96 protein-coding genes, 1 tRNA gene and 1 pseudogene (2 of these 98 running past the window's edge) are annotated in these 115,343 nt (G+C 59.0%); 64 read left to right on the top strand and 34 right to left on the bottom strand.

Translation table 11 applies throughout. The annotated features are described in order from the left end of the window. From AB4Z35_RS01505 to AB4Z35_RS01495, 3 genes are all read right to left on the bottom strand, one after another. A protein-coding gene (locus AB4Z35_RS01505) for a hypothetical protein (protein WP_442095774.1) crosses the window boundary here: on the bottom strand, window positions 1-768 show its 5' portion. Its footprint begins 255 nt before the window's first position; 768 of the gene's 1,023 nt are visible here — the first part of the coding sequence; it begins with the start codon at window positions 766-768; its stop codon lies beyond the left edge, outside the window. A 2-nt stretch (window positions 769-770) separates the two neighbouring features. After that, window positions 771-2,384: an AAA family ATPase gene (locus tag AB4Z35_RS01500; RefSeq protein ID WP_442095773.1), complete on the bottom strand. Its 1,614-nt coding sequence runs from the start codon at window positions 2,382-2,384 to the stop codon at window positions 771-773. A gap of 363 nt (window positions 2,385-2,747) precedes the next feature. Beyond that, window positions 2,748-3,077: a hypothetical protein gene (locus AB4Z35_RS01495; RefSeq protein ID WP_442095772.1), complete on the bottom strand. Its 330-nt coding sequence runs from the start codon at window positions 3,075-3,077 to the stop codon at window positions 2,748-2,750. A 1,427-nt stretch (window positions 3,078-4,504) separates the two neighbouring features. Between AB4Z35_RS01495 and AB4Z35_RS01490 the strand changes: the two genes are divergently transcribed. Beyond that, on the top strand, window positions 4,505-6,424 hold the full coding sequence (locus AB4Z35_RS01490; RefSeq protein ID WP_442095771.1) for an ATP-dependent nuclease: 1,920 nt from the start codon (window positions 4,505-4,507) through the stop codon (window positions 6,422-6,424). After that, the gene (locus tag AB4Z35_RS01485; protein WP_442095770.1) at window positions 6,421-8,334 is read left to right on the top strand and encodes a UvrD-helicase domain-containing protein; all 1,914 of its coding nucleotides are present in this window, start codon (window positions 6,421-6,423) and stop codon (window positions 8,332-8,334) included. Before AB4Z35_RS01490 ends, AB4Z35_RS01485 begins: the two co-directional genes overlap by 4 nt. A gap of 69 nt (window positions 8,335-8,403) precedes the next feature. On the opposite strand, the gene AB4Z35_RS01480 is transcribed toward AB4Z35_RS01485, so the two are convergent. Next, complete coding sequence (locus AB4Z35_RS01480; RefSeq protein ID WP_442095769.1) at window positions 8,404-8,697, bottom strand: hypothetical protein; 294 nt, start codon at window positions 8,695-8,697, stop codon at window positions 8,404-8,406. Between the two features lie 223 nt (window positions 8,698-8,920). Between AB4Z35_RS01480 and AB4Z35_RS01475 the strand changes: the two genes are divergently transcribed. From AB4Z35_RS01475 to AB4Z35_RS01465, 3 genes are all read left to right on the top strand, one after another. Next, window positions 8,921-9,043 (top strand): hypothetical protein, encoded by a 123-nt coding sequence (locus AB4Z35_RS01475; RefSeq protein ID WP_442095768.1) that lies wholly within the window; start codon window positions 8,921-8,923, stop codon window positions 9,041-9,043. After that, window positions 9,040-9,882, top strand: a complete 843-nt coding sequence (locus AB4Z35_RS01470; protein WP_442095767.1) for a MarR family transcriptional regulator — start codon at window positions 9,040-9,042, stop codon at window positions 9,880-9,882. The genes AB4Z35_RS01475 and AB4Z35_RS01470 overlap by 4 nt, the downstream gene beginning before the upstream one ends. Before the next feature lie 95 nt (window positions 9,883-9,977). Next, entirely contained in the window at window positions 9,978-10,994 is a 1,017-nt protein-coding gene (locus AB4Z35_RS01465; protein ID WP_442095766.1) for a hypothetical protein, read from the top strand. Between the two features lie 189 nt (window positions 10,995-11,183). Here AB4Z35_RS01465 and AB4Z35_RS01460 read toward each other — a convergent pair whose 3' ends face one another. Further along, window positions 11,184-11,513 (bottom strand): hypothetical protein, encoded by a 330-nt coding sequence (locus AB4Z35_RS01460; protein WP_442095765.1) that lies wholly within the window; start codon window positions 11,511-11,513, stop codon window positions 11,184-11,186. Between the two features lie 158 nt (window positions 11,514-11,671). Continuing rightward, window positions 11,672-11,756 (bottom strand) — tRNA-Leu (locus tag AB4Z35_RS01455). A 107-nt stretch (window positions 11,757-11,863) separates the two neighbouring features. Here AB4Z35_RS01455 and queA point away from each other — a divergent pair. The 6 genes from queA to AB4Z35_RS01425 all read left to right on the top strand — a co-directional run bounded on the left by queA (window position 11,864) and on the right by AB4Z35_RS01425 (window position 17,952). Then, window positions 11,864-12,913: a tRNA preQ1(34) S-adenosylmethionine ribosyltransferase-isomerase QueA gene (queA, locus tag AB4Z35_RS01450; RefSeq protein WP_007982725.1), complete on the top strand. Its 1,050-nt coding sequence runs from the start codon at window positions 11,864-11,866 to the stop codon at window positions 12,911-12,913. A 14-nt stretch (window positions 12,914-12,927) separates the two neighbouring features. Beyond that, window positions 12,928-14,043: a tRNA guanosine(34) transglycosylase Tgt gene (gene tgt / locus AB4Z35_RS01445; RefSeq protein ID WP_162130405.1), complete on the top strand. Its 1,116-nt coding sequence runs from the start codon at window positions 12,928-12,930 to the stop codon at window positions 14,041-14,043. Window positions 14,044-14,086: 43 nt separating this feature from the next. After that, on the top strand, window positions 14,087-14,422 hold the full coding sequence (gene yajC / locus AB4Z35_RS01440; protein ID WP_007982729.1) for a preprotein translocase subunit YajC: 336 nt from the start codon (window positions 14,087-14,089) through the stop codon (window positions 14,420-14,422). Between the two features lie 64 nt (window positions 14,423-14,486). Then, window positions 14,487-16,355 carry a protein translocase subunit SecD gene (gene secD, locus AB4Z35_RS01435; protein WP_442095764.1) on the top strand — a complete coding sequence of 623 codons (1,869 nt, stop codon included), beginning with the start codon at window positions 14,487-14,489 and terminating at the stop codon, window positions 16,353-16,355. Window positions 16,356-16,364: 9 nt separating this feature from the next. Further along, window positions 16,365-17,279, top strand: a complete 915-nt coding sequence (gene secF, locus AB4Z35_RS01430) for a protein translocase subunit SecF (RefSeq protein WP_108228048.1) — start codon at window positions 16,365-16,367, stop codon at window positions 17,277-17,279. A gap of 121 nt (window positions 17,280-17,400) precedes the next feature. After that, a complete protein-coding gene (locus tag AB4Z35_RS01425) occupies window positions 17,401-17,952 on the top strand; it encodes a glycine zipper 2TM domain-containing protein (protein WP_116260464.1) in 552 nt (183 codons plus the stop codon). Window positions 17,953-18,204: 252 nt separating this feature from the next. Here the strand turns inward: AB4Z35_RS01425 and suhB are convergent, their stop codons facing one another. After that, on the bottom strand, window positions 18,205-19,023 hold the full coding sequence (gene suhB, locus AB4Z35_RS01420; protein WP_007982736.1) for a type III secretion system regulator SuhB: 819 nt from the start codon (window positions 19,021-19,023) through the stop codon (window positions 18,205-18,207). Between the two features lie 146 nt (window positions 19,024-19,169). Between suhB and trmJ the strand changes: the two genes are divergently transcribed. From trmJ to AB4Z35_RS01315, 21 genes are all read left to right on the top strand, one after another. Beyond that, a complete protein-coding gene (gene trmJ, locus AB4Z35_RS01415) occupies window positions 19,170-19,940 on the top strand; it encodes a tRNA (cytosine(32)/uridine(32)-2'-O)-methyltransferase TrmJ (protein WP_007998678.1) in 771 nt (256 codons plus the stop codon). Between the two features lie 2 nt (window positions 19,941-19,942). Further along, on the top strand, window positions 19,943-20,719 hold the full coding sequence (gene cysE / locus AB4Z35_RS01410) for a serine O-acetyltransferase (protein WP_007998676.1): 777 nt from the start codon (window positions 19,943-19,945) through the stop codon (window positions 20,717-20,719). Between the two features lie 254 nt (window positions 20,720-20,973). Then, complete coding sequence (gene iscR / locus AB4Z35_RS01405) at window positions 20,974-21,465, top strand: Fe-S cluster assembly transcriptional regulator IscR (RefSeq protein WP_007982741.1); 492 nt, start codon at window positions 20,974-20,976, stop codon at window positions 21,463-21,465. A 50-nt stretch (window positions 21,466-21,515) separates the two neighbouring features. Beyond that, complete coding sequence (locus tag AB4Z35_RS01400) at window positions 21,516-22,730, top strand: IscS subfamily cysteine desulfurase (RefSeq protein WP_442095763.1); 1,215 nt, start codon at window positions 21,516-21,518, stop codon at window positions 22,728-22,730. 101 nt (window positions 22,731-22,831) lie between these two features. Beyond that, window positions 22,832-23,218 (top strand): Fe-S cluster assembly scaffold IscU, encoded by a 387-nt coding sequence (iscU, locus tag AB4Z35_RS01395; protein WP_007982746.1) that lies wholly within the window; start codon window positions 22,832-22,834, stop codon window positions 23,216-23,218. A gap of 34 nt (window positions 23,219-23,252) precedes the next feature. After that, on the top strand, window positions 23,253-23,576 hold the full coding sequence (gene iscA, locus AB4Z35_RS01390; RefSeq protein ID WP_003227904.1) for an iron-sulfur cluster assembly protein IscA: 324 nt from the start codon (window positions 23,253-23,255) through the stop codon (window positions 23,574-23,576). Between the two features lie 8 nt (window positions 23,577-23,584). After that, a complete protein-coding gene (gene hscB, locus AB4Z35_RS01385; protein ID WP_007982749.1) occupies window positions 23,585-24,106 on the top strand; it encodes a co-chaperone HscB in 522 nt (173 codons plus the stop codon). 51 nt (window positions 24,107-24,157) lie between these two features. Continuing rightward, window positions 24,158-26,020, top strand: a complete 1,863-nt coding sequence (gene hscA, locus AB4Z35_RS01380) for a Fe-S protein assembly chaperone HscA (RefSeq protein ID WP_108228045.1) — start codon at window positions 24,158-24,160, stop codon at window positions 26,018-26,020. A gap of 2 nt (window positions 26,021-26,022) precedes the next feature. Then, window positions 26,023-26,364 carry an ISC system 2Fe-2S type ferredoxin gene (gene fdx, locus AB4Z35_RS01375; RefSeq protein WP_007982752.1) on the top strand — a complete coding sequence of 114 codons (342 nt, stop codon included), beginning with the start codon at window positions 26,023-26,025 and terminating at the stop codon, window positions 26,362-26,364. A gap of 14 nt (window positions 26,365-26,378) precedes the next feature. Then, complete coding sequence (gene iscX / locus AB4Z35_RS01370; protein WP_007982753.1) at window positions 26,379-26,579, top strand: Fe-S cluster assembly protein IscX; 201 nt, start codon at window positions 26,379-26,381, stop codon at window positions 26,577-26,579. Between the two features lie 88 nt (window positions 26,580-26,667). Further along, the gene (gene ndk, locus AB4Z35_RS01365; RefSeq protein ID WP_007903599.1) at window positions 26,668-27,093 is read left to right on the top strand and encodes a nucleoside-diphosphate kinase; all 426 of its coding nucleotides are present in this window, start codon (window positions 26,668-26,670) and stop codon (window positions 27,091-27,093) included. A 28-nt stretch (window positions 27,094-27,121) separates the two neighbouring features. Beyond that, window positions 27,122-28,264, top strand: a complete 1,143-nt coding sequence (gene rlmN, locus AB4Z35_RS01360) for a 23S rRNA (adenine(2503)-C(2))-methyltransferase RlmN (protein WP_442095762.1) — start codon at window positions 27,122-27,124, stop codon at window positions 28,262-28,264. A gap of 16 nt (window positions 28,265-28,280) precedes the next feature. Then, window positions 28,281-29,039 (top strand): type IV pilus biogenesis/stability protein PilW, encoded by a 759-nt coding sequence (gene pilW / locus AB4Z35_RS01355; protein WP_007998667.1) that lies wholly within the window; start codon window positions 28,281-28,283, stop codon window positions 29,037-29,039. Next, window positions 29,039-30,064, top strand: coding sequence for a RodZ domain-containing protein (locus AB4Z35_RS01350; protein WP_442095761.1), 1,026 nt, complete (start codon window positions 29,039-29,041; stop codon window positions 30,062-30,064). Before pilW ends, AB4Z35_RS01350 begins: the two co-directional genes overlap by 1 nt. Before the next feature lie 3 nt (window positions 30,065-30,067). Further along, window positions 30,068-31,177 carry a flavodoxin-dependent (E)-4-hydroxy-3-methylbut-2-enyl-diphosphate synthase gene (ispG, locus tag AB4Z35_RS01345; RefSeq protein WP_003185136.1) on the top strand — a complete coding sequence of 370 codons (1,110 nt, stop codon included), beginning with the start codon at window positions 30,068-30,070 and terminating at the stop codon, window positions 31,175-31,177. Between the two features lie 38 nt (window positions 31,178-31,215). After that, window positions 31,216-32,505: a histidine--tRNA ligase gene (gene hisS, locus AB4Z35_RS01340; RefSeq protein ID WP_007982764.1), complete on the top strand. Its 1,290-nt coding sequence runs from the start codon at window positions 31,216-31,218 to the stop codon at window positions 32,503-32,505. A gap of 41 nt (window positions 32,506-32,546) precedes the next feature. Further along, a complete protein-coding gene (locus AB4Z35_RS01335) occupies window positions 32,547-33,188 on the top strand; it encodes a tetratricopeptide repeat protein (RefSeq protein WP_442095760.1) in 642 nt (213 codons plus the stop codon). Beyond that, window positions 33,181-34,332 (top strand): outer membrane protein assembly factor BamB, encoded by a 1,152-nt coding sequence (bamB, locus tag AB4Z35_RS01330; protein ID WP_033052048.1) that lies wholly within the window; start codon window positions 33,181-33,183, stop codon window positions 34,330-34,332. Before AB4Z35_RS01335 ends, bamB begins: the two co-directional genes overlap by 8 nt. Before the next feature lie 218 nt (window positions 34,333-34,550). Beyond that, window positions 34,551-36,020, top strand: a complete 1,470-nt coding sequence (gene der, locus AB4Z35_RS01325; protein WP_057716294.1) for a ribosome biogenesis GTPase Der — start codon at window positions 34,551-34,553, stop codon at window positions 36,018-36,020. A gap of 122 nt (window positions 36,021-36,142) precedes the next feature. Further along, complete coding sequence (locus tag AB4Z35_RS01320) at window positions 36,143-37,291, top strand: pyridoxal phosphate-dependent aminotransferase (protein WP_442095759.1); 1,149 nt, start codon at window positions 36,143-36,145, stop codon at window positions 37,289-37,291. Continuing rightward, window positions 37,279-38,070 carry an amidohydrolase gene (locus tag AB4Z35_RS01315; RefSeq protein WP_442095758.1) on the top strand — a complete coding sequence of 264 codons (792 nt, stop codon included), beginning with the start codon at window positions 37,279-37,281 and terminating at the stop codon, window positions 38,068-38,070. Before AB4Z35_RS01320 ends, AB4Z35_RS01315 begins: the two co-directional genes overlap by 13 nt. Before the next feature lie 185 nt (window positions 38,071-38,255). On the opposite strand, the gene leuA is transcribed toward AB4Z35_RS01315, so the two are convergent. The 3 genes from leuA to xseA all read right to left on the bottom strand — a co-directional run bounded on the left by leuA (window position 38,256) and on the right by xseA (window position 42,592). Continuing rightward, window positions 38,256-39,935, bottom strand: a complete 1,680-nt coding sequence (leuA, locus tag AB4Z35_RS01310; protein WP_007994867.1) for a 2-isopropylmalate synthase — start codon at window positions 39,933-39,935, stop codon at window positions 38,256-38,258. Window positions 39,936-40,387: 452 nt separating this feature from the next. Continuing rightward, window positions 40,388-41,209 carry a peptidoglycan DD-metalloendopeptidase family protein gene (locus tag AB4Z35_RS01305; RefSeq protein ID WP_442095757.1) on the bottom strand — a complete coding sequence of 274 codons (822 nt, stop codon included), beginning with the start codon at window positions 41,207-41,209 and terminating at the stop codon, window positions 40,388-40,390. A gap of 3 nt (window positions 41,210-41,212) precedes the next feature. Continuing rightward, window positions 41,213-42,592 carry an exodeoxyribonuclease VII large subunit gene (xseA, locus tag AB4Z35_RS01300; protein ID WP_033052047.1) on the bottom strand — a complete coding sequence of 460 codons (1,380 nt, stop codon included), beginning with the start codon at window positions 42,590-42,592 and terminating at the stop codon, window positions 41,213-41,215. Window positions 42,593-42,792: 200 nt separating this feature from the next. On the opposite strand from xseA, the gene AB4Z35_RS01295 reads away from it, so the two are divergent. Further along, entirely contained in the window at window positions 42,793-43,560 is a 768-nt protein-coding gene (locus AB4Z35_RS01295) for a sulfite exporter TauE/SafE family protein (protein ID WP_442095756.1), read from the top strand. 138 nt (window positions 43,561-43,698) lie between these two features. Here the strand turns inward: AB4Z35_RS01295 and AB4Z35_RS01290 are convergent, their stop codons facing one another. Genes AB4Z35_RS01290 through AB4Z35_RS01280 form a run of 3 tightly spaced genes read right to left on the bottom strand, consistent with a single transcriptional unit; the run spans window position 43,699 to window position 46,094 of the window. Continuing rightward, window positions 43,699-44,106, bottom strand: coding sequence for a DNA polymerase III subunit chi (locus AB4Z35_RS01290; protein ID WP_442095755.1), 408 nt, complete (start codon window positions 44,104-44,106; stop codon window positions 43,699-43,701). Between the two features lie 8 nt (window positions 44,107-44,114). Next, window positions 44,115-44,543: a DNA polymerase III subunit chi gene (locus AB4Z35_RS01285; protein WP_116260479.1), complete on the bottom strand. Its 429-nt coding sequence runs from the start codon at window positions 44,541-44,543 to the stop codon at window positions 44,115-44,117. A 60-nt stretch (window positions 44,544-44,603) separates the two neighbouring features. Continuing rightward, window positions 44,604-46,094, bottom strand: coding sequence for a leucyl aminopeptidase (locus AB4Z35_RS01280; protein ID WP_442095907.1), 1,491 nt, complete (start codon window positions 46,092-46,094; stop codon window positions 44,604-44,606). Between the two features lie 434 nt (window positions 46,095-46,528). On the opposite strand from AB4Z35_RS01280, the gene lptF reads away from it, so the two are divergent. The 8 genes from lptF (at window position 46,529) to pdxJ (ending at window position 54,965) form a co-directional block, all read left to right on the top strand. Further along, window positions 46,529-47,647 carry an LPS export ABC transporter permease LptF gene (gene lptF, locus AB4Z35_RS01275; protein WP_442095754.1) on the top strand — a complete coding sequence of 373 codons (1,119 nt, stop codon included), beginning with the start codon at window positions 46,529-46,531 and terminating at the stop codon, window positions 47,645-47,647. After that, window positions 47,640-48,701 carry an LPS export ABC transporter permease LptG gene (gene lptG / locus AB4Z35_RS01270; RefSeq protein WP_442095753.1) on the top strand — a complete coding sequence of 354 codons (1,062 nt, stop codon included), beginning with the start codon at window positions 47,640-47,642 and terminating at the stop codon, window positions 48,699-48,701. The genes lptF and lptG overlap by 8 nt, the downstream gene beginning before the upstream one ends. A gap of 171 nt (window positions 48,702-48,872) precedes the next feature. Continuing rightward, window positions 48,873-50,672: a translation elongation factor 4 gene (lepA, locus tag AB4Z35_RS01265; protein ID WP_108228031.1), complete on the top strand. Its 1,800-nt coding sequence runs from the start codon at window positions 48,873-48,875 to the stop codon at window positions 50,670-50,672. Window positions 50,673-50,677: 5 nt separating this feature from the next. After that, a complete protein-coding gene (lepB, locus tag AB4Z35_RS01260; protein ID WP_007994848.1) occupies window positions 50,678-51,532 on the top strand; it encodes a signal peptidase I in 855 nt (284 codons plus the stop codon). A gap of 186 nt (window positions 51,533-51,718) precedes the next feature. Continuing rightward, window positions 51,719-52,408, top strand: coding sequence for a ribonuclease III (gene rnc / locus AB4Z35_RS01255; RefSeq protein ID WP_007973960.1), 690 nt, complete (start codon window positions 51,719-51,721; stop codon window positions 52,406-52,408). After that, a complete protein-coding gene (gene era, locus AB4Z35_RS01250) occupies window positions 52,401-53,303 on the top strand; it encodes a GTPase Era (RefSeq protein ID WP_007994846.1) in 903 nt (300 codons plus the stop codon). Before rnc ends, era begins: the two co-directional genes overlap by 8 nt. Before the next feature lie 174 nt (window positions 53,304-53,477). Continuing rightward, window positions 53,478-54,167 (top strand): DNA repair protein RecO, encoded by a 690-nt coding sequence (recO, locus tag AB4Z35_RS01245; protein WP_442095752.1) that lies wholly within the window; start codon window positions 53,478-53,480, stop codon window positions 54,165-54,167. 51 nt (window positions 54,168-54,218) lie between these two features. Continuing rightward, window positions 54,219-54,965: a pyridoxine 5'-phosphate synthase gene (gene pdxJ / locus AB4Z35_RS01240; protein WP_008053219.1), complete on the top strand. Its 747-nt coding sequence runs from the start codon at window positions 54,219-54,221 to the stop codon at window positions 54,963-54,965. A gap of 124 nt (window positions 54,966-55,089) precedes the next feature. On the opposite strand, the gene mltF is transcribed toward pdxJ, so the two are convergent. Then, the gene (gene mltF / locus AB4Z35_RS01235) at window positions 55,090-56,550 is read right to left on the bottom strand and encodes a membrane-bound lytic murein transglycosylase MltF (RefSeq protein ID WP_442095751.1); all 1,461 of its coding nucleotides are present in this window, start codon (window positions 56,548-56,550) and stop codon (window positions 55,090-55,092) included. 285 nt (window positions 56,551-56,835) lie between these two features. Between mltF and purL the strand changes: the two genes are divergently transcribed. Both purL and cutA read left to right on the top strand, forming a co-directional pair. Next, window positions 56,836-60,732 carry a phosphoribosylformylglycinamidine synthase gene (gene purL / locus AB4Z35_RS01230; protein ID WP_442095750.1) on the top strand — a complete coding sequence of 1,299 codons (3,897 nt, stop codon included), beginning with the start codon at window positions 56,836-56,838 and terminating at the stop codon, window positions 60,730-60,732. A 5-nt stretch (window positions 60,733-60,737) separates the two neighbouring features. Continuing rightward, a complete protein-coding gene (gene cutA, locus AB4Z35_RS01225; protein WP_442095906.1) occupies window positions 60,738-61,049 on the top strand; it encodes a divalent cation tolerance protein CutA in 312 nt (103 codons plus the stop codon). A 184-nt stretch (window positions 61,050-61,233) separates the two neighbouring features. Here the strand turns inward: cutA and nagE are convergent, their stop codons facing one another. From nagE to AB4Z35_RS01190, 7 genes are all read right to left on the bottom strand, one after another. After that, window positions 61,234-62,949 (bottom strand): N-acetylglucosamine-specific PTS transporter subunit IIBC, encoded by a 1,716-nt coding sequence (gene nagE, locus AB4Z35_RS01220; RefSeq protein ID WP_442095749.1) that lies wholly within the window; start codon window positions 62,947-62,949, stop codon window positions 61,234-61,236. A 29-nt stretch (window positions 62,950-62,978) separates the two neighbouring features. After that, a complete protein-coding gene (ptsP, locus tag AB4Z35_RS01215) occupies window positions 62,979-65,495 on the bottom strand; it encodes a phosphoenolpyruvate--protein phosphotransferase (protein WP_442095748.1) in 2,517 nt (838 codons plus the stop codon). 172 nt (window positions 65,496-65,667) lie between these two features. Then, window positions 65,668-66,690 carry an SIS domain-containing protein gene (locus AB4Z35_RS01210; RefSeq protein ID WP_442095747.1) on the bottom strand — a complete coding sequence of 341 codons (1,023 nt, stop codon included), beginning with the start codon at window positions 66,688-66,690 and terminating at the stop codon, window positions 65,668-65,670. Beyond that, window positions 66,671-67,777 carry an N-acetylglucosamine-6-phosphate deacetylase gene (gene nagA / locus AB4Z35_RS01205; protein ID WP_442095746.1) on the bottom strand — a complete coding sequence of 369 codons (1,107 nt, stop codon included), beginning with the start codon at window positions 67,775-67,777 and terminating at the stop codon, window positions 66,671-66,673. Before nagA ends, AB4Z35_RS01210 begins: the two co-directional genes overlap by 20 nt. 38 nt (window positions 67,778-67,815) lie before the next feature. Beyond that, on the bottom strand, window positions 67,816-68,547 hold the full coding sequence (locus AB4Z35_RS01200; RefSeq protein ID WP_442095745.1) for a GntR family transcriptional regulator: 732 nt from the start codon (window positions 68,545-68,547) through the stop codon (window positions 67,816-67,818). A gap of 473 nt (window positions 68,548-69,020) precedes the next feature. Further along, window positions 69,021-69,524 carry a L,D-transpeptidase family protein gene (locus tag AB4Z35_RS01195; protein WP_007993281.1) on the bottom strand — a complete coding sequence of 168 codons (504 nt, stop codon included), beginning with the start codon at window positions 69,522-69,524 and terminating at the stop codon, window positions 69,021-69,023. 121 nt (window positions 69,525-69,645) lie between these two features. Then, a complete protein-coding gene (locus AB4Z35_RS01190) occupies window positions 69,646-70,197 on the bottom strand; it encodes an NUDIX hydrolase (protein ID WP_442095744.1) in 552 nt (183 codons plus the stop codon). 147 nt (window positions 70,198-70,344) lie between these two features. Here AB4Z35_RS01190 and AB4Z35_RS01185 point away from each other — a divergent pair, with 147 nt between their 5' ends. The 9 genes and pseudogenes from AB4Z35_RS01185 (at window position 70,345) to tadA (ending at window position 79,268) form a co-directional block, all read left to right on the top strand. Next, window positions 70,345-70,944 (top strand): CoA pyrophosphatase, encoded by a 600-nt coding sequence (locus AB4Z35_RS01185; protein ID WP_442095743.1) that lies wholly within the window; start codon window positions 70,345-70,347, stop codon window positions 70,942-70,944. Window positions 70,945-70,997: 53 nt separating this feature from the next. Continuing rightward, window positions 70,998-71,522 carry a gamma carbonic anhydrase family protein gene (locus AB4Z35_RS01180; RefSeq protein WP_442095742.1) on the top strand — a complete coding sequence of 175 codons (525 nt, stop codon included), beginning with the start codon at window positions 70,998-71,000 and terminating at the stop codon, window positions 71,520-71,522. Then, entirely contained in the window at window positions 71,519-71,734 is a 216-nt protein-coding gene (locus tag AB4Z35_RS01175) for a DUF1289 domain-containing protein (RefSeq protein ID WP_116260495.1), read from the top strand. Before AB4Z35_RS01180 ends, AB4Z35_RS01175 begins: the two co-directional genes overlap by 4 nt. Window positions 71,735-72,029: 295 nt before the next feature. Then, window positions 72,030-73,115, top strand: a pseudogene (gene purT / locus AB4Z35_RS01170) (formate-dependent phosphoribosylglycinamide formyltransferase); the annotation flags it as partial. Window positions 73,116-73,261: 146 nt separating this feature from the next. Beyond that, on the top strand, window positions 73,262-73,810 hold the full coding sequence (locus tag AB4Z35_RS01165; RefSeq protein WP_442095741.1) for a sugar ABC transporter ATPase: 549 nt from the start codon (window positions 73,262-73,264) through the stop codon (window positions 73,808-73,810). 237 nt (window positions 73,811-74,047) lie between these two features. Beyond that, window positions 74,048-75,517 (top strand): IMP dehydrogenase, encoded by a 1,470-nt coding sequence (guaB, locus tag AB4Z35_RS01160; RefSeq protein ID WP_007982835.1) that lies wholly within the window; start codon window positions 74,048-74,050, stop codon window positions 75,515-75,517. A 99-nt stretch (window positions 75,518-75,616) separates the two neighbouring features. After that, window positions 75,617-77,194, top strand: a complete 1,578-nt coding sequence (guaA, locus tag AB4Z35_RS01155; RefSeq protein ID WP_310057023.1) for a glutamine-hydrolyzing GMP synthase — start codon at window positions 75,617-75,619, stop codon at window positions 77,192-77,194. A gap of 200 nt (window positions 77,195-77,394) precedes the next feature. Then, complete coding sequence (locus tag AB4Z35_RS01150) at window positions 77,395-78,771, top strand: multicopper oxidase family protein (protein ID WP_442095740.1); 1,377 nt, start codon at window positions 77,395-77,397, stop codon at window positions 78,769-78,771. Then, entirely contained in the window at window positions 78,771-79,268 is a 498-nt protein-coding gene (gene tadA, locus AB4Z35_RS01145) for a tRNA adenosine(34) deaminase TadA (protein ID WP_442095739.1), read from the top strand. Before AB4Z35_RS01150 ends, tadA begins: the two co-directional genes overlap by 1 nt. 119 nt (window positions 79,269-79,387) lie before the next feature. Here tadA and cmoB read toward each other — a convergent pair whose 3' ends face one another. The 7 genes from cmoB to AB4Z35_RS01110 all read right to left on the bottom strand — a co-directional run bounded on the left by cmoB (window position 79,388) and on the right by AB4Z35_RS01110 (window position 89,261). Beyond that, window positions 79,388-80,344: a tRNA 5-methoxyuridine(34)/uridine 5-oxyacetic acid(34) synthase CmoB gene (cmoB, locus tag AB4Z35_RS01140; RefSeq protein ID WP_442095738.1), complete on the bottom strand. Its 957-nt coding sequence runs from the start codon at window positions 80,342-80,344 to the stop codon at window positions 79,388-79,390. After that, window positions 80,341-81,120: a carboxy-S-adenosyl-L-methionine synthase CmoA gene (cmoA, locus tag AB4Z35_RS01135; protein WP_442095737.1), complete on the bottom strand. Its 780-nt coding sequence runs from the start codon at window positions 81,118-81,120 to the stop codon at window positions 80,341-80,343. Before cmoA ends, cmoB begins: the two co-directional genes overlap by 4 nt. Window positions 81,121-81,301: 181 nt before the next feature. After that, window positions 81,302-81,943, bottom strand: coding sequence for a lysoplasmalogenase (locus tag AB4Z35_RS01130; protein ID WP_442095736.1), 642 nt, complete (start codon window positions 81,941-81,943; stop codon window positions 81,302-81,304). A 2-nt stretch (window positions 81,944-81,945) separates the two neighbouring features. Continuing rightward, window positions 81,946-82,338, bottom strand: a complete 393-nt coding sequence (locus AB4Z35_RS01125; RefSeq protein WP_442095735.1) for a protease inhibitor I42 family protein — start codon at window positions 82,336-82,338, stop codon at window positions 81,946-81,948. 217 nt (window positions 82,339-82,555) lie between these two features. Beyond that, entirely contained in the window at window positions 82,556-84,973 is a 2,418-nt protein-coding gene (gene lon / locus AB4Z35_RS01120; protein WP_442095734.1) for an endopeptidase La, read from the bottom strand. Window positions 84,974-85,275: 302 nt separating this feature from the next. Then, window positions 85,276-87,687: a glucose/quinate/shikimate family membrane-bound PQQ-dependent dehydrogenase gene (locus AB4Z35_RS01115; protein ID WP_442095733.1), complete on the bottom strand. Its 2,412-nt coding sequence runs from the start codon at window positions 87,685-87,687 to the stop codon at window positions 85,276-85,278. 191 nt (window positions 87,688-87,878) lie between these two features. Then, window positions 87,879-89,261 carry a carbohydrate porin gene (locus AB4Z35_RS01110; RefSeq protein WP_442095732.1) on the bottom strand — a complete coding sequence of 461 codons (1,383 nt, stop codon included), beginning with the start codon at window positions 89,259-89,261 and terminating at the stop codon, window positions 87,879-87,881. Window positions 89,262-89,533: 272 nt separating this feature from the next. Between AB4Z35_RS01110 and AB4Z35_RS01105 the strand changes: the two genes are divergently transcribed. Both AB4Z35_RS01105 and AB4Z35_RS01100 read left to right on the top strand, forming a co-directional pair. After that, window positions 89,534-89,764 (top strand): VF530 family DNA-binding protein, encoded by a 231-nt coding sequence (locus tag AB4Z35_RS01105; RefSeq protein ID WP_007985772.1) that lies wholly within the window; start codon window positions 89,534-89,536, stop codon window positions 89,762-89,764. A 2-nt stretch (window positions 89,765-89,766) separates the two neighbouring features. After that, window positions 89,767-90,429: a Pr6Pr family membrane protein gene (locus AB4Z35_RS01100; protein WP_442095731.1), complete on the top strand. Its 663-nt coding sequence runs from the start codon at window positions 89,767-89,769 to the stop codon at window positions 90,427-90,429. Window positions 90,430-90,657: 228 nt separating this feature from the next. Here the strand turns inward: AB4Z35_RS01100 and AB4Z35_RS01095 are convergent, their stop codons facing one another. Both AB4Z35_RS01095 and AB4Z35_RS01090 read right to left on the bottom strand, forming a co-directional pair. Then, window positions 90,658-91,443, bottom strand: coding sequence for a siderophore-interacting protein (locus AB4Z35_RS01095; protein WP_442095730.1), 786 nt, complete (start codon window positions 91,441-91,443; stop codon window positions 90,658-90,660). Further along, window positions 91,440-92,006, bottom strand: coding sequence for a PadR family transcriptional regulator (locus AB4Z35_RS01090; protein WP_116260511.1), 567 nt, complete (start codon window positions 92,004-92,006; stop codon window positions 91,440-91,442). Before AB4Z35_RS01090 ends, AB4Z35_RS01095 begins: the two co-directional genes overlap by 4 nt. Before the next feature lie 513 nt (window positions 92,007-92,519). On the opposite strand from AB4Z35_RS01090, the gene AB4Z35_RS01085 reads away from it, so the two are divergent. The 6 genes from AB4Z35_RS01085 (at window position 92,520) to AB4Z35_RS01060 (ending at window position 99,526) form a co-directional block, all read left to right on the top strand. Further along, window positions 92,520-93,011: a CS1 type fimbrial major subunit gene (locus AB4Z35_RS01085; RefSeq protein WP_008000195.1), complete on the top strand. Its 492-nt coding sequence runs from the start codon at window positions 92,520-92,522 to the stop codon at window positions 93,009-93,011. A gap of 104 nt (window positions 93,012-93,115) precedes the next feature. Then, the gene (locus AB4Z35_RS01080) at window positions 93,116-95,623 is read left to right on the top strand and encodes a CS1-pili formation C-terminal domain-containing protein (RefSeq protein ID WP_442095729.1); all 2,508 of its coding nucleotides are present in this window, start codon (window positions 93,116-93,118) and stop codon (window positions 95,621-95,623) included. A 29-nt stretch (window positions 95,624-95,652) separates the two neighbouring features. Beyond that, window positions 95,653-96,918 (top strand): hypothetical protein, encoded by a 1,266-nt coding sequence (locus AB4Z35_RS01075; RefSeq protein WP_442095905.1) that lies wholly within the window; start codon window positions 95,653-95,655, stop codon window positions 96,916-96,918. Between the two features lie 58 nt (window positions 96,919-96,976). After that, window positions 96,977-97,723, top strand: coding sequence for a molecular chaperone (locus AB4Z35_RS01070; RefSeq protein ID WP_442095728.1), 747 nt, complete (start codon window positions 96,977-96,979; stop codon window positions 97,721-97,723). 16 nt (window positions 97,724-97,739) lie between these two features. Continuing rightward, window positions 97,740-98,234 (top strand): CS1 type fimbrial major subunit, encoded by a 495-nt coding sequence (locus AB4Z35_RS01065; RefSeq protein ID WP_442095727.1) that lies wholly within the window; start codon window positions 97,740-97,742, stop codon window positions 98,232-98,234. A gap of 38 nt (window positions 98,235-98,272) precedes the next feature. Next, window positions 98,273-99,526, top strand: coding sequence for a hypothetical protein (locus tag AB4Z35_RS01060; RefSeq protein WP_442095726.1), 1,254 nt, complete (start codon window positions 98,273-98,275; stop codon window positions 99,524-99,526). Between the two features lie 50 nt (window positions 99,527-99,576). Here the strand turns inward: AB4Z35_RS01060 and AB4Z35_RS01055 are convergent, their stop codons facing one another. Together AB4Z35_RS01055 and AB4Z35_RS01050 are read right to left on the bottom strand one after the other, a co-directional pair. Next, a complete protein-coding gene (locus tag AB4Z35_RS01055) occupies window positions 99,577-104,250 on the bottom strand; it encodes an NEL-type E3 ubiquitin ligase domain-containing protein (protein ID WP_442095725.1) in 4,674 nt (1,557 codons plus the stop codon). A 156-nt stretch (window positions 104,251-104,406) separates the two neighbouring features. Further along, window positions 104,407-107,520 (bottom strand): transglycosylase domain-containing protein, encoded by a 3,114-nt coding sequence (locus AB4Z35_RS01050; protein WP_442095724.1) that lies wholly within the window; start codon window positions 107,518-107,520, stop codon window positions 104,407-104,409. Between the two features lie 538 nt (window positions 107,521-108,058). Between AB4Z35_RS01050 and AB4Z35_RS01045 the strand changes: the two genes are divergently transcribed. Continuing rightward, window positions 108,059-109,480: an amino acid permease gene (locus AB4Z35_RS01045; protein ID WP_442095723.1), complete on the top strand. Its 1,422-nt coding sequence runs from the start codon at window positions 108,059-108,061 to the stop codon at window positions 109,478-109,480. 240 nt (window positions 109,481-109,720) lie between these two features. Here the strand turns inward: AB4Z35_RS01045 and AB4Z35_RS01040 are convergent, their stop codons facing one another. Continuing rightward, window positions 109,721-110,866 carry an OpgC family protein gene (locus AB4Z35_RS01040; RefSeq protein ID WP_442095722.1) on the bottom strand — a complete coding sequence of 382 codons (1,146 nt, stop codon included), beginning with the start codon at window positions 110,864-110,866 and terminating at the stop codon, window positions 109,721-109,723. 245 nt (window positions 110,867-111,111) lie between these two features. Between AB4Z35_RS01040 and AB4Z35_RS01035 the strand changes: the two genes are divergently transcribed. The 3 genes from AB4Z35_RS01035 to AB4Z35_RS01025 are packed head-to-tail and all read left to right on the top strand — an operon-like array spanning window position 111,112 to window position 113,998. Next, window positions 111,112-111,486, top strand: a complete 375-nt coding sequence (locus tag AB4Z35_RS01035) for a GtrA family protein (protein ID WP_442095721.1) — start codon at window positions 111,112-111,114, stop codon at window positions 111,484-111,486. Beyond that, window positions 111,483-112,448 (top strand): glycosyltransferase family 2 protein, encoded by a 966-nt coding sequence (locus AB4Z35_RS01030; protein ID WP_442095720.1) that lies wholly within the window; start codon window positions 111,483-111,485, stop codon window positions 112,446-112,448. The genes AB4Z35_RS01035 and AB4Z35_RS01030 overlap by 4 nt, the downstream gene beginning before the upstream one ends. Then, window positions 112,445-113,998, top strand: a complete 1,554-nt coding sequence (locus AB4Z35_RS01025; RefSeq protein ID WP_442095719.1) for a glycosyltransferase family 39 protein — start codon at window positions 112,445-112,447, stop codon at window positions 113,996-113,998. The genes AB4Z35_RS01030 and AB4Z35_RS01025 overlap by 4 nt, the downstream gene beginning before the upstream one ends. 33 nt (window positions 113,999-114,031) lie before the next feature. Here the strand turns inward: AB4Z35_RS01025 and AB4Z35_RS01020 are convergent, their stop codons facing one another. Then, a protein-coding gene (locus AB4Z35_RS01020) for an FMN-binding glutamate synthase family protein (protein WP_442095718.1) crosses the window boundary here: on the bottom strand, window positions 114,032-115,343 show its 3' portion. Its footprint extends 308 nt past the window's final position; the window shows 1,312 of its 1,620 coding nt (coding positions 309-1,620); its start codon lies off the right edge, out of view — the gene reads right to left on this strand; it ends in the stop codon at window positions 114,032-114,034.

The raw sequence follows: 115,343 nt of genomic DNA, 5'->3' as shown, positions 1-115,343 counted from the left end.
TAAACCGTTTTTATGATCAGGGTATTTTCTAAATTTGTAATATTTTGGATTGCTAAATATTAGGCTTGACTTGCAATTAGTGCTTGCAATTTCCCTGACTAAATCTATAGGGAGTATGTTTTCTATTTCATGGCAGTCAAGCATTTCAAAATATTGTCGTTCTGAATAGCCCTGCTTTACTTTACTAAATTTTTTAGCGGTACTGCCCAAGGGTGCTTTTGGGTGGTCCTTATCACTGTCAATAATGCAAGCTACAAACCTAACTTGTTCATCGCTGTAACGTTTGAAGGTTTTGTAAGTGGTGTCCCCTCCTCCAGATGTGATCTCTAGCTTTATATCGCAGTTGCCTATTTTCTCTTTGAAAAGATAAGATTTTGCACCATGAACAAATATTTTGGCGTCATCGTCATTTTCGGTAAGTAATATTGGTTTTTGAAGTACTTCGCTATCGCGAAAGTGTCCGAAGCCCAGTACCCATGCTCCGTCATAAAAGCTAAATTTAAATTGATCTGAGAAGTCAAAAACAATTTTCAACTTGAATTTTGTTGCCAGCTCACGAGTTTCTAATACTTGGCTGGATAGTTCGGTTAAAACCTTTTTTGAATAAAAGCCAAACTGATCGCATTTCAGGAGTGAGCTAATAGTTTCGTGAGGCATCCATAGCAGATGTTTTCCTTCGCCGTGTGATCTTAATATATTTTCAATGGCAATTATTTTTTCTGATGTTTTAGTGGTGAGGTCTGGAGTTTCTTTGATTAATAGGATCATAGTTATGCCGACAGAAAACCAATAGGCCAGTTTACGAGGTAGCCTTCGTTGTCGAATCCGGATAGTGATGTTTCAGTATCACCATCATCCATTTTTTCAAATAAAGTTATATTTACTTGGTCTTCAGTTAGTTCGTGTTCTCTGATGCTTTGGCCTAGCGCGTCTATCAGGTGTTTGCTGTGCGTTTCAATTATGAATATAAAGTCTTTTTTGTTTGCTAGAGTCGCTACTTTAGCGATTGCGCTTCCAAATTTGTATTGGAGGGCTGGGTGTAGGTGTAGCTCCGGCTGTTCGAGTATTATTGTTCGCGGCCATTTTTTTCTTTTTGTTAGCTTTGCTCTTATTGTAGATGCTGCGGCGTGTACAGTTTCTAACCAAATTGAAACTATGACTGGAAGTATTTGTGAGTAACCAAAACCCATATCGCTTATGTTGTGAAATTCTCTATCGGCTTCTTCCTTTATAAGTAGTTCATAGTGAAGGCCTTCGCTCAGAAGTTTGAGTTCAAAGCCAAAATTTTCTTTAATCCAAATGCTCAAGCTTTCTTTTTCTACAGGCTTTAATGAATTGATAACCATAGGTAGATTTCCACCAGTATGGTCAATTTCATCTATTTCTAGATCTTGGTAACGATAAAATCTTTCCCCTGCTGCCCGTAGTGGACCTGAGTATCGAACCCCTTCAAAAAACTCTTTGAATAATGAATCTACTGCAGACCAAAGTTTGCTTGTGTTTCTAATCGCCAGATAGAAAAAAACTGATCTGAGGATTTCATTGGTATGCGTTTCTAGCTTTTTTATAAAGTACTTGTCGTCTGAGAATAATATTCTCAGATTCTCAAGTAGGGTGTCTCCGTGGCTTAGAGGTAGCTTTTTAAGCTTGTCTTTGATGTTTTCGATTTTTTTTGAGGCGTGATGGTGTTTTTTAACATACTCTGCAAGCATGTTAAAGCTTTCATGTTTTAGTAGGTCTATATATATGAACCGCTTTTCTTGGTTTACAGTTAATGCTCTGATGCCCATTGCCTTTAATGGGATCAGAGATCCTGACTCGGTAACTCGCTTTAAAGGAAGTCGTTCGATTTTTTTTGTGTGAGTGCAATATGCCTCGAATTCGATAACTCGGTTTTGAATCCATCCGATTTTCAGCTCTACTCCTAAAATGGAAATGCTGAATGAACTCGATAGGTTGTCTCTTTCTTTTTGAAGGCCCAAGCTGGCGTCTATTGGAAACCTCAAAGTTGGCTTTACAGTGGGTTGAGAAGGGCTTGACTGAATTTCACCAAAGTCATTGAAGTATTCTACTTCGAAATCCCAGGTTTCTACATTGTCGTCAATTAGATTTAATTTTATGTCAAAATCGAAAAAAATACTGTTGCCATCTGAGTTTAAAGCGGTGCTAAAGTCTCCGAAGTCGACAAATTTACCAAACCAAAGAATTGGGCTTCGAGTGGCTGCCTCAATTGACTGGCGTAATAACGGAAAAGTTCTTAAAAAAGTACTTTTACCGCAGCTATTTTTTCCTATCAATATATTTATTTTTTTTAGAGGTATTATATTTTTATCTGCCCCAAAGCTTCTCAAATGACGAAGCCCAAGCCCCTTAATGTCAATCATGATATCTCCTTATTCTCCCTTAGCTATGAGGCGGATAAAGTGCTGACCCACCAGTGCTCTCTCGTACATTTCACGAAATTTCTAATGCTACTGTTTTGCCACTATTGTGTCCAACGCTTGTATGGACAGTGCCTACAAAATCCGAGGTTTTCTCGTTCTGGGGGGGCTCTTTTTAATCAAGGGCTGGAGTATGGGGGGCGATTTATTTGCAGGTGACGTCGCAGGGAGGGGATAGCTACGTTGGATACTTGAAAAAAACAACCTTCCTCAGGGGAAAGGGGCAAATTTATTATTGGATAAAATGTGGCGACAGCATCGGTCCGGTTATTGGACGTTCCCGCTTTTTTAAGTCGCTGTTCTAATTCATTGAATGTCTTGCAAGTACCTTTTCAGCGCGATAAGCGGCGCATCAAGCCGCTCCATCATCTGAATCCCGGCAAATTCCCCCGCCAACCTCCCCAACTCCCGCCCCAACGGCTTATCCACACCCCCAATGGCCTCCAACGCCAACCCCACACACTCATCCACCTTCACCCGAATCCCCTCAACATCCCCCCGCCGCACCAACAACTCAAACACATCCCGCGGGTAATCCCCCATAACCAGATCATCCCGCAAAATCGGGCTCTGACCTTCCGTCTCATAAGCCAGCTTGAGGGAGAAGAGGGCGACGGTTTCCAGGTGCAATTCCATGGGGGGAATCCTTGTGAAATGTTCCGTCGGCGCACGACGGAGAAGGCCGGACAAGGTCAAAAACGATCGCAGCCTTCGGCAGCTGCTACAGAGAGCGGCGGGGTGGATCACTTTTTGATGGGCGAAAAAAAAAAGGCCTTGCTAAGCAAGACCTTTCTTAATTTTGGTGCCCGAGGGAAACTGGAGTCTTCCATATAATCCGTGGCTTGTAGCCGGATTAGATAGTTAGGGATACACGCGGGAATACAGCTTGCTTGGGCCTATGATCGCACAATCGTAGATCGAGTCATAAACGTCCATTAGGCCGCCCCCCCGCCTATCCAAAAATTTAGCTGGTGTGGCATGGGTTGCAGCAATAGTAGCAACCATTGATCTGCGCACTGGGCCATGTTGCTCGAGCCGCGGAGACTGCACCCGTGCAGGTGAGATGATTTCCGAGTGATACCTGATTCTCTAGCAGCGGCATGAACCTACAGCCAGATGTAGTGTTATGCACCTCGTAGTCGCCGTTGGCTTGTACGTTCTGGTTTACGATAAATGATTGCATTAGCTAGTCCTCGCTTCCGTGTGTCGGATCGGTAGTGACTCAATATTTCAGCAGTGTCCATGGTGCTGGTTAAAAGCGTGCTAACCAGCAGGAATGAAGGTTAGTTGGAGGATGGCAGAAAGCAATCAGTCGCCAGAACGAAGCCGGGGACCCTGGGACTATCTGAAGGACACGGGGTCGGAAACCCGCGGGATCTTGTTCGCGGGAGTCGGCCCAGCTTACTGAAATTTCAACCTTGAAATTGAAAGGGTCTTGTACAAAGAAGGCCATCGTTACCGCGTTGGTAACGGTGGACTGGGATTACCCATTTGATAGGGCAGATGCACAGGTGAACCTCAGTTCTCCCGATTCACTAAGCTGGGAATTCCGCTAACAAGATCCTGCAGGTTTCCGTCCCCGTGTGATCAGAGACTTTACAGAGCGCCCGTGGGACGGATTCTGTTTCGCCGTAGGTTTGGACATCTACGGGGAGCTGGGGACCGCGCCTGCTTCAACAGCCTGTTATGGGTGTTACGCAAGTTACAATTTCAATCATGTTGCTGATATGAAAGGATTTATTTCTAGTGGCGCGAACTTTTCTGATGTCCCCTAGAGGGTGTTACTAGGTCGAATGGTGTTACATCGCATCGAAGAGAAATGGGCCGGTCCTGCGAAGTCGCATAGCCTTACTTATTGTCTCTATTGCCTACGCAGTGCTAGATTCAGAGGCTATTATCAGCTAAGCGTTGCATTCATCAACATATTTTTGCCAATCACAGTTATCAATAAATTGTGAGCGATGCAGGTTGACTAAGTGCCGCGGTAGGCTCTTGATTACACGGCTGAGTAGGCCAGCTCCGTCGACAAAAATAGTTCGTTATAGATAAACAGGGAGTAAGGAATGCACCTTAAACGGATTCGCTCTGCCAATTTCCGTGCTTTTGGAGCTGATGATCATCAACTCGACTGGGAGCTCAATCCTGGGCTTAACATTTTAGTGGGTGAAAATGACTCAGGGAAAACCTCGGTAGTGGATGCTATCCGCTATGTTCTTTGGACAACTAGCTATGAATTCATTCGCTTTTTCGAGACTGATTTCCATATTAGCGGAAGTGACAGGGCGCAAAGCTTATTTATTGAAGCCACTTTGACGGGACTGAATGCTGAGCAGGAAGCTGCGGTGCTCGAATGGCTTACTCGCGAGAAGGATGGAACCTACAGTCTTATCATTCATGCGCAAGCTAGATGGAGTCCGCCCCAGGACAACAAGCGTGGCCGAGTTGAGGCAATCACCCGTTCCGGAAGAAATGGTGTGGGGCCGGAGATAGGGACTGTGGTCCGAGAGCTTATACGCGCAACCTATCTTCGTCCGCTTCGAGATGCAGAAGCAGAGCTTCGTCCAGGACGGCAATCCCGTCTATCGCAGATTTTAGCTGCGCACCAGAGCATTAAAGGCCAAGAGGAAAATGACTTTGATGTCGGAGATCCCACTGAAGTCCCGGAAAAACTGGTTGGTCTAATGGCCTTCACCCAACACCACATGGGGAAGCATAAAGTCATCAGTGAAGTTCAGAACGATATCAACGAAAACTATTTGAACAAGTTCGCCTTTGCCGGAGACGAGTTGTCATCTCGTATTCAGATTACCTCCGAGTTGGCACTACAGCCTATCTTGGAGCGATTTGAACTCGGCCTCCTGCCATCATCCGGCATCCATCCGGATGAGCGCTGTGTACGAGGTCTCGGCTATAACAACGCGTTGTTCATGGCCACGGAACTTGTGCTTTTACGCGATGGCGATGAGCTTGCGCTTCTTTTGATTGAGGAACCTGAGGCCCACCTTCACCCACAGCTTCAAGAGCGTGTGCAGAATCTTCTTGAAGTTACCTCTCAGAACCCCGCAGAAGGTAAACGCGCTGTACAGGTCGTTATGACGACTCATAGTCCATCGCTGGCTGCAGGTGCTGACATTGCTAGTATGACGTTGGTGCATAAAGCAAAGCTGTTTAACTTAGCGCATGGCAAGACCAAGCTGAACAAAACTGATTATGACTTTCTGCACCGGTTTATTGATGCTACGAAATCGAATCTGTTCTTCGCTCGCGGTGTAGTAATTGTAGAGGGGCCTGCGGAAGCCCTTTTGTTGCCTGCATTAGCCGAAGCCTGCGGCTGCTCATTTAATGAGTACGGAATTTCTTGTGTGAACGTGGGCAGCGTTGGCCTATATCACTACGCACGAATTCTTCAACCTGCTGATGGTTCAGCGCTCCCGATACCGGTCGTGTGCATCACCGATAGAGACGTTGTTCCCAACGAAGCAGACTACATTGATCCACCCAAAAATGGCCGTAAACGTTTCGAGTCCGACTACAACGCAGCTGAGCTGTCTGCCCTGGTGCAAACGAAGGTAGACAGAGCGCAGGGCGGTAGCACCATAGTTTGCGTCTCTGACCGTTGGACCCTGGAGTTTGATCTGGCCCTCTATGGTTGTGCCGAGTTGATGTTTACAGCCATACATTTGGCCAAAAAGGCTGACTCGCGCAAAGAGCGCCTTACTCAGGAAGACGAGGTCAAAACAACTGCAGAGGCCAAGGAGCTTTGGGGGAAACTAACAGCTGATGGTCACCCTCCCGTAAAACTTGCCTCTATCATCTACCAGCCGCTCGTGGAGAAGGATGCGTCCAAAGCAGTGACAGCCCAATACGCTGCACACTTGATTTCAAGCGGCACTTTCGGTCGAGGGAAAGACCTGCTCATACAGCTACCACCTTATCTACAGCGAGCTTTTGCTCACCTCACCGGAATCAAGGTGGAAGCATGAGTATTCCGGTAATTACGGAACAGGATTTGGACGAGCTTACCGCGCTCTACCCAGATCTAAACTTCAGGGATGTTGAACGCAGAGCAGTACTCCTTGAAAGCCAATCTAGAGATATCAACGCAGCCCCGGGAAGTGGAAAAACGACCCTGCTCGCTACGAAACTCATGCTTTTGGGGCGAAAGTGGAATGACGAACGAAGAGGTATCTGCGTCCTGAGCCACACGAATGTGGCACGTGAGGAAATTCAACGCCGTCTCGGCGCTAGCGCAGAAGGTAGCCGATTGCTTGCCCATCCCCATTTTATTGGCACTATCCATGGCTTAGTGAACCATTTTCTGGCCGTACCTTATTTACGGAGCAATGGTCTCGAAGTCGATGTAATCGACAATGAGGTATTCAGTCAGCGAGCTCTTGCCAAGGCTAAAAGTAACTGGAGCCTGCGAACCTGGATGGAGCAAAACGTTGGTGTGCAGCCGATGGTAGAGGGGTTGATTTTCAAGGGGCCAAAGCTTGAGTTGGCAAGCGAAGGCGGGAGGCTACCTAGCGAAAAAGCCAAGACGTTTCCGATTCTCCATAACCTCAAAAGAGAGCTGGCTAAAAGCGGTGTTTTTCGATACGCCGACATGTTTGCCTTTGCCGAGCAGCACCTTGAAGCTTCTCCGCAGCTTAAAAAGCTGATGTCTCGACGATTTCCGTTGGTCTTTATCGACGAGATGCAGGATACATCCTGGGAGCAAGAGCGTTTGCTCCAGCTGATTTTTGACGACACGGTAATTATTCAGCGCCTCGGTGATATCAATCAGCGGATTCTTGTAAGCGAAGACGGCGCCAAAAACCTCTCGTTCCCTAAAGTAGGTGCGTTGCCGATCAGTACCAGTAAGCGATTTGGCCCCACAATCGCCCAAGTCGTGGCGAGCGCTCAATTGTCCGGGGTTGCAGTTGCGGGGACAGGGCTAGACGCATATGCCCCGATGCTATTGATCTACCCGACAGAAAAAGTCGACAAGGTTATTTCCGCGTTTGGCGTCGAAGTCCTCAAACGCTTCGACGATGTCAGCATCCAGGCCGGTCCAGTGAAGGCGCTGTGTGCACGAAAGCAAGGTGATGCCCAGAAAGCAGTTGCTGGTAGAACCCTTCTGGACTACTGGCCTGCGCTCGCCCAATCACGCGCACCTGGAATACAACTGGGCCGTTTCTGGTCTCTGGTCACAGGGGCTGGCTCCCAGGATAGAGAAACATCTCTTATGGGGCGTGCCGACGAGATCCGTCGAGCACTTCTTTTAGTTCTGCGTGAGGCAAAGTCAGAGGCCGTGGCCAACGTGAAGGGTGGTCATCAACTATTGCGAAGATTAAGTGAAGCGGGAATCGATGTGGGTAGAGTGCGAAGGCTGATGCGTGACTTGGCGATGGATACCCTTTCAGTGACTACTGAAGAAGGTAAGAAGGGGCTGCCATCGATAATTTTCTGGGTGGTCCAGCCAGTGCTCCCCGCAGAAATGACAGAGCACGATTTCAACGCGTTGGAGATCTTCCATTTGCCTGAGGCCCCTGATATGGCAGTACTGAAGGCAAATGAGTGCACCGTCGAACACGAGGGGCGAAATCTATGCGTGCAGATCGGCTCCGTGGCCTCGATGAAGGGTGAAACCCATCTAGCGACTCTCGTACTTGAATCCTTAGGCCATCCAAGTAGACGATTCGATGTTCAGGAAGCGTTACCTGTGACCGGCGGACTGAAAGAGCGCGACAAGAAGATTTCGGATGGACTCCTATCCCAATTCAGAAATCTGTATGTAGGGCTCTCACGTCCTACAAGCTTTCTCTGTTTGGCAATCAACGCTGAGCGAATCTCCGAAGAATGCAAATCAGCTCTCATCAACCGTGGCTGGGTGATCAGCACTGTGGAGTGAATGGTTATGGAGTGAAAGTGGGCTTGGCTCCAGTCCCGCTTTCAACCTTAAGGGATGAGGCCGGAGAGTTTAGAACGGTATGTCTGAGTCATCGTCGCTGTCCTCATTAGCTTCCTGTGGTGGTTGTTTCATCTTGACCATGAACTCTGTGGAACCCAACTCTTGCAGCAGTGCTGCAGCACGATTCAGACTTTTGAACAGCCTTGGGTGGTTGCGTTGAGCTTGAAGTGTGTAGGGATCGCGCGATCCTGGAGTAGAGATCTGGAGATGAAATCCATCATCCGTTTCGACTAAGCAAACGATTCGGCCCTCCGTGGCTAGGAGGTTCGGCAGGTGTTTTTTTTCAATCGGCATCAATATCATGCTTTTAATTCCAAATTGATAATGTTGCAATCAAAATAGCAAATTCGATGTCGAAATTCAATTTTCGATTATTTTTGAAGCTCTCCTAGCGTTAACTAATGAGTTTTGAGCCTTAGCCAGTAAAATAGGGCCTTCAGAGGGTTTTTTGAAGACGCCTATATCTATATACATGCACTAACTGTTCCTTAGAGTTCAGACTGGTTTCTAAGGAGGCGCATTCGCCATGAACATCATCGTCACCCTCATCGAAAAAGCTCTCGATTCTGACCCTCTCAATCTGGCGCTCTGCACCGTACTGGTACTGAGCTTTGTTCTGCTGGCTGCAATCATGAGGTCCCCCAAATGACGCAGGCCAAACAAGTGCCGCTGTGGGCGAAGCTGCCAATTGAGTGGATCCAGGCGGATGAGTTGCGGAAGTTCAAGTCAACGACTGTTAAGCAGCAGGCAGTAGAGGAGGGCCCGCTGCGGCGGGCCCGCCGAAGGCTTGAGGTGCCTGACCGTGCTGAGCGGAACCGCAGCATTGCTGCACTCAAGTTATACATAGCGATCTGCATCCGGACTGACTTCCACACTGGTCAAGCAAAGACATCCTATGACGAGCTGATAACGCTCACTGGAATGTCTCGCCCAGTAATTGCACGGACTCTGAAACAGCTTGAGGAGCTAGGGCGTATCACTAGAACTGAGCAGAGTCTCCGTTCCGGGACACTTATCTATGTCTGCGGCTGGCTTGAGGACAGATTCTCGGGACAGCTGCCAAAGCGTTGGCTTTATGATGGGAACCAAGGGCGCTCGCTGTTGAAGCTTCGTGAGTTTAAATTCGACTGGGCTTCGTTCTATGCGTTGATGGTGTATCTAACGATTCTTGCTTTCCGGGACAAACATCGTTTCGGCTTAACGATCATCACCTACGATCGAATCAACCAATCTACTAATATTGGCCGACACAGAGTCGCCGATGCGATAACGATGTTGTATCAGATGGAATTGATTTCGTTCCGGCCTGGTTCATTCGACGACAATGATCATGCTCGAATCAATCGCTATCTTGTCCGCGGATTAAATATTCCATGGACCGCCCTGAATCAGGCTTATCCTGACTATAAGGTGAGTAAGAAGAAGTCCTCTTCCAAGCCATCTAAGACGGAGCTGGCGGTCACGAAAGCATTTATGCAGAAATCGTAGTAGACACGAGAGAGGAATAGCCTTGTCTAATCGTTGGAAAGTCGTGGTCGGCTATGTCAGATTGCATCGATAAAACGAATGGGGGGTTAATGGTTATGAGTTTTTTAGGTGAGTATCTTGATGCTAGCAAGCGTCAGAGTTCAAGGGGACGATGCCTTCATTTTGATTCAGGTGAACGTTGTAAAGAGATTATATCTGCGCATTCGATTCAGAAAATGGGACAGCTACAACACATTGCTGAAGACAATCATGTATATCGAATGAATGCAGATATCTCCACTCTGCGTAAGACGCACGGTAAGCCGCTGCCCAAACGCGTTGGTATTGGAAAAGCCTCAACTTTCCCAGGCTTTTGCAAGCCACATGATAATGCTGTGTTTGAGCCTATCGATAATTTTCCTTTATTTCCTAGTCTGGAGCAAATAGCCCTTTATTCTTTTCGATGCCTTTGTCGTGAATACTTTGTAAAAGAAAATATGGTTCAAGTGCTCAAGAGTTCGTTGGACTCGAAAAACCTTCATCGAAATGATCACGAATTTCTGAATGAAACATTGCGTGGGGCTAGCTTGGGGTTGGAAGGGTTAAAACATCATAAGTGCTATTATGATAATGCTCTGCGTGCTCACCTTTATGAAGAGTTTGAACACGTCTGCTTTAAATCTACTTCGCGTTGTTCACTGCAGCTGTCTGGGCTCTTATATCCAGACTTCGACTTTTTGGGACGGCAAATCCAAGATATTAGTGACTGGTCTACACCTCCAGGATTGATTACTTTTTTTACAGCTCCAACGAATGCCGGTTGGGCATTCGTGTTCGCTTGGCACACCTCAAGTGGTTATTTTTGCAGGCATTTCATTCAGTCGCTTGCGCAACGCATATCACAAGGAGCCAGCCCAGAGGATCTTATCCTGCGGTTTGTTTTTTCATGCTGTGAGAATCATGCTATTCGAATTTCTTGGTGGGATGGGCTTTCGGAACAAAGCAAACAAGAAATTCTTGATAAAGTTTGCCTAATGATCGATCCAGATGTGCCTATACCCTCTGACTATCTAGTCAGTGGCTGCGAGGGTTTAGCTGATTGGACATTTGATGAAGTGCTTGCGGGTTATTAGGTTTTATGCTGATTAAAGTTGGAGTGTGCGCTATATACGGGTTTTTATGTTGGCGTTCGGAAAAGGGAAAAGGCAGGGAAAGGGGTGGAAAAGGGGACAGATTTATTATGGGATTTATTATTTGGGTAAGGTGCCCCTGGCGTCGTCCCACTATCAGGTGCACCAGCTTTCTTGGCCGCACACCTTCATTCATTGAATGTCTTTCAGATAATCCTTGAGCGCGATGAGCGGTGCATCAAGCTGCTCCAACGTCTGAATTCCGGAAAATTCACCCACCAACCTCCCCAACTCCCGCCCCAACGGCTTATCCACACCCCCAACCGCCTCCAACGCCAACCCCACACACTCACCCACCTTCACCTGAATCCCCTCAACATCCCCCCGCCGCACCAGCAACTCAAACACATCCCGCTGGTAATCACCCATCACCAAATCATCCCGCAAAATCGGGCTCTGCCCTTCCGTCTCATAAGCCAGTTTGAGGGAGAAGAGGGCGACGGTTTCCAGGTGTAATTCCATGGGGGGAATCCTTGTGAAATGTTCCGGCGGTGCGGGTGGTGTGGAAGGGCAGGGGCAAAAGCATCGCCAGCAGGCTGGCTCCCACAAGGTGGTGGGGTGTCAGGTGCTTTTCTGCGGACGAAAAAAAAGGCCTTGCTAAGCAAGACCTTTCTTAATTTTGGTGCCCCGAGGGAGACTCGAACTCCCACTCCTTTCGAAAACGGATTTTGAATCCGCCGCGTCTACCAATTCCGCCATCAGGGCTCAATGGCGGCGAAGTATAGAGATGAGATAACCGCTGGTCAATCAGGTACATGGAGAATTTTTGATAATTCCGCTAGACTTCCCGGCCCTGCTAGACGAACCCCATCATGCGCGTTGCTGACTTTACTTTCGAGCTCCCCGATTCGCTGATCGCCCGCCATCCTTTGGCCGAGCGTCGCAATAGTCGCCTGTTGACCCTGGATGGGGTCAGCGGCGCCCTGGCACACCGTCAATTCACTGATTTGCTGGAGCATTTGCGCCCCGGCGATTTGATGGTGTTCAACAATACCCGGGTGATTCCGGCGCGGCTGTTTGGCCAGAAGGCTTCCGGCGGCAAGCTGGAAATCCTGGTGGAGCGGGTGCTCGACAGTCATCGCGTGCTGGCCCATGTGCGCTCCAGCAAGTCGCCGAAGCCTGGGTCGAAGATCCTGATCGACGGCGGTGGCGAGGCCGAGATGCTGGCGCGGCACGATGCGTTGTTCGAGCTGGGGTTTGCCGAGGAGGTGTTGCCGCTGCTCGACCGTGTCGGGCATATGCCGTTGCCTCCTTATATAGACCGCCCGGATGAAGGCGCGGACCGCGAGCGTTACCAGACCGTCTACGCCGAGCGTTTGGGCGCGGTGGCGGCGCCGACGGCGGGGCTGCATTTCGATCAGGTGCTGATGGAGGCGATTGCCGCCAAGGGCGTCGAGACGGCGTTCGTGACCTTGCACGTTGGCGCGGGTACTTTCCAGCCGGTGCGGGTCGAGAAGATCGAAGACCACCACATGCACAGCGAATGGCTGGAAGTCGGCCAGGACGTGGTCGATGCCGTTGCCGCCTGCCGCGCGCGCGGTGGTCGTGTGGTGGCGGTGGGGACCACCAGCGTGCGCTCGCTGGAAAGTGCTGCGCGCGATGGTGTGCTCAAGCCGTTCAGCGGCGACACCGACATTTTCATCTACCCGGGCCGGCCGTTTCATGTGGTCGATGCCCTGGTCACCAACTTCCATTTGCCCGAATCCACGCTGTTGATGCTGGTTTCGGCGTTTGCCGGTTATCCGGAAACCATGGCTGCCTACAAAGCCGCGGTCGACAACGGTTACCGCTTTTTCAGCTACGGTGATGCGATGTTCATCACCCGTAATCCCGCTCCAAGCGGCCCAGAGGAAACAGTATGAGTCGCACCTGTCGTATGTCTTTCGAGCTGCTGGCCACTGATGGCAAGGCTCGTCGCGGTCGTTTGACCTTCCCGCGCGGTACCGTCGAGACCCCGGCCTTCATGCCGGTGGGTACCTACGGCACGGTCAAGGGCATGCTGCCACGGGATATCGAGGCGACTGGCGCTGAAATCATTCTGGGCAACACCTTCCACCTGTGGCTGCGCCCGGGCACGGAAGTGATCAAGAAGCACGGCGACCTGCACGATTTCATGCAGTGGAAAGGCCCGATTCTGACTGACTCCGGCGGTTTCCAGGTGTTCAGCCTGGGCGCCATGCGCAAGATCAAGGAGGAGGGCGTGACCTTCGCCTCCCCGGTCGACGGCGCCAAGGTGTTCATGGGCCCGGAAGAGTCGATGCAGGTCCAGCGTGACCTGGGCTCCGACATCGTGATGATTTTCGACGAATGCACGCCGTACCCGGCCGACGAAGACGTCGCCCGCGTATCAATGGAACTGTCCCTGCGTTGGGCCCAGCGCTCGAAAAACGCTCACGGCGACAACACGGCGGCGCTGTTCGGTATCGTTCAGGGCGGCATGCACCAGGACCTGCGCATGCGCTCCCTGGAAGGCCTCGACAAGATCGGCTTCGACGGCCTGGCCATCGGCGGTCTGTCGGTGGGCGAGCCCAAGCATGAAATGATCAAGGTACTGGATTATCTGCCGGGCCAGATGCCGGCTGACAAACCTCGTTACCTTATGGGCGTTGGCAAACCGGAAGACTTGGTTGAGGGTGTGCGCCGCGGTGTGGACATGTTCGATTGCGTGATGCCAACCCGTAATGCCCGCAACGGGCATCTGTTCATTGATACCGGTGTGCTGAAGATCCGTAACGCGTTCCATCGCCATGATGATTCGCCGCTCGATCCGACCTGCGATTGCTATACCTGCCAGAACTTCTCCCGCGCTTATCTGCATCACCTGGACAAGTGCGGCGAAATGCTGGGAAGCATGCTCAATACCATCCATAACTTGCGCCATTATCAAGTGCTTATGGCTGGTTTGCGCGAGGCTATTCAACAGGGTACATTGGCCGCCTTTGTCGATGCCTTCTACGCCAAACGCGGGTTACCTGTTCCGCCTTTGGACTGAGTTTTCTGACCCCAAGATTCAACATTTGCAACTGGAGTGCTAAATGAGCTTTTTTATCTCTAATGCCATGGCTGACGCCGCTGCACCTGCTGCCGGCCCAATGGGTGGCGGTTTTGAGTGGATTTTCCTGGTCGGCTTCCTGGTCATCTTCTACCTGATGATCTGGCGTCCACAGGCCAAGCGCGCCAAAGAGCAGAAAAACCTGCTGAGCAGCCTGCAAAAGGGCGACGAAGTTGTGACCACCGGCGGCATCGCCGGCAAGATCACTAAAGTGGCCGACGATTTCGTCGTTCTGGAAGTTTCCGACACCGTCGAAATGAAATTCCAGAAAGGCGCCATTGCCGCCACGCTGCCAAAAGGCACGCTCAAAGCGATCTAAGTTTCAACTTCATATTCAATCGACGGGGCGCGCAAGGCGCCCCGCGTCATAAACGGGCGGCGTGATGCTGAACAAATATCCTCTGTGGAAATACATTCTGATCCTGGCGGTGCTGGCGGTCGGTCTGATTTATTCCGCTCCCAATCTTTATCCTGATGACCCGGCCATTCAGGTCAGCGGTGCAAGCACTGCGCTGCAGGTCAATCAGGCTGATCTGGATCGTGTGAGCGCTGCGCTCAAGGAATCCGGGATCAACGTCAAGGCAGCTACCCTGTCTGCCAGCGGCAAGGGCGGGCTGATTCGCCTGACCAAGGCTGAAGACCAGCTGCCGGCCAAGGATGTTGTACGCAAGGCGTTGGGTGATGACTACGTCGTTGCATTGAACCTGGCACAAACCACCCCGCAATGGCTGCGCAACCTCGCTGCGCACCCGATGAAGCTGGGTCTGGACTTGTCCGGTGGTGTGCACTTCCTGCTGGAAGTGGACATGGACAAAGCCCTCGATGCACGCCTGAAAGTCTACGAAGGCGATGTAAAGAGCCTGCTGCGTAAAGAAAAGCTGCGCTATCGCAGCCTGCCGCAACTCAATGGTGCCATCCAGCTGGGCTTCGCTGATGAAGACAGTCGTGAACAGGCCCGTTCGATCATCCGCAAGAACTTCAACGATTTCGACATTGTTCCGGCCGACCTCAATGGTCAACCGGTGCTGCGTCTGGCGATGACCCCGGCCAAGCTGGCGGAAATCCGTGAATACTCCATCAAGCAGAACTTGACCACGGTACGTAACCGCGTCAACGAGCTGGGTGTTGCCGAACCGATTGTCCAGCGTCAGGGCGCCAACCGCATCGTGGTTGAGCTGCCGGGCGTGCAGGACACCGCCGAAGCCAAGCGTATCCTCGGCAAGACGGCCAACCTCGAGTTCCGTCTGGCCGCTGAGCCGGGTGCTTCGAAAGCCACTTCCGAATCCTTTGAGTTCCGTGAGGGCAAGCGTCCTCCTGCGCTGATCGAGCGTGGCCTGATCATCACCGGTGACCAGGTGACTGACGCCAAGGCTGGCTTCGGCGAGCACGGCACGCCGGAAGTGAACATCCGTCTGGACGGTCACGGCGGCGAGCTGATGAGCCGTGCGACCCGTTCGAACGTTGGTCGCAGCATGGCGGTGATCTTCATCGAGCAGCGTCCGGTGACCACTTACACCAAGCAAGTGGTTAACGGCGTCGAGAAAGACGTAGCGGTTCAGTCGTTCAAAGAAGAGAAGAAAATCATCAGCCTGGCGACCATCCAGTCGCCGCTGGGTGCTCAGTTCCGTATCACCGGCCTGAACGGCCAGGGCGAGTCGTCCGAGCTGGCGCTGCTGCTGCGTGCCGGTGGTCTGGCTGCACCGATGTACTTCGCTGAAGAACGCACCATTGGTCCTAGCCTGGGTGCGGACAACATCACTAAAGGTATTGATGCATCGCTGTGGGGCATGCTGTTCGTCTCGCTGTTCATCATGGCCATCTACCGCTTCTTCGGCCTCATCGCCACCGTCGCCCTGGCGGTGAACATGGTGATGCTGCTGGCCCTGATGTCGCTGCTGGGTGCAACGCTGACCCTGCCGGGTATCGCCGGTATCGTGTTGACCATGGGTATGGCGGTCGACGCCAACGTGCTGATCTTCTCGCGGATTCGTGAAGAGATCGCCGCCGGCATGACCGTGCAGCGCGCAATCAACGAAGGCTTCGGCCGGGCATTCACCGCGATTCTCGACGCCAACCTGACCACCTTGCTGGTCGGCGGCATCCTCTTTGCCATGGGCACCGGCCCGGTCAAGGGCTTCGCAGTGACCATGTCCCTCGGGATCTTTACCTCGATGTTCACGGCCATCATGGTGACCCGCGCGATGGTCAACCTGATCTTCGGCGGTCGTGACTTCAAGAAGTTGTGGATTTAAGGGGCTGCCATGTTACGTACAATCAACTTCATGGGCGTTCGCAACTTTGCGTTCGGCGTCACATTGTTCCTTACTGCGCTGGCAATGTTCAGCGTCTTCCACAAGGGCATGAACTGGGGCCTGGACTTCACCGGCGGTACGCTCATCGAGCTGACCTACGAGCGTCCGGCCGATGTCACCAAGGTGCGTGAGCAGCTGGTGACCGCGGGTTATCACGAAGCTATCGTGCAGAACTTCGGTGCAACTACCGACCTGCTGGTGCGTATGCCTGGCGAAGATCCGCAACTGGGTCACCAGGTAGCCGAAGCCTTGCAGAAGGTGGGCGGCGAGAACCCGGCGACGGTCAAGCGTGTCGAGTTCGTCGGCCCGCAGGTGGGTGAAGAACTGCGCGACCAGGGCGGCCTCGGCATGCTGATGGCGCTGGGCGGCATTCTGATCTACCTGGCTTTCCGCTTTCAGTGGAAGTTTGCGGTCGGTGCGATCGTGTCCTTGATCCACGACGTGATCGTGACCATCGGTATCCTGTCGTTCTTCCAGATCACCTTCGACCTGACGGTGCTGGCGGCGGTACTGGCGATCATTGGTTACTCGCTCAACGACACCATCGTGGTATTCGACCGGGTTCGTGAGAACTTCCGCGTGCTGCGCAAGGCCAGCCTGATCGAGAACATCAACATCTCGACCACGCAAACCCTGCTGCGGACCATGGCGACTTCGATCTCCACCTTGCTGGCGATCGCGGCCCTGCTGTTCTTCGGCGGCGACAACCTGTTCGGCTTCTCCATCGCCCTGTTCATCGGTGTTCTGGCGGGTACTTACTCGTCGATCTACATCGCTAACGTGGTGCTGATCTGGCTGAACCTGAGCACGGAAGACCTGATTCCTCCTGCCACTACCGAGAAGGAAGTCGACGACCGTCCTTGAAGGAAATTCCCTGGGGTGGTGTAGTCCAAAAAAGGCGCGAGTTGAACTCGCGCCTTTTTTTGTGCTCCAAGGCTGGGAGAAGCGCGGACATGTTCCGCATGTGATGGTCCAGGAGGTTCATGTGAACAAGTCGATGCTGGTTGGTGCGGTACTGGGTGCTGTCGGTGTGACTGCCGGGGGTGCTGTGGCCACCTACAGCCTGGTTAAAAAAAGCGGCCCTGAGTTTGCTCAGGTTTTAGCCGTTGAGCCGGTCAAGACACAAATCAAGACTCCACGTGAAGTATGCAAGGATGTAACGGTCACCCGGCAGGCGCCGGTGAAAGATCAACATCAGATCGCCGGTACGGTGGTCGGTGCGTTGGCAGGTGGATTGCTGGGTAACCAGATCGGTGGCGGCACCGGTAAGAAGATCGCCACGGTCGCGGGTGCTGTCGGTGGTGGTTATGCCGGCAACAAGGTGCAGGAAGGCATGCAAGAGCGTGATACCTACACCACGACCCAGACCCGCTGTAACACTGTTAACGACATCAGTGACAAGGTTGTAGGTTACGACGTGCGTTATTCGCTGGACGGCAAGGAAGGCAAGGTGCGCATGGATCGTGATCCAGGCAATCAGATTCCTGTGGATAAAGAAGGCAAGTTGATCTTGTCGGAGAATCAGGCGGCTCAGTGATCTGCTGACGCTGGATAAAAAAGAAGCACCCTGCGGGGTGCTTTTTTTGTGCCCGCAATTTCTGCATCACCACCAATCCCCCTGTGGGAGCGGGCTTGCTCGCGAAGGCGGTGTATCAGTCACTATTAATGTTGGCTGACACGCCGCCTTCGCGAGCAAGCCCGCTCCCACATTGGTGCTGTGGTGTTATTGGGGCTGGGTTCCAGGCATAAAAAAAGCACCCCGCAGGGTGCTTTCTCTGTCGCTGGAAGCTTAGCGCTTCAGCGAGGCCGGCAGGTGCGGCTGGATGGCCGTCAGGACTGCCTTGAAGCATTTGGTGTTGCCGGCAACGACGTGGCCTTTTTCAAGGAAGTCGTGACCGCCGGTGAAGTCGCTCACCAAGCCGCCGGCTTCCTGGATCAGCAGGGCGCCCGCAGCCATGTCCCACTCGGACAGGCCCGACTCCCAGAAGGCGTCGAAACGGCCGGCGGCCACGTAGGCCAGGTCCAGGCTTGCCGAACCTGCACGGCGGATGCCGGCGGTCTGGCCAACCAGGGCGCGGAACATGCCCAGGTAGTTGTCGAGGTTGTCCATCTGGTCGTCACGGAACGGGAAGCCGGTACCCAGCAGGGCGCCGTCCAGGCTGGTACGGCCGCTGACGCGCAGGCGACGACCGTTCAGTTGAGCGCCGCGACCACGGCTGGCGGTGAATTCTTCCTGGCGAACCGGGTCCAGAACAACGGCGTGTTCCAGGCGGCCACGGTATTTGCAGGCGATGCTGACAGCGAAGTGAGGAATGCCGCGCAGGAAGTTGGTGGTGCCGTCCAGCGGATCGATGATCCACAGGTACTCTTCGCCTTCGATGCCGGTGCCGGCGTGCATGCCGGTCTCTTCACCCATGATCGAGTGATTCGGGTAGGCCTTGCGCAGGGCGTCGATGATTTTCTGTTCGGCGGCGCGATCCACCTCGGATACGTAATCCTTGGCGTCTTTTTCGTCGACCTTGATGGTATCCAGGCGCTCGATGGAGCGGAAGATCAATTCACTGGCGCTGCGGGCGGCGCGCAGCGCGATATTCAGCATGGGCTGCATGGATGTGTCACCTAAGGTTGTTAAAGAAAGCCGGGCATTCTATCAGAAAGTTTCTACAGGAGAAGGACGACGTTCGCTTTCATAGCTTAACGGTAGGTGTAGCTGTAAGATTCTGCTCCCGATTATTGTGTTCGAGAGCGCCTCCCTTGCTGCAAAACATTCGTGTCGTCCTGGTCAATACCAGCCATCCGGGCAATATCGGCGGGGCTGCGCGTGCCATGAAGAACATGGGGCTGTCGCGGCTGGTGCTGGTCGAGCCTCGTCTGTTCCCGCATCACGAGGCCGATGCCCGTGCCTCCGGTGCCGGGGACATCCTTGAAAACGCGCAAGTCGTCGCCACCTTGGAAGATGCCTTGGTCGGTTGCAACCTGGTGCTCGGCACCAGCGCCCGCGACCGGCGCATTCCCTGGCCGCTGCTCGATCCCCGCGAATGCGGCGCGAAAGTGGTCGAGGAAGCGGGGCAGGGTGCGGAAATCGCCCTGGTGTTCGGTCGTGAAGATTCCGGCCTGACCAACGAAGAGCTGCAGCGATGTCATTACCACGTGCACATCCCATCGGACCCTGAGTTCAGCTCGCTGAACCTTGGGGCGGCGGTGCAGGTGTTGGGTTATGAAGTGCGCATGTCCTGGCTGGCGGCCCAAGGTCAGCCGAGCAAGGTCGAGAAGGAAGAAGTGGCTTCGGTCAAAAGCGCTGAGCTGGCGACCATGGATGAACTGGAGCGATTCTATGAGCACCTGGAGCAGACCCTGGTGGCCATCGAATTCCTCGATCCGGAAAAGCCACGGCACTTGATGGCGCGCCTGCGCCGCTTGTACGGACGCAGCTCGGTCAGCCGGGCGGAAATGAATATTTTGCGTGGCATCCTCACGGAAACCCAGAAAGCGGCCCGTGGTGAGCTTCTAAATCGGAAGGATTAATGATGTTCGAGCGTTTGCGTGAAGATATCCAGAGCGTATTCCACCGAGACCCGGCGGCGCGTAACGCTTTTGAAGTCCTGACTTGCTACCCGGGCATGCACGCCATCTGGATTCACCGTTTGTCGGCGATGCTATGGCGCGCGGACCTGAAATGGCTGGCGCGGCTGGTGTCGAACTTCGGCCGCTGGTTGACCGGGATCGAGATTCATCCGGGCGCCAAGGTGGGTCGTCGCTTCTTTATTGACCATGGCATGGGCATCGTCATCGGTGAAACCGCCGAGATTGGCGACGACGTGACCATTTATCAGGGCGTGACCCTCGGTGGCACCAGCTGGAATAAAGGCAAGCGCCACCCGACGCTGGGTGATGGTGTCGTTGTCGGTGCCGGCGCCAAGGTGCTTGGCCCGTTTACTGTTGGTGCGGGTGCCAAGGTCGGCTCCAACGCCGTGGTGACCAAAGAGGTTCCACCGGGTGCCACGGTGGTGGGTATTCCGGGGCGAATCATCGTCAAGCCCGACGAAGAGCAGGACGCCAAGCGCAAGGCCATGGCCGAGAAAATCGGCTTCGATGCCTACGGCGTGACAGAAGACATGCCGGACCCGGTGGCTCGCGCCATTAATCAGTTGCTCGATCACCTGCAGGCAGTCGACGGGCGTCTGGAGGGGATGTGCGGGGCGTTGAAGGACCTGGGCAGTAATTACTGTGCGAAAGATCTGCCTGAGCTGCGCGAAGAAGACTTCGCCTGTGTGAAGGACAAGGATCAGAGTCAGGCCAGCTGAACCGAGTCAATTTCATCGCGAGCAAGCTCGCTCCCACAGGAGATCAAGTTGTCCAGGTGGGCGCGGTCCAATGTGGGAGCGAGCTTGCTCGCGATGAACGATGACTCGGTATTACTGGCTGTTCATAGCCAGCCTTTGCTATGATGCGGCCGCTCTTTTGCGGGTAAACCTGACTAAAGTACTAGGTCTTATAGTTGACTTAAATACTCGGGAATTGCATACTCGCCTCATTCCGAACTCCGTGGTAATTGTCCATGCGACTGACTACAAAAGGCCGATACGCCGTGACCGCCATGCTTGATCTGGCGTTGCACGCGCAGCACGGGCCCGTGTCCCTGGCCGATATCTCCGAGCGCCAAGGCATCTCCCTGTCCTACCTCGAACAGCTTTTCGCCAAGCTGCGCCGCAGCAATCTGGTGTCCAGTGTGCGTGGTCCGGGCGGTGGTTACCAATTGTCCCGCGATATGCAGGGCATCCAGGTCGCCCAGGTGATCGATGCGGTAAACGAATCGGTCGATGCAACCAAATGCCAGGGGCAGGGTGATTGCCATTCCGGCGACACTTGCCTGACTCACCACTTGTGGTGCGATCTGAGCCTGCAGATTCACGAATTTCTGAGCGGTATCAGCTTGGCTGATCTTGTGACTCGCCGTGAGGTGCAAGAAGTAGCCCAGCGTCAGGACCAGCGCCGTTGCAACAGCAAGGTGCCGCGCCTGGACAAGATTGAAGCGTCCGCCGTCGAATGACAGCCAAAGAGCTAGCGGCACGCCAGCCAGCCTGATTTAGGAGATAGTCCATGAAATTGCCGATTTACCTTGATTACTCTGCGACCACCCCGGTTGATCCGCGTGTTGCGCAAAAAATGAGTGAATGCCTGCTGGTCGACGGAAACTTCGGTAACCCGGCGTCCCGTTCCCACGTGTTCGGCTGGAAGGCCGAAGAGTCCGTTGAAAACGCTCGCCGTCAGGTCGCCGACCTGGTCAACGCCGATCCGCGTGAAATCGTCTGGACCTCCGGTGCCACCGAGTCCGACAACCTGGCAATCAAGGGTGCGGCGCATTTCTATGCCACCAAGGGCAAGCACCTGATCACCACCAAGATTGAGCACAAGGCTGTCCTCGACACCATGCGCCAACTGGAGCGTGAAGGTTTTGAAGTCACCTACATCGAGCCTCGCACCGATGGCCTGGTGACGCCTGAAATGATCGAAGCAGAACTGCGTGATGACACCATCCTGGTTTCGGTCATGCACGTGAACAACGAAATCGGCACCATCAACGACATCGCAGCCATCGGCGAACTGACCCGCTCCAGGGGCATCCTGCTCCACGTCGACGCTGCTCAGTCCACCGGCAAGGTCGATATCGACCTGTCGAAGCTGAAAGTCGACATGATGTCGTTCTCTGCCCACAAAACCTACGGTCCTAAAGGCATCGGCGCCCTGTACGTAAGCCGCAAGCCGCGCGTACGTATCGAAGCGACCATGCACGGCGGCGGTCACGAGCGCGGCATGCGTTCCGGTACCCTCGCGACCCACCAGATCGTCGGTATGGGCGAAGCTTTCCGTGTAGCCAAGGAAGACATGGCTGCCGAGAACGTGCGCATCAAGGCCCTGAGCGACCGTTTCTTCAAGCAGGTCGAGCACCTGGAAGAGCTGTACGTCAACGGCAGCATGACCGCCCGCGTTCCGCACAACCTGAACCTGAGCTTCAACTACGTTGAAGGCGAGTCGCTGATCATGGCGCTCAAGGATCTGGCGGTTTCGTCCGGTTCGGCCTGCACCTCGGCATCGCTTGAGCCTTCGTACGTACTGCGCGCCCTGGGCCGCAATGACGAACTGGCCCACAGTTCGATCCGTTTCACCTTCGGCCGCTTCACCACCGAAGAAGAAATCGACTACGCCGCGCAGAAAGTCTGCGAGGCCGTTATCAAGCTGCGAGCTCTGTCGCCGCTGTGGGACATGTACAAAGACGGTGTCGATATCTCGAAGATCGAGTGGGCGGCACACTAACTATAGAAGCCGCCGGATACAGGTCCTGTAGCGACGCGGCGACTGACGCAGCGTAACTGCAGGGCCTCAAGAGCGGCCCTGATGAGTGAGGATTGAGAATCATGTCTTACAGCGAAAAGGTCATCGACCACTACGAAAACCCGCGCAACGTCGGCAAGATGGACGCGGAAGATCCTGATGTCGGCACCGGCATGGTCGGCGCTCCGGCGTGCGGCGACGTGATGCGCCTGCAGATCAAGGTCAACGACGCCGGCATCATCGAAGATGCCAAGTTCAAGACTTACGGCTGCGGTTCGGCTATCGCTTCCAGCTCCCTCGCCACCGAGTGGATGAAGGGCAAGACCCTGGACGAAGCAGAAACCATCAAGAACACTCAACTGGCTGAAGAACTGGCCCTGCCGCCAGTGAAAATCCACTGCTCGGTACTCGCTGAAGACGCCATCAAGGCGGCTGTTCGCGATTACAAGCAGAAGAAAGGCTTGATCTGATTTTCGAGTTTTGGCGACGAGTAAGGAGTCACCGATGGCTATCAGCATGACAGAAGCGGCTGCTCGACACGTGCGGCGCTCCCTCGACGGGCGCGGCAAAGGTGAAGGGATTCGTCTGGGTGTTCGCACCACAGGCTGTTCCGGCCTTGCCTACGTGCTGGAGTTTGTCGACGAGGTGGTTGCAGAGGATCAGGTGTTCGAGAGTCACGGCGAAAAAGTGATCATCGACCCGAAAAGCCTGGCCTACCTGGACGGCACCGAGCTCGATTTCGTCAAGGAAGGGTTGAACGAAGGCTTCAAGTTCAACAACCCCAACGTACGCGGTGAATGTGGCTGCGGCGAAAGCTTCAACATCTGAGGCTTGTCGTGGGTACTCCTTGTCATTTCGCTTTATTCGAGCTGCAACCGAGTTTTAACCTGGACCTCGATCAGCTGGCTACGCGCTATCGCGAGCTGGCGCGCGGTGTTCATCCGGACCGCTTTGCCGACGCTTCCGAACGCGAACAACGGTTGGCCCTGGAGCAATCGGCGAGCCTCAACGAGGCCTACCAGACGCTCAAGAGTCCGCCCAAGCGCGCGCGCTACCTGCTCGCCTTGAATGGTGGCGAGCTGCCGCTGGAAGTCACGGTGCATGATCCGGAGTTCCTGCTGCAACAGATGGAGTTGCGCGAAGAGCTCGAAGACCTGCAGGACAGCGCCGACCTCAATGGCGTTGCCGTCTTCAAGCGCCGCCTGAAGGCAGCCCAGGATGAACTGAACCAAAGCTTCGCAGCTTGCTGGAACGATGCAGCGCAACGCGAACGGGCCGAACGCCTGATGCGGCGCATGCAGTTCCTCGACAAGCTCACTTACGAAGTGCGCCAGTTAGAAGAGCGCCTCGACGATTAACCCAGTGCCGCTCCGGTCGCACGCCTGATATACAGATAAGTCCTGATAACGATGGCCCTACTGCAGATCGCCGAACCCGGCCAAAGTCCTCAACCGCACCAGCGTCGTCTGGCTGTGGGGATCGACTTGGGCACTACCAATTCGCTGGTCGCTGCATTGCGCAGTGGTCTTTCCGAACCTCTGGCTGACGCAGAAGGGCGGGTCATCCTGCCGTCTGCCGTGCGCTACCACGCCGATCGCGTCGAAGTCGGCGAGTCGGCCAAGCTGGCTGCCGCCACCGATCCCTTGAACACCGTGCTGTCGGTCAAGCGCTTGATGGGTCGTGGTCTGTCCGACGTCAAGCAATTGGGCGAGCAACTGCCGTACCGTTTTGTTGACGGCGAGTCGCACATGCCGTTCATCGAGACGATCCAGGGGCCGAAAAGCCCGGTCGAAGTCTCTGCCGATATCCTCAAGGTCCTGCGCCAGCGCGCTGAGGCGACCCTGGGTGGAGAACTGGTGGGCGCGGTGATCACCGTTCCGGCCTATTTCGATGATGCCCAACGTCAAGCCACCAAGGACGCGGCCAAACTGGCCGGTCTGAACGTGCTGCGCTTGCTCAATGAGCCGACGGCGGCCGCGGTGGCTTACGGTCTGGATCAGCATGCCGAAGGCCTGGTCGCCATTTATGACCTGGGCGGCGGCACCTTCGATATTTCGATTCTGCGCCTGACTGGCGGTGTCTTCGAAGTCCTGGCTACCGGCGGCGACAGCGCCCTGGGTGGCGATGACTTCGACCACGCGATCGCTGGCTGGATCATCGAGGGCGCCGGTCTGTCCGCTGACCTCGATCCGGGTGTGCAGCGCAATTTGCTGCAAACCGCCTGCGCGGCCAAGGAAGCACTGACCGATGCTGCGGCCGTTGAAGTTGCCTATGGCGACTGGAAGGCCGAGCTGTCCCGTGAAGCTTTCAATGCGCTGATCGAGCCGATGGTGGCTCGCAGCCTGAAAGCTTGCCGTCGCGCCGTTCGCGATTCCGGCATCGAGCTGGAAGACGTGCATGCCGTGGTCATGGTCGGTGGTTCGACTCGCGTGCCTCGTGTTCGTGAAGCCGTCGCCGAAGCTTTCGCTCGCCAGCCGCTGACAGAAATCGATCCGGATCAAGTGGTGGCCATTGGTGCTGCGATCCAGGCCGATACTCTGGCTGGTAACAAGCGTGATGGTGGCGAACTGCTGCTGCTCGACGTGATTCCGTTGTCCCTTGGTCTGGAAACCATGGGCGGCTTGATGGAGAAGGTGATTCCGCGCAACACCACCATTCCCGTCGCCCGCGCCCAGGACTTCACCACTTATAAAGACGGCCAGTCGGCCATGGCCATCCATGTGTTGCAGGGTGAGCGCGAGCTGATCAGCGACTGCCGCTCCCTCGCTCGTTTCGAATTGCGCGGTATTCCAGCGATGGTGGCTGGCGCTGCGAAGATTCGCGTGACCTTCCAGGTCGATGCCGATGGTCTGCTCAGCGTTTCCGCCCGCGAACTGGGTTCGGGCGTCGAGGCCAGCATTCAGGTCAAGCCGTCCTACGGCCTGACCGACGGCGAAATCGCCAGGATGCTCAAGGACTCGTTCCAGCACGCCAATGACGACAAGGTTGCCCGCGTGTTGCGCGAGCAGCAGGTCGATGCCCAGCGCCTGATCGAAGCGGTGCAGGGTGCTCTGGAGGCTGATGGCGATCGTCTGCTCGACGCCGAAGAGCGCATGGTCATCGAGATGCAGATGCAGGAACTGACCGAACTGATGAAAGGTACTGATGGTTACGCCATCGAGCAGCAGACCAAGCGTCTGTCGCAAGTGACCGACGCCTTTGCTGCCCGCCGCCTGGACTCGACGGTGAAAGCCGCGCTGGCGGGGCGCAACCTGAATGAGATTGAGGAATAACGATGCCGCAGGTCATTTTTCTGCCACACGAGAAGTTTTGCCCCGAAGGCATGGTTGTGGAGGCTGAGACCGGTACGTCCATCCTCGAGCTGGCCCATGAGCACCACATCGAGATGGAAAGCGCTTGCGGTGGCGTCTGCGCTTGCACCACCTGTCACTGCATCATTCGCGAGGGTTTCGACTCTCTGGAAGAGGCTGACGAGCTGGAAGAAGACTACCTTGACAAGGCTTGGGGGCTGGAAGCTCAATCGCGCCTGGGTTGTCAGGCCAAGGTCGGTACCGAAGACCTGACGGTCGAAATTCCGAAGTACTCGCTCAACCACGCAGCCGAAGCAGCGCACTGATTCAAGGAATTGTCATGAAACTCAAGTGGACTGATGTGCTGGAGATCGCGATCCAGCTGGCTGAAAGCAAGCCCGACGTGGACCCTATGTCGGTCAACTTCGTCGATCTGCGTACATGGGTGATGGAATTGCCCGATTTCGACGACAAGCCTGAGCATTGTGGCGAAAAGATCCTGGAGGCCATTCAGGCCCACTGGATCGAAGAACGCGACTGAGCCACGCCGCAGGTTAGGCAATACCCGAGAACCCGCGTATAATTCGCGGGTTTAATTTTTCGTAAATTACCGTTTCTGGAGTTACACCATGGCTGTTCAACGTACTTTCTCCATCATCAAGCCTGACGCCGTTGCTAAAAACGTGATCGGCGAGATCACCACTCGTTTCGAAAAAGCTGGCCTGCGCGTTGTAGCTTCGAAACTGAAGCAACTGTCCAAAGCCGAAGCTGAAGGCTTCTACGCTGAGCACAGCGCTCGTGGTTTCTTCAACGACCTGGTTGCTTTCATGATCTCCGGTCCGGTTGTCGTTCAGGTTCTGGAAGGCGAAAACGCTATCGCTCTGAACCGTGAGCTGATGGGCGCTACCAACCCTAAAGAAGCTGCTGCCGGCACCATCCGTGCTGACTTCGCTGACTCCATCGACGCCAACGCCGTACACGGTTCGGACTCCGAAGCCGCTGCCGCTCGCGAAATCTCGTACTTCTTCGCAGCTACTGAAGTAACCACTCGCTAAGCATTGGCTTAAGAGTGAAGGTGAATCCATGACTACATCGACTGTAAAAACTAACCTGCTGGGTCTGACTCAGCTGGAAATGGAAAAATTCTTCGACTCAATCGGGGAGAAGCGTTTCCGTGCCGGTCAGGTAATGAAATGGATTCACCACTTTGGTGTCGATGATTTCGACGCCATGACGAACGTCAGCAAGGCCTTGCGCGAAAAGCTCAAGGCTGTTGCCGAGGTCCGTGGTCCGGAAGTGGTCAGCGAGGACATCTCCAGCGACGGCACCCGCAAGTGGGTGGTGCGCGTGGCGTCCGGCAGCTGCGTCGAGACCGTGTACATTCCCCAGGGCAAGCGCGGCACCTTGTGCGTTTCGTCCCAGGCAGGCTGTGCCCTGGATTGCAGTTTCTGCTCCACCGGCAAGCAAGGCTTCAACAGCAACCTTACCGCCGCCGAAGTCATCGGCCAGGTGTGGATTGCCAACAAATCCTTTGGCAGCGTCCCGGCAACCGTCGACCGTGCCATCACCAACGTGGTGATGATGGGCATGGGTGAGCCGCTGCTGAACTTCGACAACGTCGTCGCGGCCATGCATTTGATGATGGATGACCTGGGCTACGGCATTTCCAAGCGCCGTGTGACCCTGTCGACCTCCGGCGTGGTGCCGATGATCGATGAGCTCTCCAAGCACATCGACGTCTCCCTGGCGTTGTCCCTGCACGCACCGAATGACGCATTGCGTAACCAATTGGTGCCGATCAACAAGAAATATCCGCTTAAGATGCTGCTCGAGTCGTGCCAGCGCTACATGTCGAATCTCGGCGAAAAGCGCGTGCTGACCATCGAGTACACCTTGCTCAAAGACATCAATGACAAGGTCGAGCACGCGGTGGAAATGATCGAGTTGCTCAAGAACATCCCGTGCAAGATCAACCTGATCCCGTTCAACCCGTTCCCGCATTCCGGTTACGAGCGTCCGAGCAATAACGCGATTCGTCGTTTCCAGGATCAGCTTCATCATGCCGGTTTCAACGTCACTGTCCGCACCACCCGTGGTGAAGACATCGACGCGGCCTGTGGTCAATTGGTAGGGCAGGTGCTGGATCGCACCCGTCGCAGCGAACGTTATATCGCCGTGCGTGAATTGAACGCTGACAACGATATGACTCAAAACGCTGCGGAATAACCGAGAGAGGATCTCTATGTCACTGCGCTTTGCGCTGCTTTTGCTGTTGGCCAGCCTGTGTGCTGGCTGCGTGCTTTCGGGCGACTACAACCCGATGAAGACCAGCAAGGGCCGTGATGAAGCGCGTGCGGCGTATGTGCAACTCGGTATCGGGTATTTGCAACAAGGCATGACCGAACGCGCCAAGGTTCCGCTGAAAAAAGCGCTGGAGCTGGATGGCTCCGACCCGGATGCCAATGCGGCGCTGGGGTTGGTGTTCCAGGCCGAGATGGAACCGGAACTGGCCGACGAGCATTTTCGCCAGGCACTGTCTTCCCGTCCCGGCGATGCACGAATCCTCAATAACTACGGCAGTTTTTTGTTCGAGCAGAAACGTTACAAGGAAGCCTACGAGCGCTTTGAACAAGCCGCTGCCGATACCCTGTATCCTGAGCGTTCGCGGGTGTTCGAGAACCTGGGCATGACCGCTGCGATGCTCGGTCAGCGCGATTTGGCCCGGCAGCAACTGGAAAAAGCCCTGCGCCTGAATCGCCAACAACCACGTGCATTGCTGGAAATGGCTGAGTTGTCTTACGAAGACAGGCATTATGTGCCCGCGCGCGATTACTACGACCGGTTTAACCAGCTCGCCGAACAAAATGCACGTAGTCTATTGCTCGGCGTTCGACTGGCAAAAGTGTTTGAAGATCGCGACAAGGCCGCAAGTGCCGGCCTGCAACTAAAACGACTCTATCCCGGTACGCCGGAATATCAGCAATACCTGTCGGAGCAATGATGAAAGCGGCGCATCCCGAAGTTGTAGCAGCGAATCGCGTTAACCCTGGTGAGACTCTGCGCCAGGCCCGCGAAAGCAATGGCTGGTCGCTGGCCGAAGTGGCCCTCAAGCTCAACCTCACCGTCAATTCCCTGAGCAATCTTGAAGCGGGCCAATTCGACAAACTGCCTGGGCATACCTTTGCCCGCGGTTATATTCGTGCTTATGCCAAGTTGCTCGACATGGATCAGGCCGTTCTGGTCCAGCAGTTCGATCAATCCACCGGCACCGACTCCCAAGGCAGCAACGTCCACAGCCTGGGCCGTATTGAAGAACCGGTTCGGGTTTCCCACACCATTTTGCGAATTGTCAGCCTGCTGTTGCTGATTGCGGTGATCGGCGGCGGTTTTGTCTGGTGGCAGGATCAAACCTCGATGCGCACCAAGGACCTGATCGGTCTGGCTCCGGAACACGTTGAAGTCGAGGGCGCCGACGGTACGACACAGATTCATCCGCTGGACGAGCCGGAAGACCAGGCCGTCGTGGAAGGTCAGACTGAAGGCGGAACCGCCCTCGCGCTGCCACAGGCCGACACTCCGGATGAAGCACCTGAGCAGGCTCAGGCGACTGCACCAGCCGCCCCGGCAACGCCGACCGCACCAGCCCACACTGCCGCGCCCGTTGTCGCGACGCCGGTGACCCCGGCAACTCCGACCCCGGCAGCTCCGGCCGTCCCGGCCCCGGTGGTGACTGCGCCGGTAGCGCCGAGCGCTCCGGCTCCAGCGGTAACCGCGCCAGTGGCCGGTCAAGGCCAGGTCCAGATGCAGTTCACCGCCGATTGCTGGACACAAGTGACCGACGGTAGCGGCAAGGTGCTGTTCAGCGGTCTCAAGCGCAAGGGCAACAGCCTGGCAGTCAATGGCAAACCACCGTTTACCGTGCGCCTGGGCTTTGCGCGCGGCGCTCAGGTCAGCTACAACGGCCAACCGGTTGATGTCGCTCCGTTCACCAGTGGCGAGACTGCTCGCCTGAAGTTGGGTCAATAAGTCATGCACGGCGAATCTCCAATCAAACGTCGCGAATCCCGCAAGATCTGGGTCGGTAACGTGCCTGTTGGCGGCGATGCACCTATCGCTGTGCAGAGCATGACCAACAGCGACACCAACGATGTCGCGGCCACTGTCGCGCAAATCAATCGCCTGGAAGCAGCCGGCGTCGATATCGTGCGGGTCTCCGTACCGGACATGGACGCCGCCGAAGCCTTCGGCAAGATCAAGCAACTGGTCAAGGTGCCCTTGGTTGCCGACATTCACTTCGATTACCGGATCGCTTTGCGCGTAGCTGAACTGGGTGTCGATTGCCTGCGGATCAACCCGGGCAACATCGGTCGCGAAGACCGCGTGCGCGCGGTGGTCGATGCCGCCCGTGACCGGGGGATCCCGATCCGTATCGGCGTGAACGCCGGCTCCCTGGAAAAGGACCTGCAAAAGAAATACGGCGAGCCGACTCCGGCCGCGCTGGTCGAGTCTGCCTTGCGCCACGTCGAGCACCTTGAGCGCCTGAACTTCCAGGACTTCAAGGTCAGCGTGAAAGCTTCCGATGTGTTCATGGCCGTCGAAGCCTACCGCCTGCTGGCCAAGGAAATCGTCCAGCCGCTGCACCTGGGTATCACCGAAGCCGGTGGTTTGCGTTCCGGCACGGTGAAATCTGCCGTGGGCCTCGGTATGCTGCTCGCCGAAGGGATTGGCGATACTATCCGCATCTCGTTGGCGGCCGACCCGGTCGAGGAAGTGAAAGTCGGCTACGACATTCTCAAATCCCTGCACCTGCGTTCCCGTGGCATCAACTTCATCGCTTGCCCGAGCTGCTCGCGGCAGAACTTCGATGTGGTCAAGACCATGAACGAGCTGGAAGGGCGCCTCGAAGATTTGCTGGTGCCGCTGGATGTCGCAGTCATCGGTTGCGTGGTCAACGGCCCGGGCGAAGCCAAGGAAGCCCATATCGGCTTGACCGGCGGTACGCCAAACCTGATTTACATCGACGGCAAGCCGTCGCAGAAACTGACGAATGACAATCTGGTGGATGAGCTTGAACGCTTGATCCGTCAGAAAGCGGCCGAGAAGGTCGAAGCTGACGCTGCCGTAATTGCGCGCGGCTAAGCCTGGCTAAAAAGAGCCGAACGAATTAAGGAATTTAAGTGAGCAAGTCTCTGCAAGCCATTCGTGGCATGAACGACATCCTGCCCGAACAGACCCCCCTGTGGCGTCATTTCGAAGGCACTGTTTCGCGCCTGCTGGATAACTACGGTTACAAGCAGATCCGCATGCCGATCGTCGAGTTCACCGAGCTGTTCAAGCGCTCCATCGGTGAAGTGACCGACATCGTCGAAAAAGAGATGTACACCTTCGACGACCGCAACGGCGACTCCCTGACCCTGCGCCCCGAAGGGACGGCTGCCTGTGTGCGCGCGGTGCTGGAGCACGGCATCACCGGCGGTGGCCAGGTTCAGAAACTCTGGTACATCGGCCCGATGTTCCGCCACGAGCGTCCGCAGAAAGGCCGTTATCGCCAGTTCCACCAGATCGGTGTCGAAGTGTTCAACCTCGACGGCCCGGACATCGACGCCGAGCTGATCGTGCTGACCTGGCGCCTGTGGGGCGAACTGGGCATCCGCGATGCGGTCAAGCTCGAACTGAACAGCCTGGGTACCAGCGAGTCCCGTGGCCGTTATCGTGAAGCGCTGGTCGAGTACCTCTCGGCGCACATGGACAAGCTCGACGAAGACAGCCAGCGTCGCCTGAAAACCAACCCGCTGCGGGTTCTTGATACCAAGAACGCCGACACCCAGGCGGTATTGGTCGATGCGCCGAAAATGGCCGACTACCTCGACGAAGAGTCCCGCGTGCATTTCGAGGGCCTCAAGGCTCGCCTGGACGCCGCCGGCATTCCATACGTGATCAACCCGAAGCTGGTTCGCGGGCTGGATTACTACAGCAAGACCGTTTTCGAATGGGTCACCGACAAACTCGGCGCCCAGGGCACCGTGTGTGCCGGTGGCCGTTACGACGGTCTGGTGGAGCAGATGGGTGGCAAGCCGACCGCCGGTGTTGGCTTTGCCATGGGCATCGAGCGTCTGGTGCTGTTGCTGGAAACCCTGGAGCAGATCCCGGAAGAGATCTCCCGTCAGGTCGACGTCTACCTCTGCGCCTTCGGTGAAGCTGCCGAGCTCGCGGGCCTGACCCTGGCGGAGCGCGTTCGCGATCAGTTGCCCAACCTGCGCCTGCAAGTGAATGCCGGCGCCGGCAGTTTCAAAAGCCAGTTCAAGAAGGCCGACAAGAGCGGTGCGCTGTACGCGCTGATCCTCGGTGACGACGAAATGGCCCAGCAAGTGGTAGGTTTCAAACCCCTGCGTGGCCAGGGCGAACAACAAAGCATTGCCTGGGATGCGCTTGCCGCTCACCTGGCCACCTGCGTCGTGCAGGATTGAAGCTGTCTAAACAGCCGAATTAGCGATTAAGGAGTATTGGGGTGTCGAGTACCGAAGACGAACATGTGGCGGAATTGAAGGAATGGTGGTCACGCAACGGTAAGCCCCTGGTTACTGGCGGCCTGTTGGCGCTGGTCATCGTGTTCGGCTGGCAGGCGTTCCACAAGTATCAGAGCAATCAGTCGCAAGGCGCCTCGATTCTCTATCAGCAATTGCTCGAAACCACGCTGACGCCTGACGGCAAGCCTGATGCGGCCCGTGTTTCGGACCTGGCCGGCAAGCTCAACAGCGAGTTCGGCGGCAGCGCCTACGCGCAGTACGGCAGCCTGTTCGTGGCCAAAGTGGCGGTGGACAGCGGCAAGCTGGACGACGCGGCCAGCGAGCTGAAAGCCATTGTCGGCAAACCGGCCAACCCGGCGCTGGGCGAAATCGCCCGTCAGCGTCTGGCCCAGGTATTGGGTGCGCAGAACAAGGCTGACGAAGCACTGAAGCTGCTTGAAGGCGATGCCGACAAGGCATTCCTGGCCACCCGCGAAGAGCTCAAGGGCGACCTGCTGGTGCAGTTGGGTCGTACCGATGAGGCGAGCGCGGCGTATCAAAAAGCCAAGGCGGCACTGTCGGATGAAGCGGCGGTCGGTGGCCTGCAAATCAAGCTGGACGACCTGGCCAAAGGGGATGCGTGACGTGATTCGTTGGAAACATGCAGCATTGCTGGCTCTGGCCTTGTTGGCCGCGGGTTGCAGCAGCAACAGCAAAAAAGAACTGCCCCCGGCCGAACTGGTCGACTTCAAGGAAGAAGTGGTTCTGCACAAGCAGTGGAGTCGTTCGATCGGTGACGGTCAGGGCGAAACCTACAACATGCTGGTTCCGGCCATCGATGGCGAAACCATCTACGCCGCGGACGTCACTGGCGTGTTGATGGCGATGGACCGCAACACGGGCGACGTCAAATGGAAGAAAGATCTCGAACTGCCTGTTTCCGGCGCTGTTGGCGTTGGTTACGGTCTGGTCATGATCGGTACGCTCAAGGGTGAAATCGTTGCCCTGGACGCCATCAACGGCGAAGAAAAGTGGCGCGCTCGCGTGTCCAGCGAAGTGCTGGCTCCGCCAGCCAACAACGGTGACGTTGTGGTGGTTCAGACCCAGGACGATCGTCTGATCGGCCTGGATGCCTCCACCGGTAACCGCCGCTGGATCTATGACAGCACGCCTGCAGTACTGACCCTGCGTGGTACCAGTGCGCCGATCGTGACCAACCGCCTCGCGGTGGCTGGCCTGTCGACCGGTAAAGTGGTTGCCGTGGATATCTCCAACGGCGTGCCGGTGTGGGAACAGCGCGTAGCGATCCCGCAAGGTCGTTCGGAGCTGGAGCGTGTGGTCGATATCGACGGTGGCTTGCTGCTGTCGGGCGGGACACTGTATGTCGCCAGCTATCAAGGGCGCGTTGCCGCACTGGACCTGCAAAGCGGCCGTCAGCTCTGGCAGCGTGATGCTTCCAGCTACGCCGGTGTCGCCCAGGGTTTGGGCTCCGTTTATGTGAGCCTGTCTTCGGGCACCGTTGAAGGCGTCGACGAGCGTTCTACCTCGGCCTTGTGGAGCAACGATTCGCTGGCCCGTCGTCAACTGTCGGCCCCGGAAGTGTTCTCCAGTTACGTTGCAGTCGGTGACCTGGAAGGTTACCTGCACCTGCTGAGTCAGGTGGACGGTCGATTCGTCGGCCGTGAACGCATCGACAGCGACGGCCTGCGTGCCCGTCCGCTGGTGGTGGGTGACACGATTTATGTGTATGGCAACAGCGGCAAACTGGAAGCCCTGACCATAAAGTAAAGGTTTGACTATGCTTGGGGTTAACCACCCCAGGCTGCTTCACTTGTGGGAGCGGGCGTGCGGGCGAAGGGCGGCAACGATGACGCGTACAGCCTGGATAAACACGGTGCTGTTACGGTTTTCGCGAGCAAGCCCGCTCCCACAGTGTTGCCCCCGAGCACCAGCCGCTGCCTCGCAGCGGCTTTTGTATTTTCTGAAATAACGAAGTGGAGAGCCGCATGGTTCCCGTAATCGCCCTGGTGGGCCGACCGAACGTCGGCAAGTCCACCTTGTTCAACCGCCTGACCAGGACTCGTGACGCCATCGTCGGCGACTTGTCCGGTCTGACCCGTGATCGCCAGTACGGTGAGGCCAAGTGGCAAGGGCGTTCCTACATTTTGATCGACACCGGCGGTATCTCCGGTGACGAGCACGGTATGGACGAAAAGATGGCCGAGCAGTCGCTGCTGGCCATTGAAGAAGCAGATGTCGTTCTGTTCCTGGTAGATGCCAAGGCCGGTTTCACCGCCGCCGACCAGATGATCGCCGAGCATTTGCGCAAACGTAACAAGCGTTCCCACGTGGTGGCCAACAAGGTCGACAACATCGACCCGGAAATGGCCCGCGCCGAATTCGCCCCGTTGGGCATGGGCCATGCGATCCCGATCGCCGGTGCCCACGGCCGTGGTATCACCCAGTTGCTGGAAATCGCACTGAGTGACTTCCCGAAAGACGAAGACGAGTTGGAAGAAGGCGAGGAAGAAGACGTCGCCGAAGGCGAGGAAGCCAAGCGCATTCCTGGCCCAAGCGAAAAAGACGGGATCAAGATCGCGATCATCGGCCGGCCGAACGTCGGCAAGTCGACCCTGGTCAACCGCATGCTCGGGGAAGACCGGGTAATCGTCTACGACCAACCCGGCACCACCCGCGACAGTATCTACATCCCGTTCGAGCGTAACGACGAGAAGTACACGCTGATCGACACCGCCGGTGTGCGCAAGCGCGGCAAGATCCACGAAGAAGTCGAAAAGTTCTCCGTGGTCAAAACCCTGCAAGCGATCAAAGACGCCAACGTGGTGATCTTTGTGATGGACGCCCGCGAAGGTGTGGTCGATCACGACCTCAACCTGCTGGGCTTTGCCCTTGAGGCCGGTCGTGCGTTGGTCATCGCGATCAACAAGTGGGACGGCATGACGCCGAGCGAGCGCGACTTCGTCAAGATCGAATTGCAGCGTCGCCTGTTCTTCGTCGAGTTTGCCGATATTCACTTTATCTCGGCCCTGCACGGCACTGGCGTGGGCAACCTCTACGCCTCGGTACAGAACTCGTTCAAGTCCGCGGTCACCCGCTGGCCGACGAGCCGCCTGACCCAGATCCTCGAAGATGCGGTCAGCGAGCACCAGCCGCCGATGGTCAACAGCCGCCGGATCAAGCTGCGTTACGCTCACCTTGGTGGTGCGAACCCGCCGATCATCGTGATCCACGGCAACCAGATCGAGAAGGTGCCGAAGTCTTACGTGCGCTATCTGGAAAACACTTACCGTCGTGTGCTGAAGCTGGTCGGTACGCCGATCCGCATCGAGTTCAAGGGCGGCGAGAACCCGTACGAAGGCAACAAGAACACGCTCACCGACCGTCAGGTCAACAAGAAGCGTCGCTTGATGTCGCACCACAAGAAGGCCGACAAGAAGCGTCGCGACAAGCGCTGATCGAGGTTTTTCCCGTGGGATGGAAAGGGCGCCAATGGCGCCCTTTTTCATGCCTGCCGTTTGGGCTATCCTCGGACTCCCCCGCGCCGCCGTAGAGCCGGGTGTAGAGCAGGGAACCACCGATGATCACCAGCAAGCTGCCGAATGTCGGCATCACTATCTTCACTCAGATGTCTCAGCTCGCGGCACAGACCGGCGCGCTCAATCTGTCCCAGGGCTTTCCCGATTTCGCGGCCCCGCAGGCCCTGTGCGATGCGGTTGGCCGGCATATCGCCAGCGGCCATAATCAATATTCGCCAATGACCGGGCTGCCGGTGTTGCGTCAGCAGATCGCGGCGAAGATCGCCCGCAGTTATGGCGCGCAGGTGGATGTGGATACTGAAGTGACGGTCACCCCCGGCGCGACCGAGGCGATTTTCTGTGCCATTCAGGCGGTTATCCACAGCGGTGACGAAGTCATCGTATTTGACCCGGCGTACGACAGTTACGAACCTTCGGTGGAGCTTGCCGGTGGTCGTTGCGTGCATGTGCAACTGGGCCTGAACGATTTCAGCATCGACTTCGAGAAGCTTGCCCAGGCACTCAGCCCGCGCACGCGGATGATCATTCTCAACGCCCCGCACAACCCCAGCGGCGCACTGATCAGCCGTGCCGAACTCGATCAGTTGGCCGCATTGATCCGCGATCGCGACATTTATGTGATCAGCGACGAAGTCTACGAGCACCTGGTGTTTGACGGTGTGCCCCACGTCAGCGTGCTGGCCCATGAGGAACTGTATCAGCGTGCATTCGTGGTCAGTTCGTTCGGCAAGACCTACCACGTCACAGGCTGGAAAACTGGCTACGTGGTCGCACCACCGGCCCTGACGGCGGAATTGCGCAAGGTGCACCAGTACGTCAATTTCTGTGGTGTGACGCCGCTGCAATATGCCTTGGCCGATTTTATGGCCGAGCATCCCGAGCACGTGGAAGAGCTGCCGGGTTTCTATCAGGCCAAGCGCGATCTGTTCTGCGATCTGCTGGCGCCGTCGCGTTTCAGTTTCACCCGGGTGACCGGCACCTATTTCCAGTTGGTCGATTACTCGCAGATCCGTCCGGACCTCAATGACGTCGAGATGGCCCTGTGGATGACGCGCGAGCATGGCGTGGCGAGTATCCCGATCTCGGTGTTCTACCAGACGCCACCGGTCGGCCAGCGCCTGGTGCGGCTGTGCTTTGCCAAGCGCGAGGAGACCCTGCGTGAGGCAGCGGAAAAACTATGCGTGATCTGAGTGCATTGCCCAATTTGAACGTGGCGCTGATCCAGACGTCCCTGGCCTGGCACGACCGTCAGGCTAACCTGGAGCATTTCGAACTGTTGCTGGAGCAGGCTCGCGGCGCTGACCTGATCATCCTGCCGGAGATGTTTACCACTGGATTCTCCATGGAATCCGAGACGCTCGCCGAGCCGGAAAACGGTCCCACCAGCAAGTGGCTGCGGGTTCAGGCGGCGAAGCTGGATGCGGTGATCACCGGTAGCGTGATCGTTCAAGCCGCCGACGGCAGTCACCGCAATCGTCTGCTGTGGGCGCGTCCGGACGGCGAAGTGTTGCACTACGACAAGCGTCACCTGTTCCGCATGGCCGGCGAGCACAACCACTACACCCCCGGCGACCGCCAGGTGCAGTTCGAGCTCAAGGGCTGGCGAGTGCGGCCGCTGATTTGCTACGACTTGCGCTTCCCGGTGTGGAGTCGTGACGCCCAGGACACGGATCTGCTGCTGTACACCGCCAATTGGCCAGGCGCCCGGCGCCAGCACTGGAATCGTTTGTTGCCGGCACGGGCGATCGAGAACCTGTGCTATGTGGCGGCGGTGAACCGCATTGGCACGGATGGCAAAGGCTTTGCGTATACGGGTGACAGCCAGGTACTGGATTTCCAGGGTGAGACATTGCTCAGTGCGGGGGAGGCTGACGGGGTGTTCAAGGTGACGCTGGATGCGGCAGAGCTGGCCGCATATCGGCAGCGGTTTCCGGCGAATCTGGATGCCGATACCTTTGAATTCACCTGAGATTTTCGCTGCCTGACATGGCCCCTTCGCGGGCAAGCCCGCTCCCACAGTGGTTAGTGTGAACACGGACAATGTGGGAGCGGGCTTGCCCGCGAAGGGGCCGGTTCAGACAACAAAAAACAAGCAGGCAAACTAAAAGGCCCCAAGGTTCACACCCCGGGGCCTTTTGCTTTTCGGCTAACAGCTTACGCCGCTTTCGCTTCCGGCTGGCTCAGCGAGCGGTTCAGGGCGCTGAACAGGGCCTTGAAGCTGGCGGTGGTGATGTTTTCGTCGATGCCGACACCATGCACCGCACGTTCACCGTTCACACGCAGTTCAATGTAGGCCGCGGCCTTGGCATTGGTGCCCGCGCCGATGGCGTGCTCGTTGTAGTCCATGATTTCCACCGGTACCGGCAGGCCTGCCACCAGCGCTTCGAGGGCGCCGTTGCCCTTGCCGCGCCAGTGCAGGTTGGTTTCGCCCTGGCCTTGGCTGGCGACTTCGACTTCCACCGCGCTGTGGCCGTTCTCTTCCTGCAGGCGATGGCTGACCAGCGCGTACGGGGTGTTGGCCTGCAAGTACTCGCTGTACAGCAGCGCGTGGATTTGCTGGGCGGTCATTTCCAGGCCCAGGCGGTCGGTTTCACGTTGCACGACCTGGCTGAACTCGATCTGCATGCGACGCGGCAGGCTGATGCCATATTCCTGTTCCAGCAGGTAGGCGATACCACCCTTGCCCGACTGGCTGTTGACGCGGATGACCGCCTCGTAGCTGCGGCCGATGTCGGCCGGGTCGATTGGCAGGTACGGTACTTCCCACAACTCGTCCGGTTTCTGCTGGGCAAAGCCCTTGCGGATCGCATCCTGGTGCGAGCCGGAGAACGCGGTATGCACCAGGTCGCCGACGTACGGGTGACGCGGGTGCACCTGGATCTGGTTGCACTCTTCGACGACTTTGCGCACGCCGTCGATGTCGGAAAAGTCCAGTTCAGGGTTCACGCCCTGGGTGTAGAGGTTCAGGGCCACGGTCACGAGGTCGACGTTACCGGTACGCTCGCCGTTGCCGAACAGGCAGCCTTCGACACGGTCGGCGCCAGCCATCAGCCCCAGTTCGGTCGCGGCAACGCCAGTGCCACGGTCGTTGTGGGTGTGCAGGCTGATGATCACGCTGTCACGACGGTTGATGTGACGGCCGAACCATTCGATCTGGTCGGCATAGATGTTCGGCGTCGCGCATTCGACGGTGGCCGGCAGGTTGAGGATCATCTTGTGCTCGGGCGTCGGGTTCCAGACTTCGATCACCGCATCGCAGACTTCCTTGGCGAACTCCAGTTCGGTGGCGCTGAAGGTTTCTGGCGAGTATTCGAAGGTCCACTCGGTGTCCGGCTGCATGGCCGCGTACTTGACGAACAGTTTGGCGGCGTTCACGGCGATGGCCTTGACCCCGTCCTTGTCCTGGTTGAAGACAATGCGGCGGAAGGAAGGGGAGGTCGCGTTGTACAGGTGAACGATGGCTTTCTTCGCGCCGCGCAGGGATTCGAAAGTGCGCTCGATCAGGTCTTCACGGCCCTGGGTCAGCACCTGGATGGTGGTGTCGTCCGGGATGTGGTTGCCTTCGATCAGGGTGCGAACGAAGTCGAAGTCGGTTTGCGAGGCGGCCGGGAACGACGCTTCGATTTCTTTCACGCCGACCTGAACCAGGGTTTTCCAGAAGCGCAGCTTCTTGACCGCGTCCATCGGTTCGATCAGCGACTGGTTGCCGTCGCGCAGGTCGGAGCTGCACCAGATCGGTGCGGCGGTGATGGTTTTCGATGGCCAGGTGCGGTCCGGAATGTCGATGGTCGGGAACGCGCGGTATTTCGAAGACGGGTCTTTGAGCATGCTCATCAGGAAATCCTTATTGTGTGGGCCGAAAAAAGGCGGCCTGCCGGTGGATCAAAAGTTCTTGGCGTAACGCTTGGGACGAGGCACCACGATTCAGCCCGGCAGTCGTGCACTGACGAGGCACAGGCTGCGGTGCTGGCGGAGCTGAATGAGGGTGTGAGAGGTTTTCATGCCTTCAACCCTAACCGCGGGGGTGAAGGTTGGCAAGCAGTCGAAAAAAATTGAGAGGAATACTCGTGAGCGAGTGTTTATCGAGATTTTATTGCTGTGATTGGCAATGATTGTTTTGTTGTTTGCGCAAGGTTTGAGTGGTGCGCAATTGGTGAGGCGACACTGCCTGACTGCTTTCGGCGCCTGTGACATTGCCATCGCGAGCAGGCTCGCTCCCACATGGATTGCGCTGTACTTGTAGGAGCGAGCCTGCTCGCGATGAGGCCAGAGGCCTTATTCAGGGATCAAGGTTGAAACGCACCAATGAAGATAGCCGGATCCACCCGCGCATCGTTCAGGCTGACGTTCCAGTGCATGTGCGGTCCGGTCGCGCGGCCAGTCGCCCCGACCTTGCCAACCACACCGCCCCGGGCCAGTTGTTGCCCCACCTTCACGTCGATTTTCGACATATGGCAGAACATGCTGATAAAGCCCTGACCATGGTCGACAAATACCGTGTTGCCATTGAAGAAGTAGTTACCGATCAGGATCACCTTGCCGGCAGCCGGGGTCTTGATCGGCGTACCGGCCGGCACGGCGAAGTCCAGGCCTGAGTGGGGATTGCGCTCTTCGCCGTTGAAAAAGCGCCGCACGCCGAACTTGCTCGACAGCGGTCCGTTCACCGGTTTGTCCAGCAGCACGTTGCTCGGGGTGTTGGGGCTGAACGTGCGGTAAGCGGCAATCTGTTCGGCCAGTTCACGCTCGATGCGCTTGAGGTTTTCCGGGTCCGGATTGACCTGTTGGGGGTTCTTCAGGGTGATGCGCTGTTCCGGGTATGTCTTGTTGCCAACTGTAAAACCCAGATTACGACCGCCGCTGCTGATCGATTGAGCCCCTGGTTTGACCGTCAGCGGCACGCCGACGATGGCCAGCCAGTTTTCCTGTTCCTTGACCACCAGCACCGGTTTGCCTTGATAACTGGCTTTTGGCGCCTGGGTGGATGTGCCCAGGTCGACCACCGCAACGCCGCCCGGCACCGGTTTGTTCAACAGGCGGGTGATGTAGCTATCGGCGTGGGCATTGAAGGTCAGGCACAGCAACAGCAATGGAGCCAGGAAGCGCGGCATGGATCAGTCCAGTAAAGAAAGGGTGACGGGCGTCAGGTGATTGTCTTCGACCCGGACTTGCAGTTCGCCTTCGCCCAGTTTGGCTTTCAGGCGCTGGCCGGTATGGGTTTGCGCGGCGCTGCGGATAGCGTTGCCGCGCTCGTCCAGCAAAATGCTGTAGCCACGGCCGAGGGTCGCCAACGGGCTGACTACATGCAGTGTTTGCATCTGGCTGTGCAATTGCAGGCGACGGTTCTTCAGGCCTTCGCGGATGGCGCGCGGCAGGCGTTCGGCCAGGCTGTCGAGGCGCTGGCGCAGCATTGCCAGTTGCCGGCCCGGATGTTGTGCGGCCAGACGGGTTTCCAGGCGGATCAAGCGTTCGCGACGGGTGTTGAGGCTACGCTCGAACGCGCGGCGCATGCGCATGTCCAGGTCATCCAGGCGTTGCGCTTGCTGGCGCAGGCGCTCGCCGGGATGACGCAGGCGCCGGGAGATGCCTTCCAGGCGTAGTCGATCGCGCATCAGGCGGTCACGCATGCGCATCACCAAGCGTCGGTGCAGGCTTTCGACCCGACGCACCAGATCGCTGGAATCCGGTGCCAGCAGTTCGGCTGCAGCGGAGGGGGTGGGTGCGCGAACGTCGGCCACGAAGTCGCTGATCGATACGTCGGTTTCATGGCCGACCGCGCTGACAATCGGCGTCACGCAGGCGTCTACGGCGCGGGCTACGGCTTCTTCGTTGAAGCACCAGAGGTCTTCCAGCGAACCGCCGCCACGGGCCAGGATCAGTGCGTCGAAACCGCGGGCGTCCGCCAGTTTCAGGGCGCGGACTATCTGCGCAGTGGCTTCGCGGCCCTGTACGGCGGTGGGGATCAGCGTCAACTGCACCTGCGGTGCGCGGCGGCGGAACACGCTGATGATGTCGCGGATCACCGCGCCGGTGGGCGAACTGATGATGCCGATGCGTTGCGGATGCGCCGGCAGCGGGACCTTGCGCTCGGCACTGAACAGGCCTTCGGCGCTGAGCTTTTCCTTGAGTGCATCGAAAGCCAGGCGCAAGGCGCCATCGCCGGCCGGCTCCACGGTGTCGAGGATCAGCTGATAATCACCGCGCCCTTCGAACAGCGAGACTTTGCCTCGCACCTTGACCGCGAGCCCGTCCTTCAAGGCCTGGCGAACCCGTGCCGCGTTCTGCCGGAACAGCGCGCAACGCACCTGGGCGCCGCTGTCCTTGAGGGTGAAATACACGTGGCCGGAAGCCGGGCGGGCGAGGTTGGAGATTTCGCCTTCGACCCAGATGTTGCTGAACACGTCTTCGAGCAACACCCGCGCGCGGCCATTGAGCTGGCTGACGGTCAGGACTTCACGGTCCAGGCCGAGTCTTGCAAAGGGATCTTTAATCATGGGGCGCAGTTTAAAGGCATTTGCCCGGCAATCTCCATGGCCCAGCATAAATCCCTTGTGGACAGCTTGATGTGGGAGCGGGCTTGCTCGCGAAGGCGGTCCAGCAGTCGACATCGTCGGTGAATTTTAAGACGCCATCGCGAGCAAGCTCGCTCCCACAGGTTTAAAGTCGTCAGTGGTAATCAAGGAAGACAGGGAGAATGAGTGTGCTTGAGTTGTTGACCCAATGGCCATTCGGCGCCATGGACTGGCTGGTCATCGGCGCAGGGATTGCCCTGGCCTACATCGTATTCGGCATCGCCGGTTTCGGTACCGCGCTGGTGGCGGGACCGATTCTGATTCTGTTCATGCCGCTGTCGAAGATCGTGCCGTTGCTGGTGTTGCTCGATTTTGTCGCGGCATTCGGCAATCTGTTGCCTTCGCGGCGTGATGTAGCCAGGCCGGAGCTGTTGCGGTTGTTGCCGTGTATGGCCGTGGGTTGCACGCTGGGAGTGATTTTCCTGCTGAACCTCAAGTCCGACCTGTTGCTGCTGTTGATGGGGTTGTTCATCAGCGCCTATGCGATTTACAGCCTGTGGATCAAAGCCCGCCCGACGCAACTGTCCGCCCTGTGGGCAATGCCGATGGGGACGGTGGGCGGAATGTTTGGCGCGTTGTTTGGCAGCGGCGGCTTCCTCTATGCGATCTATCTGAACAGCCGGTTGCCCAAGGAGGCGGCCCGGGCGACCCAGAGCGCACTGATCAGTTGCAGTACGGTGGTGCGTTTGAGCCTGTTTGCAATCGCCGGTGTGTATGCCGATTTGCCGTTACTGGTGCTGGCGGTTTGTCTGTTGCCGGCCATGGTGCTGGGGCTGTGGTTCGGTCGACGGCTGACCATGCGCTTGTCCCGCGAGGCGTTCGTGCGCCTGGTGACGTGGCTGGTGCTGGCCAGCGGGATCGCGTTGATTGGACGTTACTTGAGCACCTGAAGATTCAACCTGTGGCGAGGGCTTTTTGTGGGAGCGAGCTTGCTCGCGATAGCGGTCGAACAGACACATCAATGTTGAATGTAACGCCCTCATCGCGAGCAAGCTCGCTCCCACAGAAGAGCCTTCGCCGCAAGTTGTTCAGTCGTTGTACTGGCTCAACAACCGCTCAAGTCGTGCACTGAGGCGGCGTTTGATTTCGGTTTCGATGTGCGGGGCGAAGTCGTCGATCACGTCTTGCATGATCAGCTGCGCGGCGGCGCGCAATTCGCTGTCCAGGTGCAGCAAGTCATCCGGGTTCTTGCTGGCGGCCGGTGTCGACGTCGCCGCGGCGACGGGTTCAACGATGGGGGCAGGGGTTGTCGCTACGACGGGTGGCGAAGGCTCGCTCACGGCGTCGAACAACATGGGAATCTGTTCCTGATCGCCTTCCTCGACAGTGTCGGTCAGCAGGGGCGGTTGCAGGTTGTCATCGCCGAGCAATTGGCGGATCGACTCAAGGTCGTCCAGCAGGTGCGCGGACTGTTGCAGCGGTTTTGGAGTGTCCATTGGAAGGCTCAGAGTCGCTGTAAACGGTGATCTTGCAGAGGATAGCCCTGTTCGCGGTAGAAACGGAAACTCTCCCGCGCGGCCGCTCTGATCGTCGGATCCTCCACCACCACTTCCGCCACTCTGGCGAACTTGTTGGCGAAGGCCGGGACTTTCAGGTCGAGATTGACCAGCAAATCCTGATGCTGACCGCAGTCATCGCCCAACCCCAAAACAATCAAGCCGTCAGGTTCGCTGTCGGCAGGGCCGTGGGGCACGAAGCTTTCGCCCTTGAACGCCCACAGCCGTGCATCGAGATCGTCACGCTGGGCCGTGTCGCTGCAATGCAGGTAGATCCGGTGGCCCATGCGCCAGGCTTTCTCGGTGAGCTTGCAGGCAAAGTCCAGGCGTGCCGAAGGATCGGCGCTGGGCAGGATATAGAAGTCGACTTTGGTCATTGCGGTTCCAGAGCGGCAAGCGGCGTCACCGGAAAGTGACGCCGCCGCCCATCAACGGTTTCAGGCTTTGGCGCGATCCAGCAGGTACTGGGTCAGCAGAGGAACCGGACGGCCAGTGGCGCCCTTGTCCTTGCCGCCGCTGGTCCAGGCAGTGCCGGCGATGTCCAGGTGCGCCCAGTTCAGGTTCTTGGTGAAGCGCGACAGGAAGCAGGCTGCGGTGATGGTGCCGGCTTTCGGGCCACCAATGTTGGCGATGTCGGCAAATGGACTGTCTAGCTGTTCCTGGTACTCATCGAACAGCGGCAGTTGCCAGGCGCGGTCGTCGGCAGCCTTGCCGGCGCTCAGCAGTTGGTCGATCAGTTCGTCATTGTTGCCCAGCAGGCCCGACGTGTGGGAACCCAGGGCGACCACGCAGGCGCCGGTCAGGGTGGCGATGTCGATCACCGCTTGCGGCTTGAAGCGCTCGGAGTAGGTCAGGGCATCACACAGCACCAGACGGCCTTCGGCGTCGGTGTTGAGGATTTCCACGGTCTGGCCGCTCATGGTGGTGACGATGTCGCCCGGTCGCGAAGCAGTGCCGCTCGGCATGTTCTCGGCGCAGGCCAGGATGCACACCAGGTTGATCGGCAGCTTCAGTTCGAGCACGGCGCGCAGGGTGCCGAACACGCTGGCGGCGCCGCCCATGTCGTACTTCATTTCATCCATGCCGGCGCCCGGTTTCAGGCTGATACCGCCGGTGTCGAAGGTGATGCCCTTGCCAACCAGCGCGTATGGTTTCTCGGATTTCTTGCCGCCGTTGTATTGCATGACGATCAGGCGCGGTGGCTGTGCGCTGCCCTGGCCCACGGCATAGAACGAGCCCATGCCCAGCGCCTTGATCTTCTTCTCGTCGAGGACTTCGACTTTCAGGTCCTTGAACTCTTTACCCAGCTCTTTTGCCTGCTCACCGAGGAAGGTCGGGTGGCAGATGTTCGGCGGCAGGTTGCCCAGATCACGGGTGAAGGCCATACCGTTGGCGATGGCGGTGGCGTGGGTCACGGCGCGTTGCACTTCGGCCTGAGCGGCCTTGATGGTCAGCAGGGTGATTTTCTTCAGGGCGCGGGGATCGGCTTTCTGGCTCTTGAACTGCTCGAAGGTGTATTCGCCGTCCACCAGGGTTTCGGCCAGCAGGCGGGTCTTGCCGTAGCTGTCGCGGCCTTTGACGACCACTTCATCCAGGGCCAGCACCGCATCGCTGCCGCCCAGGCCTTTCAGGGTGTTGAGGATACCGGCGATGATTTTGCGGAACGGGCGGTCACCCAGTTCGTCATCCTTGCCCACGCCCACCAGCAGCACACGCTCGGCCTTGAGGTTCGGCAGGCTGTGCAGCAACAGGCTCTGGCCAACCTTGCCGGCCAGGTCGCCGCGCTTGAGCACTGCGCTGATCGCGCCGCCGCTCAGTTCGTCGAGTTGTTTGGCAACAGCGCCGAGCTTGCGGCCTTCGCCGACGGAGACCACGAGAGTGGCGGTCTTCAACGTTTCGGGGTTGACGCTTTTTACAACCAGTTCCATGTCCGGGTCCCTGAATTGATGGTTATCACGCATGCGCCCGACACCTTATGTGCGTCGATTGCCTATAAACAGAAAGGCGCCAGGATCGACCGGCGACAAAGGCCGCAGTTTGAACCTCGCTACCGGCGGCTGACAACCCTCGGTTGTACGATCTTCATGGAATTGACGGCTCCTGTAGGAGCGAGCCCGCTCGCGAAGAACCGGAGACCACCGCGGGGCTTCAGGCTCCCCGCGTTATCGTTAACGACCATCGTCGGAACGCCGCCCGGAGCTCGCTCGCTCCTACACACCCTGCGACCCAATGTATTGCGCAGTGACAGGCGTGCCCAATCACAGGATAATGCGCCATCTTTTTTCGGCGGCTCTGCCTTGCGGGCTGTCCGATACGTTTGCTTGTTTGGCCGCCTTAGCCTGACAACCCTGGAGTGTCTGGTTTGATTGTCTTCCGTTACCTGTCCCGCGAAGTCCTGTTGACCTTGAGCGCCGTCAGCGCCGTGCTGCTGGTCATCATCATGAGCGGTCGTTTCATCAAGTACCTCGCCCAGGCGGCCTCTGGTCTGCTGGATCCGGGTTCGCTGTTCCTGATCATGGGCTTTCGTCTGCCGGGATTCCTCCAGCTGATCCTGCCGCTGGGGCTGTTTCTCGGGATACTGTTGTCCTACGGGCGCCTGTACCTCGAAAGTGAAATGACCGTGCTCTCGGCCACCGGCATGAGCCAGCAGCGGCTGGTTTGGATGACAATGTTTCCGGCCACCCTGGTTGCACTCATCGTGGCGTGGCTGAGCCTGGGCCTGGCGCCACAAGGGGCCAACCAGTTTCAGTTGCTGCTGAACAAGCAGGATGCCCTGACCGAATTCGATACCCTGGAGCCAGGGCGTTTCCAGGCCCTGCGAGACGGTACCCGGGTCACCTACACCGAGCGCATGTCGGATGACCGCGTCAATCTGGGCGGTGTGTTCATCTCGCAAAAAAACATCAGTTCCAATAACAAGGATCGCGGGATTTCTGTCCTGGTGGCGGAAAAGGGGCGTCAGGAAATTCGCCCGGACGGCAACCGCTACCTGATCCTTGATAACGGCTATCGCTATGACGGTAGTCCGGGTCAGGCCGACTACCGGGCGATCAAATACGACGAGTACGGTGTGTTGCTGCCAAAACCGGACGTCAGCGACGAAGTCACCGACCGTGATGCGATGCCGACCAGTGCGTTGGTCGGCAGTGAAGACATTCGTTTGCGCGCCGAATTGCAATGGCGTATGTCACTGCCGTTGCTGGTGTTCATCGTGACCTTGATGGCGGTACCGCTGTCGCGGGTCAACCCGCGTCAGGGCCGGTTCCTCAAGTTGCTGCCGGCGGTTCTTCTTTATATGGCCTACCTGACCATTCTGATTGCCGCCCGCGGTGCCCTGGACAAGGGCAAGATCCCCGCGGCACTGGGCTTGTGGTGGGTGCACGGGATTTTCCTGGCCATCGGCCTGGGCCTGCTCTATTGGGAACCCTTGCGTTTGAAGAGGGCAAGTCGCCGCAGCGCGCTGGAGGTGGCCCGTGGTTAAGCTGGATCGCTACATTGGTAGCAGCGTGTTGATTGCGATTCTGGCGGTGCTCGGGATCATTCTTGGCCTGGCGACACTGTTTGCCTTCATCGACGAGATGAGTGAAGTCACCGATACCTACACCCTGCTCGATGTTCTGAGTTATGTGACGCTGACTGCGCCACGCCGGATGTACGAAATGCTGCCGATGGCCGCGCTGATCGGTTGCCTGATCGGTCTGGGCAGTCTGGCCAGCAACAGTGAACTGACCGTCATGCGCGCCGCCGGTGTGTCGATCGGCCGGATCGTCTGGGCGGTGATGAAACCGATGCTGGTATTGATGCTCGCCGGTGTGCTGGTTGGCGAGTACATCGCGCCGCCTGCCGAAACCGCCGCGCAGGCCAATCGCTCGCTGGCACAGGGCAGCGGCGATGCACAAAGCGCCAAGCACGGCTTGTGGCACCGCCAGGGCGATGAGTTCATTCACGTCAACTCGGTACAACCCAACGGCATCCTGTACGGCGTGACCCGCTACCGTTTCGACAACGAACGGCACATGCTGTCGGCGAGCTTCGCCAAGCGTGCCGAGTTCGACACGGATCACTGGCAGTTGACGGACGTCACGACGACGCTGTTCCACGAGCGCAGCACTGAAGTGGTGTCGACCCCGGTCGAGCGATGGGAAGTAGCCTTGAGTCCGCAATTGCTGAGCACTGTGGTCATGGTGCCGGAATCGCTGTCGATCAGCGGTCTGTGGGGGTATATCCACTATCTGGCGGAGCAGGGGTTGAACAACAGCCGTTATTGGCTGGCATTTTGGGTCAAGGTGTTGCAGCCGCTGGTCACTGCCGCTCTGGTGTTGATGGCGATTTCCTTCATCTTCGGTCCGCTGCGTTCGGTGACCCTGGGTCAACGAGTGTTCACCGGCGTGCTGGTGGGCTTCACTTTCCGCATCGTTCAGGATCTGCTGGGGCCGTCGAGCCAGGTATTCGGCTTCCCACCCTTGCTTTCGGTGCTGGTGCCTGCGGGTATTTGTGCCGTGGCGGGGCTCTGGCTGATGCGCCGGGCAGGCTGACAGCGGGCATTTTCCGACCGCTTTGACGATAAAAAACGCCCTGGTCGCAAGACCGGGGCGTTTTTGTAGGTGCCGTCTGACCTGCGAACGTGACGCTTGCGCCGTGGATCAGGTACAATTCCCGGCTATTTTTCGGCGGGCTATGCCTGCAGCCTTTTTGAGTGTTGATCCGTGAGTGATTTGAGTCATATCCGCAATTTCTCCATCATCGCCCACATTGACCATGGCAAGTCGACGCTGGCCGATCGCTTCATCCAGATGTGTGGCGGCCTGGCCGAGCGCGAAATGGAAGCCCAGGTCCTGGACTCCATGGACCTCGAGCGCGAGCGCGGGATCACCATCAAGGCGCACAGCGTTACTCTGTATTACAAAGCCAAAGACGGTATCAACTACCAGCTCAACTTCATTGATACCCCCGGCCACGTTGACTTCACCTATGAGGTGAGCCGTTCGCTGGCTGCCTGTGAAGGCGCGCTGCTGGTGGTCGATGCCGGTCAAGGTGTTGAAGCGCAGTCGGTTGCCAACTGCTACACGGCGATCGAACAGGGCCTGGAAGTGATGCCGGTGCTGAACAAGATCGACTTGCCACAGGCCGATCCGGACCGCGTGAAGGAAGAAATCGAAAAAATCATCGGCATCGATGCCACCGACGCGGTCACTTGCAGTGCCAAGACCGGTCTGGGCGTCGATGAAGTGCTCGAGCGCCTGGTGGCCACCATTCCGGCGCCGACCGGCAACATCGAAGATCCGCTGCAAGCGTTGATCATCGACTCCTGGTTCGACAACTACCTGGGCGTTGTCTCCCTGGTTCGCGTGCGCCACGGCCGCGTGAAGAAGGGTGACAAGATCCTGGTCAAATCCACCGGCAAGATCCATCTGGTGGACAGCGTCGGCGTGTTCAACCCGAAACACACCCCGACCGTTGACCTGAAGGCCGGTGAAGTGGGCTTCATCATCGCCAGCATCAAGGACATTCACGGTGCGCCAGTGGGCGATACCCTGACCTTGAGTACAACTCCGGACGTCGACGTACTGCCAGGCTTCAAGCGCATTCAGCCGCAGGTATACGCCGGTCTGTTTCCGGTCAGCTCCGACGACTTCGAAGATTTCCGTGAAGCGCTGCAAAAGCTCACCCTCAACGATTCGTCGCTGCAATACACGCCGGAAAGCTCCGACGCCCTGGGCTTCGGCTTCCGTTGCGGCTTCCTCGGCATGCTGCACATGGAAATCATCCAGGAGCGCCTGGAGCGCGAGTACAACCTGGACCTGATCACCACGGCGCCGACGGTAATCTTCGAGCTGCTGCTCAAGACCGGTGAGACGATCTACGTCGATAACCCGTCGAAGCTGCCGGACCTGTCTGCCATCGAAGACATGCGCGAGCCGATCGTGCGCGCCAATATTCTTGTGCCGCAAGAGCACTTGGGCAACGTCATTACCCTGTGCATCGAAAAACGCGGTGTGCAGGTCGACATGCTGTTCCTCGGCTCCCAGGTACAAGTGACCTACGACCTGCCGATGAACGAAGTAGTGCTGGACTTCTTCGATCGTCTGAAATCCACCAGTCGCGGCTATGCTTCTCTGGACTACCATTTCGATCGTTACCAATCGGCCAGCCTGGTGAAACTGGACGTGCTGATCAACGGCGACAAGGTCGACGCCCTGGCGCTGATCGTGCACCGTGACAACTCGCACTACAAAGGTCGCCAGTTGACCGAGAAGATGAAGGATCTGATTCCGCGGCAGATGTTCGACGTGGCAATCCAGGCCGCCATTGGCGGGCAGATTGTGGCGCGGACAACCGTCAAGGCGCTCAGAAAGAACGTATTGGCCAAATGCTACGGTGGTGACGTCAGCCGTAAGAAGAAGCTGCTGGAAAAGCAAAAGGCCGGTAAGAAACGCATGAAGCAAGTCGGCAACGTGGAAATTCCACAGGAAGCCTTCCTTGCAGTGCTCAGGTTGGATAGTTAGGTCCTATGTCGCTAAATTTCCCGCTGTTGCTGGTCATCGCCGTGTTCGTCTGCGGCCTGTTGGCGTTGCTCGATCTGTTGATCCTGGCGCCGCGTCGGCGTGCCGCCATCGCCTCCTATCAGGGCAGCGTCAGCCAGCCTGACATGGTTGTGGTCGAGAAGCTGAACAAAGAGCCGCTGCTGGTTGAATACGGCAAGTCGTTCTTTCCGGTGCTGTTCATCGTGCTGGTGCTGCGTTCGTTCCTGGTGGAACCGTTCCAGATTCCTTCCGGTTCGATGAAGCCAACCCTGGATGTCGGCGACTTCATTCTGGTGAGCAAGTTTTCCTACGGGATCCGCTTGCCGGTGATCGACAAGAAAATCATCGAAGTCGGTGATCCGCAGCGCGGCGATGTCATGGTATTCCGCTACCCGAGCGATCCGAACGTCAACTACATCAAGCGTGTAGTTGGCTTGCCGGGCGACACGGTTCGCTACACCGCGGACAAGCGTCTGTTCGTCAACGGTCAATCGATTGCCGAGCAACTGGTCGGCTCCGAGCCGGGCACGCTGGGCAGCGCTGAGCTCTACAAGGAAAAACTCGGTGCAGCCGAGCACATGATCCGTAAGGAAATGAGCCGCTACCGTGCAATGCCCGACCATTCATGGACCGTGCCTGCCGGGCACTACTTCATGATGGGCGACAACCGCGACAACTCGAACGACAGTCGCTACTGGGATGATCCGAGTATTCCCAAGGATCTGCTGGGCATGGTTCCCGACAAGAATATCGTCGGCAAGGCCTTTGCGGTCTGGATGAGCTGGCCGGAACCAAAACTCAGCCACCTGCCGAATTTCTCGCGGGTTGGCCTGATCAAGTAATCAAACACGGCGCTGTTGAACACAGCGCCGAATGCATTTCTGGAACCGGCACATTTCGGCGCCCGGAAGCATGAAGCCAATGATATTCAGGACGTAATTTTTGAACACAGCGTTAATTGTCCCAAGCCTGCGCCGCATCACGGCGATGGCGGTGGAATCCAGCCACGAACTCAGCGTGGGTAAACCGTGAGCGTCTCCTTAAGCCGTCTAGAGCGTCAGCTCGGCTACACCTTCAAGGATCAGGAACTGATGGTCCTGGCCCTGACTCACCGCAGTTTTGCCGGGCGTAACAACGAACGCCTGGAGTTCCTCGGTGACGCCATTCTCAACTTCGTCGCCGGTGAGGCGCTGTTCGAGCGGTTCCCGCTGGCCCGCGAAGGCCAGTTGTCGCGTTTGCGCGCGCGGCTGGTGAAAGGTGAGACCCTGGCCGTACTGGCTCGTGGTTTCGATCTGGGCGAATACCTGCGCCTGGGTTCCGGTGAACTGAAAAGCGGCGGCTTTCGTCGCGAGTCGATTCTGGCCGATGCCCTGGAAGCGCTGATCGGTGCGATCTACCTCGATGCCGGCATGGAAGTGGCCCGCGAGCGTGTGCTCGCCTGGCTGGCCGGAGAGTTCGAAGGCCTGACGCTGGTCGACACCAACAAAGATCCAAAGACCCGCCTGCAGGAGTTCCTGCAGTCCCGTGGTTGTGAGCTGCCGCGTTACGAAGTGGTGGATATCCAGGGTGAGCCGCATTGCCGGACGTTCTTCGTCGAATGCGAAATCATCTTACTGAATGAAAAAAGCCGAGGTCAGGGTGTGAGTCGTCGTATTGCCGAACAGGTAGCGGCCGCCGCAGCACTGATTGCCCTGGGTGTGGAGAATGGCAATGACTGATACAACCGCAACTCGCTGTGGCTATGTTGCCATCGTCGGCCGTCCGAACGTGGGCAAGTCCACGCTGCTGAACCACATCCTCGGTCAGAAGCTGGCAATCACCTCGCGCAAGCCGCAGACCACCCGTCACAACATGCTCGGTATCAAGACCGAGGGCGACGTGCAGGCGATCTACGTCGACACCCCAGGCATGCACAAGGGCGGCGAAAAGGCCCTGAACCGCTACATGAACAAGACCGCCTCGGCGGCGTTGAAAGACGTCGACGTGGTGATCTTCGTGGTCGACCGCACCAAGTGGACCGAAGAAGACCAGATGGTTCTCGAGCGCGTCCAGTACGTGACCGGCCCACTGATCGTGGCGCTGAACAAGACCGATCGCATCGAAGACAAAGCCGAGCTGATGCCGCACCTGAGCTGGTTGCAGGAGCAGCTGCCGAATGCGCAGATCATGCCGATTTCCGCGCAGCACGGGCACAACCTCGATGCGCTGGAACGAGTGATTGCCGGGCACCTGCCGGAAAACGATCACTTCTTCCCGGAAGACCAGATCACCGACCGCAGCAGCCGCTTCCTCGCCGCTGAACTGGTGCGCGAGAAAATCATGCGCCAGATGGGCGCCGAGCTGCCGTACCAGATCACGGTCGAAATCGAAGAGTTCAAGCAGCAGGGCAAGACCCTGCACATCCATGCCTTGATTCTCGTCGAGCGCGATGGCCAGAAGAAAATCATCATTGGCGACAAGGGCGAGCGCATCAAGCGCATCGGCACCGAAGCGCGCAAGGACATGGAGCTGCTGTTCGACTCCAAGATCATGCTCAACCTGTGGGTCAAGGTTAAGGGTGGCTGGTCCGACGACGAACGTGCGCTGCGTTCGCTGGGTTATGGCGACCTGTAAGACTCGGTTCCTGATACACCAGAGAAACCCTGTGGGAGCGAGCTTGCTCGCGATGAGGACCTGAAATTCAACGTCAATGTTGACTGACAGACCGCAATCGCGAGCAAGCTCGCTCCCACGTTGGTTTTGGGGTGTTTGTAAGATCGTGTTCCTGTCTTGAGAATTCTGATTGCCATGTCCCAAACCCCGCCCATCGCCCAGCCCGCCTACGTCCTGCACTCCCGCGCTTACCGTGAAAACAGCGCGCTGGTGGATTTCCTCACGCCGCAAGGCCGGTTGCGGGCGGTGTTGCGCAGTGCTCGGGGCAAGGCCGGGACGCTGGCGCGGCCGTTCGTGCCATTGGAAGTCGAGTTCCGGGGCAAGGGTGAGCTGAAGAACGTCGGGCGCATGGAAAGTGCCGGTGTTTCCACCTGGCTCAATGGCGAGGCGCTGTTCAGCGGTCTTTACCTTAATGAACTGCTTATTCGTCTGTTGCCCGCTGAAGATCCGCTCCCTTCGGTGTTCGATCATTACGCCGCCACCTTGCTGGCTCTGGCCGAAGGTCGACCTCTGGAGCCCTTGCTGCGCTCCTTCGAGTGGCGCTTGCTCGATGACCTCGGCTACGGATTCTCACTGACTACGGATATCCATGATGAGGCCATCGCCCCCGACGGTCTTTATCGTTTGCAAGTGGATGCGGGACTTGAACGGGTCTACCTGCTGCAACCGGGTTTGTTCAATGGCACTGAACTGCTGGCCATGGCTGATGCCGACTGGAGCGCGCCGGGTGCCTTGTCGGCGGCCAAGCGCTTGATGCGTCAGGCGCTGGCGGTGCATCTCGGGGGCCGACCTTTGGTTTCCCGCGAGTTGTTTCGAAAACCGTAAATTCCCCATGTATGCTGTGCACCGAACTTTCTCTTCTTCTGGAGCGCTTCCGTGACCACCAGCACCCGTATTCTCCTTGGCGTGAACATCGACCACGTTGCCACCCTGCGTCAGGCCCGGGGTACCCGTTACCCGGACCCGGTCAAGGCAGCACTGGACGCGGAAGAGGCGGGCGCTGACGGCATCACCGTGCACCTGCGCGAAGACCGTCGGCACATCCAGGAGCGCGACGTTCTGCTGCTCAAGGACGTGCTGCAAACCCGCATGAACTTCGAAATGGGCGTCACCGAAGAAATGATGCAGTTCGCCGAGCGCATCCGCCCGGCGCACATTTGCCTGGTGCCGGAAACCCGTCAGGAGCTGACCACCGAAGGTGGCCTGGATGTGGCGGGGCAGGAAGCGCGGATCAAGGCCGCGGTCGAGCGCCTGTCGAAGATCGGCTCCGAAGTGTCGCTGTTCATCGATGCCGACGAGCGTCAGATCGAAGCCTCCCGCCGTGTCGGCGCGCCGGCCATCGAACTGCACACCGGGCGTTATGCCGATGCCGAGACGCCAACCGAAGTCGCTGAAGAACTCAAGCGTGTCGCCGATGGCGTGGCCTTCGGCCTGGCCCAGGGGCTGATCGTCAATGCCGGCCATGGCCTGCACTATCACAACGTTGAAGCCGTGGCGGCGATCAAGGGCATCAACGAGCTGAACATCGGCCATGCACTGGTGGCCCACGCGCTGTTCGTTGGGTTCAAGTCGGCTGTTTCGGAGATGAAGGCGCTGATTCTGGCGGCGGCTGCCAAGGCTTAAAAACCGACACAAAACCCTGTGGGAGCGAGCTTGCTCGCGATAGCGGTCTGACAGACACAATTGATGTGACTGAAAGGGCCTCATCGCGAGCAAGCTCGCTCCCACATTTGTTCGGTGGTGGCTGTCAGAGCGGCGAAGGCTCCTGCGCCGGCTTGGTCTTGTCGATCCCCGGCACCAGCAGTTTGCCCTCGGCGACCTGGTCGCCTTCAAGCTGCGGCTGTGTAACCCAGGTCAGGATGTCGTAGTAGCGACGGATGTTCGCCACGAAATGCACCGGTTCGCCGCCACGGGCGTAGCCGTAACGGGTTTTGCTGTACCACTTCTTTTCCGACAGGCGCGGCAGGATCTTTTTCACATCCAGCCATTTGTTCGGGTTCAACCCTTCCCTGGCCGCCAGTTTGCGTGCGTCATCCAGGTGGCCGCTGCCGACGTTGTAGGCCGCCAGGGCAAACCAGGTACGGTCGGGTTCCTGAATCGAATCGTCGAGCTGGTCCTTCATGTAGGCCAGGTACTTGGCTCCGCCCATGATGCTTTGTTTCGGATCGAGGCGATTGGACACGCCCATGGCCTGCGCGGTGTTCTGGGTCAGCATCATCAGGCCGCGCACGCCGGTCTTGGACGTGACGGCCGCTTGCCACAACGACTCCTGGTACCCGATGGCCGCCAACAGGCGCCAGTCGACTTTCTCTTTCTTGGCGTACGCCTTGAAGTGCTGTTCGTACTTGGGCAGGCGTTGCTGCAAGTGTTGGGCAAACGTGGTGGCGCCCATGTAGCCGAGGACGTCGACATGCCCGTAGTAGCGGTCCTTGAGGCGTTGCAGGGTGCCGTTTTTCTTGACCTTGTCGAGGTAATCGTTGATTTCGTTGAGCAGGCTGTTGTCGTCGCCCGGCGCGACGGCCCAGCTCTGGTTGCTGGCGTCACCGAGGTCGAAGGCGACCCGGATGTTGGTGAAGTACACCTGATTCATTGCCACTTCGTTGGAGTCGACCAGCGTCAGGTCGATCTGACCTTCATCCACCATGCGCAGGAGATCGACGACCTCGACTGCGTCAGACTCTTCGTATTCGATGCCAGGAAACTTCTGTTTCAACTGCGCCAGTTGTTCGGCGTGGGTGCTGCCCTTGAGCACCATGATCTTCTTGCCCACCAGGTCCTTCGCATCGGTTGGTCGTGACTGGCCGTTGCGGTAGATGATCTGCGGGGTGACTTCCAGGTAGGAGTGGGAGAAGCGCACCTGCTTTTTGCGTTCGTCGCTGCTGACCAGGCCGGCAGCCGCCAGCACCGGACCGTTGGGCTTGCCGACCTGGTTGAACAGGTCATCGAGGTTGTCGGCGGTCTCGATCTTGAGCTCGACCCCCAGATCGTCGGCGAAGCGCTTCACCAGCTCGTATTCGAAGCCGGTTTCACCATTGCGATCCTGAAAGTAGGTGGCGGGGCTGTTTCGGGTAACCACCCGCAGCACACCATCCTCCTTTACGCGCTCGAGCGTGTTGGGTTTATCAACACAGCCACCGAGCATCAGGAAGAGTCCGGTTGCGATCAGCCATTTGGCGTACCGCGGACGTAAAGCCGTTGGGAAAAACATCTGCGCAGTATACGCAAAGGACCACGGGCGCCATATCTCGACAGTGAAGGGCTAGTCTGCTAGAGATCACAAATCCGGCCGAAACCCCGCAGGAACGGGCCTTGTCTGCATTCTGTTACAGTAAAAATAAGCTGTCGTCACATGCCTGGTTAACCTGACTTTCGAGGCAGAAACACAGATCGACACCCGAGTGCAACCGTGCGTAGCGTTTCGGGTGCTGTCGCGGGCTGTTTAGGCTAGAATGCACGGCCTCAAAGCACACCCCTTCCCGAGGCTGTCCCGAAGATGTTGATCCTGCGCGGCGCTCCTGCCCTTTCTGCCTTTCGCCACAGCAAGCTCCTTGAGCAACTGAGCCAGAAGGTTCCGGCTGTCAGCGGCCTGTATGCTGAATTCGCTCACTTCGCCGAAGTTACTGGCGTCCTGACCGGCGACGAACAGCAGGTGCTTGCGCGCCTTCTGAAGTACGGTCCAAGCGTTCCGGTACAAGAACCGACCGGTCGTCTGTTTCTGGTGCTGCCGCGTTTCGGCACCATCTCGCCGTGGTCGAGCAAGGCCAGCGACATCGCCCGCAACTGCGGCCTGGCGAAAATCCAGCGCCTGGAGCGCGGCATCGCGTTCTATGTGGCCGGCCAGTTCAGCGACGCTGAAGCCCAGCTTATTGCTGACGGGCTGCACGACCGCATGACCCAGATCGTCCTGGGCAACCTCGAACAGGCTGCCGGCCTGTTCAGCCACGCCGAACCGAAACCCCTGACCGCCATCGACGTGCTGGGTGGCGGCCGCGCCGCGCTGGAAAAAGCCAACACCGAGCTGGGCCTGGCCCTGGCCGAAGACGAGATCGACTACCTGGTCAATGCCTTCGTGGGCTTGAAGCGCAACCCGCACGACATCGAACTGATGATGTTCGCCCAGGCGAACTCCGAGCACTGCCGTCACAAGATCTTCAACGCCAGTTGGGACATCGACGGCCAGAGCCAGGAAAAAAGCCTGTTCGGCATGATCAAGAACACCTATCAGATGCACAGCGAAGGTGTCCTGTCGGCTTATAAGGACAACGCTTCGGTGATCGTCGGCTCCGTGGCCGGCCGCTTCTTCCCGGACCCTGAAACCCGCCAGTACGGCGCGGTGCAGGAACCGGTGCACATCCTGATGAAGGTTGAAACCCATAACCACCCGACCGCGATTGCTCCGTTCCCGGGCGCGTCCACCGGTTCCGGTGGCGAAATCCGCGACGAAGGCGCCACCGGTCGTGGTGCCAAGCCGAAGGCCGGCCTGACCGGTTTCACCGTGTCGAACCTGCAGATCCCGGGCTTCGAACAGCCGTGGGAAGTGCCATACGGCAAGCCGGAGCGCATCGTTACCGCGCTGGACATCATGATCGAAGGCCCATTGGGCGGCGCCGCGTTCAACAACGAATTCGGTCGTCCGGCCCTGACCGGCTACTTCCGTACCTTCGAACAGTCGATCACCACGCCACACGGTGACGAAGTTCGCGGCTACCACAAGCCGATCATGCTGGCTGGCGGCATGGGCAACATCCGTGAAGAACACGTCAAGAAAGGCGAGATCCTCGTTGGCTCCAAGCTGATCGTGCTCGGCGGCCCGGCGATGCTGATCGGCCTGGGCGGCGGTGCAGCTTCCTCCATGGCCACCGGCACCAGCTCGGCGGATCTGGACTTCGCTTCGGTACAACGTGAAAACCCGGAAATGGAACGCCGTTGCCAGGAAGTCATCGACCGTTGCTGGCAACTGGGCGACAAGAACCCGATCAGCTTCATCCACGACGTGGGTGCGGGCGGTCTGTCCAACGCCTTCCCTGAACTGGTCAACGACGGCGACCGCGGTGGCCGTTTCGAACTGCGCAACATTCCAAACGACGAGCCGGGCATGGCCCCGCACGAAATCTGGTCCAACGAATCCCAGGAACGTTACGTTCTGGCCGTAGGCCCGGCGGATTTCGAACGCTTCAAGGCGATCTGCGAACGTGAGCGTTGCCCGTTTGCCGTCGTCGGCGAAGCCACTGCCGAACCACAGCTGACTGTCACCGACAGCCATTTCGGCAACAGCCCGGTGGACATGCCACTGGAAGTGTTGCTGGGCAAGGCGCCGCGCATGCACCGTTCGGTGGTTCGTGAAGCAGAACTGGGCGATGACTTCGATCCGTCGACCCTGAACATTGCCGACTGCGTCGAGCGCGTCCTGCATCACCCGGCCGTGGCGAGCAAGAGCTTCCTGATCACCATCGGCGACCGCACCATCACCGGCCTCGTGGCCCGTGACCAGATGGTCGGCCCGTGGCAGGTGCCGGTGGCCGACGTTGCCGTCACCGCCACCAGCTTCGACGTCTACACCGGTGAAGCCATGGCCATGGGCGAGCGTACTCCGCTGGCGCTGCTGGACGCTCCTGCGTCGGGCCGCATGGCCATCGGCGAAACCCTGACCAACATCGCGGCTTCGCGCATCGGCAAGATCTCCGACATCAAGCTGTCGGCGAACTGGATGTCCGCTGCCGGTCACCCGGGCGAAGACGCGCGTCTGTACGACACCGTGAAAGCGGTCGGCATGGAACTCTGCCCTGAGCTGGGCATCACCATTCCGGTGGGCAAGGACTCGATGTCCATGGCCACGCGCTGGAACGATGAAGGCGTGGACAAGTCCGTCACTTCGCCGATGTCCCTGATCGTGACCGGTTTCGCGCCAGTGACTGACATCCGTCAGACCCTGACCCCGCAACTGCGCATGGACAAGGGCACCACCGACCTGATCCTGATCGACCTGGGCCGTGGTCAGAACCGCATGGGCGCTTCGATCCTCGCGCAGGTTCACGGCAAACTCGGCAAGCAGGCTCCGGACGTCGATGACGCCGAAGACCTCAAGGCCTTCTTCGCCGTGATCCAGGGCCTCAACGCCGACGGTCACCTGCTGGCTTACCACGACCGTTCCGACGGTGGTCTGCTGACCTCCGTCGTCGAAATGGCCTTCGCCGGTCACTGCGGCCTGAGCCTGAACCTCGACAGCCTGGCAGATTCCTCCGCCGACATCGCTGCGATCCTGTTCAACGAAGAACTGGGTGCCGTGATCCAGGTTCGCCAGGACGCCACCCCGGACATCCTCGCGCAGTTCAGCGCTGCCGGCCTGGGCGATTGCGTGTCGGTGATCGGCCAGCCAATCAACAATGGCGAGATCGGCATCACCTTCAACGGTGACACCGTGTTCGAAGGCCAGCGTCGTCTGCTGCAACGCCAGTGGGCCGAGACCAGCTACCAGATCCAGCGTCTGCGTGACAACGCCGACTGCGCCGAGCAAGAGTTCGACGTGCTGCTGGAAGAAGACAACCCGGGCCTGAGCGTCAAGCTGAGCTACGACATCAACCAGGACATCGCCGCGCCTTACATCAAGAAAGGCATTCGCCCACAGGTTGCCGTACTGCGTGAGCAGGGCGTCAACGGTCAGGTGGAAATGGCGGCTGCGTTCGACCGCGCCGGTTTCAACGCGATCGACGTGCACATGAGCGACATTCTGGCCGGCCGTGTCGACCTGAACGAGTTCAAGGGCATGGTCGCTTGCGGTGGTTTCTCTTACGGCGACGTATTGGGTGCCGGTGAAGGCTGGGCGAAATCCGCGCTGTTCAACAGCCGCGCCCGCGATGCGTTCCAGGGTTTCTTCGAGCGCAACGACAGCTTCACCCTCGGCGTGTGCAACGGTTGCCAGATGATGTCCAACCTGCACGAGCTGATCCCGGGCAGCGAGTTCTGGCCGCACTTCGTGCGCAACCGTTCCGAGCAGTTCGAAGCCCGTGTTGCCATGGTGCAGATCCAGGAGTCGAACTCGATCTTCCTGCAGGGCATGGCCGGTTCGCGCATGCCGATCGCCATCGCCCACGGTGAAGGTCATGCCGAGTTCGCCAGCGAAGAAGCACTGCTGGAAGCCGATCTGTCGGGTTGCGTGGCGATGCGTTTCGTCGACAACCACGGCAAGGTCACCGAAAGCTACCCGGCCAACCCGAACGGCTCGCCGCGCGGGATCACCGGCCTGACCAGCCGCGACGGTCGCGTAACCATCATGATGCCGCACCCGGAGCGTGTGTTCCGCGCCGTGCAGAACTCGTGGCGTTCCGATGACTGGAACGAAGATGCACCGTTGATGCGCATGTTCCGTAATGCTCGCGTGTGGGTGAACTAAGCGCCGTGTACAAGCTCAGCTTTTTTGTTCCCGACAGTCATGTCGAAGTGGTCAAAAGCGCCGTATTCGCCGCCGGTGGCGGGCGAATCGGTGCTTACGATCACTGCGCATGGCAGGTGTTGGGCCTTGGCCAGTTTCGCCCACTGGACGGCAGTCAGCCGTTCATTGGGCAAGCGGGGCAGGTCGAACAGGTCGAGGAATGGAAGGTCGAGCTTGTGGTGGCCGATGAGTTGATTCGCGCGGTGGTGGCGGCTCTGAAGCAGAGCCATCCCTACGAGACGCCGGCTTATGAAGTGTGGCGACTGGAGGATTTCTGATTCTCCGGTGCTGAAATGAAAAACCCGCTGAAAGTGATTTCAGCGGGTTTTTTGTTGACCGGATTTTTGTGGTGTTAGTGACGGCCTCATCGCGAGCAAGCTCGCTCCCACATTGGATCGGCAAACACTGGACCATTGTGGGAGCGAGCTTGCTCGCGATGGCGGCCTATAAAGCACCGAGGATCTAAACCTTGGCACTGACCTCACTGCGATTGACCAATGCTTCCAGCGCATCATTCAAGGTCGACGCCTTGTCGCCAATCAACAGATGCCAGACGCCACCGTCCAGTTGACTCACACCCTGACAACCCAACGCTTTCAAATCACATTCCGACAAGGCCTTGCCATCGGCCAGTTGCAGGCGCAGGCGGGTCATGGCGATGCAATCGAGTTGCAGCACATTGTCGCCACCGCCCAGCGCCTCCAGCCATTGCCGGGCTTCAGGTGTCTCCACGGCGTGAGGTGCGGGTTCATCAATGACTGCCGCAGGCGACGACACGATGGCGCGACCCAACGCCGGCATCGCCAGGCGAATCTCGTCGGCGATGGCGTCGGCCATCGGCCCGACCACCACCTGCAAACTCCCGCCCTTGCCCGGACGCACCACGGCCATGGCGCCGAGCGCTTTCAAATCTGTATCCGAGGCCTTGTGGCGATCCACCATGTCCAGGCGCAAGCGCGTGGTGCAGGCGCCGACGGTGATCAGGTTTTCGGCACCGCCCAGGGCCTTGATGTAAGCCCCGGCACGCTCGTTGTCGGCCACGGCGACTTGCTCGGTGGCCGTAACACCTTCACGTCCCGGGGTTTTCAGGTCGAAGCGGCGGATACAGAAATCAAACACCACGTAATAGATCACGGCGTACGCCAGGCCCACCGGGAACACCAGCCAGCCGTTGGTGGACTTGCCCCAGCCAAGGATCATGTCGATGAAGCCACCGGAGAAGGTGAACCCCAGGTGGATGTTCAGCAGGTTGGTGATGGCCAACGACAGGCCGGTCAGCAGCGCGTGCAACAAGAAGAGCAATGGCGCAAGGAACATGAAGGCGAACTCGACGGGTTCGGTAACGCCAGTGAGGAACGAGGTCAGGGCCATCGACAGGAAGATCCCGCCCATGACTTTGCGTCGTTCCGGCAAGGCGTTGCGGTACATCGCCAGGCACGCGGCGGGCAGGCCGAAGAGCATCATCGGGAACATGCCGGTGGTGAATTGCCCGCCCTTGGGGTCGCCGGCGAAGTAGCGCGAGATGTCGCCGGTCACGAGGGCGCCCGTGGCCGGGTCGGTGAAGTTGCCGAAGACGAACCATGCCATGTTGTTGATGATGTGGTGCAGGCCGGTGACGATCAGCAGGCGGTTGAGCACGCCGAAAATGAATGCGCCGATGCTGCCGCTTTCCAGCATCAACACGCCGAAGCTGTTGATGCCGTGCTGGATCGGCGGCCAAATCAGGCCGAACACCACGCCGAGCCCCACCGCGCTGAAGCCGGTGATGATCGGCACGAAACGCCGGCCACCGAAGAACGCCAGGTATTCCGGCAGCTTGATGTCCTTGAAACGGTTGTACAGCGCGCCGGCCATCAGGCCGCTGACGATCCCGGCGAGCATGCCCATGTTGATGCTCGGGTCGAGCACTTTGAGCGTGGAGATCATCACCAGGTAGCCGATCACCCCGGCAAGCCCCGCCGTACCGTTGTTGTCTTTGGCGAAACCGACCGCGATGCCGATGGCGAAGATCATCGCCAGGTTGGCGAAAATCACCTGACCGGCGTCGTGGATGATCGCGATGTTCAGCAGGTCGGTATCGCCCAGGCGCAGCAGCAGGCCGGCAATCGGCAGGATCGCGATTGGCAGCATCAGCGCGCGGCCGAGGCGCTGCAGGCCTTCAATGAAAAGTTGGTACATGGCGGATCTCCCTGGATTCTTGTTGTTCTTTAGCTCAGAGGCCAATGCTGGTGACAGGCATGACGCACGGCGCTGGCGCTGCTCAGCTTGAGCAGGCCCTGGCTGATGCGCCGGCATTCGCTGGCGTCGAGATGACGCACGCGGTCCTTGATTTCACCGATCTGTACCGGGCTCACCGACAACTCGCTGACCCCCAGGCCGATCAGTACCGGCGTGGCCAGTGGATCGGAAGCCAGTGCACCGCACACACCTACCCAACGATTGTGCTGCGCCGCACCGGCGCAGGTCTGGGCGATCAACCGCAGCAGGGCCGGGTGCAGCGCATCGACGCGCGCGGCAAGCCCGGCATGGTCGCGGTCCATGGCCAGGGTGTATTGCGACAGGTCGTTGGTGCCGATGGACAGGAAGTCCGCGTGCTCGGCCAGTTGCTCGGCCAGCAGCGCGGCGGCCGGTACTTCAATCATCACCCCCAGTTCGGGGCGTTGCGTCAGACCGAGTTCATCGCACAAGGCGTCGAGGCGCTGGCGGATGTGCAGCAGCTCATCGACTTCAGTGATCATCGGCAGCAGGATCCGGCAGCGTGACAACGGGCGCAGGTGCAGCAGCGCGCGCAGTTGCTGGTCGAGCAGTTCCGGGCGAACCTGAGCCAGGCGAATGCCGCGCAGGCCGAGCACCGGGTTGGCCTCGGCGGGCAGTGGCAGGTAGTCCAGTTGCTTGTCGCCGCCGACGTCGATGGTGCGGATGATCACTGACTTGTCGCCCATGGCATCGAGCACGGCTTGATAGGCGTGGCATTGTTCCTGTTCGTCCGGAGCAGTGTGGCGGTCGACGAAGAGAAACTCGGTGCGCAGCAAGCCGACGCCGTCGGCGCCATTGGCCAAAGCGTCTGCCGCTTCCGTGCTGGACGCCACGTTGGCGGCGACTTCGATGTGCAGGCCATCGGTGGTCAGTGCCGGTGTATGCGCCTGGGCCTGTTGTTCGGCCCGGCGTTGTTGCTGTTGCTGTTGCAGCTGGCGCACGTCCGCCAGGCGCTCTGCATTGGGTGTCAGTTCGAGACGGCCTCCGTCGGCGTCCAGCACCACCGGTTGCCCCTGTCGTTGATCCAGCAGCGTCGAACCCAGTGCGACCATGCACGGCAGGCTTTTGCCTCGGGCCAGAATCGCCACGTGGGAGGTCGCGCCGCCTTCGGCCATGCACAGCCCGGCGACGCCTTGCTGGCTCAGTTGCAGCAAATCGGAGGGCGTCAGTTCATGGGCCGCGACGATGGCGCCGGCCGGCACGTCGTAATGCCAGGTATCGCCGAGCAATACACGCAGCACCCGTTGCTTGAGGTCGCGCAGGTCGTTGGCGCGTTCGGCGAGCAATGTGCTACCGGTTTGCTGGAGCACTTCGCATTGCGCGTCGATGGCCTGGCTCCAGGCGTGAGTCGCGGCCGTGCCCTGGGCGACGGATTGACTGGCGGCGCCCAGCAAGGCCGGATCTTCGAGCAGCGCCAGGTGTGCGGCGAAAATCGCCTCTTCGGCGCTGTCCTTGTGTTTTTTTGCCTGGGCCAGCGTGTGGTCGATGTCGCTGCGCACCTGGCTCAGTGCCGCATCCAGAGCCTGCCATTGCTGCTGCGGATCATGATGGCCGGCATCCAGCGGCAGGCTGATCGTATTCAGGCGAAACAGCGGCCCGCCGACCAGGCCGGGCGCCGCACAGACACCGTGCAACACACCGGCTTCGGCGGGGCGATTGCGTTGGGCAATCGTGGGTGGCGCGGTGGCGTGACTGTCTTCGGCCAAGGCTGTGGATAACGCGGTCAGCAAGGCTTGCAGCGCGGCTTCGGCATCCGGGCCCTGGCAACTGACCTGGACTTCTGCCTGCTCGCCGATGGCCAGCCCCATCAGGCCGATCAGGCTGTCGCAGGTTGCGGACTTGCCGGCGAAATGCAGCTGCGATTTGCTTTTGAAACCTTGCGCGGTCTGACGGATCAACGCGGCCGGCCGCGCGTGCAGACCACCACGGTGAGCAATGCGTACGAGGCCGACAATCTCTGCGCCGGCAAACTCGACATCGACCTCTGCGGTCGATGTCTGTCGACGAATGATGTGCAGCAGCGGCTCGCCGACCTTCACCGATTTGAGGGTGATGGGCCGTGCCTGAAAGTCCTGGCTGTTAGTGAGGATCAGCAGGCTGACCAGGCTTTTGCACTGTTGCGCGACCTTGTCCAGGTCATAGCGCAGCAGGGGTTGGCCATTGGCGACACGCGCGCCTTCCTTGACCAGCATGGAGAAACCCTGACCCTGCAATTCGACAGTGTCGAGGCCCAGGTGCAGGAGCAATTCTGCGCCGTTGTCGGCTCGCAGGGTCACCGCGTGACCGGTGCGGGCAACATGCACCACCACGCCGGCACACGGGGCGTGAAGGGTGTCGTTGAGCGGATCGATGGCGATGCCGTCACCCATGGCGCCGCTGGCAAACACCGGGTCCGGGACTTTGGCGAGCGTGAGCACCGGGCCGCTGAGCGGGGCGCTTAAGGTCAGCTCTTTATTGTTGTTATGCATGGCTCGGTCTCATCAGGAAAAACTGCGATCTGGAAATTCGCTTGGTTCCCTGTAGGAGCGAGCCTGCTCGCGAAGAAATTGAAAGCAACGCGTTTATTCAGGAAGAGCGCGTCATCGTTCACGTCCATCGCGAGCAGGCTCGCTCCTACAGATCAATCAATCGCCATTCGATTTAGTGGGTGCGCGTCACTTTGCTCAAGTGCCGCGGCTGGTCCGGGTCCATGCCGCGGGCCACGGCCAGGCCGGCGGCCATCACGTAGAAACTCTGGATCGCCAGAATCGGGTCGAGGGCCGGGTGTTCGGCGCGGGTCAGCGTCAGGTCGCGTTCGAGCACGTCATCCGGTGCGGCCAGCAGGACACGGGCGCCACGCTGGCGCATGTCGGCCGCCAGGCTCAGCAAACCGGCCTGCTCGGCACCCCGTGGGGCGAACACCAGCAGCGGGTAGTTGTCGCCGATCAAGGCCATCGGGCCGTGACGGACCTCGGCGCTGCTGAAGGCTTCGGCCTGGATCGCCGAGGTCTCTTTGAATTTGAGCGCCGCTTCCTGGGCGATGGCGAAACCGGCGCCACGGCCGATCACCATCAGCCGCTGACAGTCGCGCAAGGCGTCGACGGCCGGGCTCCAGTCCTGTTGCGCGGCGTCGCGCAGGCCATCGGGCAAGGCAGAGCCGGCCTCGAGCAGTTCGGCGTCTTCTTTCCAGTGACCAATCAGCCGGGCGCTGGCGCTGAGGGTGGCGATGAAACTCTTGGTCGCGGCGACGCTGCTTTCAGTGCCGGCACACAGTGGCAGGCTGAATTCACAGGCGGCTTCGAGCGGCGAGTCTTCGGCATTGACCAGCGAAATGCTCAAGGCTCCGCGCTTGCGTAACAGGCGCAGGCTGTTGACCAGGTCAGGGCTTTGTCCCGATTGCGAAAAGGCGAATGCCGCCTGGCCGCTGACCTTCAACGGCGCCTGCTGCATGGTCACCACCGACATAGGCAACGACGCCACCGGGATGCCCAGCATTTGCATGGTCAGGTAGGCGAAGTAGCTGGCGGCGTGGTCGGAGCTGCCGCGGGCCACGGTCATGACCACCTGCGGCGGCTGACGGCGCAGGCGGCCGGCGATCTCGATCAATTGCGGGTCGAGTTGTTGCAGCTGGGCTTGCACGGCCTCGAACGAGGACAGCGCCTCTTCAAGCATTTTTGAAGTCAATGTCTTCTCCTTCGACCATGACGGCGGTCAGTTTCAGTGAGCGATCCAGCCGCACGCAGTCGGCCCAGGCCCCCGGTTGCAGGCGCCCGCGTTCGGTGAGGCCGAGGTAGTCGGCGGGGAATTGCGACAGGCGCTGCGAGGCTTCGGCGATGGGCAGGCCGATTTTCACCAGGTTGCGCAGGGCCTGATCCATGGTCAGGGTGCTGCCGGCCAGGGTGCCGTCGGGCAGGCGCACGCCGCCCAGGCACTTGGTCACGGTGTGGCTGCCGAGTTTGTACTCGCCGTCGGGCATGCCGGCGGCGGCGGTCGAGTCGGTGACGCAGTACAGGCACGGAATCGAACGCAGGGCGACGCGGATGGCGCCGGGGTGCACGTGCAGCAAGTCCGGAATCAGTTCGGCGTATTGGGCGTGGGCCAGTGCCGCGCCGACGATCCCCGGCTCACGGTGATGCAGCGGGCTCATGGCGTTGTAGAGGTGGGTGAAACTGCTGGCGCCGGCTGCCAGCGCAGCCACGCCTTCTTCGTAACTGCCCAGGGTGTGGCCGATCTGCATGCGGATGCCACGGGCGCTGAGGTCGCGGATCAAGGCGTCGTGGCCGGCAATTTCCGGGGCAATGGTGATCACCCGGATCGGTGCGAGCGCCAGGTACGCTTCGACTTCGGCCATCAGCGCGGTGTGGGCGAAGTTGGGTTGCGCACCGAGTTTGCCGGGATTGATGTAGGGGCCTTCGAGGTGCACACCGAGCACCCGGGCGCAGCCGTAGGGTCGCTGCTCACAGAATTCGCCGACGGCCTTGAGCACGCCCAGGATTTCTTCGTTCGGTGCGGTCATGGTGGTGGCCAGCAGCGACGTGGTGCCGAAGCGCACGTGGGTGCGGGTGATGGTTTCGAAGGCCGGCGTGCCCTCCATGATGTCTTTGCCGCCGCCGCCGTGCACGTGCAGGTCGATGAAGCCCGGCAGCAGGTACGGCAGATCGTTGTCCGCCGGATCACAGGACACGCCTTCGATGGCGACGACCTTGCCGTGTTCGTGAACCAGCCGGCCGCGAACCCAGCCGTGGGTGGTGAGGATGTTGTCTTCGGACATGATCGGTTCTCTGGTTTGGCGGCTTCGCGGTGCGCGTTCTAGCGGCGAAGTTCTGCCACAAAGTCGTAGTAGTCGTTACGGCAATAGGTGTCGGTGACTTCGATCGGCGTGTTGTCTTCCAGGTAGCCGACCCGGGTCATCAGCAGCATGGCGGTGCCGGGGGCGATGCCGACCAGCGCGGCGAACTCGTCCGAGGCGTTGATCGCCTGGATATGCTGCAAGGCGCGGACAACCGGTTTGCCGATGCCGTCGAGGAATTCGTAGAGGGAATCGCCGACCATTTGCGGCTTGGGAATGATCGAGGCGGGCAGGGTGCTCATCTCGATAGCCATCACGGTGTCGTCGGCTTTACGCAGGCGTTTGAGGCGCGCGACTTTGTCGTTGGGCGACAGGCCGAGGCGGATCAGCTCTTCGTGGGTCGGCAGGGTGATTTCCCGCTCCAGCCATTGCGAGCCGGGCACGAAACCCTTGAGACGGAGCATTTCACTGAAACCGGAAAGGCGCGACAACGGTTGTTCGAGGCGCGGCGTGATGAAGGTGCCGGAGCCCTGGTTGCGACGGATCAGGCCTTGTTCGAGCAGCACTTCCAGCGCCTTGCGGGCAGTGACGCGGGAGATGCCCAGCGTCTCGCTCAGATTGCGCTCCGAAGGCATGGCCTGTTCGGCTTTCCACTGGCCGGCATGGATCGCCGCTTCCAGGTTGCGCGCCAGTTGCAGGTAGAGCGGCGTGGGCTGGGTGTCGTCGGGGCGCAGGGCGTGGAGATCGTTCATGGCGGTGTCCGGGGCGGATATTGGAGTGTTGTCACCCTTGAATGGAGCAAAAACTAATACCACTTGAATACCATGTCAACGCCACTGGCTGGCAGAAAGCGCGGTAAAGCCTGCTATGTAGAGCGATTGAAATGGGGGGGTGTTTGAAGTGGTATTAGAGGTGGGGAGTTCAATAGCAAAGATCGCAGCCTGCGGTAGCTTCTGAGAGGGGAACTGGTATCTCCCCGGCAGGTGCTGTCACAGGCTGCGATCTGTTGAATTTATTTTTTCGAGGGCGACCGACGGTGGCGGTCAGAAGAAGAAATTCGACCTGTAGCAGCTGGCGAAGCCTGCGTTCGGCTGCGTAGCAGTCGTGAAATCAGCCGACGCGTTGTGTCAGGAATACTTCGCACTCAGGTTTTACGACTGCTTCGTCCGAACGCGGCCCGAGCCGAACGCAGGCTTCGCCAGCTGCTACGAGGTGGGTGTTGCGATTACGGACGAATTTCGATCATCGTGCCGTCCGGCACCAGGTTCCAGACTTCGCGCATGTCCATGTTGCGCATGGCGATGCAGCCGTCGGTCCAGTCCAGGGTGTGGAACAGGTCTTCCGGAGTGTCCACGGTGTCCGGGGTGCCGTGGATCATGATCATGCCGCCGGGCTCGACGCCTTCACGTCGGGCGCGGGCAGAGTCGCTGATGTTCGGGTAGGAAATGTGCATTGCCAGGTTGAATTTATCACTGGTCTTGCGCCAGTCGACCCAGTAGAAGCCTTCCGGGGTGCGTTTGTCGCCTTCCATCAGCTTCGGCCCCTTGGGACGCTTGCCCAGGGAAATGCGATAGGTCTTGAGCGGCTTGCCGTCATTGATCAATTGCAATTGATGGGAAGACTTGAGAATCAGGATTTTCTCGATGACCTTGCCGTCCAGGGTTTCCACGGCAGAAGCTTGGGATACCGTGACGAACGACAAACAGAACAGGGCAAGCAACCAGCGCATTGAAACGATTCCCCAGGAGGTGTCGCGACTATTTATGTATAGATGTTTTTGCAGGAGCCGCCGAAGGCTCGGGGCGCGTTCGGACGATCGTTCAGCGCCTTCGAATGATAACAAGATGACATCAGGTATTGGCAGGCTGAGCAAGCGGCGGGATCGATTCAGACCGTACGGGATAGACCTCGGTCCGCCGGTCAGCGAAGAAGCATTCTAAGGTACGGCCCACCGTGCGGAAAGCCAGCTCATCCCAAGGAATGTCCGCTTCGTCGAATAGTTGCACTTCCAGGCTCTCGGGACCGGCAGAAAAGTCCAGGTCCGCCAGCTCGGCACGGAAGAACACATGTACCTGGCTGATGTGCGGCACGTCGATCAGGGTATAGATGCTCAGGTTGCGCACCCGGGCGCAGGCTTCCTCGGCGGTTTCGCGAATGGCGGCCTGCTCGATGGTCTCGCCGTTCTCCATGAAGCCGGCGGGCAGGGTCCAGTAGCCGCGGCGCGGCTCGATGGCCCGCCGGCACAGCAACACCTTGCTGCCCCAGGTCGCCACGCAGCCGGCGACGATATTGGGGTTCTGGTAGTGAATGGCCTGACAGCTGTCGCAGACAAAACGCAGGCGGGAATCGCCTTCGGGAATGCGCTGGGTCACCGGGTTGCCGCACTGGCTGCAAAATTTCATGCTTGGGTTCCTGAATGCTGGGCCTATCTTGGCGTGCGGCAGTGTCTGTCGGCAAGTTGTCGTTTCGCGACATGGGGCGGTTGCGGGGGTTGGGCGGCCGCAGCGATTGGTGCATGATGCCGGGTAAGGCACAGATCGAGAACACTCATGCTGGACGAGCTACTGCATCGGGTAAGTAACCACACACCACGCACGTTGGAGACCGACCATCGTTTTCCCGAGGCCGCAGTGCTGGTGCCGATCACCCGCAGTGACGAGCCAGAGCTGGTGTTGACCCTGCGTGCCAGCGGACTGTCGACCCATGGCGGTGAAGTCGCCTTTCCCGGCGGGCGCCGTGACCCCGAAGACCCCGACCTGATTTTCACCGCCTTGCGTGAGGCCGAAGAAGAAATCGGCCTGCCGCCGGGGCTGGTCGAGGTGATCGGCCCGCTCAGCCCGCTGATCAGCCTGCATGGCATCATGGTCACGCCCTATGTCGGGGTGATCCCGGATTTCGTCGAATACCGGGCCAATGATGCCGAGATCGCCGCGGTGTTCAGCGTGCCCCTGGAGTTCTTCCGCAAGGACCCCCGTGAACATACCCATCGCATCGACTATCAGGGCCACAGCTGGTATGTGCCGAGCTATCGCTTTGGTGAATACAAGATCTGGGGGCTGACGGCGATCATGATCGTCGAGTTGATCAACTTGCTGTATGACGCGAAAATCAGCCTGCACCAACCTCCCAAAAGCTTTATCAATACCTGAAGCCATCGTTCGAATGGTTTGAACCTGCCTGCCTGAGCCTTGAGGACAACACAATGAAATACCGCCTGGGCGACGCCCGCGTCGAAACCCATCCACAGAGCTGGGTTGCTCCCAATGCCGTGCTGGTGGGCAAGGTCAAGCTGGAAGAGGGCGCCAACGTCTGGTTCAACACCGTTCTGCGCGGCGACAATGAGTTGATCCTGATCGGCAAGAACAGCAACGTCCAGGACGGCACCGTGATGCACACCGACATGGGCTACCCGCTGACCATCGGCACCGGCGTGACCATCGGCCACAACGCCATGCTCCACGGCTGTACCGTCGGCGACTACAGCCTGATCGGCATCAACGCGGTGATTCTCAATGGCGCGAAGATTGGCAAGAACTGCATCATCGGCGCCAATTCGCTGATCGGCGAAGGCAAAGAAATTCCAGACGGATCGCTGGTCATGGGTTCACCCGGCAAAGTGGTGCGCGAATTGACCGAGCTGCAAATCAAAATGCTGGAGGCCAGCGCTGCTCACTACGTGCACAACTCGCAGCGTTATGCCCGCGATCTGGCCGAGCAGGAACAATGACCGACACCGAACGCCCGGTAGCATCGCCCTGCGTGAACATTTGCGCACTGGACGAGGATGACATCTGTACCGGTTGCCAGCGCACGGTGGAAGAAATCACCCGCTGGAGCCGCATGGACAACGCCGAGCGCCGCAAGGTGCTGGGGTTGTGTCATGAGCGGGCCAAGGCCAGCGGGTTGATCTGGATGCTCAACAAAACCCCGAACCGGTAGCAGCTGGCGAAGCCTGCGTTCGGCTGCGCAGCAGTCGTGGAATCAGGCAACGCGGACTTTCTGGAAGACCGGGGACTCAGAATTTGCGCCTGCTTCGTCCGAACGCAGGCTTCGCCAGCTGCTACAAGGATCGCGTTGCATCTTCGCCGGGGGCACCGCCGTGTGGCTGATCATGGCCTGGCGCCTGCGCAAACAGGCTGCCGTCGGCTGAAGTTCATGTAAAATGCCGCGCTTTCTCCCCATGGGAAGCGCGCATGGCGCGTCCCGCGATGATCCGCTCCTTGAGGACCTTCAGATGACCCGTATCGGAACTCCATTGTCGCCCACCGCGACCCGCGTATTGATGTGTGGCTGTGGCGAGTTGGGCAAGGAAGTGGTGATCGAGCTGCAACGCCTGGGCGTTGAAGTGATTGCCGTGGATCGCTACGCCAACGCACCGGCCATGCAGGTTGCGCACCGCAGCCACGTGATCAACATGCTTGATGGTGCGGCCCTGCGCGCAGTGATCGAAGCCGAGAAGCCGCACTTTATCGTGCCGGAAATCGAAGCCATCGCCACCTCGACCCTGGTGGAGCTGGAGGCCGAAGGTTTCAACGTGATCCCGACCGCCCGCGCCGCGCAACTGACCATGAACCGCGAAGGCATCCGTCGCCTGGCCGCCGAAGAGCTGGACCTGCCAACCTCGCCGTACCACTTCGCCGACACCTTCGAGGACTACAGCAAAGCCGTCGAAGACCTCGGTTTCCCATGCGTGGTCAAACCGGTCATGAGTTCTTCGGGCAAGGGCCAGAGCCTGCTGCGCAGCGTCGATGACGTGCAGAAAGCCTGGGACTACGCCCAGGAAGGTGGCCGTGCCGGTAAAGGTCGGGTGATCATCGAAGGCTTCATCGATTTCGACTACGAAATCACCCTGCTGACCGTGCGCCATGTGGGCGGCACCACCTTCTGCGCGCCGGTCGGCCACCGTCAGGAGAAGGGCGACTACCAGGAATCCTGGCAGCCGCAAGCCATGAGCCCGATTGCCCTGGCTGAATCCGAACGCGTCGCCAAAGCCGTGACCGAAGCCCTCGGTGGCCGTGGTCTGTTCGGCGTCGAGCTGTTCATCAAGGGTGATCAGGTGTGGTTCAGCGAAGTCTCGCCGCGCCCGCACGACACCGGTCTGGTGACCCTGATTTCCCAGGACCTGTCGCAGTTCGCCCTGCACGCACGGGCCATTCTCGGTCTGCCGATTCCGTTGATCCGTCAGTTCGGGCCTTCGGCGTCGGCGGTGATCCTGGTGGAAGGGCAGTCGACCCAGACCGCTTTCGCCAATCTGGGCGCTGCCTTGAGCGAGCCGGATACCGCGCTGCGCCTGTTCGGCAAGCCTGAGGTCAAGAGCGAGCCTGCTCGCGATAGCTATTTCACATTCAATATAGATGTTGAAGCGGACACCGATATCGCGAGCAGGCTCGCTCCTACAGGGGTTGTTGATCGGCTGGCATTTGATTTCCCCGCAAGACCCTTTTTTAAAGCTCCAGGCCTGTACCCATGAATTCCCAAAGCATCATCGTCCCTAAAATCTCCACCCTGCCGGTGCACGAACCCCGGGCCAGGGCCATCGTGCGCTGGCTGGTGCGCAAGAACATCATCCAGGAAGAACTGAGCACTTGCGGCCGCACCGGCAACCGCATGGGCCACGCCATCGCCGAGGGTGCCCGTGAGGTGGTCCTGCATCCGGAAGCGCTGCCGTTTGGCGAAGCCGTCAACGGCCTGGAAATTGTCACCAAGCGCTGCATCTATACGCCGGCCAAGGGTTTTCTAGGGGAGGCAGGTTGCGCCGAGTGCCGCAAGGAAATCGGTGAAGCCCTGTTCGAAAGCCTGGAAGACTGGATGCCAGGACGCACCGATAACTTCACCTGCCCGGAATGCGGGCATGAAGACGACATCAACGGCTTTTTGTTCCTGCAGGAATGCGGCTTTTCCAACCTCGGTTTTATCTTCAACAACTGGGCCGAAGCCGGGTTTAAACAGCACTTTCTCGACGAATTTGCCGATTGGCTGGATCAGCCCGTGAGTTGGGTGAAAGTAGAACTCTGAAACCTGTAGGAGCGAGCTTGCTCGCGATGGGCGTAAACGATGACGCGTGCTGTCTGGAAACAAGTGCCGCCTTCAGTTTCATCGCGAGCAAGCTCGCTCCTACAAAAAAACAGCAATTTCATGGTTTTGATTCCCGTATATCCGTAATGCCAATAATAGTCAGAGTTTTACATTGAACCCGAGGGGGTGTCTGACTATAATGGCGCGCTTCCATTTTCCCGCTCGGGAGCCCCCGCGATGCTGCGTATCAGCCAAGAAGCTCTGACATTCGACGACATTCTCCTAGTGCCCGGTTATTCCGAGGTACTTCCTAACGAAGTCAGTCTCAAGACCCGCCTTACCCGTGGCATCGAGCTGAATATTCCACTGGTTTCCGCTGCCATGGACACCGTCACTGAAGCCCGTCTGGCAATCGCCATGGCTCAGGAAGGTGGTATCGGCATCATCCACAAGAACATGACCATCGAGCAGCAAGCTGCCGAAGTGCGCAAGGTCAAGAAGTTCGAAGCCGGTGTGGTCAAGGACCCGATCACCATCGAGGCTGACGCCACGGTGCGTGACCTGTTCGAACTGACCCGCATGCACAACATTTCCGGCGTTCCGGTGCTGCATGATGGCGACCTGGTCGGCATCGTCACCTCCCGTGACGTGCGCTTCGAAACCCGTCTGGATGCCACCGTTCGTGAAGTGATGACGCCTAAAGAGCGTCTGGTCACGGTCAAGGAAGGCGCCAACAAGAACGAAGTCCGCGAGTTGCTGCACAAGCACCGCCTGGAAAAAGTCCTGATCGTCGACGACAAGTTTGCCCTCAAAGGCATGATGACCGTCAAAGACATCGAAAAAGCCAAGGCTTACCCGCTGGCCAGCAAGGACGATCAAGGTCGTCTGCGCGTTGGCGCGGCCGTCGGCACCGGTAAAGACACCGGTGACCGCGTAGCCGCCCTGGTCAATGCCGGCGTTGACGTGGTGGTGGTCGACACCGCACACGGTCACTCCAAAGGCGTGATCGACCGCGTTCGCTGGGTCAAGCAGAACTTCCCTGAAGTGCAGGTCATCGGCGGCAACATTGCCACCGGCGCTGCCGCCAAGGCCCTGGCCGAAGCCGGCGCTGACGCGGTCAAGGTCGGTATCGGCCCAGGCTCGATCTGCACCACCCGTATCGTCGCCGGTGTCGGCGTGCCGCAAATCAGTGCCATCGCCAACGTTGCCGCTGCCCTCGAAGGCACTGGCGTTCCGTTGATCGCCGACGGCGGTATCCGTTTCTCCGGTGACCTGTCCAAGGCCATCGTGGCCGGTGCTTCCTGCGTGATGATGGGCTCGATGTTCGCCGGTACCGAAGAAGCTCCGGGCGAGATCGAACTGTTCCAGGGCCGTTCGTACAAGGCTTATCGCGGCATGGGTTCGCTGGGCGCCATGTCCCAGGCTCAAGGTTCCTCCGACCGTTACTTCCAGGACTCCTCGGCAGGCGCCGAGAAGCTCGTTCCGGAAGGCATCGAAGGGCGTGTTCCGTACAAGGGCACCCTGAGCGCGATCATCCACCAGTTGATGGGCGGCCTGCGCTCTTCGATGGGCTACACCGGTAGCGCCAACATCGAAGAGATGCGCACCAAGCCTGAGTTCGTGCGGATCACCGGCGCCGGCATGGCCGAGTCCCACGTGCACGACGTGCAGATCACCAAAGAAGCGCCGAACTACCGCGTAGGTTGAGCCTTCAAGCAACAAGCTAAGCAACCGGGGCTGTTTTATTCAGCCCCGAGTTGTTTCTGAATCACGACTGTTTCCGAATTTTTTAGACGAGACTGAATCATGGCCCTCGACATTCACGCTCACCGCATCCTGATCCTCGACTTCGGTTCCCAGTACACCCAGCTGATCGCCCGCCGCGTGCGTGAAATCGGCGTGTACTGCGAACTGCACCCGTTCGACATGGACGAAGATGCGATCCGCGAGTTCGCTCCTAAAGGCGTCATCCTCGCAGGCGGCCCGGAGTCGGTCCACGAAGCCAACAGCCCACGCTGCCCGCAAGCCGTTTTCGACCTGGGCGTACCGGTCTTCGGTATCTGCTACGGCATGCAGACCATGGCCGAGCAACTGGGCGGCAAGGTTGAAGGTTCCGAGCTGCGTGAGTTCGGTTACGCCCGCGTCGACGTGGTCGGCAAGAGCCGCCTGCTCGACGGCATCGAAGACCACATCGACGCCGATGGCCTGTTCGGCCTCGACGTATGGATGAGCCACGGTGACAAGGTCACCAGAATGCCGTCTGACTTCCACATCCTGGCCAGCACCCCGAGCTGCCCGATCGCCGGCATGTTCAGCGACGAGCGTCGTTACTACGGCGTGCAGTTCCACCCGGAAGTGACCCACACCAAGCAAGGCGGTCGCATTCTGTCGCGCTTCATCCTCGACATCTGCGAGTGCGAAGCCCTGTGGACTCCGTCGAAAATCGCTGAAGACGCCATCGCCCAGGTTCGCGCCCAGGTCGGCACCGACAACGTACTGCTCGGCCTGTCCGGCGGCGTTGACTCGTCCGTGGTTGCCGCGCTGCTGCACAAGGCCATTGGCGACCAGCTGACTTGCGTGTTCGTCGACAACGGCCTGCTGCGCCTGCACGAAGGCGAGCAAGTGATGGCCATGTTCGCCGAGAACATGGGCGTCAAGGTGATCCGTGCCAACGCCGAGGAGCAGTTCCTGGGCAACCTGGCCGGCGAAGCCGACCCGGAGAAGAAGCGCAAGATCATCGGCCGTACCTTCATCGACGTGTTCGATGCCGAATCCTGCAAGCTGGACAACATCAAGTACCTGGCCCAGGGCACCATCTACCCGGACGTGATCGAGTCGGCTGGCGCGAAAAGCGGCAAGGCCCACGTGATCAAGTCGCACCACAACGTGGGCGGCCTGCCGGAAGAAATGAACCTCAAGCTGGTCGAGCCACTGCGCGAGCTGTTCAAGGACGAAGTCCGTCGTCTGGGCCTGGAACTGGGCCTGCCGTACGACATGGTCTACCGTCACCCGTTCCCGGGCCCGGGCCTGGGCGTGCGCATCCTCGGCGAAGTGAAGAAGGAATACGCCGACCTGCTGCGTCGTGCCGACCACATCTTCATCGAAGAACTGCGCAAGGCCGACTGGTACCACAAGGTCAGCCAGGCGTTCGTGGTATTCCAGCCGGTGAAATCGGTTGGCGTGGTTGGCGATGGCCGTCGTTACGCCTGGGTCGTGGCCCTGCGTGCCGTGGAAACCATCGACTTCATGACCGCGCGTTGGGCACACCTGCCTTACGAACTGCTGGAAACCGTCAGCGGCCGTATCATCAATGAAATCGAAGGCATCTCCCGCGTCACCTACGACGTGTCGAGCAAGCCGCCGGCGACCATTGAGTGGGAATGATCCCGCACCAGCCCTGAAGGGTTGATCGCAGGATGAAAAGCCGTGTGAACGTGAGTTCACGCGGCTTTTTGCGTTTATGCCGGCCCTGCCTGCGGCCCGTCGTCACGCCCGCTTTGCTGTTTCTTTCACAACTGCGGGTGTATCGTATTCGCCTTTTGCGGGCCCCGGGCCTGTAGCTGATACGTGAGGTAGTTGAGTTCATGTCCTTTACCCGTCGCCAAATCCTCGGTGGCCTGGCCGGTCTTGTTGTCGTTGGCGTGGGAGCCGGAGGGGCGTCGCGTTACTGGTTGGGCAAGATGGCCGACGCTGACGCGGGCCACGACTATGAACTGATCGCGGCGCCGCTGGACGTCGAACTGGTGGCCGGGCACAACACCCAGGCCTGGGCGTTCGGCCCTTCGGCGCCGGGTACCGAGTTGCGGGCGCGCCAGGGTGACTGGTTGCGGGTGCGTTTCATCAACCACTTGCCGGTTGCCACCACCATTCACTGGCACGGCATCCGCTTGCCGCTGGAAATGGACGGCGTGCCTTACGTCTCGCAGCTTCCGGTGCTGCCGGGCGAGTATTTCGACTACAAATTCCGCGTACCCGATGCCGGCAGCTATTGGTATCACCCGCACGTGAACAGCAGCGAAGAACTCGGTCGCGGGCTAGTCGGGCCTTTGATTGTCGAAGAACGCGAGCCGACCGGTTTCAAGTACGAAAAAACCTTGAGCCTGAAGAGCTGGCACGTCGACGAGGAGGGCAATTTCGTCGAGTTCAGCATTCCCCGGGAAGCGGCCCGGGGCGGCACGGCAGGGCGCCTGGCGACCATCAATGGCGTGCCGCAAGCAGTGATCGAGTTGCCGGCCGGGCAGATCACCCGCGTGCGTTTGCTCAACCTCGACAACACATTGACCTATCGCCTGAACATTCCCGGCGTCGAAGCGCAGATCTATGCGCTGGACGGAAACCCCATCGAGCCACGCCCGCTTGGCAAGGAGTACTGGCTCGGCCCCGGTATGCGCATTTGCCTGGCGATAAAGGCCCCGCCGGCCGGTGAAGAGTTGTCCCTGCGTAACGGTCCGGTGCGCCTGGGCACGTTCCGTTCGGTGGCCAATAGCGATGCGCCGACCGAGTGGCCGCCGGCACTGCCGGCCAACCCGATCGCCGAGCCCGACCTGGCCAATGCCGAGAAACTCAACTTCAATTTCGAATGGGTCGGCTCGGTATCGGTCAACGTCGACAACGGCAAGCCGCCGAGCTTGTGGCAAATCAACGGCAAGGCCTGGGACATCACCGACAAGACTTGCGCCGACCGCCCGATTGCCAAGCTCGAGAAGGGCAAGAGCTACATTTTCGAATTGAAAAACATGACTCAGTATCAGCACCCGATCCACCTGCACGGCATGAGTTTCAAGGTCATCGCCTCGAACCGGCACAAGGTCATTCCGTACTTCACCGACACTTACCTGCTGGGCAAGAACGAGCGCGCGCAAGTGGCGCTGGTGGCGGATAACCCCGGGGTGTGGATGTTCCATTGCCATGTGATCGACCACATGGAAACCGGCCTGATGGCCGCCATCGAGGTGGCGTGATGCGTCAGATTCGTCCCGCCGCGATCATCGACCGCAGCCGTGACCGCGACTTCATGCGCGAAGCCCTGGCCCTGGCGGCTCAAGGCGCAGCCCTGGGCGAAGTGCCGGTGGGCGCGGTGCTGGTGCAGGACGGGGAAATCATCGGTCGCGGCTTCAACTGCCCGATCAGCGCCAGCGATCCCAGCGCCCACGCGGAAATGGTCGCGATCCGCGCCGCTGCGCAAGCGGTGAGCAACTATCGCCTGCCGGGCAGCACACTGTATGTGACGCTGGAACCGTGCAGCATGTGCGCCGGCCTGATCGTACATTCGCGGATTGCACGGGTGGTATACGGCGCGCTGGAGCCGAAAGCCGGGATTGTGCAGAGCCAGGGGCAGTTCTTTACCCAGGGCTTCTTGAATCACCGGGTGCTGTATGAAGGCGGGGTGTTGGCGGAAGAATGTGGGGCGGTGCTCAGCGAATTCTTCAAGGCCCGCAGAGCAAAGCCTTCAGACTGAACACCGTACCCCTGTGGGAGCGGGCTTGCTCGCGAATGCGGTGTGTCAGTGACTTATATGCCAACTGATACTCCCTCTTCGCGAGCAAGCCCGCTCCCACATTTGATCTTCAGTGGCCGTTACTTACGGGCCACGATGACCGCCCGCATCGGCGCCGGCAACCCTTCAATCGTCTTGCTGTGATCCTCGGGATCGAGGAAGTCACTGAGCGACTGATACTTCATCCACTCCGTCCCGCGCTGTTCCTCGACCGTGGTGGTGCTCACATCCACGCACTTCACATCGGTGAACCCGGCACGACGCAGCCACAGCTCCAGCGCCGGCACCGACGGCAGGAACCACACGTTACGCATCTGCGCGTAGCGGTCTTCCGGCACCAGCACCTGATGCTTGTCGCCTTCGACCACCAGCGTTTCCAGCACCAGTTCACCGCCCTTGACCAGGCAATCCTTCAGCGCCAGCAAATGCTCGATGGGCGAACGGCGGTGATAGAACACGCCCATGGAAAACACCGTGTCGAAGCCTTCGAGGTTCGGCGGCAGGTCTTCAAAGGGAAACGGCAGGTGCCAGGCGTTCGGCTCCGACAGGTAACGCTGCACGGCCTGGAACTGGCAGAAGAACAGCCAGTTCGGGTCGACACCGATCACGCTGTCCGCGCCGGCGCCGAGCATGCGCCACATGTAATAGCCGTTGCCGCAGCCGACATCGAGGATGCGCTTGCCCGCAAGGTCCAGGTGCGGTGCCACACGGGACCATTTCCAGTCCGAGCGCCATTCGGTGTCGACGTGCACACCGAACAGGTCGAACGGCCCCTTGCGCCATGGCGACAAGCCCATCAACGCGGTGCGCATTTGCGCGCGGGTTGCATCGTCGCAGTCGGTGTCCAGCTTCAAGCCGTTGAGCAAATCGACTTCGCTCGGCTGGATTTTCGGCAAGGCGTCCAGCGCGCTTTGCCAGCGCTCCAGGTCGCCATGACCTTTTTCCATTTTCCTGTCGAGTTGCGCTTGCAGGGTGTTGGCCCAGTCGGCCAGCGGGGTGCCGGCCAGGCGGCGGGCGAGGGGGGACAGATCAATCATGGCAAGGCAATCAACGAGGCAAAGTTAAGACACTGGAACCACGGCACGACTTTCGAGAACCCGGCGGCCAGCAGGCGTTCGCGGTGTTCTTCGAGGCTGTCGGGCTTCATGACGTTTTCGATGGCGCTGCGCTTCTGGGCGATTTCCAGTTCGCTGTAGCCGTTGGCGCGTTTGAAGGCGATGTGCAGGTCAGTGAGCAACGCGTGTTCCTGCTCGTCTTCGAAGCGCAGTTTTTCCGAGAGAATCAGGGCACCGCCAGGCAACAGCGATTGGCGGATGCGCGATAACAACGCCGTGCGCTGCTCCGGGGCAATGAATTGCAGGGTGAAGTTCAGCGCCACTACCGAGGCAGGCTGGAACTCCAGAGCGAGGATGTCGCCTTCGATCACTTCGACCGGCAGCAACTCCTGGAACATCGAATCCTGTCCGTTGAGGTACTCGCGGCAACGTTCGACCATCGCCGCCGAGTTATCCACAGCGATCACCCGGCAACCGTCGGTGCGCACGTGCCGGCGCAGGGCCTGAGTCACGGCCCCCAGCGACGAGCCCAGGTCGTAGAGCACGCTGCCCGGCTGGGCGAACTGTGCGGCGAGCACGCCAAGGTTTTCGACGATGGTCGGATAGCCCGGCACCGAGCGCTTGATCATGTCCGGGAACACCCGCACCACATCCTCGTTAAAGGCGAAGTCAGGCACCTGGGCCAAAGGCTGGGCGAAAAGGCGATCGGATTCTTTGCTCACGGCGGTTCCAGCGGCGTAGGTGGAAAAGGCCGGCATTTTAGCCAAGTTGGCGCGGGGATGCGCGGGTTGTCTGATAAACCGCCGGATGAGCGCGCAATCCAGGTAGCAGCTGCCGAAGGCTGCGTTCGGCTGCGAAGCAGTCGTAAATCTTGCGACTCGTTTTTCAGGTGGACTGGATGGCGAGGGCTTCGCCCTCGAACGCAGCCTTCGGCAGCTGCTACAAAGTGCGGCGGGACTGGGGAAATGCCGAGGCTGTTATCCCCCATTGCCCCAACCAGTAACTGAGGATGATCACATAAGCCGCCGCGTCGAACGGCACCACAAAACGGCTGATGCCAATCACGCTGTCCGAGAACACAAACGCCATCGCTCCGCCTGCCGCCAGCAGCGCCGAACGCTTGGGCACGTCAGTGCCGAGCCGCGCGAGCGCGCGCCAGAGCATGGCGCTGATGGCCAGGCCGTAGACGATCACCGGAACCAGTAGTGGCCCCAGTCCATGAGCAATCAGAATCCCCAACAGCACCGCACCGACGCCGAGGGCGATGATCAGGGGTAAAGGAGCCAGGCGCCGGCAATCGCTCAGGTAGGCTTTCAGATAGGCCAGGTGGGCGACCAGAAACGCGCCCAGGCCAAACACGAACAAGTCCCCCGGCCAGGCCAGCAACACGTCGCCGAGCAAGGAAAAGATCAAGCCCAGGCTGATCCAGCGCCGATATTCGCCGGGCGGTGCGTCATGCAGCCACCCGAGCAGGGCCAGCACCGGCAGCGGCTTGACCAGCAGGCACAGCATGGAGGCCTGCACGCTCAGGCCATAAAGAAAGGTCACCGCGCCCATCAGCGCCAGAATCAGCCAGCCCACGGTCAGTTAACCGAGATCGCGCAGTCGAACGAGTCCACCGGCAACACTTCCGGTGCCCATGGCTGTTGCGAGGTCAGGCGCAAACGTCCCGTGCCGGTCGCAAAAGCCTGAAAGCGCCAAGTCGAGACCCCGGCCGAACCGACGATGCCGGCATCTTCGGGGTTTCGATAAACCTCAGGCCCCAAGGCGTGCAGTACGCCGCCAGCCGAATCCTGGATTGCCCAGCGATAGCCCGTGGTCGGATTGCTCGGCAGGGTCAGGATCAGGTTTTGCCCATTACTGAGCTGCACCGGGCATTCGCTTTGTTTTTCCACGGTCACGTTGTGTGCAGGTTGCGTGGCGCACGCGGCCAGCAAGGCGAGGGTGAGGGGGGCAAGCAGGCGAATGGGGGACATGGGGTCGGGGGCTCCGGCGTTCACGACGAACGGCGAGCATAACTTAAGATGAGACAAAGTGTGACAGTCAGCCTGGACGGTGGTGTCAGGACTGACGCCTTCGCGGGCAAGCCCGCTCCCACAGGGATTGAGGGTGCACACAAGTGTTGTGACCGACTCAATTTCCTGTGGGAGCGGGCTTGCCCGCGAAGACGGCGGTACAGGCGCTACAAGAGTATCAGAACAACACCTTCGCCACATCCGCAAAGCGTTTGGCAAAGTGCACGGTAATCCCTTCCTTCAGATACTCCGGCAGCTCCTCGAAATTCCCCTGATTCGCTTCCGGCAAAATCAGTTCGAAAATCTTCTGCCGCCGCGCCGCAATCACCTTTTCCCGCACCCCGCCAATCGGCAGCACATGCCCGGTCAATGTCAATTCACCGGTCATGGCCACGCCTTTCTTCGGCGGCTGGTTGCGCGCCAGCGACAGCAGTGCACTGGCCATGGTCACGCCGGCGCTCGGGCCGTCTTTCGGTGTGGCGCCTTCCGGCACGTGCAGGTGCACGAAGGCTTCGTCGAAGAATTTCGGATCGCCGCCATACGACTTCAGGTGCGAGCTGACGTAGCTGTAGGCGATTTCCGCTGACTCCTTCATCACATCGCCCAGTTGCCCGGTGAGCTTGAACCCACGGTTGAGGGTGTGGATGCGCGTGGCTTCGATCGGCAGGGTCGCGCCGCCCATGCTGGTCCAGGCAAGACCGGTGATGACGCCGACACCCGACAGTACCTGCTCGTTGCGGAACACCGGTTTGCCGAGGGACGTTTCCAGGTCTTTCGGGCCGAGTTTGATCACGGCGTTCGGCTCATCGAGCAGTTTCATCACCGCTTTGCGCACCAGTTTGCCGAGGTTTTTTTCCAGCTGGCGCACGCCGGCTTCACGGGCATAACCGTCGACCAGCGCCTTGAGCGCGCTGTCGCTGATGCTCAGGCTGCCTTTGGACACCCCGGCCTTTTCCAGTTGCTTGGGCCACAGGTGACGCTTGGCGATGGCGACTTTTTCCTCGGTGATGTAGCCCGACAGGCGAATCACTTCCATCCGGTCCAGCAGCGGGCTGGGGATCGAATCGAGCGTGTTGGCGGTGCACACGAACAGCACTTTCGACAGGTCCAGGCGCAGGTCCAGGTAGTGGTCGAGGAATTCGACGTTCTGCTCCGGATCGAGGGTTTCCAGCAGCGCCGAGGCCGGGTCGCCCTGGTAGCTCTGGCCCATCTTGTCGATCTCGTCGAGCATGATCACCGGGTTCATCACTTCGACGTCTTTCAACGCCTGCACCAGTTTGCCCGGTTGCGCGCCGATGTAGGTGCGGCGGTGGCCCTTGATCTCGGCCTCGTCACGCATGCCGCCAAGGCTGAAGCGATAGAACGGCCGGCCCAGGGATTCGGCGATGGATTTGCCGACGCTGGTCTTGCCCACACCCGGCGGCCCCACCAGCAACACTATGGAACCGCTGATCTCGCCTTTGTAGGCCCCGACCGCGAGGAACTCGAGGATGCGGTCCTTGATGTCGTCGAGGCCGGCATGGTGTTTGTCCAGCACCTTGCGCGCGTGCTTGAGGTCGAGTTTGTCTTCACCGTATATGCCCCACGGCACCGAGGTCGCCCAATCGAGGTAATTGCGGGTGACCGCATACTCGGGCGAGCCGGTTTCCAGCACCGACAGCTTGTTCATTTCCTCTTCGATGCGTTTCTGAGCTTGTGGCGACAGGACCTTGCCGGTCAGGCGCTGTTCGAACTGTTCAAGGTCGGCGCTGCGGTCGTCCTTGGTCAGGCCGAGTTCCTGCTGGATGACCTTGAGTTGCTCCTTGAGGAAGAACTCGCGCTGATGCTCGCCGATCTTGCGGTTAACTTCGGCGGAAATCTCCTTTTGCAGACGCGCGACTTCGACTTCCTTGCGCAGCATCGGCAGGACTTTTTCCATGCGCTTGAGCATCGGCACGCAGTCGAGCACTTCCTGCAACTCGCTGCCGGTGGCCGAGGTCAGGGCGGCCGCGAAGTCGGTCAGCGGCGACGGATCGTTGGGGCTGAAACGGTTGAGGTAGTTCTTCAGCTCTTCGCTGTACAGCGGGTTGAGCGGCAGCAGCTCCTTGATCGCATTGATCAACGCCATGCCGTAGGCCTTGACCTCGTCGGTCGGCTCGGTGGGTTGGTGCGGGTATTCGACTTCCACCAGATACGGCGGGCGGTGATGCTTGAGCCAGGTCTTGAGGCGTACACGGGTCAGGCCCTGGGCGACGAACTGCAGCTTGCCGTTTTCGCGGCTGGCATGGTGCACCTTGACCAGAGTGCCGTAGAGCGGCAGGGCCGAGGTGTCGAAATGGCGCGGGTCATCCTGGGGCGTGTCCATGTAGAACAGGGCCAGGGAGTGGTGTTCGGACTTGGCCACCAGGTCCAGGGTCTCGGCCCACGGCTCTTCGTTGACAATGACCGGCAGCACCTGGGCCGGGAAGAACGGTCGGTTGTGAATCGGGATGATGTAGACCTTGTCCGGCAGGTTCTGGCCGGGCAGGGCCAGGCCTTTGCCGGGTTTGTGCTGTGGGGCGTTTTCCGGATCGGCGTATTCGCTCGGGTCTTCGGGGAATTCTTGCTGGTCGCTCATGGGGGCACCTGCGCAATGGGTATGGGTCTTAGATGGGGCAGGTTGGCGGTGGTTTCAACGGGCATTTTCTGCAAGGGCGTGTTTCGACGGCGTGTTCAGCGCAGAGACAGGTTAGCTGGATTTCGGCACGACACCGTTCAACTGTAGGGGCGAGCCTGCTCGCGATAGCGGTCTGACAGTCACTTCAAGGATATCTGTCATGTCCCCATCGCGAGCAGGCTCACTCCTACAATGGGGCGATGGTGACCATAAAAAAGGCGACGCCTGTGAGGGCGTCGCCTTTTTTTGACTGCCGCTAAAACTTACTCGGACAGTTTGTACGCAATCACATAGTCACCCATTTTGGTGCCCAGTGAGCCGTGGCCACCGACGACCAACAGCACGTACTGCTTGCCGTCCTTGCCGGTGTAGGTCATCGGCGTAGCCTGACCGCCAGCCGGCAGGCGCGATTTCCAAAGCTCGTTGCCGGTGTTGACGTCATAGGCGCGCAGGTATTGATCCAGCGTGCCGCTCAGGAAGCCGACGCCGCCGGCGGTGACCATCGAGCCGCCCATGCTTGGCACGCCGAGTGTCAGGCCGATAGGCAATGGCGAGCTGTCGCGGCTGGTGCCGTTCTTGCGTTTCCACACGACTTTGCTTGTGGTCAGGTCGATGCCGGCCACGTAGCCCCAGGCCGGAGCCTGGCACGGTACGCCGAACGGCGACATGAATGGGTGCATGATCACCGCGTAAGGTGCGCCGGTGTTCGGTTGCACGCCCGCTGTTTCGCTCTCGCGCTTGCTGCCGGCCGCGACTTCGGCGCGAGGCACCATTTTCGAGACGAAGGCCATGTAGTTCGGGCTGGTGAACAGCATCTGGCGAACCGGGTCGACCGAAACTCCGCCCCAGTTGAAGACGCCGACGTTACCCGGATAGATCAGGCTGCCCTGTTCCGACGGCGGGGTGTATTGACCTTCGTAACGCAGCTCCTTGAACTGGATGCGGCACAGCATCTGGTCAAACGGGCTGGCGCCCCACATGGCTTTTTCGGTCAGTTCCGGGGCCAGCAGGTTCAGGTCCGAACGGGCCTGGGTCGGCGCGGTGTGGTCACCTTTCACGGCGCCTTGCGGAACCGGGATTTCCTTGATCGGGATGATCGGCGTGCCGTCACGACGGTCGAGTACGTACAGGCTGCCTTGCTTGGTCGGTTGGATCACGGCCGGCTTGATGCCGTCGGCGGTTTTCAAGTCCAGCAGGGTTGGCTGGCTGCCGACGTCCATGTCCCACAGGTCATGGTGAGTGAACTGGTAGTTCCAGCGCACCTTGCCGGTGGCCAGGTCCAGCGCGACCAGGCCGGCACTGAACTTCTCGGCGCCCGGGGTGCGGTCTGCGCCCCACTGGTCAGGGGTCTGGTTGCCCAGCGGCAGGTAGACCATGCCGAGTTTTTCGTCGACGCTGGCCAGCGACCACATGTTGGCCGAATTGCGGCTGTAGTGTTCGCCCTCTGGCAGCGGTTCGGTCGCGTCAGGATTGTTGCTGTCCCAGTTCCACACCAGATGACCGTCGTGTACGTCAAAGGCACGGATCACGCCGGATGGCTCGTTGGTCGACTCGTTGTCGGTGACGTGGCCGCCCATGATCACCAGGTCGCGGGTGATCGCTGCCGGCGAGGTGGCGTAGTAGCCACCCGGGGTGAACGGTCCGATGCCTTGAGTCAGGTCAACCACACCGTTTTTACCGAAACCTTCGCAGACCTTGCCGGTATCGGCGTTGAGTGCGATCAGGCGTGCATCGGCGGTTGGCAGGTACAGACGACGCGGGCAGGCCTGGGCGACGGCTTTGCCGGCCTCGGAAATCACTGCCGAGGCAGCGTTTTCAGACTTGGCGTAGGCCGCTTCGTCGTAGTACGACACGCCACGGCAGGTCATGTGGGCGAAGCCCTTGAAACCCACCGGGCTCTTGATCTGCGGGTCGAAACGCCACAGTTCCTTGCCGGTGTCCGGGTCCAGCGCCAGCACCTTGCTGTGGGCGGTGCAGGCATAGAGCATGCCGTTGGCCTTGAGCGGGGTGTTTTCGTTGGTCAGTTCCACCGGGTCATCGGCGGTTGGCAGATCGCCAGTCTGGATACGCCAGGCTTCCTGCAGCTTGCCGACGTTACCCGGAGTGATCTGCTTGAGTGGCGAATAGCGGTCACCGAATTCGCTGCGGCCATAGGCCTGCCAGTCGCCTTCAGGCATCTGCGGCGCAGTGCTGGTCATGTCAGCCGATTCACGACCCAATTCGCCGAGTGTCTCGCCGGGATGGGTGAATTGGCTGGCCACGGCGGTGGCACCGGCCAGGACCACGGCCACGCTCAAGGCGCCTGTACCCATAGGGGCAGGGCCGTTGATCAGCAATGGACGACGGAACCACGGCAGCAGCATCACCACGCCGAGGGCGAACCACAGCGCCAGGCGTGGCACCAGTTGCCACCAGTCGAGGCCGACTTCCCACAGCGCCCAAACAGTACTGGCGAACAGCACCAGTGCGTACAGGCCCAGCGCCGCGCGGCGGGACGCGATCAGCAACACGCCGCTCAGCGCGATGCCGATACCGGCCAGCAGGTAATACAGCGAGCCGCCGAGCATGCTCAGCTTGATCCCCCCGGCCAGCATGGCCAGGCCCATTAGCAGAAGCAGTATGCCGAGCAGGGTCGGCCATAGACGGCTTCGACCCAAGGCACCATCAGTGCTCATAGTGTGGTTCTCCGTGACGTTTCAAGTAGTCCCGCGCAAGTTCACTGTAGATGACGATCCGGCGCGGGCATGTTGTAGGAGCGAGCTTGCTCGCGAAAAACCTGAGAACGCCGCGGGGTGTCAGGCTCGAAGCGTTATCGTTGACGTCCATCGCGAGCAGGCTCGCTCCTACAAAGGTTTTGTGGTGTTGCTTAGAACGACGACTGGACCTTGATCCCGCCGATCAGCGCGTCGTCGACCTGGTTCACACCACCGGGGTGGCGGATGTATTGCAGGTTCGGGCGCACGGTCAGCCAGTTGGTCACGTGCACGCCGTAATAGAGTTCGGCGCTGTATTCGGTGTCCTGCGGCGGCAGGAAGGCCGGGTCGTCGAAGTCGAAGACGGCGTGGGCCTGATTGGTCGCCTCGGCATTCTTGCGAAAGGCCGGGTTGACGTGGACGCGGGCCATGGCAAAGCCGATGTCGTCCCTGGCGCGCGCGTCGAACGGGCCTTTGTAGACGAGGCCCGCCTGGACGTAGTTGTCGATGGCGTTGGTCTTCTTGTCGTGCATTGTGCCGTTGGCGAACAGGCTCAGGCCGCGGGAGTGGTCGCTGGCGAGGCTGGTGACTTGCTGCTGAAGGCCGAGCCACACGCCGTGTTTGCTCGAAGCGCTGCGGTAGGCTTCGCCACTCAGGGCGGCAGGCTGGCCATTGCTGTCCTTGTAGACATCGGTGGCGTTGGCGCTGCTGTAGTAGTAACCGGCGCGGTATTCACCTGGCAGGCCGTTGAGCTTCGGCGTCCACACCAGTTCCACCGGCAGGACCGCGCCCTGGGTGCCGCTGCCGCTGAGCTTGAAGCCGTTGCCGCGGTCAAGGTTCGACGAATTTTGCTCATACGCGCCGATCTGCGCGTACAGCTGCGGCGTCAGATGATATTTGACCCGCAGCGCCCACTGGCTGACCGGCCAGTTGTACCAGATGTCGCCCGCCCAGTTGCCGACCTGGGAGCCGCAGAACGCCAGGTTCTGGAAGTCGCAGGGGAAGCTGTTGAAGTCTTCGCCTTCGCCGAAACGGCCGGCCTTGATGTCGAGTTTCTGGTCGAAGAATTTCTGCTGATACCACATCTGCGTCAGGCGCCAGGTCTGGCCACGGCCCCAGACTTCCTGGGCCGAGGTAAAGCCGCCGACACGCGGATCGTTGATGCGGTCGTTGCTGATGTTGTTGCCGCTGCGTTCGGTGATGGTCAGCTGGAACTCGGCGGCGTCCCAGCCGAGGATCTTCTGCAAGTCCAAATGAGTGCCGAGGGCAAACTGGTCGCTGTAGCGTGCGGTGCGATCGTGGTCGTGACCGCCATGCAGGTTGCTGCCCATTTCGCCGGTGTAATCGACTTTGAAGTCGTAGCCTTTTTCCGCAAGTTCGGTACGAGTGCCGTTCCAGTCGCCGAGCATCCACGGTGAGTCGCTATCGAAGGCTGGAGCCGAGTGAGCGCAAGTGGCAAGGCCCAAAGCGGTGAATCCGCCTATCAGGTTCAAGGTTTTTCGGCAGGCAACATGCTTAAAGACAGCGCTGTCTTTCGAAAGTTGGAAATCAGGCATAGAGAAGAAATTCTTGATCTTTTTCTGGGGATTAAACGGAAGAAATGGCTAGCAGAAGCGTTTCAGCTAAAGCGGGTGCAAGGATAATGATCTGTTACAAATAGAGAAAGGGCTTTTACTGACATGCATCCTTTCGGATTCGGTAACAGTTGTAGGAGCAAGCTCGCTCCTACATCTACAAGTTCGCCTAGATTTGATAGATCGCTTCCCCCCAACGAAGCCCTCGGCTAAGGTGCGCGGCTTCCAATTCCCACTCTGCTCGAAGGCCCGGCATGACTGAACACAACACCGATCCGTTGCATGGCGTGACGCTGGAACAGATCCTCAACGCGCTGGTTGAGCACTACGAGTGGTCGGGGCTGGCCGAGCGCATCGATATCCGCTGCTTCAAGAGCGACCCGAGCATCAAGTCGAGCCTGACGTTTCTGCGTAAAACCCCGTGGGCTCGGGAGAAGGTCGAGCGCCTGTATGTGAAGTTGATGCGCACCAAGCGTCCGCTCTGAACATGCTCAAGCCCTCGACGTCAGCGGCTGCCACGCGGCGTCGTTTTGTGGCCGTGGCGACGGTGCTCGGCTGGGCGGGTTTGAGCATCCAGATGTACCTGATTTTCCATTCGCGCTGGACTCTGGGCGCCAGCCTGATGGGCGGGCTGCTGAGCTTCTTCAGTTACTTCACCGTACTCAGCAATACCTTGGTGGCGACGGTATTGACCTGCGAACTGACATCCCGCGAATCGGCTGCGCGACGCTGGTTCTTGCAGCCAGGGGTCAGCAGTGGCGTCGCCGTGAGCATTGCGTTAGTCGGCCTGGCCTACAACCTGTTGCTGCGTCACTTGTGGCATCCCGAAGGCTGGCAATGGCTGGCCGATGAGCTGCTGCATGACGTCATGCCGCTGCTGTTTCTGGGCTACTGGTGGTGCTGTGTACCGAAGGGTACGTTGCGATTGGGGCACATCGCGTTGTGGATGATTTACCCGCTGGTGTACTTCGCCTACTCGCTGCTGCGCGGGCATCTGCTGGCGACTTATCCGTACCCGTTCATTGATGTGGAGAAGCTGGGTTATCCACAGGTGTTTATCAATGCGGGTGGGTTGTTGCTGGGGTTTGTGTTGATTGCACTGTTGCTGATCGGACTGGATCGCTGGCGTGCCACGACACGCTCTTTGTAGCAGCTGGCGTACCACGACACGCTCTTTGTAGCAGCTGGCGCAGCCTGCGTCCGGCTGCGCAGCAGTCGTAGAACCCGAGCACTCGGTCTGACTGATGCTCCACATCGTCTGACTTCACGACTGCTGCGCAGCCGGACGCAGGCTACGCCAGCTGCTACGGATCGCGGATGACTGGAACGACTTCGGCGTCAGTACCTGGAGCTGCCGCAGGCTGCGAACTTTCAAGGCTCAAACCTCTTCGCTGTCATCCAGCCGCCAGTAACCCACAGCCTTGACGAACTGCTCATCCAGCCCGTGTTCATCGAGCAACACCCGGCGAATTTGCCGCGACACCTTGCTCTCGGTCGCGACCCAGGCATACAAGCTTCCTGCAGGAACCTTGATCTGACGCACAGTGCTCAGCAAATGGTCCTTGCCACCTTCGCGCAGCACCCAGATCACATTGACTTCGGCAGCGCTGTGCAGCACTTGCTGCTCCTTGCCGTTCTCCACTTCGATGATCACCAGGGCACGCCGATTGGCCGCCAGCCCTTCCAGGCGCCGGGCGATGGCGGGCAGGGCGGTTTCGTCGCCGATCAGCAAGTAGCTGTCGAAGATGTCCGGCACGATCATCGAGCCCCTTGGCCCGCCGATGTGCAGGAACTGTCCAGGTTGGGCCTGTTCGGCCCAGGTCGCGGCCGGGCCGTCGCCGTGCAGCACAAAGTCGATGTCCAGTTCCAGCGTGTCGGGGTCATGGCGGCGCGGGGTGTAGTCGCGCATTTCAGGCAATGGACCGTTGGCCTTGCCGGCGCCCAGCACCAGGGTTTCCAGCGTTGCCGCTTGCTCGGCGTTCTGCGGGAACAGCAGCTTGACGTGGTCGTCCGTACCCAGGCTGACGAAGCCAGCCAGCTCAGGCCCGCCCAGGGTAATCCGGCGCATGCGCGGGGTCAGGTCGACCACCCGCAGCACTTCCAGGCGACGGCGTTTGATCTCGTGCATGACACGGTGAATGGTTGAGGCGATCACTTCAGTCATTCGGCTTTCTCCTGAACGGCCGGGCCGTCGACGATGGCCTTGGCGGTGTTGTTGAGCAGGTCGCGTACCCGCAGGATTTCGTCCGGGCTCCAGCGCCCATGGTGCATTTGCAGGGCGTGGCGCAGGTTATGCACGGCTTCATGGATTTCTGCCGGGCGATCATGTCCGCGTAGTGAACGCTTGCTGACGTCGATGCGCATCCGCACGCCATCCAGTGCAATGGCTTGCTCTTTCAGGAACAGACGCCCGGCATCGGTCACGCTGTAGCGTTTTTTCCCGCCTTCGGCATCGCCCGCAATCATTTCGCTTTCTTCAAGGAATGTCAGGGTCGGATAAATCACACCGGGGCTGGGGCTGTAGGCGCCGTCGAACATGCCTTCGATCTGGCGAATCAGGTCATAGCCGTGGCACGGCTGTTCGGCGATCAACGCCAACAGCAGCAATTTCAGGTCGCCGGGGGCGAACACCCGCGGGCCGCGACCGCCGCGTTCGCGGCCGGGGCGCTTCTCGAAGCCGTCACGGCCGTCGCCGTGTTCGCGGTGGGGGGAATGATGGTCTCTCATTTTTGCTTTCTCTCGTCGTGTTTAGATACAACTTAAGATATATCTTATCGGGCGAGCAAGGCTGACTGACCAGCGGCGCATCCGGCGGCAGGCGTAACCGTCATTGAAAATGGCGCTTTCACCGTTCCCGGAATTGCTTTTAATGGAGGTGGAAAAGTTGAAATTAGTGTTAACTCTCTAAATATTCGATTTGCGCCTTTATTTATTGATTATGTAATATCTCTCCTACAGAAGTTGCTGTGTCTTTGTCGGCTGTTATTAGTCGATCATTGGCTTCATGTAGTCCGTCTCTTACAGTCGAACAGTGAGTTTTTCGATAATTCAGTATTTTTCTTTCTGTGGTCGTGGCACTTTGGCTACGCACTTCATGGAACTTTCCTGCTTACTTTCCAGAAGAATTGCTTGATCATTCTTCGGCGTTGAAAGTTCGGGAGAACACAAAACTGCTCGTGACGGTTTTTTGTTTTGTCGGAACTTTCAATGAACCGAAAATTTTATAAAGACAGGTACTGAATGATGTTCAAGAAATTCGCGATTGCCGCTCCACTGGCTGTTCTGGCTCTGAGTTCTTCCGCCGTTTTTGCCGCGGGTGAAGCCCGTCACTCCATCAGCCTGGTTGCACATGTGCCGACCAACGGCTTTTATGTAGTCCCGGTCGATCCGGATCTGGTCAACAAAGACCAGGACATGAGCTTCCGGCCTTCCACCGGTACCATGGGCGAAGTCAACGGCTTCTTCGACATGCGCAACAACAACGGTTCGGTACACGCCAGCCTTGAAAGCGTGCCGAAGCTGATCTCCGGCGCCACGTCGATCGACCTGCAAGTGGCACTCAACAATGTAGTCCTGACCACGACGCCGCAAATGGTGGTCGGCGAGACCGAGTCGAACGTCAACTACCGCGCCCCACTCAACATCAAGGCTGTCGGCACTACCTTTACCCCGGGTGATTACACCGGTGCCGTCACCATGATGTTCGACGCAGTTCCTCCTGTTGCTCTTTGAAATTGAAAGAGTCGTAAGCGCTTACTTGCTTGAGTAACGTGACCGGCCGGCAAGTTTCAACTTGTCGGTCGGGTTCAACTTCTTCGTAATTAGAGTACTCGTTCATGTTCCCGATGACGCCCATCGCGGCAGCGCTTGCGTTGCTGTTATGTAGCAGTGCATTTGCGGCGCCCACTTCAATTGATAATACGCCCAGAAGTTTGCTGGCCCAGGCCAAAGGCTTGCCGGCGGATTTCGAGGAGCACTTTTTCGATGTGCCGCTGGCGGTTCGGGTCGAGCTCGATCAACAGCCACTCGGCGAGGCGATGATTGTGTTGTCCCGCGATGACCGGGTGACGTTGCTCGATTTTACCGATACCGGCGACAGTGAGCGCCAGACCTGGGTCGACATCCTCAAACCCGGCGTGGCACTGGGTGCCTGCTCGGGGCAGTGCCCGGAGAAGATGCTGGCGGTGCACTACAACCTTGAAAACTCTTTGCTGTCGATCGTCACTGAAAACGCCGAGCGCGCCAGCGAAGCCAGGCGTTTTTACGATCAACCCGAAGGTGGCAGCAGCGGCCTGATGGTACGTAACCAAATCAATCTCAATGGCGGTCAGGATCAGGACCTGGGCGGACGCTTCGGCCTCGAGGCCAGCGGCAGCCTGGGCAACTGGAGCCAGACCTTCAACATGCAACTGGCCCGTCTTGGTGGCCCGGACAACAAGACGTTCCACGCGGTACACGAACTTTTCACCCAGCGTGAACTGGAGGGCCGCTTTTTCCGCCTGGGCTATTTCACCCCCAATTCCGAAGGCCTGACCCGTCAGCCACGCTCGTTCGGGACCAGCCCCGACACCGCCGTGGGCGTGATGTATGGCAGTTCCGACAGCCTGGCAATCGACAGTCCGAAACCCAGTGTTTATCCCATCTATGTCACCGCCAACCGCCAGGCTTCGGTGGAGATCTTTCGTGATGGCTTGCTGATCAACACCCAATCGGTGCCCGCCGGTTTGCAGACCCTGGACACCCGGCCATTGCCCGGTGGCATTTACGATGTGGAAGTGCGCCTGATCGAAGATGGCCAGATCACCTCGACCACCCAGGAGCTGGTGTACAAGCCCAGCAACTGGCGCAACCTCGACGAGCGTTGGCGCTACAACCTGTTCGCCGGTCAGGAAAGCAAACTGCTCAGCAACTGGGATCAGCAGGCCAGTGGCGATGCGACCTTCGGCGCCTCTGCGAACTACTTGTTGCACCCTCGGGTGGTGCTGGGACTGTCGGCGCGCCAGGAGCGTGAGAAGCTGCAATTCGGCAGCTCCGTCGACTGGTCTCTGGCCAACAGCACCAGCGTGTATGCCAACGTTTATCAAACCCAGGACCATGGCACCGGCCTGGATCTGCAGGGCCTGTACAACTATGGCGCCGGCAGTCTGGTGATCAGCCACAACCGTAGCTGGCTCGATACCACCGACACTTTCGACACGTTGCCCGACGGCACTCGTGTGCGCCAACGTAATGTATTCACCGGCGAGACCAGCAACTCATCCCTGGCGCTGAACCACCGGATCAGCCGCAAAAACTCGCTCAACGCGCGGGTTTCCCACAGCGAAGGCAACGTTGAAGGCATGGGCGTAGACCTGGGCTGGACGCAGCGCACCGAGTTGTTTGGCAGCGACGCCAACTGGCGCCTGTCGTTGTTCGATCGCCCGGGTAGTTTCAGCAGCGACGATGCGCGCAATCGCGGGGTCGATCTGAGCCTCAACGTGGCGCTCGGCGGCAAGGGCCAACAGGTATCCGGCAGTATCGGCTCGCGCACCGCCCGCGATGGCAGCCGCGACACCAATGCCTCGCTCGGCTATCGCAAAGACTGGCAGGACCACGTCTTGCAGAGTGTATCGGTGACCGCATTGACCGACACCTACGGCATGGGCCTGTCGAGCCTGGCTAACTTTCGCACCGATGCGGTCAACGGCGACGGCTTTGTCCAGCGCTCGTCCTTCAACGGCAATTTCACTGGCGGCCTGAACCTCGACAGCACCCTGGTGGTGGGTGCCGAGCACATGGCGTTGACCAGCCAGCATCAAGGACGCGGCGCCGGGATGATCGTCGATGTCGAGTCCGACATCGACGGCATTGCCTTGCGCGCCGATGACCTGAGCGGCGGCAGTTCGGTGTTGCACCCGGGACGCAATTTCATACCGCTGACGGCCTACAGAAACAGCTCGGTGAGTTTCGACTTCGAAGGCAATCACGTTCCGGCGGCAAACATCGCACCGGCACGCACCCGTTATCACCTGAACAAGGGCGGCGTGGAATACCGCCAGATCCGGGTGATGAAAACCCTGACCGTGCTCGGGCGACTGCTCGATCCAAAGGGCCAGCCACTCAAGGGCCATCACGTGATCAACCACGCCAGTCGCGGCGTGAGTGAAGTCGACGGCTTCTTCTCCATGGAAATGAACGCCGGCTCACCGACGCTGGAAGTGCGGCATGCCGACCGCTTGCTGTGTCAGTTCCGACTCGATGTCGACAAGCATCGCCTGGAGAACAACGTGTTGATGATCGGGGATCTGCGGTGCAGTCCGGACACCTTGGCCGATGCCACCAACAACCCGCGCAAGGCCGGGTAAATGGCCCGGGCCAATTTGCGGAGAGTGCAATCATGAATAGAAAAATGGAATTGCCGAGATGGCGGCGTCCCGGTCTGTGGTTGGGGTTGCTGGCCACGTTGGCTGCGCCTGCGGCAAGCGCTGCAACCCAGGAAATCAGGGCGCTGTTTACGCCGGATTCGGCTAACCCGCATCGCAACGAGTTCGTCAACAAGACACCCTCCAGTGGCTACTGCGAGTTCTATCCCGACATCTGCCGCAACAGCAACACCTTCAGTATCAGGCTGATGACGCGTTTGACTTCGAGCAAACCCATGCAAGCCAATTCCGGTCCACGCAACAGTGCCATGTTCAAGGTGCCAGGAGACTGGCGCTCACTGACGGTCACCAATAAGGAGACGGGAGACAATCAAAGGGTTGAAGTGCGTATTGCCGGCGTTGGCTCCAATTATGTTTTGAGCGACACGGCAGCCAATTTGACGGGCGCTCCGAATGCCCAGGAGGGGCACGATAGGTTATGGAAGGGGAGCGGCTGGCTGTATGCAACGCCTCCTTGCCAATCCACCCACGTCGGATTTTTCGGCTCCAACACCTATGCGTTTTTCTGGAAAACCCCCAATGCAACTCCCTGTGTGAAAGTCGCCAACTTCATGATCCCTGGCATGTCCTACGGCTATCTCGACTTTGCCTATGAATTGCGTACACCCAACCCTTTGGGTATGGGGTCCGGGATCTATACCGGGAGTCTGACTTACCGCCTCGGCCCTGGCGGCGACTTTGACTTCGGTGACGTCATGACTCCGAACGATCCGGTACTGACCCTGGATTTTGTACTGGACGTGCAGCACACCCTGAAAGTGGATATCCCGCCTGGCGGCGACAGAGTCCAGCTGGCCCCGGCCGGTGGCTGGCAAAGCTGGCTGCAGGCCGGTCGGCGACCGGTGAGGTTGTTTCGGGACCAGACCTTCAATATTTCGGCCTCCTCGCGCTTCAAGATACAGCTGGAGTGCGAGATCAGCGGGTTTCCCTACGACTGCATGCTCGATGACCGGGTTTCGAGACGGGCGGTTGAACTGCGGGTCAGTGTCAGCCTGCCCAATGGCTTGACAGATATGGCCGGGCAACCGGTCAAGTGGCGTGCGTTGCGAGCGGGCCCGGCCAATGCCCAGCATTTTCAACCCGGTTTTTATGTGGATCGAGCGCCGGGCACCCTGCATTTCGAGGTCCCCCAGCATCAGATGGAATTCATGATGCGCCCCGGCGTGGCCTCCACCTACAGAGGCAGTGTCACGGTGATCTGGGATTCGGAAGTCTGATGGGCAAATTAGCGATGGCGCGTGCCTGTGTTGTGTTCAATGTCATGAGGTGCAAGGTATGAAGCGTTTGTGGGCGACACTGATTCTGAGCGGGTTTTCCGTCGGCCTTCAGGCCGGGCCGCAGATCAACGTCGGTACGGTTTACGACTATCTGGACGGCGACAAGAGCACCTATCTCAAGCGTGTGTTCAACAGTGGCGATGCCACTGCCTTCGTCAAGGTCAACATCCTGGAAATCATCTACGAGGCCGATGGCACCTCACGCGAAGTACCGGTCAAGACCCGGGCGGATGCCAGTGGTCGTGATGGTCTGATGGCCAGCCCGGCGCGGCTGATCGTGCCGGCCAACGGCATGCAGGGCACGCGCCTGCTGCTCATGGGCAATCGCGACAAGGAGCGTTATTTCCGGGTGCGCTTTGTGCCTGTCGTGCCGGAAAAGGAAGACGAGTTTGCAGTCTCCGGCGATGAGCGCGAGGAGTACAAGAAGAACCTTTCGGCAGGCGTCAATGTCATGACGGGCTTCGGCACGGTGTTCTTCGTGCGCCCGAGCGACAGTCGTTTCGACACCGCGATAGAGGATGGACCCGAACGTTACCGTCTGCGCAACAAAGGCAACACCGTGGTGGTGATCGATGAGTTTCGCAACTGCTCGCTGAAAAACGAAACCGAATGCGAACCGACCACCAAGCATCACATCCTCGCCGGAAAGAGCTTCGAATTCGAGAAGAAAACCGGCCGCGAATACCGCTTCAACCTGGTTGAAGGCAGTGAGAAAAAAACGCTGCGCATCGCCAGCAAGCAATGACCAACAGGTAGCCGACATGAGCAGGAAAACTTCCAACACCTGGTGCATTGGCCTGCTGATGCTGACCAGCGCGTCGACGTTCGCCGCCCGGGAAGAACACACTTTCGAAGTGTCCGTGGATATTCCGACATTGGGATTTTACGTGATCCCTGCGGAAACGAACTGGATACACCTCGAACAGCAATTGCCGTGGAATCCCGTCACCTCGACGCTGGGCGGCCTGCGCAAAAACTTCGACGTCAAGCACGACACCAGCGCAATCGAGGCTCGGCTGGAAAGCGAGCCGTACTTATCCAATGGCCGGGACGAGCAGAACATTTATTTGCGTGTCAGTTTTAACGGCCAGGAGCTGAGCCACGACCCGCAACCCCGGCAAGTGGTGAGCGCAGAACAGGCGCGCGCCGGTGGGCGTTTCGCGCTGGACATCCAGCCGAGAGTCCCCGCTGGCGGCTACAAGACCGGACACTATTACGGCAATGTCCATCTGGTTTTCAATGCCGCAGCGCCCTGAAACCAACCCGGCTGAATAAACCTTCATAGAGCACGATCATGAATCTCAAGACTTCGCTCCAGGGATGGCTACGCGGTTCCCGCTCGTTGGCACTGCTGGTTTTCGTCACGCCCTCGGCAACGGCGGTAACCCAGGAAATCAGGGCGCTGTTCATCCCCGACTCGGCTAATCCGCAGCGCAATACATTTACCAACACGACCCCGGTCAGCGGCTATTGCGAACAGTATCCCGGCGTGTGTCGGGACAACAATATCTTCAGCATTCGCCTGCCCTTGCGCTTTGAGTCGGTCAAGGCCATGCAACCCAATGCCGATGCGCGAAACAGTGCGATGTTCAAGCTGCCGACTCAATGGCGCAGGTTGACGGTTACCAACGCGGACACCCAGGAGTCGGAGCAGGTCGAGGTACGCGTTGCCGGTTTCGGTTCCACCCACGTACTGAGCGACTCCTCGATGAACCTGACAGGGGCGCCGACCGCACGAGAGGGGCATGACCTGTTGTGGGTTGGCGCCGGCTGGGTTTTTCCCGCACCGCCATGCCAATACAGCGGCATGGCGTTGTATACCAGCAACACCTACAGTTTTTTCTGGAAAACACCGACTGAAGGCGCTTGTGTCAAAGTTGCCAGTTTTCCGATCCCGGGAATGTCCTATACATATCTGGATTTTGCCTACGAACTGCGCACGCCCAACCCCATGGGCATGTCTACGGGGCTCTACACCGGCAGCCTGAATTACAGCGTCGGTCCCGGTGGTGACTTCGACATGGGGGATGTCATGCTCCCGAACGATAATCAACTGACCCTGGATTTCGTGCTCGATGTGCAGCACATGCTCAAAGTCGAGATTCCGCCCGGTGGTGAAAAAGTCCGGCTTGTTCCCGACGGTGGTTGGCAAAACTGGCTGCAGGCCGGGCGCAGACCGGTGCGGCTGTTTCGTGATCAGGTGTTCCATATTTCAGCGTCGTCGCGGTTCAAAGTCGAACTGGACTGTGTGATCGAGGGCTACGACTGCACAATCAAGGATGCGGTTACCAATCGCGCAGTCAAATTGAAGACCCACCTCAGCCTGCCCCCGGGAATGACTAACACTGCCGGGAATTCGGTCAGGTACGAATTGTTGCGGGCCGGGCCGTCATACGCCAAACATTTCAAGACCGGACACTATGTGCACCGAGGTCCCGGCATATTGCACTTTGAAATTGCATCCCACGAGATGGCGCAGATGCTCCAACCTGGTGTAGCCAGCCGCTATGTCGGAAACGTCACTGTCATCTGGGATTCCGACGTTTGAAAGACAGTGAACCTGACGCCAGCAGCGGCTGTCAGGTTCACCGCCCGGCCTTACTGTCCGGCCCTGCGCAATGCAGCGCGGGTCAACTGTCTGGACAGTTCCTTTTCATCGTCACCCAGGTCGACCAGCAGCCGATCAAAGGTTTCGTCGCTGATCGGTTCATCTGCGAAGAGCACGGTGTCCGGCACCGGCAGATCGTTCTTGAGCGACCTGAGACGCTCGCGCAGGGCGGGTCGTTTGGCTTCAAGGGCCGAGAGCCATTCAAGCTGAGTGGCGCGAAGAGTTTCAAGTTGCTCGTACTTGTTCAGAAACAGCAGCTTGTTGCTTTCCATGCGAACCGGCCAGGTAGTGCGCAGGTAGTCTTCCCAGAAAGGCTGTTCGAGCATTCTGCTGACCAGACCATCGCCTTCGCCCAGGGACAGCACTGTGTCATGGGCTTGATCGATCATGGCGTCGGTGACGCCGGACACGGGCCTGAACAACATGCCCCGGGATTGCCAGGGCAGGTTCAACCGATCCGCCAGGCCAGTCTGGTAGACCAGGTAGACTTCGACGTCGTCAGGGTTGCCGCCGCGGCTGTCGACATCGGCCCGGGCGACGTCATTGACTTGCTCCAGCCGCGCCGCGCCTTTGGCCAGGGTCACCAGTTTTTTCTCCAGCTCTGACGCATCGGTGGAGTACGAATAGGCCTCGGACGCCAGCACATTGATGCCCATGTTGTTGAACAGTTGAGCACCGGCATCGGCGCAATCGACCGGAGCGATCGCCATGGTGAACAGCTTTTCGCGTAACGCGGTGTCGATGAACACGGCATCGAGCATGCGCCACACCCGTTGCAGCAATTGGTCGCGGGCCGCGCCGCCAGTACGGAAGTCGGCGCTGTTCTGGGTATCGAGCAGCACCTTCATGAATTGTTGGCCCTGGGGTTCGTTTGCCAGTTCCGACCAGATGTTCGCCCGCTCGACGCCCCAACCGGGCACCTCGTTCCAGTGTTCCAGGGAGGTTACCGAATTGACTACCAATTCTTGCCGGGTGTTCGCAGGCAATACCGGTTCCGGTGGCAACGCCAATGAGCTTCGATATTGCTGATAACGCAGTTGGTTCAGCGGCGAAAGATTGCCGACGTCCAGCCGGGTTCGTGCGACCACCCGGGCTTGGGGTGAGCCGGCAACCACTTCGGGAATCTGGTCGATCGGGTTGTCACGCAGGTCCAGTACAAAGCCGCGAGGCCTGGGTTTGGCGAAGACGCCTTGTGGCCAGGCAGTGATCACGGTGTCTTTCAACCCGAGCACTTTCAGGCGCGGCATGCGCCCGATGTCGATCAGCCTGCCCAACGGGTTCTCGTCGAGCCTGAGGATTTCCAGATACGTCAGGCGCTTGAGGCGTTCAACGGCAGGGGCGTCGAGGACGATTTCGTTTTCACTCAGGCGCAGGCGTTCGAGCCGTGGCATGGAGCCGATGTTCTCTGGCAGAGCCGTCAGCTCGCAGCTCCTGGCGCTGAGCTCGCGTAGATGAGGGAAGTCTTTCAACAATCCGTTTGGCTGAATGGAAAAGCGCGAGTTATCGAGTTTCAACACAGTGATCCGGTCGAGAAATTTCTTCAGTTCGGGGCGTTTTGACCACCAGGTGTCCAGGTTTTTTGACAACAGGTCGCTGGACAGGTCGAGGGCATAACTGTCTGGATCGGTTAGGTTGCCCAGCCCGCTGTTTTTTCGTTCGAAGCAGTCGATCAGGCGCCGGGCAATGTCCTTGCCACCACCACCCAAAAAGCCTTCGGGGTCCGGTCCCCAGGCTTCAGGCTGTTGGTATTCCCAGCGATTGAGGATCACGCGCAATTCATCAAGGTCATTTTCATGCTGTTCGATCGCCTGCAGCGGCTGACCTTTTTCGATCAGGGCGTTGGCAAATGCATCGACCTCGCTTTCGCTGAAATGCGGGTGCAGGTCTTGAATGCGCTCGTGCAAGGTAACGCCGCTCCTGCTCAGGGCACCGCCACGCAACAGTAATTGGGTCTCGTATTGGGCAACCGGCCGAATCGGTGGTTGCGCCAGAATCGTGCGGCGTTCGCTGGGCGGTTCGGTTTTGACGGTGAGCCATTGCCGGAATTTTTCGCTGTCGCCCGGTTTGTAGCCCAAGGCTTTTTGCCCGTCTTTTCCCAAGGCGTGCAGGAGTGCTTCAAAAAAGCTGTCGTCTTCATGGATCGGTTGATCCGCGCTGTCGCGCACCCGGTATTTACCCGTTTCGTCGCGAATCATGATGCGCACTTGCGAGGCATTGTCGGGCCCGGCGCTGCACCGGAGTTCACCATCGAAAGTGCCCTGGCGGATTTCCAGACGCAAGTCGCCGAAAGCGTCGGTGTTGATACGCAAGGTGCCGAGTACCAGGCGTTCGGTGTCGGGAGTGATTGAGGCGCTCGGGTACAAACCCTGGGCCGCTCGCACCGTTTGCGTTTCGAACTGAAGTTCCCGCGCCTGGGTCTTCAGGCGCAGGGGCAGACGGCTTTTTTGCGTTATCCACTGACGCTCCGCAGCGCTGGCACGGGCATGGATTTGTGCCGCAACGGTGGCCGGAAGCTCGGGGAAATCGCCGAACAGCGGCGCGATCTCGGGGGATAACGGAACGGGTGCAATGGCCGGTGAAGCCAGACGTTGCAGGCTATCGGTCAACAGCGGTGGCGGTGGTGCGCTTTCCACGTGCACCCTGCGCAGCACGCCTTCATCGGTGCCGCTGATTTGACGAATCTGCTCCAATTGTTCATCGCTGAAACCATCGGTGCTGTGGCCCAGACGACGCATCAATGTCGAGCCTTCCCACTCGCGCGGGTTTTCCGTTTCGCTGATCCAGGCGCCGTGACCGTTGTGGCGCAGGCTCGGCGCATAGGCATCGGGTCGTTGTGGATGTTTGATCCGGTGTTGCCCGGTGACCGGGTCTTGCGCCACTTCGAAGTGCTGATCGTCCAGGCGCACGAGACGGCGGCCTTGATGTTGGTAAATGCCCGATGCATCGGGTTTGACATTGGTTGCTGGTGCCGGACCCGGTTGTTGATAGGGCGCGAGGTCCGGGTTCCACAAACGGGCGCGGCCATCAGCCAGTCGCACCGGTTTGAGGCCCTCGAAAAATGGAGAGAGTTTTGTCCGTGCAGCATTGCCCAGCGCGCCGCCCGCCGCGAACGCGCCCAACTGGACGATGCTTTCCAGTACCCCGAGGGTTTGTTCACCAGCCTCGGCCAAACGACCTTCGGCCAGATCGACGAGGCCCTCGACCACTTCATCGGTCAGTTGATAGGCGGTGTACGCCAACATCATTTCGCCAAGGCCCGGGACAAACGGCGTCACCACCAGCAGCGCGGCATTGAGGATGTCGGAGAGCATTTTTTCCAGGTTGTCCCACCACGCCCAGCGCGCCATGCGGTCGGCAAGTTCAGTGGAAATTGCGATTTCCCGGGAGTCGTTGAGGATTTTGTTGAGTTTCTGTCGGTAGAAGTAGTCCCAGAGATTGCCGTTGAAAACGGTTCCGCGATCGGCCTCGACATTCAACAGACTGAATTGCAGATCCGGGTTATCCACAGAGGTTTCACGCCAGGAGGGCAAGTTGGAACCTTGGGGTGCCGGCTGCCATTTCACCTTGCTCAATCGGTCATTCAAACCGGCAAAAAAATGCCCGCGTTGTTGATGCTCCACGAACTGGCTGAAGAACTGCTGATAAGGGGGGGCATTGGTGCCGTCGCGTAATTGTCGAGTCAGTTCAGCCATGAACTCAAGCGGCGAAGGGTATTGCTTGAGTGGATGTTCCGGGTCATGCGGGACATACACCAGCACGGGGACAGGACGGGTGGCGGTCGATACATCAGGGGTAATAATGACAATGCCGGTCATTCGCGTGTCCATCATTGCCAGGTTGTAGTAGCCAACGGCCTGGCCGTTCCAGCGAAGATTCGCACGCTCGACGAGCACACCCTGCACCAGATCAAACGCGTCCTGATCAATGTCGTTGTTCATCAGGGCCATGTGTGCCGCGACATTGAGCGCACTCTTCTGGCTGAGAATGACCTTGTGGCGCAAGACGTTATTGGCGACGGGATTGGTCGACTGTAGAAAATCGTTCAGGTGCTGTTGATACCGGGCGCCGATATTCAGTTCGCGGCAGAGGGACTTGAACTGGTCGATGCTGATTTTGCGCTTCAGTGGCTTTACCGCGAAGTGCCCCTGGGTGTTCGGTCGGGTGATGAACTCGGAGTCCGGGGCAAAAGTCTCGTCACGGGAAAAGTTATGCAGGGCGGCGTCCAGCAGCGAAACGGTTCGGCTGGTGGTTGCGCCTGAAAAGTCATGCACCCGCAATGCAGTTTTAGCCGGCACATACAGCCGCAGCCAGGTCTGCTCGACGTCGTCCTCGACACCGAAGCGATCTTTCAGCGCCTGTTGCAGCACGGGTTTGGCGAAGGCGTAGACGTCCTGCAGGTTGCTCAGTGCATGGTCGACATTGTTTTGCGCGACCCAGTTGAGCTTGACGCCATTTTTCAGATTTCGGTGCGCCGCTGGCGAAGCCTTTTTGTGCCAGTCGGGAAGTGTCAACTCGACACTTTTCAGCTCGCTGATACGAGCAACCGACGCATTGCGCAACCATTCGGGTATGGCTTTGCTGACCAGGTCGTAATGGATGCTTTTATCGGCAGGGGCGATGACAGGCGGGCTCGCCTGGTGAATCGTGCTCAGTGAATTGGGCATTGCTTGATCGTCCGTTGATCAGAAGTGGAGCGATCAGGATAGGTACGCGGATAGGGCGAAAAAAAGCGCAAAAATACGTTGGGAAAAACCTCGCCACGGTTTCAACTCTTTCGAAATTGAAGACGGAAAAACAACTATGTACCGCCATGCTTGCGTTTAGCGTGCGACGGTTGTCTCGGTTTTGAGGCACTGTGTGTGGGTGCCCGGTTGCAAATACGGCGTCAGGATCGGCGCCATGCCCTTGAGCACCTGCACCGGCAACGCCGAGGTGAAGGTGAAGCTTTCTGCCGAGCGGCCTGGCACGAAGGCGGTCAGGGTGCCGAAGTGGTGATCGCCGATATAGAACACGAAGGTCGCCGTGCGGTTGAGCGATTTGGAGCTGAGAATCCGCCCGCCGGAGCCGATGGCTTCGATGCGGTTGTCGCCAGTACCGGTCTTGCCGCCCATGGCCAGCGGCGTGCCGTCGGGCAGTTTGAAACTGCCGGCCACGCGTTTGGCTGTACCGGCGTCCACCACTTGCGAGAGGGCTTCGCGCATGGCGGTGGCGACCTCGGACGGCATCACCCGTTTGCCGACGTCCGGGTCATTGATCAGCTGGGTTTCATAGGGCGTGTTCGCGGCGAAATGCAGGCTGTCGATACGCAGGGTCGGCATGCGCACGCCGTCGTTGAGGATGGTGCCGATCAATTCGGCCAGGGCTGCGGGACGGTCGCCGGAGCTGCCGATGGCGGTGGCGAGCGACGGCACCAGGTGGTCGAACGGATAGCCGACTTTCTGCCAGCGCTGGTGGATGTCGAGGAACGCTTCGATCTCCAGCATGGTGCGGATGCGACTGTCGCGGGCGCCCTTGTGTCGGCTTTTGAACAGCCAGCTGTAGACCTCCTGGCGTTCGAACTGACTGGCTTTGACGACTTCGCCCCACTTGGCGTCGGGGTGATTGAGCAAGTAGCCCATCAGCCACAGGTCCAGGGGGTGAACCTTGGCGATGAAGCCCTGGTCCGGCAAGTCGTAGGAGCCGGGGCCGTAGGCCTCGTAGAGCCGCGAAAGACGCTCGTCAGTGAGTTTTTCCGTGAGCTTGGCACCCGTGAGGTGCGAGCGCACGAAGGCGTTGAAGCTTTCCTTACTGGCCTGCGGCAGCAGGTAGCGGTGTACGGCGGCCATGCGGATCGGGGTCGGGCGCATGCTGTCGAGGAAGGTCTCGAGCCGGTCCTGGGTGTCCTTGTTCCTGTACTTCTTCCAGAACTTGAGCAGGAACGAAGTGCCCTCGCGGTCGGCGAATTCGGCCAGGTATTCCTGGCGCCGCGGGTCGCGGTCGTCCTTGAACAGTTCGGCACTGCTGTTCGCGCCCGAGTAGGTGGCGTAGCGCACCAGGTCACGCATCAGGCGAATGAACGGCAGGTTGATCGACTCGCGCAGGGCGTCGCGCAAGGTCGGTATCCGGCCGTTGTCTTCCTTGCGGAAGTTGTGGAACACATGCAGGCCGCCACCGGTGAAAAATGCTTCGCCGGGGCTGGCGGAATATTTGCGGTCCAGGGCAGCACCGAGCATTTTCTGCAGGTCGCGGTCCTTGTTCTCGATCAGGTAATCAACCGCCCAGCGACTCAGGCGGTCCTGATCCGGCACGTCGACTGTCTTCAGTTCCGGGACGCCCATGTCGGCGTATTTGTCGTGCAGCTCGGAGATGATTTGCAAGTAGGTGGTGAGCACGCGCATTTTTGCGGTGGAACCCAGTTCCAGTTTGCTGCCTTCGTTGATGTCGAACGGCTGGTCGGTGCTGTCGGTCTGCACCCGCACCCGCGAGCCGTCCGGGGTCAGTTCGAACAGGGTGAAGCTGTAGCGCACCTGGGTGGTGCTGGTGGGGGTCAACAAGCGTTCGCCCATCAGGCCGATTTCCGCTGCGTAGGCCGGGTCGGCGAGTTTTTTCAGGTACGCGGTGGCCTGGGTTTGCAATTCCCCTTGCAGGGTGCTGGTGGCCGACAGGTCAAGGCGGTCGAGGTCGTACAGCGGACGATTGAGCAAACCGGCCAGGCGGCTGCGGGCCACGCTGATGCCTTTGTTGGTTTCGATCGGTTGAATGGTCGGCTGGGTCGCCCAGTCGCGATACGTCACCTTGCTGGCCAGTGCCGCGGCGGCGAACGGCGCATCGATCACATTGTTCTGGGCCAGCAAACGAATGTGACTGTCGGTGAGGTCGGCCAACTCATCGCGGCCCTTGGTCAGGTAATGCGACGGGCGGCGCTGGGCAATCATCAGCGACAGCATTTCGCGCAGGGCCAGGCCTTTGTCCGCCATGGTCTTTGGATCCGTCGCGGTGCTGGACAAAGCTTCGTTGGCCAGTTTGAAGTCAGAGCCGTACCACACGCGCAACCCTTCAGCCATGCCATGCACTTCACCGTGGCCCGGTACGGCCGACAGCGGCACGCTGTTGAGGTAGTCGCGCACCACATTCTGCCGGGCTTCGAGGGTTTGCGGCCCGGCCTGATAGGCGCGTACGGTGGCGGAAATCATCTGGCGAATTTTTTCCGCGCCATTGACCGTCAGACCATCAGGGGAATGCCGGTACTTCTCCAGTTGCGTGGCCAGGGTACTGCCACCGGCGGATTGGCCGGGCACGTGCAACAACTTGGCCAGTTGGGACCACGCCGCCATGCCGAACCGCGGCCAGTCCACTGCCGGGTTGGCCAGAGGTTGCCTGGGGTCGAGCAGGAAGCGGTTCTCGATGAACAGCAGGCTGTTGACCACCACTGGCGGGATCGAGGCAAAGGATGAATAAAGCTGCTGCGGATAGTTGTACTGGTACAGCGGCGCTGCGCGGCAATCGGTGATCGACAGCCCGGCCTGGATCTTCTCGGCATACGGTATGAACAAGCCCTTGTCGCTGTACTTCAACAGCGCCGGGGAAAAGCGGGTTTGCGCCTCAACGACGAAATCGCGCTTGATCAGGCGCGGCAGGAATTCATCCAGCGAGCTGTAGCCCAGGCGCCGATCGAACGGACCGTCGCCCGGATAGCGAATCGCATCGCTGGGGCCGGGTTTGAGCTCATAGCTCAGGGACGCGGCGTATTTGCTGACTTCCCGGGCCTGGAACTTCGAGGTGCGCATCTCCCTCATGGCGGCCAGCCCCACGACAATCGCGATAATCAACAGCAATAGCCAGAAAGCTCCCCAGCCGTGCCTGGAACGACGGGGTTTTTCAGGTATCGGCGCTTCATCCACACCTTCAGTCGGGACCACGGTTTTACTCGAATCGGTTTGCCACAAAGCGCCCATAGTCGATTGATCCATTCACGCAGATTTATCGGACTTGTCTGAAGCTTAGACGGTGGTTGGCAATGGTGAAAAAATTGTGAAGGGCAAAATGTCGGGTTATTGCCGGTAATGCCGATCAGTTAAGCCACAACGCAATCTGTAGCAGCTGGCGTAGCCTGCGTCCGGCTCGGTCCGCGCTCGGGCGCAGCAGTCGTAAAATCAGAGTTCGCGGTACGTCAGAGAGATCGTGCAAGCCGGATTTACGACTGCTGCGCAGCCGAACGCAGCGTTCGGCAGCTGCTACAAGGAAGGCGTAGCGTCTGGGTTGTTTGAAATGCCTGATTTAGACATGTCGAAGGGGTAAATACGGCTTTGGCAGGGGCATGACGATGCACCATTGTTGTGCAATACTCGGCGCCGCTTTTCCCACTGATTTTGCGGGTTTTTCCTACAAGACAGCTCTGCTCACGAAGCAGAGCCGGTTCGGGAAGCGATGGCTTATCGGTCAGCGCTTCGCCACTCGGTGGTCATATCCAATAACAAGACGAGGATGTCCCCCATGCCCACAGGCAATCACCTGCCCCAAGGCGAGACCGCTCAGGGCGGTCCGCTTAAACGTGAACTCGGCGAGCGGCATATTCGCCTGATGGCACTCGGCGCCTGTATCGGCGTCGGCCTGTTCCTGGGTTCGGCCAAGGCCATCGAAATGGCCGGCCCGGCCATCATGCTGTCCTACATCATCGGCGGTCTGGCGATCCTGGTGATCATGCGCGCCCTCGGCGAGATGGCCGTGCACAACCCGGTCGCCGGCTCGTTCAGCCGTTATGCCCAAGACTATCTTGGCCCGTTGGCGGGCTTCCTGACCGGCTGGAACTACTGGTTCCTGTGGCTGGTGACCTGCGTCGCGGAAATCACTGCCGTGGCGGTCTACATGGGCATCTGGTTCCCCGACGTGCCGCGCTGGATCTGGGCGCTCGCTGCGCTGATCAGCATGGGCTCGATCAACCTGATTGCGGTCAAGGCCTTCGGTGAATTCGAGTTCTGGTTTGCCCTGATCAAGATCGTCACCATCATTGCGATGGTGTTCGGCGGCATCGGCATTATCGCCTTCGGCTTCGGCAACAACGGTGTGGCGCTGGGTATTTCCAATCTGTGGGCCCAGGGCGGCTTCATGCCCAACGGCGTGCAAGGCGTGTTGATGTCGCTGCAAATGGTGATGTTCGCCTACCTCGGCGTGGAGATGATCGGCCTGACCGCCGGTGAGGCGAAGAACCCGCAAAAGACCATCCCGAATGCCATCGGCTCGGTGTTCTGGCGGATTCTGTTGTTCTACGTTGGCGCATTGTTCGTGATCCTGTCCATCTACCCATGGAACGAAATCGGCACCCAGGGCAGCCCGTTCGTGATGACCTTCGAGCGTCTGGGCATCAAGACCGCGGCGGGCATCATCAACTTCGTGGTGATCACCGCTGCGCTGTCGTCCTGCAATGGCGGCATCTTCAGCACCGGGCGCATGCTCTACAGCCTGGCGCAGAACGGCCAGGCCCCGGCGGGGTTCGCCAGGACGTCGGGCAACGGTGTGCCGCGCCGTGCGCTGCTGCTGTCGATTGGTGCGTTGCTGCTGGGTGTATTGCTCAACTATCTGGTGCCGGAAAAGGTCTTTGTCTGGGTGACGGCGATTGCCACCTTCGGCGCGATCTGGACCTGGGCGATGATCCTGCTGGCCCAGCTGAAATTCCGCAAAGGCCTGAGCGCCAGTGAACAGGCCGGTCTGAAATACCGCATGTGGCTGTACCCGGTCAGTTCGTACCTGGCGCTGGCGTTCCTGGTGCTGGTGGTCGGCCTGATGGCGTACTTCCCGGACACCCGCGTGGCGCTGTATGTGGGGCCTGCGTTCCTGGTGCTGCTGACGGTGCTGTTCTACGTGTTCAAGCTGCAACCGACCAATGTGTCGCAGGGTGCGGTGCGTTCGGTTTCGTAAGTTGTAATGCCTGAAAGACAAAAGCCCCGGTCGACAATGAGAGGGGCTTTTTGTTTTGAAGTCGCCGCAGCACCATTGATTGCAGGATGCATTTCACCCGCCACACATTCCCTGTAGCAGCTGGCGAAGCCTGCGTTCGGCGGCGCAGCCGTCGCAAATCCGGTGTACGCGGTATGCCTGACGCACCCGGGCGCCTGATTTCACGACGGCTACGCCGCCGAACGCAGGCTTCGCCAGCTGCTACAGGGGGATACTGTTTGCCGAAGGCTGCGATCTTTTAATTGTCTGGTTCAAACGCTTGTTGAACTCAAGCCACATCGCCAGCAGCGCCATCAACCCGGCACCCACCAGCGCCGTGAAAATCTGCATGGCAAACGCATCGTCGGTCAACGCGTTGACCATGTCCGCCAATGGCGCCAGCAGCACGCCCAGACAGAAAATCTCCAGCGAGAATCGGCCCATGCGGCAGCATTGCTGCGCCAGCCAGTTTTGCGTCCATCCACTGTCGGGAATCAGTTTCGCCGTGACGTAGGCCAGTGCCAGGAAATGCAGCAGGCGTACAGGGGAAAGATCGGTCTTGCTGATGGGGTACAGGAAGTTTTGCACGCTCGCCGGGACCACGGCATCGTGTATGTCCGGCCAGCGCCACAGGACGGTCAACACACCCGCGGCCACTGCATACAGCGCCGCACTCACAAATAACGGCTGGCGTACCAGCGGACGAGATTCGGGCAAGCGCGGGCGTTGGCTGTGGATCGCAGCGGCACCGCCGAGCACGAACAGCAGCTGCCAGGCAACCGGGTTGAAATACCACACGCCATCCTTGATGGCCGCCAGGTTCCAGCCAGCCAGTGGCACCATCAGGTACAGCGCCACCGACATCGCGACCACCACCCAGGCCTTGCGCACCAGCAGTGGCAGCACCAGGGGCAAGCCCGCCAATAGCACGATGTACAGCGGCAACGGGTCCATCAGGTTCGGTTTGAAGCGCAACAGCAACTCATCGATCAACGCTTGCTGCGGGTTGCTGATGAAGTGATGCATGCCCATTTCCTCCACCAGATCCCGTGTTTCCACGTGGCTATTGGCGAAGAACACAATGCCCATCAGCATCGCCAGCAGGAAGATATGTACCACGTAAAGCACCCACGCCCGGCGCAGGATTTTTACGCAGGCGATCAGAAAACCTTCGCGGGCCAGGACTTTGCCGTACGCCAGCACGGCCGCGAAACCTGCCAGAAACACGAAAACCTCGGCCGCATCGCTGAAACCGAAGTTACGCAGGGTGATTTGCCCCAAAGGGTTGTGGGGCACGTGATCCCAAAAGATGAAGATCAGGGCCAGACCACGAAAGAAGTCGATCCGGTGATCGCGCGCTAACGTCATGACAGCAGACTCGTAACAGCGGGTGAAAATGGGATTGGCCACGGGCGCAAAGGCCACGCGCCCAAGCGGCGGCGCGCAGGGTGGACTGATTCGCGGGCAATTGCAAAGTCGGGATATTACCGGATGTCTCGGGCGTTGCCCCGAGGTTCAACCGCTGGTCTGAAAGGTTCAAAAACCTGCGATTTCTGACAGTAGACAGGCTCAAATACTAATGAACGCAACGTTCTAAAAAGCGGGAGCCTCCCATGAGACTGTTGTGGAAAGGGCTGTCCAGTTACACGGTGATCGGGGTCGCCAACACCCTGATTCACTGGCAGATTTTTTTCCTGCTGAGCGTTGCGGCCGGTCTCAGTCAGGCGGTCAGCAACCTGGTGGCCTTCTGCGTGGCTGCGTCGTTTTCCTTCTACATGAACGCGCAATTCACTTTCGCCGCCAGGTCCTCGGTCGGCGGTTATCTACTGTTTGTTTCGGGCATGGGGGCGTTGAGCCTGGGGGTCGGCCATCTTGGCGACGTCTGGCGATTGCACGGTTTGCTCACCGTGGTCCTGTTTTCGGCATTGAGCCTGGTGTTCGGTTTCCTGTATTCCAAATACGTGGTGTTTCGCGAGCGTGACACATGAAAGTCTCGTTGATTGTTCCGGTGTTCAATGAGGAACAGGCGATTGACCTGTTCTACCAGGCTGTTCGCCAGGAACCCTCGCTAAGCCCCTATCAGGTTGAAATCCTGTTCATCAATGACGGCAGCACCGATCACACTTTGTTACTGGCGGGCTCGATCGCTCGGCAGGACAGCGATGTGCTGCTGATTAATTTTTCGCGCAACTTCGGCAAGGAGCCTGCACTGTTTGCCGGGCTGGAATATGCCACCGGTGATGCGGTCATTCCGATGGATGTGGACTTGCAAGACCCGGTCAGTGTCATTTCCCGGCTGATCAAGGAGTGGACCGATGGCGCTGACGTGGTGCTTGCCAAGCGTCGCAGCCGTTCGGCCGACGGTTATTTCAAACGCCATTTCGCGGCCATGTTCTACCACCTGCTCAATCGGATTGCCTCGACCCGCATCGAAGAAAATGTCGGTGACTTTCGCTTGATGGACAGGAAAGTCGTTGACGTCATCAAGAGCCTGCCGGAGCAGCAGCTGTTCATGAAGGGGGTGTTGTCATGGGCCGGATTCAATACGCGAGTCATTGAATACGATCGCGCGCCACGTGCCGCCGGCAAAAGCAAATTCAATATCTGGAAGCTATGGAACCTGGCACTTGAAGGCATCACCTCGTTCAGCACGGTGCCGTTGCGTGTTTGGTCCTACGTGGGCGGCATCATCTCGCTGGCGGCACTTGTGTATGCGGTTTACATGGTTTTGGACAAGGTGCTGTTTGGTAATGACGTGCCGGGGTATCCATCGTTGATGACGGCGATTCTGTTTCTGGGCGGCGTTCAATTGATTGGCATCGGCATCCTCGGTGAATACATCGGGCGTATCTATATGGAGTCCAAGCATCGGCCCCGCTATGTCATCAAGGACATCATCAAAGGCAGTGACGAGCTAGCCGACAAACCCTCACTGAAGAGAATTGTATGAACACGATGGAGCGCCTGGCCGAGGATGTTCAGGTGCGTCAGTGGCGTCTGGTCGTCTACCCATCGATTGTGCTGGCGTTGCTCGCCCTGGCCCTGATCGTTCGATTTCACGGGATTTCAGTCCCGATCATCTGGTACGACGAAGGCTATAGCCTGATGCTGAGCGAGCGTTCGCCGGCATTGATCTGGTCCACCACGGCGGGAGACGTTCATCCGCCGTTGTATTACGTGATTCTTCATTACTGGACGATGCTGTTTGGCGCCAGTGTGGCGGCTGTGCGCGGCCTGAGCGCCGTGGCAGATGTGGGCACGGTGCTGCTCAGTATCAAACTGATGAGTCTGCTCGCCACGCGAAGAGCGGCCTGTATCGCCGCAGTTTTGCTGGTGCTGCTGCCGATCACGGTTCGTTACAGCCAGGAAGTGCGCATGTACACGCTCGTCGGTTTCTGGCTGATGGGCGCTACGGTTGCGCTGGTCTGCTGGAGTCGGCAACCGCAACTCAAACGCTATCCCGTGATGTACGTGCTGCTGATGACAGCGGCTTTCTACACACACTACTTTGCAGTGCTCTGTGTGCTGGTGCATTGGCTGTATTGGTCGGGGCTGGGCAGTGGCGAGTCGGCATCGTTGCCTGTGCGCAAGTGGCTGCTGGCCAATGTCGCGATTGTCGTGCTGTATTCGCCCTGGTTACCGCATCTGATTGACCAGACGTGGAAAATGAAAGGGCTCGAATGGATATCGCCGACCACGTGGGAGATGTTGCCGAGCTTTATCGCGCAATGTGCGGCGATGATTTCAACCACGGAGGGCGGGTTGTGGGGGACGCTGATTGTCTCGGCGGTGGTGATCGCCTGTTGTGTGATGGCGTTGCGGTATGGGCGCACCGATCGCCGCTCGACCGTGCTGGTTATCGGTTACTTCTTCGTACCGCTCATCACGGCGTTTTTATTGTCATTGGCCGTTCCGATCTTCGTTCCCAGGTACCTGGTGTTTGCCGCAGCCGGTTTGCCTTTGTTCGTCGCCGTTGTGCTGGATCGGTTGGCTGAACGACGCCCTTTGATTGCATTCCTCTGCTTGAGCGTGTTTGTTGCAGGGGAAGTACATGGACTGCAGAAAGTGTATTCGCAACTAGACGGGATGAACGGAACCTTCATTCGTAAAATGGCCAGGCTGGACACATTGGCAGACGGCATCAAGAGGGAGGCCGAGGCGGGTGACGAGTTGGTCATTGACGGTTTGTACTGGTATTTGCCGTTCCACTACTACAACACCACGGGTATCCAGCCGAGGCTTTACATCGCCCGATTGCCGACAGGAGCTTCGGACGGTCCCTTCAACTATGGAGGCTGGCTTCTTATCCCTCAGACGTTGGACTGGATTTTTTTCGACAATGTCGCAACGGTAAAACTCAGTTCCAAAAGAGTCTGGTGGGTGACTGGCAGGCCCCGGCCGGAAAAAGTCGTTACATTTCCCAAGGGATGGAAACAGACGCAGACCCTCAAGGGAGAGGAAGTCGAGGCGCGCCTGTTTATAATCGGCGGCGAGCGCTGAAGTCGTCCCAAACCTTCAGCGCTGGAGCCAACGTCAGGCCGCTGCCACTTCATTGGGCTCAAAACTGTCCGCCCGGGCCATCTGCCACATCCGCGAGTAGAACTCGCCATTTACTTCACCGGTCAGCAGCTCGCCGGGTTTGAGGAATACATGTAACTGCGAGAACAGCTTGATCTCGGTCGCCGACATGCGTCGCACCAGGTGCTTGGCGGACAACTGCGACGGATGTTCGAGACCGGCGGCGGCGAGCATTTCCGCCAAAGCCTTGAGCGTGCTGCGATGGAAATTGAATACGCGCTGGGCCTTGTCCGGCACCACCAGCGCGCGCTGGCGCAGGGTGTCCTGGGTGGCGACGCCGGTCGGACACTTGTTGGTGTGGCAGCTCTGCGACTGGATGCAACCGATGGCGAACATGAAGCCGCGCGCCGAGTTGGCCCAGTCGGCGCCGATGGCCAGCACGCTGGCGATGTCGAAGGCGCTGACGATCTTGCCGCTGGCGCCGAGTTTGATCTTGTCCCGCAGGTTCAGGCCCACCAGGGTGTTGTGCACGAACAACAGGCCCTCGCGCATCGGCACGCCGATGTGGTCGGTGAACTCCACAGGTGCCGCGCCGGTGCCGCCTTCCTTGCCATCCACCACGATGAAGTCCGGGAGGATGCCGGTCTCCAGCATGGCCTTGGCAATGCCCATGAACTCCCACGGATGGCCGAGGCAGAACTTGAACCCCACCGGTTTGCCACCGGACAGTTCACGCAGTTGTGCGATGAAATGCATCATTTCGATGGGCGTGGAAAACGCGCTGTGGCGCGACGGTGACACGCAGTCTTCGCCCATCAGGATGCCGCGGGTTTCGGCAATCTCTTTGGTGACCTTGTGTTTGGGCAGGATGCCGCCGTGGCCGGGCTTGGCGCCCTGGCTCATCTTGATTTCGATCATCCGCACCTGTGGCGTTTGCGCTTGCGCCGCGAAGCGCTCCGGGTCGAAGTGACCATCGCTGGTGCGGCAACCGAAATAGCCGCTACCCAGTTCCCAGGTCAGGTCGCCACCATGCTCCCGGTGATAGGGGCTGATGCTGCCTTCGCCGGTGTCATGGGCGAAATTGCCGAGTTTGGCGCCCTGGTTCAAGGCGCGGATGGCGTTGGCGCTGAGCGAACCGAAGCTCATGGCTGAAATGTTGAACACTGATGCGGAATACGGCTGGGTGCATTGCGGACCGCCGACCGTGACGCGGAAACTGCTCGGGTCGCTCAACGGCGCCGGGCGCATGGAATGGCCGATGAATTCGAAGCCCGACTGATACACGTCGATCAGCGTGCCGAAGGGTTTGTCGGCGGTTTCATTCTTG

It is taken from the genome of Pseudomonas sp. KB_15, from assembly GCF_052114525.1.
In the GTDB taxonomy this organism is placed as follows: Bacteria; Pseudomonadota; Gammaproteobacteria; order Pseudomonadales; family Pseudomonadaceae; genus Aquipseudomonas.
Note: the sequence above shows the minus strand (reverse complement) of the source record. Positions and strands in the feature narration are given on the sequence as shown.

Bases quoted from the DNA above. Each gene is read 5' to 3' on its own strand.
- AB4Z35_RS01500 (WP_442095773.1), bottom strand. From the start codon at position 2,384: ATGATTGACATTAAGGGGCTTGGGCTTCGTCATTTGAGAAGCTTTGGG.
- AB4Z35_RS01495 (WP_442095772.1), bottom strand. From the start codon at position 3,077: ATGGAATTGCACCTGGAAACCGTCGCCCTCTTCTCCCTCAAGCTGGCT.
- AB4Z35_RS01490 (WP_442095771.1), top strand. From the start codon at position 4,505: ATGCACCTTAAACGGATTCGCTCTGCCAATTTCCGTGCTTTTGGAGCT.
- AB4Z35_RS01485 (WP_442095770.1), top strand. From the start codon at position 6,421: ATGAGTATTCCGGTAATTACGGAACAGGATTTGGACGAGCTTACCGCG.
- AB4Z35_RS01480 (WP_442095769.1), bottom strand. From the start codon at position 8,697: ATGATATTGATGCCGATTGAAAAAAAACACCTGCCGAACCTCCTAGCC.
- AB4Z35_RS01475 (WP_442095768.1), top strand. From the start codon at position 8,921: ATGAACATCATCGTCACCCTCATCGAAAAAGCTCTCGATTCTGACCCT.
- AB4Z35_RS01470 (WP_442095767.1), top strand. From the start codon at position 9,040: ATGACGCAGGCCAAACAAGTGCCGCTGTGGGCGAAGCTGCCAATTGAG.
- AB4Z35_RS01465 (WP_442095766.1), top strand. From the start codon at position 9,978: ATGAGTTTTTTAGGTGAGTATCTTGATGCTAGCAAGCGTCAGAGTTCA.
- AB4Z35_RS01460 (WP_442095765.1), bottom strand. From the start codon at position 11,513: ATGGAATTACACCTGGAAACCGTCGCCCTCTTCTCCCTCAAACTGGCT.
- queA (WP_007982725.1), top strand. From the start codon at position 11,864: ATGCGCGTTGCTGACTTTACTTTCGAGCTCCCCGATTCGCTGATCGCC.
- tgt (WP_162130405.1), top strand. From the start codon at position 12,928: ATGTCTTTCGAGCTGCTGGCCACTGATGGCAAGGCTCGTCGCGGTCGT.
- yajC (WP_007982729.1), top strand. From the start codon at position 14,087: ATGAGCTTTTTTATCTCTAATGCCATGGCTGACGCCGCTGCACCTGCT.
- secD (WP_442095764.1), top strand. From the start codon at position 14,487: ATGCTGAACAAATATCCTCTGTGGAAATACATTCTGATCCTGGCGGTG.
- secF (WP_108228048.1), top strand. From the start codon at position 16,365: ATGTTACGTACAATCAACTTCATGGGCGTTCGCAACTTTGCGTTCGGC.
- suhB (WP_007982736.1), bottom strand. From the start codon at position 19,023: ATGCAGCCCATGCTGAATATCGCGCTGCGCGCCGCCCGCAGCGCCAGT.
- cysE (WP_007998676.1), top strand. From the start codon at position 19,943: ATGTTCGAGCGTTTGCGTGAAGATATCCAGAGCGTATTCCACCGAGAC.
- iscR (WP_007982741.1), top strand. From the start codon at position 20,974: ATGCGACTGACTACAAAAGGCCGATACGCCGTGACCGCCATGCTTGAT.
- AB4Z35_RS01400 (WP_442095763.1), top strand. From the start codon at position 21,516: ATGAAATTGCCGATTTACCTTGATTACTCTGCGACCACCCCGGTTGAT.
- iscU (WP_007982746.1), top strand. From the start codon at position 22,832: ATGTCTTACAGCGAAAAGGTCATCGACCACTACGAAAACCCGCGCAAC.
- iscA (WP_003227904.1), top strand. From the start codon at position 23,253: ATGGCTATCAGCATGACAGAAGCGGCTGCTCGACACGTGCGGCGCTCC.
- hscA (WP_108228045.1), top strand. From the start codon at position 24,158: ATGGCCCTACTGCAGATCGCCGAACCCGGCCAAAGTCCTCAACCGCAC.
- fdx (WP_007982752.1), top strand. From the start codon at position 26,023: ATGCCGCAGGTCATTTTTCTGCCACACGAGAAGTTTTGCCCCGAAGGC.
- iscX (WP_007982753.1), top strand. From the start codon at position 26,379: ATGAAACTCAAGTGGACTGATGTGCTGGAGATCGCGATCCAGCTGGCT.
- ndk (WP_007903599.1), top strand. From the start codon at position 26,668: ATGGCTGTTCAACGTACTTTCTCCATCATCAAGCCTGACGCCGTTGCT.
- rlmN (WP_442095762.1), top strand. From the start codon at position 27,122: ATGACTACATCGACTGTAAAAACTAACCTGCTGGGTCTGACTCAGCTG.
- pilW (WP_007998667.1), top strand. From the start codon at position 28,281: ATGTCACTGCGCTTTGCGCTGCTTTTGCTGTTGGCCAGCCTGTGTGCT.
- AB4Z35_RS01350 (WP_442095761.1), top strand. From the start codon at position 29,039: ATGAAAGCGGCGCATCCCGAAGTTGTAGCAGCGAATCGCGTTAACCCT.
- ispG (WP_003185136.1), top strand. From the start codon at position 30,068: ATGCACGGCGAATCTCCAATCAAACGTCGCGAATCCCGCAAGATCTGG.
- bamB (WP_033052048.1), top strand. From the start codon at position 33,181: ATGCGTGACGTGATTCGTTGGAAACATGCAGCATTGCTGGCTCTGGCC.
- der (WP_057716294.1), top strand. From the start codon at position 34,551: ATGGTTCCCGTAATCGCCCTGGTGGGCCGACCGAACGTCGGCAAGTCC.
- AB4Z35_RS01320 (WP_442095759.1), top strand. From the start codon at position 36,143: ATGATCACCAGCAAGCTGCCGAATGTCGGCATCACTATCTTCACTCAG.
- AB4Z35_RS01315 (WP_442095758.1), top strand. From the start codon at position 37,279: ATGCGTGATCTGAGTGCATTGCCCAATTTGAACGTGGCGCTGATCCAG.
- leuA (WP_007994867.1), bottom strand. From the start codon at position 39,935: ATGAGCATGCTCAAAGACCCGTCTTCGAAATACCGCGCGTTCCCGACC.
- AB4Z35_RS01305 (WP_442095757.1), bottom strand. From the start codon at position 41,209: ATGCCGCGCTTCCTGGCTCCATTGCTGTTGCTGTGCCTGACCTTCAAT.
- xseA (WP_033052047.1), bottom strand. From the start codon at position 42,592: ATGATTAAAGATCCCTTTGCAAGACTCGGCCTGGACCGTGAAGTCCTG.
- AB4Z35_RS01295 (WP_442095756.1), top strand. From the start codon at position 42,793: ATGAGTGTGCTTGAGTTGTTGACCCAATGGCCATTCGGCGCCATGGAC.
- AB4Z35_RS01290 (WP_442095755.1), bottom strand. From the start codon at position 44,106: ATGGACACTCCAAAACCGCTGCAACAGTCCGCGCACCTGCTGGACGAC.
- AB4Z35_RS01285 (WP_116260479.1), bottom strand. From the start codon at position 44,543: ATGACCAAAGTCGACTTCTATATCCTGCCCAGCGCCGATCCTTCGGCA.
- AB4Z35_RS01280 (WP_442095907.1), bottom strand. From the start codon at position 46,094: ATGGAACTGGTTGTAAAAAGCGTCAACCCCGAAACGTTGAAGACCGCC.
- lepB (WP_007994848.1), top strand. From the start codon at position 50,678: ATGTCGCTAAATTTCCCGCTGTTGCTGGTCATCGCCGTGTTCGTCTGC.
- era (WP_007994846.1), top strand. From the start codon at position 52,401: ATGACTGATACAACCGCAACTCGCTGTGGCTATGTTGCCATCGTCGGC.
- recO (WP_442095752.1), top strand. From the start codon at position 53,478: ATGTCCCAAACCCCGCCCATCGCCCAGCCCGCCTACGTCCTGCACTCC.
- mltF (WP_442095751.1), bottom strand. From the start codon at position 56,550: ATGTTTTTCCCAACGGCTTTACGTCCGCGGTACGCCAAATGGCTGATC.
- purL (WP_442095750.1), top strand. From the start codon at position 56,836: ATGTTGATCCTGCGCGGCGCTCCTGCCCTTTCTGCCTTTCGCCACAGC.
- nagE (WP_442095749.1), bottom strand. From the start codon at position 62,949: ATGTACCAACTTTTCATTGAAGGCCTGCAGCGCCTCGGCCGCGCGCTG.
- ptsP (WP_442095748.1), bottom strand. From the start codon at position 65,495: ATGCATAACAACAATAAAGAGCTGACCTTAAGCGCCCCGCTCAGCGGC.
- nagA (WP_442095746.1), bottom strand. From the start codon at position 67,777: ATGTCCGAAGACAACATCCTCACCACCCACGGCTGGGTTCGCGGCCGG.
- AB4Z35_RS01200 (WP_442095745.1), bottom strand. From the start codon at position 68,547: ATGAACGATCTCCACGCCCTGCGCCCCGACGACACCCAGCCCACGCCG.
- AB4Z35_RS01195 (WP_007993281.1), bottom strand. From the start codon at position 69,524: ATGCGCTGGTTGCTTGCCCTGTTCTGTTTGTCGTTCGTCACGGTATCC.
- AB4Z35_RS01190 (WP_442095744.1), bottom strand. From the start codon at position 70,197: ATGAAATTTTGCAGCCAGTGCGGCAACCCGGTGACCCAGCGCATTCCC.
- AB4Z35_RS01185 (WP_442095743.1), top strand. From the start codon at position 70,345: ATGCTGGACGAGCTACTGCATCGGGTAAGTAACCACACACCACGCACG.
- AB4Z35_RS01180 (WP_442095742.1), top strand. From the start codon at position 70,998: ATGAAATACCGCCTGGGCGACGCCCGCGTCGAAACCCATCCACAGAGC.
- AB4Z35_RS01175 (WP_116260495.1), top strand. From the start codon at position 71,519: ATGACCGACACCGAACGCCCGGTAGCATCGCCCTGCGTGAACATTTGC.
- AB4Z35_RS01165 (WP_442095741.1), top strand. From the start codon at position 73,262: ATGAATTCCCAAAGCATCATCGTCCCTAAAATCTCCACCCTGCCGGTG.
- guaB (WP_007982835.1), top strand. From the start codon at position 74,048: ATGCTGCGTATCAGCCAAGAAGCTCTGACATTCGACGACATTCTCCTA.
- guaA (WP_310057023.1), top strand. From the start codon at position 75,617: ATGGCCCTCGACATTCACGCTCACCGCATCCTGATCCTCGACTTCGGT.
- AB4Z35_RS01150 (WP_442095740.1), top strand. From the start codon at position 77,395: ATGTCCTTTACCCGTCGCCAAATCCTCGGTGGCCTGGCCGGTCTTGTT.
- tadA (WP_442095739.1), top strand. From the start codon at position 78,771: ATGCGTCAGATTCGTCCCGCCGCGATCATCGACCGCAGCCGTGACCGC.
- cmoB (WP_442095738.1), bottom strand. From the start codon at position 80,344: ATGATTGATCTGTCCCCCCTCGCCCGCCGCCTGGCCGGCACCCCGCTG.
- cmoA (WP_442095737.1), bottom strand. From the start codon at position 81,120: ATGCCGGCCTTTTCCACCTACGCCGCTGGAACCGCCGTGAGCAAAGAA.
- AB4Z35_RS01125 (WP_442095735.1), bottom strand. From the start codon at position 82,338: ATGTCCCCCATTCGCCTGCTTGCCCCCCTCACCCTCGCCTTGCTGGCC.
- lon (WP_442095734.1), bottom strand. From the start codon at position 84,973: ATGAGCGACCAGCAAGAATTCCCCGAAGACCCGAGCGAATACGCCGAT.
- AB4Z35_RS01115 (WP_442095733.1), bottom strand. From the start codon at position 87,687: ATGAGCACTGATGGTGCCTTGGGTCGAAGCCGTCTATGGCCGACCCTG.
- AB4Z35_RS01110 (WP_442095732.1), bottom strand. From the start codon at position 89,261: ATGCCTGATTTCCAACTTTCGAAAGACAGCGCTGTCTTTAAGCATGTT.
- AB4Z35_RS01105 (WP_007985772.1), top strand. From the start codon at position 89,534: ATGACTGAACACAACACCGATCCGTTGCATGGCGTGACGCTGGAACAG.
- AB4Z35_RS01100 (WP_442095731.1), top strand. From the start codon at position 89,767: ATGCTCAAGCCCTCGACGTCAGCGGCTGCCACGCGGCGTCGTTTTGTG.
- AB4Z35_RS01095 (WP_442095730.1), bottom strand. From the start codon at position 91,443: ATGACTGAAGTGATCGCCTCAACCATTCACCGTGTCATGCACGAGATC.
- AB4Z35_RS01090 (WP_116260511.1), bottom strand. From the start codon at position 92,006: ATGAGAGACCATCATTCCCCCCACCGCGAACACGGCGACGGCCGTGAC.
- AB4Z35_RS01085 (WP_008000195.1), top strand. From the start codon at position 92,520: ATGATGTTCAAGAAATTCGCGATTGCCGCTCCACTGGCTGTTCTGGCT.
- AB4Z35_RS01080 (WP_442095729.1), top strand. From the start codon at position 93,116: ATGTTCCCGATGACGCCCATCGCGGCAGCGCTTGCGTTGCTGTTATGT.
- AB4Z35_RS01070 (WP_442095728.1), top strand. From the start codon at position 96,977: ATGAAGCGTTTGTGGGCGACACTGATTCTGAGCGGGTTTTCCGTCGGC.
- AB4Z35_RS01065 (WP_442095727.1), top strand. From the start codon at position 97,740: ATGAGCAGGAAAACTTCCAACACCTGGTGCATTGGCCTGCTGATGCTG.
- AB4Z35_RS01060 (WP_442095726.1), top strand. From the start codon at position 98,273: ATGAATCTCAAGACTTCGCTCCAGGGATGGCTACGCGGTTCCCGCTCG.
- AB4Z35_RS01055 (WP_442095725.1), bottom strand. From the start codon at position 104,250: ATGCCCAATTCACTGAGCACGATTCACCAGGCGAGCCCGCCTGTCATC.
- AB4Z35_RS01050 (WP_442095724.1), bottom strand. From the start codon at position 107,520: ATGGGCGCTTTGTGGCAAACCGATTCGAGTAAAACCGTGGTCCCGACT.
- AB4Z35_RS01045 (WP_442095723.1), top strand. From the start codon at position 108,059: ATGCCCACAGGCAATCACCTGCCCCAAGGCGAGACCGCTCAGGGCGGT.
- AB4Z35_RS01040 (WP_442095722.1), bottom strand. From the start codon at position 110,866: ATGACGTTAGCGCGCGATCACCGGATCGACTTCTTTCGTGGTCTGGCC.
- AB4Z35_RS01035 (WP_442095721.1), top strand. From the start codon at position 111,112: ATGAGACTGTTGTGGAAAGGGCTGTCCAGTTACACGGTGATCGGGGTC.
- AB4Z35_RS01030 (WP_442095720.1), top strand. From the start codon at position 111,483: ATGAAAGTCTCGTTGATTGTTCCGGTGTTCAATGAGGAACAGGCGATT.
- AB4Z35_RS01025 (WP_442095719.1), top strand. From the start codon at position 112,445: ATGAACACGATGGAGCGCCTGGCCGAGGATGTTCAGGTGCGTCAGTGG.